This is a genomic window from Janthinobacterium sp. BJB301, assembly GCF_002735685.1.
Taxonomy (GTDB): Bacteria; Pseudomonadota; Gammaproteobacteria; order Burkholderiales; family Burkholderiaceae_D; genus Janthinobacterium; species Janthinobacterium lividum.
Window position 1 is genome coordinate 172,029 of sequence record NZ_PDZJ01000007.1, and the last position, 85,642, is coordinate 257,670.

At 62.2% G+C, this 85,642-nt stretch carries 73 protein-coding genes and 1 rRNA gene (1 of these 74 running past the window's edge); 33 read left to right on the forward strand and 41 right to left on the reverse strand.

Translation table 11 applies throughout. The features are described from left to right. Both CSQ91_RS28815 and CSQ91_RS27425 read left to right on the forward strand, forming a co-directional pair. Nucleotides 1-80: the final stretch of a nucleotidyltransferase domain-containing protein gene (locus CSQ91_RS28815; RefSeq protein WP_143451107.1), read on the forward strand. 679 nt of this gene lie to the left of the window's left edge; 80 of the gene's 759 nt are visible here — the last part of the coding sequence; its start codon lies off the left edge, out of view; the stop codon is at nucleotides 78-80. Continuing rightward, the gene (locus CSQ91_RS27425) at nucleotides 55-1,323 is read left to right on the forward strand and encodes an MFS transporter (protein ID WP_180278528.1); all 1,269 of its coding nucleotides are present in this window, start codon (nucleotides 55-57) and stop codon (nucleotides 1,321-1,323) included. The genes CSQ91_RS28815 and CSQ91_RS27425 overlap by 26 nt, the downstream gene beginning before the upstream one ends. 6 nt (nucleotides 1,324-1,329) lie before the next feature. Here the strand turns inward: CSQ91_RS27425 and CSQ91_RS27430 are convergent, their stop codons facing one another. From CSQ91_RS27430 to CSQ91_RS27440, 3 genes are all read right to left on the reverse strand, one after another. After that, a complete protein-coding gene (locus CSQ91_RS27430; protein WP_099390164.1) occupies nucleotides 1,330-1,758 on the reverse strand; it encodes a hypothetical protein in 429 nt (142 codons plus the stop codon). A gap of 134 nt (nucleotides 1,759-1,892) precedes the next feature. After that, the gene (locus CSQ91_RS27435; protein ID WP_099390165.1) at nucleotides 1,893-5,474 is read right to left on the reverse strand and encodes an ABC transporter permease/M1 family aminopeptidase; all 3,582 of its coding nucleotides are present in this window, start codon (nucleotides 5,472-5,474) and stop codon (nucleotides 1,893-1,895) included. Nucleotides 5,475-5,484: 10 nt separating this feature from the next. Further along, entirely contained in the window at nucleotides 5,485-6,402 is a 918-nt protein-coding gene (locus CSQ91_RS27440) for an ABC transporter ATP-binding protein (protein ID WP_070280125.1), read from the reverse strand. Between the two features lie 254 nt (nucleotides 6,403-6,656). Between CSQ91_RS27440 and CSQ91_RS27445 the strand changes: the two genes are divergently transcribed. Beyond that, on the forward strand, nucleotides 6,657-7,166 hold the full coding sequence (locus CSQ91_RS27445) for a GNAT family N-acetyltransferase (RefSeq protein ID WP_143451108.1): 510 nt from the start codon (nucleotides 6,657-6,659) through the stop codon (nucleotides 7,164-7,166). Nucleotides 7,167-7,172: 6 nt separating this feature from the next. Here CSQ91_RS27445 and CSQ91_RS27450 read toward each other — a convergent pair whose 3' ends face one another. Continuing rightward, nucleotides 7,173-8,021, reverse strand: coding sequence for a MipA/OmpV family protein (locus CSQ91_RS27450; protein ID WP_099390167.1), 849 nt, complete (start codon nucleotides 8,019-8,021; stop codon nucleotides 7,173-7,175). A gap of 168 nt (nucleotides 8,022-8,189) precedes the next feature. Between CSQ91_RS27450 and CSQ91_RS27455 the strand changes: the two genes are divergently transcribed. Together CSQ91_RS27455 and CSQ91_RS27460 are read left to right on the forward strand one after the other, a co-directional pair. Further along, on the forward strand, nucleotides 8,190-8,765 hold the full coding sequence (locus tag CSQ91_RS27455) for a GNAT family N-acetyltransferase (RefSeq protein ID WP_373630598.1): 576 nt from the start codon (nucleotides 8,190-8,192) through the stop codon (nucleotides 8,763-8,765). Then, on the forward strand, nucleotides 8,762-9,499 hold the full coding sequence (locus CSQ91_RS27460; RefSeq protein WP_099390168.1) for a metallophosphoesterase family protein: 738 nt from the start codon (nucleotides 8,762-8,764) through the stop codon (nucleotides 9,497-9,499). Before CSQ91_RS27455 ends, CSQ91_RS27460 begins: the two co-directional genes overlap by 4 nt. On the opposite strand, the gene CSQ91_RS27465 is transcribed toward CSQ91_RS27460, so the two are convergent. The 5 genes from CSQ91_RS27465 to CSQ91_RS27485 all read right to left on the reverse strand — a co-directional run bounded on the left by CSQ91_RS27465 (nucleotide 9,500) and on the right by CSQ91_RS27485 (nucleotide 18,012). Next, complete coding sequence (locus CSQ91_RS27465) at nucleotides 9,500-10,843, reverse strand: sigma-54-dependent transcriptional regulator (protein WP_099390169.1); 1,344 nt, start codon at nucleotides 10,841-10,843, stop codon at nucleotides 9,500-9,502. It lies immediately after the preceding gene. Continuing rightward, nucleotides 10,836-12,746: a sensor histidine kinase gene (locus tag CSQ91_RS27470; RefSeq protein ID WP_034781230.1), complete on the reverse strand. Its 1,911-nt coding sequence runs from the start codon at nucleotides 12,744-12,746 to the stop codon at nucleotides 10,836-10,838. Before CSQ91_RS27470 ends, CSQ91_RS27465 begins: the two co-directional genes overlap by 8 nt. Before the next feature lie 121 nt (nucleotides 12,747-12,867). Beyond that, the gene (locus tag CSQ91_RS27475) at nucleotides 12,868-13,860 is read right to left on the reverse strand and encodes a porin (protein WP_099390170.1); all 993 of its coding nucleotides are present in this window, start codon (nucleotides 13,858-13,860) and stop codon (nucleotides 12,868-12,870) included. Between the two features lie 108 nt (nucleotides 13,861-13,968). After that, nucleotides 13,969-15,282: a dicarboxylate/amino acid:cation symporter gene (locus CSQ91_RS27480; RefSeq protein ID WP_034781235.1), complete on the reverse strand. Its 1,314-nt coding sequence runs from the start codon at nucleotides 15,280-15,282 to the stop codon at nucleotides 13,969-13,971. A 384-nt stretch (nucleotides 15,283-15,666) separates the two neighbouring features. Beyond that, nucleotides 15,667-18,012 carry a catecholate siderophore receptor Fiu gene (locus CSQ91_RS27485; RefSeq protein ID WP_099390171.1) on the reverse strand — a complete coding sequence of 782 codons (2,346 nt, stop codon included), beginning with the start codon at nucleotides 18,010-18,012 and terminating at the stop codon, nucleotides 15,667-15,669. 293 nt (nucleotides 18,013-18,305) lie between these two features. On the opposite strand from CSQ91_RS27485, the gene nudC reads away from it, so the two are divergent. Together nudC and folE are read left to right on the forward strand one after the other, a co-directional pair. Then, nucleotides 18,306-19,145 carry an NAD(+) diphosphatase gene (gene nudC / locus CSQ91_RS27490; protein WP_099390212.1) on the forward strand — a complete coding sequence of 280 codons (840 nt, stop codon included), beginning with the start codon at nucleotides 18,306-18,308 and terminating at the stop codon, nucleotides 19,143-19,145. 74 nt (nucleotides 19,146-19,219) lie between these two features. Beyond that, a complete protein-coding gene (folE, locus tag CSQ91_RS27495) occupies nucleotides 19,220-19,786 on the forward strand; it encodes a GTP cyclohydrolase I FolE (RefSeq protein WP_034781250.1) in 567 nt (188 codons plus the stop codon). Between the two features lie 53 nt (nucleotides 19,787-19,839). Here the strand turns inward: folE and CSQ91_RS27500 are convergent, their stop codons facing one another. Continuing rightward, nucleotides 19,840-20,658 carry an AraC family transcriptional regulator gene (locus CSQ91_RS27500; protein ID WP_092613288.1) on the reverse strand — a complete coding sequence of 273 codons (819 nt, stop codon included), beginning with the start codon at nucleotides 20,656-20,658 and terminating at the stop codon, nucleotides 19,840-19,842. Nucleotides 20,659-20,853: 195 nt separating this feature from the next. Here CSQ91_RS27500 and CSQ91_RS27505 point away from each other — a divergent pair, with 195 nt between their 5' ends. Next, nucleotides 20,854-21,282, forward strand: coding sequence for a hypothetical protein (locus CSQ91_RS27505; protein ID WP_099390172.1), 429 nt, complete (start codon nucleotides 20,854-20,856; stop codon nucleotides 21,280-21,282). 35 nt (nucleotides 21,283-21,317) lie between these two features. Here CSQ91_RS27505 and CSQ91_RS27510 read toward each other — a convergent pair whose 3' ends face one another. After that, nucleotides 21,318-21,683, reverse strand: a complete 366-nt coding sequence (locus CSQ91_RS27510; protein ID WP_034781254.1) for a hypothetical protein — start codon at nucleotides 21,681-21,683, stop codon at nucleotides 21,318-21,320. A gap of 313 nt (nucleotides 21,684-21,996) precedes the next feature. On the opposite strand from CSQ91_RS27510, the gene CSQ91_RS27515 reads away from it, so the two are divergent. After that, nucleotides 21,997-23,649, forward strand: a complete 1,653-nt coding sequence (locus tag CSQ91_RS27515; RefSeq protein ID WP_099390173.1) for a methyl-accepting chemotaxis protein — start codon at nucleotides 21,997-21,999, stop codon at nucleotides 23,647-23,649. A 4-nt stretch (nucleotides 23,650-23,653) separates the two neighbouring features. Here CSQ91_RS27515 and CSQ91_RS27520 read toward each other — a convergent pair whose 3' ends face one another. Continuing rightward, nucleotides 23,654-24,079, reverse strand: coding sequence for a hypothetical protein (locus CSQ91_RS27520; protein WP_034781263.1), 426 nt, complete (start codon nucleotides 24,077-24,079; stop codon nucleotides 23,654-23,656). A gap of 177 nt (nucleotides 24,080-24,256) precedes the next feature. On the opposite strand from CSQ91_RS27520, the gene CSQ91_RS27525 reads away from it, so the two are divergent. Beyond that, a complete protein-coding gene (locus tag CSQ91_RS27525; protein WP_034781272.1) occupies nucleotides 24,257-24,955 on the forward strand; it encodes a glutathione binding-like protein in 699 nt (232 codons plus the stop codon). Nucleotides 24,956-24,962: 7 nt separating this feature from the next. On the opposite strand, the gene uraH is transcribed toward CSQ91_RS27525, so the two are convergent. Continuing rightward, nucleotides 24,963-25,373 (reverse strand): hydroxyisourate hydrolase, encoded by a 411-nt coding sequence (gene uraH, locus CSQ91_RS27530; protein ID WP_099390174.1) that lies wholly within the window; start codon nucleotides 25,371-25,373, stop codon nucleotides 24,963-24,965. A gap of 11 nt (nucleotides 25,374-25,384) precedes the next feature. After that, nucleotides 25,385-25,879, reverse strand: a complete 495-nt coding sequence (locus CSQ91_RS27535) for a GlcG/HbpS family heme-binding protein (protein WP_099390175.1) — start codon at nucleotides 25,877-25,879, stop codon at nucleotides 25,385-25,387. A 138-nt stretch (nucleotides 25,880-26,017) separates the two neighbouring features. Between CSQ91_RS27535 and CSQ91_RS27540 the strand changes: the two genes are divergently transcribed. After that, entirely contained in the window at nucleotides 26,018-26,728 is a 711-nt protein-coding gene (locus tag CSQ91_RS27540; protein WP_099390176.1) for a heavy metal response regulator transcription factor, read from the forward strand. Then, a complete protein-coding gene (locus CSQ91_RS27545) occupies nucleotides 26,725-28,125 on the forward strand; it encodes a heavy metal sensor histidine kinase (RefSeq protein ID WP_099390177.1) in 1,401 nt (466 codons plus the stop codon). Before CSQ91_RS27540 ends, CSQ91_RS27545 begins: the two co-directional genes overlap by 4 nt. A 156-nt stretch (nucleotides 28,126-28,281) precedes the next feature. Here the strand turns inward: CSQ91_RS27545 and CSQ91_RS27550 are convergent, their stop codons facing one another. The 6 genes from CSQ91_RS27550 to CSQ91_RS27575 form a co-directional block, all read right to left on the reverse strand. Next, nucleotides 28,282-31,620, reverse strand: a complete 3,339-nt coding sequence (locus CSQ91_RS27550; protein WP_257217499.1) for a DEAD/DEAH box helicase — start codon at nucleotides 31,618-31,620, stop codon at nucleotides 28,282-28,284. 174 nt (nucleotides 31,621-31,794) lie between these two features. Continuing rightward, nucleotides 31,795-33,501, reverse strand: a complete 1,707-nt coding sequence (locus CSQ91_RS27555) for a methyl-accepting chemotaxis protein (protein ID WP_070280113.1) — start codon at nucleotides 33,499-33,501, stop codon at nucleotides 31,795-31,797. Nucleotides 33,502-33,709: 208 nt separating this feature from the next. Next, complete coding sequence (locus CSQ91_RS27560; RefSeq protein WP_099390179.1) at nucleotides 33,710-33,889, reverse strand: hypothetical protein; 180 nt, start codon at nucleotides 33,887-33,889, stop codon at nucleotides 33,710-33,712. 269 nt (nucleotides 33,890-34,158) lie between these two features. After that, nucleotides 34,159-34,704, reverse strand: a complete 546-nt coding sequence (locus CSQ91_RS27565) for a DinB family protein (RefSeq protein ID WP_099390180.1) — start codon at nucleotides 34,702-34,704, stop codon at nucleotides 34,159-34,161. An 18-nt stretch (nucleotides 34,705-34,722) separates the two neighbouring features. Then, nucleotides 34,723-35,322, reverse strand: coding sequence for a MarC family protein (locus CSQ91_RS27570; RefSeq protein ID WP_070280111.1), 600 nt, complete (start codon nucleotides 35,320-35,322; stop codon nucleotides 34,723-34,725). Between the two features lie 116 nt (nucleotides 35,323-35,438). Then, nucleotides 35,439-36,227, reverse strand: a complete 789-nt coding sequence (locus CSQ91_RS27575) for an AraC family transcriptional regulator (protein WP_099390181.1) — start codon at nucleotides 36,225-36,227, stop codon at nucleotides 35,439-35,441. 102 nt (nucleotides 36,228-36,329) lie between these two features. On the opposite strand from CSQ91_RS27575, the gene CSQ91_RS27580 reads away from it, so the two are divergent. From CSQ91_RS27580 to CSQ91_RS27590, 3 genes are all read left to right on the forward strand, one after another. Further along, complete coding sequence (locus CSQ91_RS27580; protein WP_099390182.1) at nucleotides 36,330-37,244, forward strand: DMT family transporter; 915 nt, start codon at nucleotides 36,330-36,332, stop codon at nucleotides 37,242-37,244. A 41-nt stretch (nucleotides 37,245-37,285) separates the two neighbouring features. After that, nucleotides 37,286-38,899: a toxin-antitoxin system YwqK family antitoxin gene (locus CSQ91_RS27585; RefSeq protein ID WP_099390183.1), complete on the forward strand. Its 1,614-nt coding sequence runs from the start codon at nucleotides 37,286-37,288 to the stop codon at nucleotides 38,897-38,899. A gap of 350 nt (nucleotides 38,900-39,249) precedes the next feature. After that, a complete protein-coding gene (locus tag CSQ91_RS27590; protein WP_099390184.1) occupies nucleotides 39,250-40,989 on the forward strand; it encodes a methyl-accepting chemotaxis protein in 1,740 nt (579 codons plus the stop codon). Nucleotide 40,990: 1 nt separating this feature from the next. On the opposite strand, the gene CSQ91_RS27595 is transcribed toward CSQ91_RS27590, so the two are convergent. Both CSQ91_RS27595 and CSQ91_RS27600 read right to left on the reverse strand, forming a co-directional pair. Beyond that, nucleotides 40,991-42,142, reverse strand: coding sequence for an AI-2E family transporter (locus tag CSQ91_RS27595; protein WP_070280107.1), 1,152 nt, complete (start codon nucleotides 42,140-42,142; stop codon nucleotides 40,991-40,993). A 163-nt stretch (nucleotides 42,143-42,305) separates the two neighbouring features. Further along, complete coding sequence (locus CSQ91_RS27600; protein ID WP_143451109.1) at nucleotides 42,306-43,316, reverse strand: hypothetical protein; 1,011 nt, start codon at nucleotides 43,314-43,316, stop codon at nucleotides 42,306-42,308. A 123-nt stretch (nucleotides 43,317-43,439) separates the two neighbouring features. On the opposite strand from CSQ91_RS27600, the gene CSQ91_RS27605 reads away from it, so the two are divergent. Beyond that, nucleotides 43,440-43,790 (forward strand): hypothetical protein, encoded by a 351-nt coding sequence (locus tag CSQ91_RS27605; protein WP_070280105.1) that lies wholly within the window; start codon nucleotides 43,440-43,442, stop codon nucleotides 43,788-43,790. Here CSQ91_RS27605 and CSQ91_RS27610 read toward each other — a convergent pair. The 5 genes from CSQ91_RS27610 to dnaA all read right to left on the reverse strand — a co-directional run bounded on the left by CSQ91_RS27610 (nucleotide 43,787) and on the right by dnaA (nucleotide 51,418). Continuing rightward, a complete protein-coding gene (locus tag CSQ91_RS27610; RefSeq protein WP_099390186.1) occupies nucleotides 43,787-44,848 on the reverse strand; it encodes a GGDEF domain-containing protein in 1,062 nt (353 codons plus the stop codon). The genes CSQ91_RS27605 and CSQ91_RS27610 overlap by 4 nt on opposite strands. A 201-nt stretch (nucleotides 44,849-45,049) precedes the next feature. After that, nucleotides 45,050-45,970: a bifunctional helix-turn-helix transcriptional regulator/GNAT family N-acetyltransferase gene (locus tag CSQ91_RS27615; protein ID WP_099390187.1), complete on the reverse strand. Its 921-nt coding sequence runs from the start codon at nucleotides 45,968-45,970 to the stop codon at nucleotides 45,050-45,052. A gap of 144 nt (nucleotides 45,971-46,114) precedes the next feature. Continuing rightward, a complete protein-coding gene (gyrB, locus tag CSQ91_RS27620; RefSeq protein WP_099390188.1) occupies nucleotides 46,115-48,613 on the reverse strand; it encodes a DNA topoisomerase (ATP-hydrolyzing) subunit B in 2,499 nt (832 codons plus the stop codon). Between the two features lie 153 nt (nucleotides 48,614-48,766). Then, on the reverse strand, nucleotides 48,767-49,873 hold the full coding sequence (gene dnaN / locus CSQ91_RS27625) for a DNA polymerase III subunit beta (RefSeq protein ID WP_034754341.1): 1,107 nt from the start codon (nucleotides 49,871-49,873) through the stop codon (nucleotides 48,767-48,769). A 150-nt stretch (nucleotides 49,874-50,023) separates the two neighbouring features. Further along, a complete protein-coding gene (dnaA, locus tag CSQ91_RS27630) occupies nucleotides 50,024-51,418 on the reverse strand; it encodes a chromosomal replication initiator protein DnaA (RefSeq protein ID WP_034781304.1) in 1,395 nt (464 codons plus the stop codon). Between the two features lie 513 nt (nucleotides 51,419-51,931). Here dnaA and rpmH point away from each other — a divergent pair. The 6 genes from rpmH (at nucleotide 51,932) to CSQ91_RS27660 (ending at nucleotide 56,400) form a co-directional block, all read left to right on the forward strand. Further along, nucleotides 51,932-52,066: a 50S ribosomal protein L34 gene (gene rpmH / locus CSQ91_RS27635; protein ID WP_010401996.1), complete on the forward strand. Its 135-nt coding sequence runs from the start codon at nucleotides 51,932-51,934 to the stop codon at nucleotides 52,064-52,066. A gap of 8 nt (nucleotides 52,067-52,074) precedes the next feature. Continuing rightward, on the forward strand, nucleotides 52,075-52,527 hold the full coding sequence (rnpA, locus tag CSQ91_RS27640) for a ribonuclease P protein component (RefSeq protein ID WP_080753306.1): 453 nt from the start codon (nucleotides 52,075-52,077) through the stop codon (nucleotides 52,525-52,527). Next, a complete protein-coding gene (gene yidD, locus CSQ91_RS27645; RefSeq protein ID WP_034754335.1) occupies nucleotides 52,524-52,784 on the forward strand; it encodes a membrane protein insertion efficiency factor YidD in 261 nt (86 codons plus the stop codon). The genes rnpA and yidD overlap by 4 nt, the downstream gene beginning before the upstream one ends. Before the next feature lie 11 nt (nucleotides 52,785-52,795). Beyond that, nucleotides 52,796-54,526 carry a membrane protein insertase YidC gene (yidC, locus tag CSQ91_RS27650; RefSeq protein WP_070258727.1) on the forward strand — a complete coding sequence of 577 codons (1,731 nt, stop codon included), beginning with the start codon at nucleotides 52,796-52,798 and terminating at the stop codon, nucleotides 54,524-54,526. Between the two features lie 185 nt (nucleotides 54,527-54,711). Continuing rightward, on the forward strand, nucleotides 54,712-56,091 hold the full coding sequence (gene mnmE, locus CSQ91_RS27655; protein ID WP_099390189.1) for a tRNA uridine-5-carboxymethylaminomethyl(34) synthesis GTPase MnmE: 1,380 nt from the start codon (nucleotides 54,712-54,714) through the stop codon (nucleotides 56,089-56,091). 9 nt (nucleotides 56,092-56,100) lie between these two features. Next, the gene (locus CSQ91_RS27660; protein ID WP_070258731.1) at nucleotides 56,101-56,400 is read left to right on the forward strand and encodes a hypothetical protein; all 300 of its coding nucleotides are present in this window, start codon (nucleotides 56,101-56,103) and stop codon (nucleotides 56,398-56,400) included. Nucleotides 56,401-56,422: 22 nt separating this feature from the next. On the opposite strand, the gene CSQ91_RS27665 is transcribed toward CSQ91_RS27660, so the two are convergent. After that, a complete protein-coding gene (locus CSQ91_RS27665; protein WP_099390191.1) occupies nucleotides 56,423-58,120 on the reverse strand; it encodes a M1 family metallopeptidase in 1,698 nt (565 codons plus the stop codon). A 179-nt stretch (nucleotides 58,121-58,299) separates the two neighbouring features. On the opposite strand from CSQ91_RS27665, the gene CSQ91_RS27670 reads away from it, so the two are divergent. Next, nucleotides 58,300-58,497, forward strand: a complete 198-nt coding sequence (locus CSQ91_RS27670) for a hypothetical protein (RefSeq protein WP_034781317.1) — start codon at nucleotides 58,300-58,302, stop codon at nucleotides 58,495-58,497. A gap of 9 nt (nucleotides 58,498-58,506) precedes the next feature. Here CSQ91_RS27670 and CSQ91_RS27675 read toward each other — a convergent pair whose 3' ends face one another. Both CSQ91_RS27675 and CSQ91_RS27680 read right to left on the reverse strand, forming a co-directional pair. Further along, nucleotides 58,507-59,142, reverse strand: a complete 636-nt coding sequence (locus CSQ91_RS27675; RefSeq protein ID WP_034781319.1) for an Hpt domain-containing protein — start codon at nucleotides 59,140-59,142, stop codon at nucleotides 58,507-58,509. Between the two features lie 105 nt (nucleotides 59,143-59,247). Continuing rightward, nucleotides 59,248-60,198: a CAP domain-containing protein gene (locus tag CSQ91_RS27680; RefSeq protein WP_306508876.1), complete on the reverse strand. Its 951-nt coding sequence runs from the start codon at nucleotides 60,196-60,198 to the stop codon at nucleotides 59,248-59,250. A gap of 268 nt (nucleotides 60,199-60,466) precedes the next feature. On the opposite strand from CSQ91_RS27680, the gene pssA reads away from it, so the two are divergent. Next, nucleotides 60,467-61,207 carry a CDP-diacylglycerol--serine O-phosphatidyltransferase gene (gene pssA, locus CSQ91_RS27685; RefSeq protein WP_225243950.1) on the forward strand — a complete coding sequence of 247 codons (741 nt, stop codon included), beginning with the start codon at nucleotides 60,467-60,469 and terminating at the stop codon, nucleotides 61,205-61,207. Between the two features lie 25 nt (nucleotides 61,208-61,232). Here the strand turns inward: pssA and CSQ91_RS27690 are convergent, their stop codons facing one another. Together CSQ91_RS27690 and CSQ91_RS27695 are read right to left on the reverse strand one after the other, a co-directional pair. After that, entirely contained in the window at nucleotides 61,233-62,159 is a 927-nt protein-coding gene (locus CSQ91_RS27690; RefSeq protein WP_070258735.1) for an aldo/keto reductase, read from the reverse strand. A 53-nt stretch (nucleotides 62,160-62,212) separates the two neighbouring features. Continuing rightward, on the reverse strand, nucleotides 62,213-62,755 hold the full coding sequence (locus tag CSQ91_RS27695) for a TetR/AcrR family transcriptional regulator (RefSeq protein WP_213086523.1): 543 nt from the start codon (nucleotides 62,753-62,755) through the stop codon (nucleotides 62,213-62,215). Nucleotides 62,756-63,006: 251 nt separating this feature from the next. On the opposite strand from CSQ91_RS27695, the gene CSQ91_RS27700 reads away from it, so the two are divergent. Genes CSQ91_RS27700 through CSQ91_RS27710 form a run of 3 tightly spaced genes read left to right on the forward strand, consistent with a single transcriptional unit; the run spans nucleotide 63,007 to nucleotide 66,928 of the window. Then, on the forward strand, nucleotides 63,007-63,699 hold the full coding sequence (locus tag CSQ91_RS27700; protein WP_099390192.1) for a gluconate 2-dehydrogenase subunit 3 family protein: 693 nt from the start codon (nucleotides 63,007-63,009) through the stop codon (nucleotides 63,697-63,699). A 38-nt stretch (nucleotides 63,700-63,737) separates the two neighbouring features. Next, a complete protein-coding gene (locus tag CSQ91_RS27705; protein ID WP_373630601.1) occupies nucleotides 63,738-65,525 on the forward strand; it encodes a GMC family oxidoreductase in 1,788 nt (595 codons plus the stop codon). A 14-nt stretch (nucleotides 65,526-65,539) separates the two neighbouring features. Continuing rightward, nucleotides 65,540-66,928 carry a cytochrome c gene (locus CSQ91_RS27710; protein ID WP_099390214.1) on the forward strand — a complete coding sequence of 463 codons (1,389 nt, stop codon included), beginning with the start codon at nucleotides 65,540-65,542 and terminating at the stop codon, nucleotides 66,926-66,928. A gap of 70 nt (nucleotides 66,929-66,998) precedes the next feature. Here CSQ91_RS27710 and CSQ91_RS27715 read toward each other — a convergent pair whose 3' ends face one another. From CSQ91_RS27715 to CSQ91_RS27755, 9 genes are all read right to left on the reverse strand, one after another. After that, nucleotides 66,999-68,144, reverse strand: coding sequence for a D-alanyl-D-alanine carboxypeptidase family protein (locus CSQ91_RS27715; RefSeq protein WP_099380749.1), 1,146 nt, complete (start codon nucleotides 68,142-68,144; stop codon nucleotides 66,999-67,001). A 113-nt stretch (nucleotides 68,145-68,257) separates the two neighbouring features. After that, on the reverse strand, nucleotides 68,258-68,911 hold the full coding sequence (locus tag CSQ91_RS27720) for an alpha/beta hydrolase (protein ID WP_035828394.1): 654 nt from the start codon (nucleotides 68,909-68,911) through the stop codon (nucleotides 68,258-68,260). A 62-nt stretch (nucleotides 68,912-68,973) separates the two neighbouring features. Continuing rightward, entirely contained in the window at nucleotides 68,974-69,291 is a 318-nt protein-coding gene (locus CSQ91_RS27725) for a (2Fe-2S) ferredoxin domain-containing protein (RefSeq protein WP_099390194.1), read from the reverse strand. A gap of 40 nt (nucleotides 69,292-69,331) precedes the next feature. After that, nucleotides 69,332-70,519 (reverse strand): VanZ family protein, encoded by a 1,188-nt coding sequence (locus CSQ91_RS27730; RefSeq protein WP_099390195.1) that lies wholly within the window; start codon nucleotides 70,517-70,519, stop codon nucleotides 69,332-69,334. Next, a complete protein-coding gene (locus CSQ91_RS27735; protein ID WP_099390196.1) occupies nucleotides 70,516-71,130 on the reverse strand; it encodes an ABC-type transport auxiliary lipoprotein family protein in 615 nt (204 codons plus the stop codon). Before CSQ91_RS27735 ends, CSQ91_RS27730 begins: the two co-directional genes overlap by 4 nt. Nucleotides 71,131-71,142: 12 nt before the next feature. After that, nucleotides 71,143-72,102 carry an MlaD family protein gene (locus tag CSQ91_RS27740; RefSeq protein WP_034781344.1) on the reverse strand — a complete coding sequence of 320 codons (960 nt, stop codon included), beginning with the start codon at nucleotides 72,100-72,102 and terminating at the stop codon, nucleotides 71,143-71,145. Further along, nucleotides 72,102-73,001, reverse strand: a complete 900-nt coding sequence (locus CSQ91_RS27745; RefSeq protein ID WP_070253863.1) for an ABC transporter ATP-binding protein — start codon at nucleotides 72,999-73,001, stop codon at nucleotides 72,102-72,104. The genes CSQ91_RS27740 and CSQ91_RS27745 overlap by 1 nt, the downstream gene beginning before the upstream one ends. Then, complete coding sequence (locus CSQ91_RS27750) at nucleotides 73,001-74,134, reverse strand: MlaE family ABC transporter permease (protein WP_034781349.1); 1,134 nt, start codon at nucleotides 74,132-74,134, stop codon at nucleotides 73,001-73,003. Before CSQ91_RS27750 ends, CSQ91_RS27745 begins: the two co-directional genes overlap by 1 nt. 57 nt (nucleotides 74,135-74,191) lie before the next feature. Further along, nucleotides 74,192-75,712 carry a B12-binding domain-containing radical SAM protein gene (locus tag CSQ91_RS27755; protein ID WP_099390197.1) on the reverse strand — a complete coding sequence of 507 codons (1,521 nt, stop codon included), beginning with the start codon at nucleotides 75,710-75,712 and terminating at the stop codon, nucleotides 74,192-74,194. A gap of 164 nt (nucleotides 75,713-75,876) precedes the next feature. On the opposite strand from CSQ91_RS27755, the gene CSQ91_RS27760 reads away from it, so the two are divergent. From CSQ91_RS27760 to CSQ91_RS27785, 6 genes are all read left to right on the forward strand, one after another. Then, nucleotides 75,877-77,478: a DUF2138 family protein gene (locus tag CSQ91_RS27760; protein WP_180278529.1), complete on the forward strand. Its 1,602-nt coding sequence runs from the start codon at nucleotides 75,877-75,879 to the stop codon at nucleotides 77,476-77,478. Further along, on the forward strand, nucleotides 77,457-78,146 hold the full coding sequence (locus tag CSQ91_RS27765) for a DUF1175 family protein (RefSeq protein ID WP_373630603.1): 690 nt from the start codon (nucleotides 77,457-77,459) through the stop codon (nucleotides 78,144-78,146). The genes CSQ91_RS27760 and CSQ91_RS27765 overlap by 22 nt, the downstream gene beginning before the upstream one ends. Next, complete coding sequence (locus CSQ91_RS27770; RefSeq protein ID WP_099390200.1) at nucleotides 78,143-82,711, forward strand: alpha-2-macroglobulin family protein; 4,569 nt, start codon at nucleotides 78,143-78,145, stop codon at nucleotides 82,709-82,711. Before CSQ91_RS27765 ends, CSQ91_RS27770 begins: the two co-directional genes overlap by 4 nt. Next, the gene (locus CSQ91_RS27775; protein ID WP_099390201.1) at nucleotides 82,711-84,393 is read left to right on the forward strand and encodes a DUF2300 domain-containing protein; all 1,683 of its coding nucleotides are present in this window, start codon (nucleotides 82,711-82,713) and stop codon (nucleotides 84,391-84,393) included. Before CSQ91_RS27770 ends, CSQ91_RS27775 begins: the two co-directional genes overlap by 1 nt. A gap of 29 nt (nucleotides 84,394-84,422) precedes the next feature. Continuing rightward, entirely contained in the window at nucleotides 84,423-85,151 is a 729-nt protein-coding gene (locus tag CSQ91_RS27780) for a YfaP family protein (protein WP_070253868.1), read from the forward strand. Nucleotides 85,152-85,553: 402 nt separating this feature from the next. Next, nucleotides 85,554-85,642 (forward strand): 16S ribosomal RNA (locus CSQ91_RS27785); the annotation flags it as partial.

Here is an 85,642-nt window from a genome sequence, read left to right on the forward strand (position 1 = left end):
ATGGCGGACCCTTGCTCGACGGGTATACCCTGCATGCGCCGGCGGAATGGAAGAGTGACACGCCCGCGCTTGCCGCCTGAGACGGCTGGCACTGTGTTGATGCGCACGGTGCAGGGGCGGCCGGTACAGCTGTTCGGTTTTCCGCTGGTCTTCATGACCGTCCTGATCGACGTCCTGTGCGCGGGACTGGTGGCCCCTGTCTTGCCGCGCCTGTTGCTGCAATTGAGGGACAGTCCCGCCCAGCCCGTGTTATGGCTCGGTTATCTGGGGATGCTGTTTTCGCTGTCGCAAATGTTTGCCTTGCCACTGCTGGGCGCATTGTCTGACCGCTTTGGCCGGCGCCCGTTGCTGTTATTGTCGAACCTGGGTGTGGCCGTGTATTTCTTTTGCCTGGCGGACACTGAAACGCTGGGCCAATTGGTGCTGGGGCGTATCTTGTGCGGCATCACCGCCTCCAGCTTTGGCATCGCCTATGCATTTATTGCGGACTGTTCCGAAGGCGCCGCGCGCACCCGCGCGTTTGCCTCGATGGGCGCGGCGTACAGCATGGGACTGGTGGCGGGGCCGGCCCTGGGTGGCTGGCTGGGCAATATCGATGTGCGTTTGCCCTTCCACCTTGCCGGCTGGCTGTCGCTCGGCAATCTCCTGTATGGCGTGCTGGTCTTGCCCGAGTCTTTGCCTCCGGACAAGCGCGTTCCCGTCAGCTGGCGCATGAGCAATCCATTCGGTGCCGTGTTCGAGCTGGCCAGGCGTCCCGAACTGCGTTTCCTGACCCTCGCGTATCTGCTGGTGGCCAGCGCGCACTGGTCGATTTCCGTGGCGTTCGTGTTTTACACGCAACAGCGGTATGGCTGGGACTCCACCCAGGTAGGCTTGATGCTTGCCGTGCTGGCAGGCTGGGGCGGTGTGGCGCAGATGAAATGTGCACCGTTTCTGATGACGCGATACGGCCCGCGGCGCACGGCCATGCTGGCCTATGCCGGCTGCTGTACCGGCTTCTTGTGCCTTGCCCTGTCGCGCCAATCGGCGGGGGCGTACCTGGCCATTTTCCTGCTCGGCGTGGGAGAGATGGCCAACCCGGCACTGCAGGGTCTGCTGACCAGTGCCGTATCGGCGCGGCAGCAGGGCTGGCTGCAGGGCGCCGTCAAGAGTGCCGGCAGCCTGGCGGGGCTGGCGACACCGGCCCTGTTCGCCATGCTGGTCGCCGTTGATCCTGCCAGCCACGACAGCGGTGCGGCATTTGTCCTGGCCGCCATCCTGTTGCTGGCCGCCTGCCTGGCGATCGCCGCCAGCAAATACTCGGCTGGCAGCAAGCCGGCATGATGCGCATCAATGCGCTGCGGCTTCTTTGATGCTCATTTCCAGGCTGTAATTCGCCACCGCATTCCTGCGCGCCGCATTGCGCATCAAATACACCTGCACCGTGTACTCGCCATCGGCCGGCAGTGCCGCCTGGTAAGTGTTGCCGCTGGTCGAGCCGATGAACAGGGCTTCATCCTGGCCTTGCTGGCGGATGTTGAAGTAGTTCGATGGCTGATTGGTTTTCAGCTTGACGCTGAGGGCTTGTCCCGCCTTGCCTGACACCGTGTATTCGGCCGTGGAATAGCCCTTGATCTTGCCCTTGACCGTATGCGTGGCCTGGTTCGCCGTCAACGTCACGCTTTCCTTGTGGATGGGATCGGCGCTCCAGGCGGGCGTGGCAAAGACGAGTGCCGCCAGCAACAGGCTGGCGCGGATGGGCAGTGGACGATGCGGCATGCGGTTTTCCCCTTGAAGTGGACACCAGCGCGGTTGCTGGCGATGCTTGCCATCTTACGCCAGGCACAAAAACCGGCCGCGCACTGGTCGAAGCCGCGGCCGGTTTGCGTTGCGTCAAGCACGTTGACGCAAGCCTAATTGAAACTGACTTCCTTGCGGTTATCGCGCGAGACCCGGTCGATCATCTTGTTGTACGGATCGACACCCACCTCAAACGGTTTTTCCTTCACCGTGATGGTGATCACCGGGTCGCTGCCGGACAACATGCGCTTGTCGGTGAACACGACTTTTTCATCTTTCTCCTTGGCGCCCGGCGCGCGCGCGAAGATGGCGATTTCCACCGGCTCGTCATAGGCGCGCGCGCTTTCCTTGCCCTTGCCGTCGGACTCCAGTTTGGCCAGGTGCAACTGCATGGTGACATCCCACTGGCCATCCGGGCGCTTGACGGCCGTCGCTTGCGTGACGCGGTTGTCGTAGAAGACGATCTTTTCGAACAGGTCCGTGATCAGGGCTTGCTTGTCCTGCGGCGCTTCGGCGCGGATGTACGCCAGCAATTCCGACGAGGTGGTGAACGGCGCCTGCTGGTAGCCCTTGTCCTGCAGATAGCGTTTCAGGGCACGGTTCAGCGCCTCTTCGCCGAGCTCGTCGCGCAGGCGGTAGAACACCAGGCTGCCCTTGTTGTAGTGGATGTATTGCTGTCCTTCCACGCGCGCCAGCGGCAATTCCTCGATGGCTTCGCCGCCGCGTCCGCTCAGGTAGCGGTCCAGTTCATAGCGCAGGAAGCGGCGCATCTTGTCGCGGCCGTATTCCTTTTCCATCACCATCAGGGCCGAGTATTGCGACAGCGATTCCATCAGCATGCTGGCGCCTTGCACGTTTGCGCCGATCACCTGGTGGCCCCACCACTGGTGCGCCATTTCATGCGCCGTGACGTAGAACACATAGTCGATGTCATCCTTGTCGCGCAGGTCGGCGATGAAGCCGATGCCTTCCGAATACGGAATCGTGTTGGCAAACGACTGTGCAAAGCTCTGGTAGCCGGGGAATTCCAGGATGCGTACCTGCTTGTGCTGGTAGGGCGTGAATTGGGTCGTGTAATAGTCGAGCGACTTTTGCACGGACGTGATCATGCGGTCCGTGTTATAGCCGTGTTTCTTGTCGACATAGATTTCGATCGGCAAGCCGTGCCACTCGCCTTTTTTGACTTCCCAGCGCGCCGACAGGTAGGCAAAGAAGGGCAGCATCGGCTGGTCCATCTTGTAGCGGTAGTAGCGGCGGCCATCCTTTTCCCAACTGCCTTGCAGATAGCCGGGCGCCAGGGCGATCTGCTCGCCGCTGGTGGACACCGTCGTGTCGAAATGGATCCAGTCGGCATCGCCGCCCAGCACCGTGTTGTCATACGCGGAAGAGTCTTCCAGCTTGGCCATGCGCTGCGGCTCGCCCAGGCCACGCTTGCGGCGTTCATTGCGGTCCAGCAATTCCATTTCCTTGGCATAGCCGAAGTGGGGGAAAAAGGCCTGGTTGTTGAAGAAGCTGCCGTTCAGGTTGAGCTGGTCCGGCGCGCCGCTGTTGGTGAAACCCTGGTGCGTGACGGCCACCGTGAACTCCAGCGGCAGCGTGGCGCCCGGTGCCAGGGGCTGGGCCAGCTTGAGGATGCTGAAGCCGAGTTCCTTGTCGTCCAGTTCGACCTTGTGCGCGGGCAAGTTCAGCCATGCCGTTTTCAGCTCGGGGTCGAGCTGGATGCGCAGGGTGTCGAGCGCTTGCGCCGTCTTGTTTTGCAGCACGTAGTGGCCCTTGATCAGCACCTTGCGTTGTTCAGGATAAATATCCACATCGGCCTGGACTTCCGTGATCTTCGGCTGCGGCAAGTGCTGGTACCGCTTGTACAATTTTTCGTAGCGCGCCTGCTTGTCCATGCCGATGTTCGATGTCTCGTACCGGTTCAGCACATTCGTGTTGTAGAAGATCCAGCTGCCCGTGCCTATCCAGCACAGCAGCACCGCTGCCAGCGCGGCACCCGTACGGCCCTGCAATCGCTGGCCTGCCAGGCGCACGCGTGCCCGCCAGCCGTTGGACAGGCCGCGCACCCAGAACGCTTGCGCCAGCATGACGAGGGCCACGGTAAACAGGCTCCAGTACAGCGCAAACCAGGCCCAGCCCGTCAGGAAGTGGCCATAGCCGTTCATGTCTGAATACTTGATGGACGGCGTGGCGGCGAAGTTGTACAGCTTGTGTTCGAAGTGCAGCATGCCCTGCACGGCTTGCGCCACCATCAGCAGGATCACCAGCAGGTAGCCGATGAACTTGTTGTTCGACAGCACTTGCAGGGTCAGGGCGCACAAGCCCATCAGCACGAAGAAGAGGGCGCCCAGCAAGGTGCCTTGCAGGTACAGTCCCAGTTCCACGGGCGCGCCGCCCTTGACGAGCTGGAAGCCGATGGCCGTGAGGACGCCCGCCAGCAGGTAGCCGGCGATGACGCCGATTAAAGCCGTGCATTTGGCCAGCAGGGGCACCCAGTCGGGCACGGGCATGGCGTCGCCGACGTCGGCGATCCTGGCTTGCCGTTCCTTGAAGATCAGCTCGCCTGCATAGAAGGTGACGATGATGATCAGGAGGAAGCTGAAGCTGTTGCTGATTTGCTGCAACAGCAAATGCGTCATCGGATACACGGCCGTGCCATACATGTTCTTGTCGACATTGGCGGCCGCGATCAGGTTGATCATGCCGAACAGCAGCATGACGAGGAAAGGCAGGCTCTTGAAGACGCCGGCGGCGTCGAAGCGCAGGATGTGCCACCACTGGCGCCAGGCTGTCGCGGCAGTAAATGCGGGAGTGCTGCGCGGCAGGTGCAGCGGCGCCGTGACGGCCGGTGCGGCAGCCACGGCCTTGGCCTTGCCGAACAGGCGTTTTCCCGTCCCCGTGCGCTGCGGCTTGAACAGCACGACGGTGGCGAGGAATAGCAGCGCCGTGATGCCCAGCCACAGCAAGCGGTTGGCCAGCAGGAAACCGGAAAACGGCGGCAGGCCCGCGTTCGATTCGGCGGAGGTGAAATAGCGCGTCATGCGGCCAAAGGCGCGCACGCCGAACGGGTCGAGCAGGACGGCAAGCCATTCGTTGTTGATGTCGCGGGTAAAGGCGCCGGCCACGGCCCACAGCACGAAGAATCCCAGCACGCCCACGTAGACGAGCATCATCGAACGCGTGGTGGCGGCCAGCAGCATCAGCAGGGCGCCGATGAAGAGCAGGTTGGGGATGACCAGGACGGCGAAGCTCCACGCATAGGTGTGCAGCGAGAACGCGCCCACGCGCTGGGGATCGACCCATGGCATGAGGGGCCCCAGCATGGTGGCCAGGGCGATGGCGACAAAGATCACCAGGCAGGCGACGAAGCCGGCGCCGAAGCGGCCGAACAGGTAATCCCACTTGCGCATGGGCGTGGCGAACAGCATGTCGGCCATGCCGACTTCGCTATCGCGCAACACGGCGCCGGCGATGAACACGGTGACGAGAAACATCGCCAGCAGGCTGAAGATCCCCAGCATCTGCGCCACCACGGTGGGCGCATTGCGGTTGATATTGCCGATGGCGCCGCCGATCTGGATCGAATCGCTGCTGCTGGCGCCAAAGGCCATCAAGGCCATGACGGCGGCAAATACCCACAGCAGCGGCTGTTTCAGCTGATAGCCGAGGTCAAACTTGAAAAATTCCTTCCACATGGTGTGCTCCTTACGCCGCGACGGCGGATGGTGCCTCAGCGGGAACGGCAGCGCCGTCGCGGGCCGCGTTGCGCACGTGCAGGAAGTACACGTCTTCCAGGTCCGGAGCGATCTGCACGAAGCCGCTGTCGGGCTGGCTGTCGGCATACACATTGATTTGCGGTTTGCCGCCCACCAGGCGCGTCGACAGCACATTGTGCGACTGCTGGTACTGCGCCAGTTCTTCCATGCTGACGCTGCGGCGCCACACCTTGTTGTGCAAGGTGTCGATGGCCGCCTGCGGCTCGCCCTGCACCAGCACTTGACCCTTGACGATCATGGCCATGCGCGGGCACAGGTCCGTCACGTCGTCGACGATGTGCGTCGACAGGATCACCACCACCTGCTCGCCGATCTTTGCCAGCAGGTTCAGGAAGCGGTTGCGCTCATCCGGATCCAGGCCGGCAGTGGGCTCGTCGACGATCACCAGGCGCGGCGCGCCCAGCAGTGCCTGGGCGATGCCGAAGCGCTGGCGCATGCCGCCCGAATACGTGCCCAGGTTGCGCTTGCGCGCTTCCCACAGATTGGTTTGCTGCAACAAGGCTTCCACGGCTTCCTTGCGCGGCCCCTTCTCCGTCAAGCCTTTCAGGACGGCAAAGTGGTTGAGCAGGGTTTCCGCACTGACCTTCGGATACACGCCGAAATCCTGTGGCAAATAGCCGAGCTGGCGGCGCAAGCCGGCCTTGTCCTGCAACACATCGACGCCGTCGAAATGGATGCTGCCGCTATCGGGATCTTGCAATGTCGCAATGGTACGCATCAGCGAAGACTTGCCTGCGCCATTCGGCCCCAGCAAGCCGAACATTCCATTGGGAATTTCCAGGCTGACATTGTTGATGGCCTTGACGCCATTCGCATATGTTTTGTTCAGCTGTTTGATCTTTAGCATGCAGCACTCTCCAGGACATGGGTCTAAAAGCCGGCAGATGCGTGCCTGCCGGCCTGTGGAAGGGGATCCCCCTTGTTTTTATCAGCCGCGATGGCGGACGTTACTTAAAAACAATAATGTATATGCAACTGAAAGGAAAAGAATGGTTTTGCGACCAAGGGAGGAAATGCAGGCATGAAATGCCGGAGAGCGGGGATGAGTGACGGTGATAAGATCGCGGACTGGATCAACGCCATCGTGCGGGAAAGTTCTTCATGCATGCAATAAACAAGGTCATCGCGTTGCGCGCCATTGCCCCGGGCGAAGAGGGCGCATTGGCGCGGCTGTTCCAGCTCTACTGTTATGACAATTCCGCCTGGAGCGGCGAGGCGCTGCTGGCCGACGGCCGCTATGAGGTGTGCGATGCGGGGCTGGCATCGTATGTGCATGGCGTCGGCCACACGGCCAGCTGGATCGAGGTCGATGGCGAACTGGCCGGTTTTTTCATCACGGAGCCTGGCATGGCGGGCGAGCTGGCCGTGCAGGAGTTCAGCGACTTTTTCATCCTGCAGAAATACCGGCGCCGGGGCGTGGCGCTGGAAGTGGTGCGGCGCGTGCTGCTGGACAGCGCGCAGACGTGGCTGGTGGCGACGTTTCGCGACGATGCCGCTGCCTGCGAATTCTGGCGGCAGGCGTTTGCGCGCCTGCCGTTTGCCAGCGTCGAGGCGTGGGACGATCCGGACTTGCCGCAGTTCCAGCTGACTTTGCTGAAACCGGCGGCTTGAACCCGTTTAGAAGCGCACTTTCACATACGCCGACGGCCCCGTCAGGCGCACGTTCAAGTCGGCATCGCGTTCGCTGTCGCGGTGCAGCTTGATTTTCGAGATGCCGTAATCGGCCACGAAGCCAATGTTCTTGAACGGAAACCATTCCACGCCAATATTGCCGCCGTAGATGTGGCCATTGATGCGCCCGCCATTTTTCTTGATGCCCGACGCTTCCGCATACATGCGCAAGTCTGGCGTGAAGGCGTGGCGCCAGCCCACTTCCAGCAGCGGCGCGAACGCGTGCTCGCCGATGGAGTCGCGCGCCGTGGCCGTTTCGCCATTGACGACGCCGGTGGCCGTGCCGTTCAGGTTGGCATTGTAGTAGGCGGCACCCAGGCCGATGCCGAAGGTGTCGTTGCCGCTGCCCAGCCACCAGCGGTAGGACATCTTGGCCAGGTCCAGCTTCAGGTCGGCGTCCGCCTTGGCGGTGCCGGAAACCGGCTGGCCATTGATGGTGGTCTGGCCGGTCAGCGTTGGCGTGTAGGATTTGTCGTAGCGGTAGTAGTCGAATGCCAGGGCATGATGATCGCCGATCAGCAATTCGGCCTTGATGCGGGGAATGGTGGTGCGGCTGGGATTCGATTCGGGCGCGTCGATGCGGCCAAACTGCGTGTCGGCGCCGACATTGATGCGCGGATCGGCGGAGAACGCTCCCACCGAAATGCTGACACGGTCCAGGGTGGGCGACGGTTCGGCCCGCGCCGTGGCGGCGGCCGTGGCAATGCCCAGCATGCCCAGCATCATGGCGCCGCGCAAGGCGAGGTGGTGCGGGCGTGGTGGGGACAGGCGGGTGGACACGGACATGGCAAACATGGGGCTACTCCTCAAGATAAAGTGAAAACTGTCGCGATGCTTTGGGCAACAGTGCAATGAGGAAATGGTAGCAATTGTTACTTTTAAATTACGTAGCCGCACGTCGCAAGTGGCCGTCGGACTTGTCCTACCGCCGGTAAATCCACTGTAACGACTGGTAAGGAAGGGATGGAAACGATGCAGGAAATCATGGAACTGGTGACGCCGCGACTGGTGCTGCGGCAATGGCGCGACAGCGACCTGGTGCCGTTCGCGGCCCTGAATGCCGATCCCCGCGTGATGGCATATTTCCCGGCGGCCCTGTCGCGCGACGCCAGCGACGCCATGGCGCGGCGCTGTAGCGGCTGGATCGACGAGCGGGGCTGGGGCTTATGGGCCGTTGCCTTGCGAGCAAACGATGCCTTCATCGGCATGACGGGCTTGCATATTCCCGCTGCGCAACTGCCATGTTCGCCGTGCGTGGAAATCGGCTGGCGCCTGGCGTTCGATTACTGGGGACAAGGTTACGCGCAGGAAGCGGCGCAGGCCGCCCTGCAGGCAGGTTACGAGCGTTTGCAGCTGCCGGAAATCGTCGCGTTTACGGCGCTGCCCAACGTGCGCTCGAGCGCGCTGATGGCGCGTCTGGGCATGCGCCGCGAGGCCGCCACTTTCGAGCATCCGGCCTTACCGCCAGGACATGCATTGCGCACGCATTGCCTGTATCGTCTGACGCGTGCAGAATGGTTGCACAGGGAGGTAACATGAGAATCGCCGCTATTTCCGATATCCACGGCAACCTGGATGCGCTTGAGGCCGTGCTGGACGACATCGCCCGGCGTGGCGTGGACGTGACTGTCAACCTTGGCGATATCGTTTCGGGCCATTTGCAGCCGCGCGCCACGGCGGCGCGTCTGATGGCGCTCGACTTGCCCACCATCCGCGGCAACCACGAGCGCCAGTTGCTGGGCGATCCGGCCCGCATGGGCGTCTCGGATGCCTATGCGCGCGCGCAACTGCTGCCGCAGCAGCTGGACTGGATCGCGGCGCTGCCGGCCACCGTGCGCCTGCGGCAGGACGTGCTGCTCGTGCATGGCACGCCCAGCAGCGACCTCGTATATTTTCTCGACAGCGTCACGCCGCAAGGCAGCCGCGCGGCCACGCCGGAGGAGGTGGCCGAACGGGCCGGTATGACGGACGCGGCCTTGATCCTGTGCGGCCATACGCACATGCCGCGCCAGGTGCGCCTGCCCGATGGGCGGCTGATCGTCAATCCGGGCAGCGTGGGCTTGCAAGCCTACGACGACGACCATGGTTATCCGCACGTGATGGAAAACGGCACGCCGCATGCCCGCTATGCCATCGCCGAACAGGGAAGCTATGGTGCCTGGACGGCGCAGCTGCATGCCGTGGCATATGACTGGGAAAAGGCGGCCCGGCTGGCGCTGGCGAATGGGCGGCCCGACTGGGTCACGCCTTTGCGCACGGGCCGGGTCGGCTGATTAGCGGAACTCTTCCGCCACCAGGTTGTACTTCTGCATCTTGTGATACAAGGTCTGTTTCGGCAAGCCGAGCACTGTGCTCACTTCGCTGACGTTGCCGGAATATGCGCGCAGTTCCTGTTCGATCAGCGCGCGTTCGAAGCCGTTGACCTGTTCCGCCAGCGACAGGGGGCTGGCCAGTCCGGCCGCCAGCAGGCTCGAGGCGCCACCGGCGATGCCCAGCACGAAGCGGTCGGCGATATTGCGCAACTCGCGCACATTGCCGGGCCAGGAATGCGCCATCAGGTTGCGCATCTGCGCGCTGGAGACGACGGGTGCGGCGCGGTTGTAGCGGGCGGCGGCGGCCAGCACGAAGTGCTCGAACAGGATGGGAATATCCTCGCGCCGCTCGCGCAGTGGCGGCAGATGCAGCACGATCAGATTCAGGCGGTAGTACAGGTCGCTGCGGAATTTCTGTTGCTGCGACAAGTCTTCCAGGTCCAGCTTGGCTGCCGCGATGACGCGCACGTCGACGGGCGTGGGCACGTTCGAGCCCAGGCGCTCGATATAGCGTTCCTGCAGTACGCGCAGCAATTTGACTTGCAGGGACAGGGGCAGGCTTTCGATTTCGTCGAGGAAAAAAGTGCCTTGATCCGCGTGCTCGATCTTGCCCACCTGCCGCTTGGCCGCGCCCGTAAACGCGCCCGGTTCGTGGCCGAAGACCTCGCTTTCAAATATGCTTTCCGGAATCGCGCCGCAGTTCACGGCGACGAAGTTGTGCTTGCGGCGGTGGCTGAAGTCGTGCAGGCAGCGGGCCACCATTTCCTTGCCTGTGCCCGTGTCGCCATAGATCAGTACGTCGGCCGGTTCGTCCGCAACGTCGAGGATCAGGCGCCGTATGTCGCGCATTGCCACGGAATTTCCCAGTAACCGCGCTTCGATGCCGCCGCCGTCTTCCAGTTGCCGGCGCAAGCTGTGCACTTCCAGGGTCAGGCGCCGCGTTTCCAGCGCGCGCAGGATGACGTCGACCAGTTGCTCGGACGAATACGGCTTTTCGATGAAATCGTAGGCGCCCGTGCGCATGGCGTGCACGGCCATCGTGATGTCGCCGTGGCCCGTGACGAGGATCACGGGCAGGTTGGCATCGAGTGTCTTGACCGCTTGCAGCAATTCCAGGCCGCTCATGCCGGGCAGGCGCACGTCGCTGACCACGATGCCGGGAAAATCCGGCGTCAGCAGTTTATAGGCCAGCTCGGCCGAGTGAAACGCCAGCACGTCCAGGCCGGCCAGCTGCAGTGCCTGCTCGCTGCCCTCGCGTACGGTGGGGTCGTCCTCGACCAGCAAGACCTTCAAGCCGTCAAACATGTTTTTCCTCCTGCGTTGCAATCTGTAGTTCGATGGTGAAGATGGCGCCGCCGCCGGGGGCGTTCTCGGCGCGCAGCACGCCGCCGAACTGGCGCGTGATCTGTTCGGAAATGGCCAGTCCCAGGCCCAGACCCAGGCCTTGCGGCTTGGTCGTGAAGAACGGTTCGAACAGGTGTTCGCACACTTCCGTGGACAAGCCGGGCCCCGTGTCGGCCACGTGGATCAGCACGTGCTCGGGCGTGCATTCGACGGCCACGCGCAGGCTGCGCACGTCGCTGCCATTCATGGCGTCGAGCGCATTGGCATACAGGTTCACCAGCACCTGCTCCAGGCGGTTGCTTTCGCACATGGCGAAAATATCTTCGGGCGGCAGTTGCAGTGTAAAACGCACATTTTCCACCTGCAGCCGGCGTTCGACGAGAAACAGGGCGTTGCTGATCGCCGTAGGGATCGAGACGGAGGTCAGGCTGGTGGTCGACTTGCGCGCAAAAATCTTCAATTGGCCCGTAATGGTTCCCATCCTGGCCGCAATTTGCGAAATCTTCGCCAGATTGCGCCGCGCGTCGTCGAGCCGTCCCCGTTCCAGCAGGATGACGGCATTGTCGGACATGGTGCGCAGCGCCGTCAGTGGCTGGTTGAGTTCATGCGTGATGCTGGCCGACATTTGTCCCAGTACCGCCATCTTACCTGCTTGAAACAGTTCGTTTTGCGTGATGTGGAGTTTTTGCTCGGCCTTGCTGCGCACCTCGATTTCCTGGCTCAGGCTTTGCGTCATGGCATTTAGTTCCGAGGTGCGTTCCTCGACCATGGCTTCCAGGTTGTCATAGGCATGCTGCAGATCTTCGCGGGCGCGCAGTTTTTGCGCCACGGCCGCGCGGCGCTGGCGCAGGTAAAAGAACAGCAGCATGAAAAAGCCCAGCAGCACGCAAGAGAAGGCGGCCGCCGCGCGCGCGCTGGCCTTCGCTTGCGCCAGGTCGGACAGGTAAATAAATGTCCAGCCTTGCGGGGACTTGAGCTTGATCTGCGTCATGACGCTCGAGCTGATCTTCGGTGGCGTGTCGGCATGTTCCTGTTCGCGCACACTGATCACGCGCGCCCCATTGCCCAGCTGGCGGTCGGAAACGAAGGGGATGGCTGCGAGCTGCTTCGAATAATACTGGCGCGTGCGGTTGAGTTCCTCGACGATCGCGGGCGACAGCGGCGCCAAGGTCTTGTACTTCCAGTCCGCCATGGAGCTCAGGAAGATCACGCCATGCTCGTCGGCCAGCATGACCTTGTCGGCGCCTTGCACCCAGCGTTTTTCCAGGTTTTCCAGGTTCACCTTCACCGTTGCCAGGCCCAGCATGTGGCCATTCTGGTAGATGCCGTGGGCAAAGAAGTAACCGGGTTCCAGCCGCGTCGTGCCCACGCCATAGAAGCGGCCCGGGGTGCCGCGCAACGCGTCCTGGGCGTAGGGGCGGAACGAGATATTGTCGCCAATAAAGCTGTCGGGCTGCTGCCAGTTGCTGGCGGCCCGCGTGTTGCCGTCGAGGTTGCTGATAAAAATGGTCGAGGATTTTGCCTGGTCATTCATCTGCTCGAGGTAATGGTTGACCGTATCGACCAGCACCGGGTCTTCCGGGTGCTGCAGCAGGCGAATCACGTCGCGGTTCAGCTCCAGGGTCTTGGGCAGGAAGTCGTATTTCTCCAGCGCATTTTCCAGGCTGCTGACATACACTTCCAGGCGTTGCGCACCGCTGGCCTGCAGCTTGCCGATGGCGATGCGTTCGGTCCAGAAATACACGAGCCAGACGGTGGCGAGACAGGCGGCCAGCACCACGCCCCAGGCCAGCGTTTCGCGGCCCGACCGTTGCGACAGGCGCTGGCGCCAGGAAAGGGAGGGTTTCGTAGTACTGCTATTCATAAAATCAGCTGCCAACTTGCAAGAACCCACAGTATCGCATTTAAATATTGCGTAAAAAGAAAAAGCCGCCGGATATGCATCCGGCGGCTCACACTTCTATGTCACGGACAGCTCGACGTCCTTAGAAGGTATGGCGCATGCCCAGGTTGAAGCCGCTGTTGCCGGTGCCATTGTCGGTGGCATTGCCGACGACGAAGGTGGCGCCGTTCTTGTTGCTGATGTGGCCGTAACCGGTGTACAGGTCGCTGCGCTTGGACAGGGCGTAGAACGCGCCGATGGCCCATTGCTGGGCGTCACGGTTGGCATTGCTCTTGTCGTTGTGGCGGATGTATGACGCGACCAGCTTGGTGGCGCCGAACGGTGCGCTGAAGCCGACCAGGATGTCGTTGCTCTTGCTGTTGTCGAGGGCGCGGTTGTCGGCGTAGCCGAAGTTACCTTGCAATACGCCAAAGTCGTAGCGCGTGGCCAGCAGGGTGTTGCGCGTTTGCTGGGTCGCCAGCGCATTTTCCTTGCGGTGGTGCGTCAGGGTCACGTTCAGCGGGCCATCGATGTAATGCACGGCGCCGCCCATGCTGCGGTTTTTCGAATTGTCGCCAGCCACTTCGCCAAAGCCATACGCCAAGTCGGCCGACAGGTGGCTATAGGTTGGCGTGGTGTATTGCACCATGTTGTCAACGCGGATATTCGTCGCCATCAGGTTCGATGCCGTGCCGGCCAGGCCGATGACAAACGGATCGGCCACGTCGCGCAGGGCCAGGTAGTACGGCGAATATTGGCGGCCCAGGGTGACGGCGCCGGCGCTGCCGGTCAGGCCGACATATGCCTGGCGGCCGAACAGCAAGCCGCCCTGGCCCGAGGTGCCGGTGTCGATATTGAAACCGCTTTCCAGCACGAAGGTTGCGGCCAGGCCGCCGCCCAGGTCTTCCTTGCCTTTGAAGCCGATGCGCGAGCCCGAGGCGACGCCGGAAGCGACGCGGTTCAGGCGGTCTCCAGCCGCATCCTTGTCGAACACCAGGCCGGCGTCAGCCACGCCATAGATGGTCACGCTCGATTGGGCCAGCGCGCCGCCGGAAGCTGCGCCAAGGGCCAGCAGGGTAAACAGGACTTTTTTCATGAAAATCTCTCTAATAAGTTGGGATGACTACTGATCGCACTACCTGACTGCTTGTTACTCAACATGGACAACAAATAAATGGCCCGCTTGTGGCGGGCCATGGCGCTATCAGGCTTTGCTAGCGTGATCCGCTTCGCCCCAATGGCTTTCCGTGTTCTGGCTGGCCGCGTTGGCCGCGGCTGCTTCTTCCTCGGTGGCCAGGCCACCTTCCCACTTGGCGACGACGGCCGTGGCGACGGCATTGCCGACCGCGTTGGTTGCCGAACGGCCCATGTCGAGGAATTGGTCGACGCCCATCAGCAACAGCAGGCCCGCTTCCGGAATATTGAACTGGTTCAGGGTAGCGGCAATCACCACCAGCGAGGCGCGCGGTACGCCGGCCATGCCTTTCGAGGTCAGCATCAGCAGCAGCAGCATGGTGATCTGGGTGCCGATCGACAGGTCGATACCATAGGCTTGCGCAATGAACAGCACGGCAAAGGTGCAGTACATCATCGAGCCATCGAGGTTGAAGGAGTAGCCCATCGGCAGCACGAAGCTGGAAATCTTGCGGTCCACGCCGAACTGATCGAGCGCCGTCAGCAGTTTCGGATACGCCGCTTCCGAGCTGGCCGTCGAGAATGCCAGCAAGAACGGTTCGCGGATCAGGCCGACGAGCTTGAAGATGCGCGGACCGATGACGACGAAGCCGGCGCCGATCAGCAGGGCCCACAGGCACAGCAGGCCTACGTAGAAGCCGCCCATGAACTTGGCAAACGTGACCAGCACGCCCAGGCCGTGGGTGGTGATGACGGAGGCCATGGCAGCGAACACGGCCAGCGGGGCCAGGTTCATGATGGTGCCGGTGATGCGCAGCATGACTTGTGCCAGCTGGTCGACGACGGCCGTCAGGGTCTTGCCCGATTCGCCCAGGCCGGCCAGTGCGCCGCCGAAGAAGATCGAGAACACCAGCACTTGCAGGATTTCATTGTTGGCCATGGCCTCGATCGGCGACTTCGGCACCAGGTGCGTGAAGAAATCTTTCAAGGTGAAGGCGGCCGTTTTCAGATTCGTCGACGCGTGGATGTCCGGCAATGGCAAACCGAGGTTGGTTCCCAGCTGCATCAGGTTCGACAGCACCATGCCCAGCGCCAGCGACACCAGCGAGGCAACGACGAACCAGCACATGGCTTTCAGGCCGATACGGCCCGCCGTCTTGCCGTCGCCCATGTGGGCGATACCGACCGTTAGGGTGGAGAACACCAGCAGCGCAATGATCATCTTGATCAGGCGCAGGAAGACGTCGGTGACGATGGAAATATTGCCAGCGATCTGAGCGCTGAGCTTGGCATCAGGGAAGGCGGTGTTGCATCCATAGCCCACGGCAATGCCGAGGATCATGGCAATCAGGATGTACAGGGTTAATGGCCGTTTCTTTTTCATTTTGACTCCTCCGGTGAAACGCCGCTGTGAGCGGATTATTGATAGCGAGCAACTCAAGCTTGGAGTCAATATTTCTCAAAAACAAGCCCTTGCGTGCCAGCGATTATTTGCAGCAAAACCTGTACATAGCAAAGGATATGCCTGAAATGGGAATTTGGAACCTAACTTCTTAAGTTGTTGATTTAAGGAAGCTTTTTTGTTGTTTAGATGTCGCAACTTCGCATGCTTGCGCGAAATATTGGACGCGGCGTGATATCGCTGTATGACTTTTCATACGCTAGTCGCGGCAGGGCGGCGGTGCGCCAAAAAGACAAGATTGGCAGGACAATAAAAAAGCCCCTCCGAAGAGGGGCTTGATGTGACGCAATGCGTGTTCTCTTGACGTTAGAACTTGATATTCGCCGTCAGACTGAACGAACGTGGCTGGCCCGGGGTGTAGCGGAAGCCGGATTTGTTGATGGCCGCCACATAGGTCTTGTCGGCCAGGTTGTAGGCGTTCAGCTGCAAGTCGAGGTTCTTGTTGACGGTATAGGTTGCCATGGCATCGAAGACCCAGTAGGCATCCACGCGGGCCGGCGTGCCGACGGCGCCATCGGTGCCGCGCAGCATTTCACCCACGTAACGCGCGCCGCCGCCGATCTTCAGGCCGAACGGCAGGGTGTACGAAGTCCAGCTGGTGAACGCCTGTTTTGGCGTGTAGGTGAGGTTCTTGTCGCCGCTGGCCGTGAAGACCTTGTTCGACTCGACCTTGGTATTCATGCGCGTGTAGCCGGCGCTGACCAGCCAGTTCGGCATGATCTCGCCCACCACGCCCAGTTCCAGGCCTTGCACGCGCTTCTTGCCGGTCTGGTAATAAATGGTCGAGATCACCGGATCCTGCTCCACTTCATTCTTGACGGTGGTCTGGTAGACGGCGGCCGACAGCGACAGTTTTTGCTTCAGGAAGTCCCACTTGGTGCCGATTTCCTTGGTGATGGTTTCCTGTGGGTCATAGTTCGGGTTTTGCGCGCTGCTGGCGGCGGCGCTCAGGGCGAAGTTGACGCCAGGTGGCGCTTTCGACGTGGCCAGCAAGGCGTACACGCTGCTGTCCGGCGTCGGCTTGTACATGGCCGAGATCTTGCCGTTGGCCAGGGTGTCGCTCAGGGTCAGGTGGGTAGGAATCGGCGTGCCCACTGGCAATGGCTGTACCGCAGGCGCAGTCACGGCCGTTTGCAGGGTGATGGCGTCATACGTGGTATTGAAATGGTCGAAGCGCACGCCGCCGTTGAACAGCCACTTGTCGCCGAATTTGATGGTGTCGAAGACATACAGGCTTTGCGTGTTGACTTCGCCTTCCGTGAAGGCGCCGCTGCGTACGGGGTTATGGCCGGTGACGGTGTCACGCGGATTCGGGTTGTACAGGTTCGCTGCCGGCAAGGTGCCCAGGCTGGCGGGCACATAGCTGTAGTTGGTCTGTTTTTCGCTGGTGAACTCGGCGCCGGCTACCAGGGAGTGCTTCAGCACGCCCGTGTCGAATTGCGCGCTGACCACGGTCTGGTTGGTCAGGATCGTGTTTTCCTGGTCCTTGACGGTGCGCAGCGAGCGCGCCAGGGTCCAGGTCGACGGATTGTCTTTCACTGCGCCAGCTTTGTCAGTATTCAGGTTGGCGGTGTTGGCCATGAAGGCCGTCAGCAGGTAGTCCTGCTGGGTCTTGCCGTAGCGCGTAGTGTTCTGGATTTGCACGTTCGGCGAGAAATCATGGTCGATGCGCAAGGTGCCCATGTCGGCCTTGATCTTGTCGTAGTCCGAGGTGGAACCGTAGAAATTCTTCGGATCGACCTTGGCCGCGCTGTTCAGGTAGGTGCGGATGATCGGTTTGTCCTTCGTTGGGACGTCCGGCGTCGAGTAGCCAGGCAAGCCGATGGTCGGCACACCGCCGTCGGGCACGTTGTTTTGATCCACGTGCAGGTAGCTGGCCGTGATGCGCGTCGGCTTGCCGATACCGAAGGTGACGGTGGGCGCGAAGGCCCAGCGCTTGTTCTTGACTTCATCGCGCGCCGCGTTGCCGCTGTCCTGCGTCATCAGGTTCAGACGCAATGCCGTGCCGGTATCGCTGTCGAGGATGCGGTTCCAGTCGGCCGTGGCGCGTTTCTGCTTGCCGCTGCCCGCCGTCAGCTGGGAATTGAATTTGTTTTCCATGGTGGCCGTCTTGCTGACCAGATTGATCGAGCCGGTCGGCGAACCGCGGCCGCTGTCCGTGCCCGCCGGGCCCTTCAGTACATCGATCTGCTCGATGTTGAAGACGTCGCGCGAGATGGAACCCACGTCGCGCACGCCATCGACATAGATGCTGCCGGATGAATCAAAGCCACGCATGTAGACGGCGTCGCCCGTGTTGGTGTTGCCGTTTTCACCGAGGAAGAAAGTGCCGACGCCCGGCGTGTTGCGCAGCGCATCCGTCAGGGTCAGCGCGCCTTGCTGTTCGATCAATTCCTTCTTGATCACGACGATGGTTTGCGGCGTATTGACCAGCTCTTCCGTGTATTTTGGCGACGAGGCTTTTTCGGCCTTGAAGTCGTTTTCCTTGGAACCAATGACCTTGACTTCGTTCAGGGTTTGCTGCGATGCGGGGGCGCTTTGGCCGGCCGGGTCTGCCGCCTGGGCGGCGACGGGCAGCAGCATCACGGCCAGGGCGGCGCCGATGTGCTGGTTGAAACGGGTTGGGGCGTGTTTGCGGCTCTTGATTGCCATCTTGCTCTCTCGATAAGGTCAGGTAGTGGTTCCTGGCTGGCTCTGCGCCGCTGTGCTTGGGCACGCGGGCAAGTGGCTGGCGATGGAGACGGAATAGGCCGTATTGTAATAACTGGGCGCTATTTCGTAAATGAGAATCGTTATCAGTATCGTTTACGCAACGGATTGGGTGTGCCGCAAAAAAAACACTGTCATGGCCCATGAATGCTTGCTTTGCGGCCTGGCCGCTGCTATGCGCGCAGGCGTCCGCCGGCGGGAGTATGATGAGCAACCTTTACAAATTTCCGCCAAGCATGCTGCAAACTCCCGAAGCCTTTTTTCCCCTGATCGATGCGCCCGAACCGGCCCCGGCCGCCGAGCAGACGCTGACGTTTGTCTTTCACCGCGGGCGTTTATTGTTGCGCACGTCCGAGCTGTCCTTGCCCAATGCCGCCGAGGCGGCCGCGCTCGATATCGACCTGAGCCGCGCCCAGCCCGTGGGCCTGTGGCAGGGCCGTTATTGCCAGACCGTCTGGACGGATGAGGAGCTGTTGCCCGCCGATAGCACTCTGGCCTGGCACGGCATGCGTTCGCTGTTTAATGCCGTCGACGACGCTTTCCTGGGCCTGGCCAGCCGCGCCGCGCAACTGGCCGAGTGGGCGCGCACCCACCGCCATTGCGGCGTATGCGCCACGCCCATGCAGCGCACGCCTGGCGAGCGCTGCTTCACCTGCGCCGCCTGCGGCATGCTCGCGTATCCGCGTATTTCGCCAGCCATGATGGTACTCATCCGCAAGGGCGACCAGGTGCTGCTGGCCATGCACAAGCATTCGCCATCGCAGCGTTTCAGTCCGCTGGCCGGCTTCCTGGAAGCGGGCGAATCGATCGAGGAAGCCGTGCACCGGGAAGTGATGGAAGAGGTGGGCTTGCGCGTGCATAACTTGCAGTACTTCATGAGCCAATCCTGGCCGTTTCCCCATTCGCTGATGATCGCGTTTACGGCCGACTACCTCGATGGCGAAATCCGCCTCGACGAGAATGAAATCGCCGAGGCGCGCTGGTTCGGCCCCGGCGATACGTGGCCGGAAGCGAGTTCAAGCGTGTCGATTTCCGCGCTGCTGGTCGGCGCCCACCGTCCGCCGGCAGTGTCGTAAAGCGGGGACTGCTCGGGCAGCTTGCCGCATTTTCTATATACTGGCGGCAATTGAAAATTTTAGGGTGGTTTAGCATGTCTCAAGAAGAATTCTCCGAAAACGACTGGCGCCGGTTGATCAGCAGCCTTGGCGAAGATCCGCAGCGTCCTGGCTTGCTGGAAACGCCGGCGCGCGTGGCAAAAGCCTGGAAACACTGGACGTCCGGTTATGGCCAGGATCCGGTGGACTTGTTGAAAGCCTTCGAAGATGGCGCGGAACAGTACAACGAGCTGATCGTCGTGCGCGGCATTCCCGTCTACAGCCATTGCGAGCACCACCTGGCGCCATTCTTTGGCAAGGCCACCATCGGCTACGTGCCCAACGGCAAGATCGTCGGCCTGTCGAAACTGACGCGCCTCGTCGATTGCTTCTCCAAGCGCCTGCAAGTGCAGGAACGCATGACGATGCAGATCGCCAATGCCCTGATGGAAGTGCTGGAACCGAAATCGGTGGGCGTGGTCGTACGCTGCCGCCACCTGTGCATGGAAAGCCGCGGCATACGCACGCCGGGCGAAGAAACCATCACCTCGGCCATGCTGGGCGAGATGCAGCCGAACCTGGCGCTGCGCACGGAATTTCTGGCTCTGGCGCGCGAAGTCTGATTTTCAGCGACGATGCAAGATGAAGGCGGCATATGCCGCCTTTTTTATGCGTTTTATAGCCTCTTGGATTCTCGTTCCGCCAGGTAACGCGCCGGTGGCTTGCCCACGGCCTTGCGGAACATGGTGACGAAACCGCTGGTATTTTCATAACCGAGTTCCAGCGCCACCGCTTTCACGCTGCGCCCTTGCGCCAGCCGTTGCAAGGCAAGGATGACGTGCAATTGCCGGCGCCAGCGGCCCACGCTCATGCCCATTTCCTCCAGTGACTGCCGGGTCATGCTGCGCTCGCTCATGCCGATGCGGCTGGCCCATTCGGCCAGGGTACTTTTATCGGCAGGCTGCGCCAGCAGCAGGGAAGCCAGGCAGCGCAAGCGCGCATCGCGCGGCATCGGCAGATGCAAGTCTTCCACGGGCGCGGCCGCCAGCTCGTCGAGCAAAGTGAGCACGAGGCGTTCCTGCGCGCCCTGCAGCACGGTCAGGGTGGGAAAACCGGCCGCCTTGGCAATCAGTTCGCGCAGCAAGGGCGAAACGGCCACGGTACAGCAGACGGCCGGCAAGGCTGGCGCCATGGCCGGCTCGATAAACAGGCAATAACATTCCGCCTCGCCCACGCCCTGCGCAGCATGCATCAGGCCGCCTGGTATCCACACGGCGCACTGCGGTGGCACGATCCACACGCCGCTTTCCACCTCGCAATGAATTACGCCCCGCGTGGCATACAGCAACTGCCCCTTGCGGTGCTGATGCGGCGCCTGCTCCGCATCCTCGGGCACGCTGGCCAGGCCCACGGCCAGCAAGGGGCGCAGCACGCCATCGACATCGAAATCGAGGATGGAGGCGTCGTCGTCCAGACCCAGGTGGGCCGTCAGCATGCTGGGCAAGAGGGGATGGGGCATGGGGTTACTTTGGCTGGATTGAATAATATTGTGGCTATTTTATGCAATGACGCGCAGCGCTGCCAACGCTATCGTATGGGCATCCGCAGCCCCGCTTCAACGGCAACCGCCGCCGCCCGTGTTCTGATGAAGGTGAGGAGGAACGGCAACCCCCTTGAAGGAGTCATTACCATGCAGCTTGATCTATCCACTTTTCCCCTCGTCTGGATGCGCCGCGACGGCGCGGCAGGTACCCAGGCCGACGTGCTGTTTGCCCAGTTCGACGCGCTGCTGGCGCGCCGGCAGGCGTTTGTCATTCTCAGCGAGGAAGGCTTTGACGAAGATGGGCATGAACACCCGCAGGAAGAGCGCAAGCGGGCTTCACTATGGATGAAGCAGAACAAGGCGGCCATCCGCGCGTATATCCAGGGCATGGTGCTGGTCGAACCGAGCGCCGCCAAGCGCCTGGCCGGCAAGGCCTTTGCCGTGATGTTCGGCAAGTTCTGGGGTTATCCCCTGCATTTCGGCACCAGCCGCGACGACGCGCTCGACATCGCCCAGCATTTGCTCAGGGCGTGGCTGCCGCCCCACAATAATCCGACAAGGCCTCACGACGCCTGACCCAACCGACGCGCAGCACGTTGGGTCAGGTGGGACTAGTAGCGATAGTCGTTGACGAAATGCTTGGTGAAGTTGTACTTGCTGCCGCCGTCGAGCAAGTCGACCAGGCGTTTCGGCGCCGAGGCCGACATGAAGGCGTCGGCCGCGCCGCCCGTGCTGCGGAACTTCATGCCGGGGCTGAGGATCTGGTTGGCGCCGATTTTCAGGTGCTGGAAGCTTTTCGTTTTTTCATTGTTGAGGATGAAGTGCAATTCCTGCTTGAACGTCAGGAAGGGGATCTTCAGCCACCAGCCTTCGTCCGTGCCATAGCTGGCGACGCTGGCAAAATGCGTGTTCTTGTCCGTCAGGGTGGGTTTGCCCAGGCGGTCGTTGATGCGTTTCATGGCTTCATTCTTGGTCATGCTGTTCTTTCGTGATTCGTCGAGTATACGGCGTGCATTTTGACACAGGCACGCCACCCCCGCCTGCCTTGCCGATGCCTATCTGCATGCTTTTTTACTGCAATGCAGCATCAATTCTCATCAATTGTCGCAACGCATTAACAACACTGGGCAAAATTCATTGCTTCCCGGCATTGTAAATATCGGTCGTTCGAGCGTATGCTGAAGCAGTCTGAACGGTGCCGCCAGAGCACCGTCGCCGCCGCATTCCTGGCCTGTCGGGCAGGAAGCGGGCCACGCCCCATCGCCGCAAATAGATAGTTGGAGACACAGCATGAAGAAATTGACGTTCCAGCAGAAGTTATGGATTCCCCTGATTTGCAGCTTGTTGTGCATCACCGTTATTTTTGTCTATAACGCGCTGGAAGTTCGCAAGATCCGCATCGAAGAGCGCAGCGCCGACCTGAGCAATGCCGCCGACCTGGGCCTGGGCGCTGTCAAGATGTTCGGCGACCTGGCCGCCAGCGGTGCCCTGACGAAGGAAGAAGCGCAGAAGCAGGCCACGGCCGTCATCAAGAGCATGCGTTTCGGCGAAACCGGCTATTTGTCCATCATCAACCTCGATGCCGTCGTCGTGATGAATCCCGCCGCACCGCAAACCGATGGCAAGAACATGTCGGATTTTAAAGATGCCAACGGTACTTATCTGTACCGCGACATCGTTGCCGTCGGCAAGGCCGATGCGGGCAAGGGCTTCGTCCACTATTATTTCCCCCGTCCCGGCCAGAAGACCCCGGAACCGAAGATGAGCCGCGTGGTGGCCTACAAGCCATGGAGCTGGACCATCGTGACGGGCGTGTACATGGATGATATCGATGCGGCCTTCCGCCAGTCGCTGCTGACTTCGCTGGGCGTGCTGGTACTCGTGTGTGCGCTGCTGGCCGCCGTCGTCATCGTGATCAACCGCAGCTTGCGCCATGCGCTGGGCGGCGATCCCGAGTATGCGGCCGACGTGGCCGAAAAGATCGCGAATAACGATTTGAGCGGCGTCGTGCGCACGCATGCCAACGACCGCCACAGCGTGCTGTACGCAATGAAAACCATGCAAGCCAACCTCGTCGATGCGATCAGTGAAATCCGCCACAGCGCCGAGACGATCGCCACGGCATCGAGCGAGATTGCCAGCGGCAATATGGACTTGTCGGCACGCACGGAAATGCAAGCCAGTTCGCTGGAAGAGACGGCGGCCTCGATGGAGGAATTGACCTCGACCGTGACACAAAACGCGGGCAACGCCGTGCAGGCGAATGAACTGGCGCAATCCGCTTCCGCCGTGGCCCGCCAGGGTGGCGCCGTGGTGGCGCAAGTGATCGGCACCATGGATACCATCAATGCATCGTCGCGCAAGATCGTCGACATCATCGGCGTCATCGATGGCATCGCTTTCCAGACGAATATCCTGGCGCTTAACGCGGCCGTGGAAGCGGCGCGCGCCGGCGAGCAGGGACGCGGCTTTGCCGTCGTGGCGTCGGAAGTGCGTAATCTGGCCCAACGCTCCGCTGGCGCGGCGAAGGAAATCAAGGAACTCATCGGCGCTTCCGTCGACAGCATCGCGGCCGGCAGCACGCTCGTCGCACAGGCGGGCACGACCATGGATCAGGTGGTGGCTTCCGTTTCGCGCGTGACCGACATCATGGCCGACATCACGGCCGCTTCGCACGAGCAAAGCACGGGTATCGGCCACGTCAACCAGGCGATCACGGAAATGGATAGCGTGACGCAGCAAAATGCGGCACTGGTGGAAGAGGCGGCGGCCGCGGCGTCGAGCATGCAGGACCAGGCGGCCGTGCTGGCGCAACTGGTGGCGCGCTTCAAGCTGTCGGCGCAGGAGCCTGGGACGGGGACGTCGCCGCGCCTGGCGGCAAGTTCGGCTGGCGCGCCACGCGCCGTGGCGAAAAAGCCGCTGCGCAGCCTGGCGGCGCGCTAGGACTTTATTGGGCTGGCGCCGCCGCTTGCGGCGCCGGTTCGAATTCCAGCTTGTCATCGACGACCACGAATTGCCCGACCGGCTGGCCCAGGTCGGCTTTCGGGTCGTTTTCCATTTCCGTCAGCGCATTGCAGGTATTCGTTTCCGCCTGCCACAGCTGCTTGCCCATGCGGATATTCCAGATGCCATCGCCGGCGGCAAACAGCTCGACTGTGATGTCGGCTGGCGCATCCGTCGACAGGGTATGCAGGCGCTGGCATTGCGGCAGATTGGTCGCCATCAGCTGCACTTCCACGGTATCTTGCCAAAAATAACGTTGCTGGCGGCGCACGGTCAGGGAATGGTCTTGCCCATCGAACATGTAGATGGCGAAGTCCTGGACACAGCCTGACAGCAGGACGGACAGCGTGACGATCAGGAGTTTGCGCATGGTCGGCTTTCTTGGTTGGTGCTCGGGAATGTCGGGATGCCTGCGTGACGGCGCTAGTGAATGCTAGCGCCGTCTTGTTTTTCGCTTACGTGGCATTATATCCATGCATATCAGTTGCGGCGCGACAATAGTGATGCGGAGGCCGCCTGCCCTACTTATCTACCTGGAAAGACCACGATGATCGACCTGTATTACTGGACTACGCCCAACGGGCACAAAGTGACGATGTTCCTGGAAGAAGCGGGCATCCCCTACAACATTATTCCCGTGCATATCGGCAAAGGCGAGCAGTTCAAGCCCGAATTCCTCGCCATCGCGCCGAACAACCGCATCCCCGCCATCGTCGACCAGGCGCCGGAAGATGGCGGCGCGCCCTTGTCCCTGTTCGAGTCGGGCGCGATTTTGCAATACCTGGCCGAGAAAAGCGGGCAATTCCTGCCGGACGACGTGCGGGGACGCGCCGAAGTGATGCAGTGGCTGTTCTGGCAAATGGGCGGCCTTGGCCCCATGGCCGGGCAAAACCACCATTTCGTGCAATATGCGCCCGAACCCATCGACTACGCCATCACGCGCTACGTCAACGAAACGAACCGGCTATACGGGGTGCTGAACAAGCGCCTGGCGGACCGCGCATTCGTGGCCGGCGACAGCTATTCCATCGCCGACATGGCGATCTACCCGTGGATCGTGCCGCACGAGCGCCAGCGCCAGAAGCTGGAAGATTTCCCGCACCTGGCGCGCTGGTTCGCTGCCATTGCCGCCCGTCCCGCCACCGTGCGCGCGTATGCGCGGGCGGCTGAAATCAATGTGCAGCCCACCGTCAGCGGCGACGCGAAAAGCGTGCTGTTCGGGCAGACGGCGAAGACGGTGGCGTGATCAACGGTCAGTTTCCTCGGTAAGTGGAAAAACCGAAAGGGCTGAGCAGCAAGGGAATGTGATAGTGCTGGTCGGTCTTTTCCACGTGGAATTGCACGGGGATTTCCGGGAAGAAGGTTTCCTGTTTCAGGCGCGCATAGTGCTCGCCTGTCTTGAACACGATGCGGTAGTCGCCCGCCTGCATGGGAGCATCCTCCGGATACATGGCCGCGATGCGCCCGTGCGCATTCGTCACGGCGCTGGCCAACTGTTGCCAGCCTTCGCCTTTCTTTTGCTCCAGGGTGACCGTCACGCCCGCTGTCGGCTGGCCGCTCTGCAAGTCGAGGATGTGCACGCTCAAGGGATTGGCGGCGGCCAGGGCCATGCTGGACAGGCTGGCGAAGGCCAGGGCGGTGGTGATCTTTTTCAGGTACGTCATCGTCGTGTCTTTCAAAGGGTGGGGGAATCGAGTTCGGGGATGGCGGCCAGCGCCGCCTGGGCGCAGGCACGGTCTTGCTGCGCGCCACCGCCACCGGCCACGCCGATGGCGCCGACCACTTCGCCCAGGGCTCGCAAGGGCAGGCCGCCGCCCAGCAGCAACAGTGCCGGCACGGTGGTCAAATTACTCATGTCCGGATTGTTGCGGGCCGCCATGGCCAGCGCATAGGTATCGCTCTTGGTGGACAGAGCCGTATATGCCTTGCGCCGGCTGGCCTCCGTGTTGTGCGGCCCGACGCCATCGGCGCGCTGCACCGTCACGACATTGCCGCCACGGTCCAGCACGGTAACGACGATATGCCGGCCCTGCGCCAGGCAAGCGGCCATGGCCGCATCGGCCAGCTTGTTGGCAGCTGGCAGAGAAAGATCATCGACCTTGCGCAGCTGGGCGTGTGCGGGGCTGGCCAGCAGGCACAGCAGGGTACTGCTGAAAAGAAGGGTTTTCATGTGGCGTCCAGGGAATCAAGTGACGCCAGTATGGCCAGTGTTACCCTACGCGAAGATGATCGCCGCATGACATTTTTATCATCCGCGGCGCTCTGCGTGCGGCGTAGAATGGTCTTATATTCTCTTTAGAAAGTGGCCATGCGTATCCTGGTAATCGAAGACGAACCGAAGACGGGCGACTACCTGCTGCGTGGTTTGGCCGAGTCCGGCTTTACGGTGAGCCTGGCGCGCAACGGTCGCGACGGCCTGCACATGGCCAGTAGCGACACGCCCGATTTGATCGTGCTCGACGTCATGCTGCCCATCATGGATGGCTGGCAAGTCTTGCGTGCGCTGCGGCTGCAGGAGGGCGGTGCGGACGTGCCCGTGATTTTCCTCACGGCGCGCGACGAAGTGCAGGACCGGGTCAAAGGGCTGGAATTGGGCGCCGACGATTACCTGGTGAAACCGTTTGCCTTTGCCGAACTGGTGGCGCGCATCCGCACTTTGCTGCGGCGCGGGCCGCCGCGCGAGGACGACGTGATCCGTATCGGCGACATGGAAATCGACGTGATGAAACGCAAGGTCAGCCGGCAAGGCCAGCGCATCACTCTGACGGCCAAGGAATTCGGCTTGCTGCATCTGTTGGCGCGGCGCCAGGGCGAGGTCTTGTCGCGCTCCATCATCGCCTCGCAAGTGTGGGACATCAATTTCGAGAGCGACACCAACGTCATCGATGCGGCCATCCGCCGCCTGCGCAGCAAGCTCGACGACCCGTTCGAACCCAAACTGATCCACACCTTGCGTGGCATGGGCTATGTCTGCGAATTGCGGGCGCCCACCGTGCCCGACAGCGGCGCCACGCAATGAAGCTGGCGCAACTCCGCCGCTCGCTGACCCTGCGCGTCACGCTCGTGTTCGTGCTGATCGTGGCGCTCGTGTCGGCCGGGCTGGGCATGCATTTGTACCGCTCGTTCGTCGCGGAAATCGAGCGCCGCGATGACATTTTGTTGCTGGGAAAACTGCGGCAGATCCAGCAGCTGTTGGGCAATGCGGGCACCCTCGACATCATCCGCGAGCGGCCCCAGTATTTCCGCGACACCATGAGCGGGCAAGAAAATTCCCTGGTCCGCATCGTGCGCGCCGATGGCACGCGTTTGATCGATGTCAATCCAAACGGCGAGACGGTGGCGCATCCTGTCCCCGTGGCCGTCGATGCGCCCGTTACGGACAGCGCCATCGTCAGCTGGACCAGCCGCGACGGTTATCCGGCCAGGGTGGTGGCGGCCAGCGCGCGCATTGGCGACCCGGCGCAGATGGCCGACATATCCGTCGCCCGGGTCTACGGTGACCGCACGGCCATGTTTGCCGCCTACCGCTGGCAGATCGTCGTGTCCGTCGCCATCAGCGCGCTGGTGGCGGCTTTGTTGTCGAGCGTGATGCTGCTGCGAGGATTGCGGCCGCTGCGCAATATAGCCGCCCACGCGGCCCTCGTGCGGCCGGGCAAGCTGGAGCAGCAACTCGATGCACGTGGTGCGCCGACGGAGCTCTTGCCGCTGATCCATGCCTTGAATGCCATGCTGGCGCGGCTGCAGGAAGGCTATGCGCGGCTGTCGCAGTTTTCCGCCGACCTGGCGCATGAATTTCGCACGCCCGTCACCAATCTGCTGGGGCAAAGCCAGGTCATGCTGGCCCGCCCGCGCAGCGCGCAAGACTATGAACAGCTGGTCTCGTCGAATGTGGAAGAGCTGGAACGGCTGTCGCGCATGATCGACAGCATGCTGTTCCTGGCACGGGCGCAGCAGGATGAAATGGTGCTCGTCAAGCAAGTCTTGCCCGTGCAGGACGAGTTCGCAAGGCTGGCGGATTTCTTTGAAGGCTTGGCCGAAGAACGCGAGCTGGCGCTGGCTTGCCACGGCAGCGGCAATGTGACGGCCGAGCCGCAGCTGCTGCGCCGCGCGTTGGGCAATTTGCTGTCGAATGCGATCCGCCATGCGGCGCCAGGCAGCACGATTCTGCTGCGCTCGCATGCGACGAACGAGGGCGTGGAATTGAGCGTGAGCAACCTCGGCCCCGCCATTCCCGCGCGCCACTTGCCGCACCTGTTCGAGCGTTTCTACCGCGCCGACCCGGCCCGCAGCGACTCGGCCGCCTCTACCGGCCTGGGCCTGGCCATCGTCACGGCCATCATGCAGCTGCACGGCGGCAGCGCGACCGTGGCGTCCGACGCGGCCGCCACGACGTTTACCCTGGTTTTTCCGGCGTAATTGACTGGGGTGGTGTCGGATTACGCTACGCTAATCCGACCTACGCCGCATTCCGGCACAGGGTAGGTCGGATTAGCGAGGCGAAGCCAAGCGTAATCCGACAAGAGCCGTCAATAATATTGTCCGATTACGTGGTCCCGTATGGTCTCGGGGCCGTCAGCCCATTTCCACCAAAAACTCATGCATGCCCGTATGCGCCAGTTGCGCACACGCTGGCGCAAAGTGCGGCAACTGCCCCCACAGCAACGGGTTGCCGACGATGTACACGTAATGCTGCGCGCGTGTCAGGGCCACGTTGAGCAGGTTCGGCGTGGCCGCCGCCCACTGCGCGGCACCTACCGTGCTGTCATCGGCGCCGAGGACCAGCATCACCACGCTTTGTTCCTTGCCCTGGAAGGTGTGCACGGTGCCCACCATCTGGCTGCTCCACTGGCGCAATTCGCGCGTCGTCGGCGCCTTGCCGTAGCCGAGGCGGCGGTCCCAGTCCAGGTCCATGATGCGCGAACGCAATTCGTTGCGCACGGCCTTGAACGGCGTAATCACATACATGTCGGGCAGCTTGCCGTCGCGGCGGTACAGTTTCAGCAGCACTTCCAGCACGAAGTCGAGCTGTACGGACACAACCTGCTTGTAGCTGACGGCGCCGACGGCGTCGATCCAGCGGCTGGGGCCACGCGTAAGTCCCCGCGCGCCATCCGGCGGCGTGCGGTCGCTCAGGCCGTAGACCATCTTGTCTTCATAGGCGATGTTGTTGGCCAGTGAAAACATCGGCTCCACGCAGCGGCGGTGCACGCGCAGGGGGCTGCCGATCCACAAGGGTTTTTCGCCGTTGGCGCCGACCACGGCGCCGTAGCGGTTGGCCTTGTCGGCCAGAGTCTGCACGGAAACACTGCCTGGCGCGTAGCTGCCGTCCTGCGTGTGCGGCGACAGGGCCGACAAGGTCTGCACCAGGCGGCCCGGCACCGTGAACACGGGTTCAATCTGCAGCGGGTCGCCCACGACGACGGCGCGCTTGGCGCGCCACAGGCTGCCCAGCGCCGTTTGCGGTGGTGCTTGGCCCGCTTCATCGATGAACAGCCAGCCCAGTGATTCGGGGCCCATGCCCTGGAACTGGCGCGCGAACGAGGCAAACGTGGTCGACACGACGGGTACGACCATGAACAGGCTGTGCCAGACCATGGCGATGTGCGACTGGTCGTAGGCGCGCTTGTTTTTCAGCAATTTCGACACGGCCAGCAAGTTGCCGCCAAAGCCGGGGCCGCCTTTTTTTGCCACTTCGGCCAGCCACGCTTCATGCAGGGCCAGGGCCTTGGCAAACAGGCGCGAGCGCAGGCGCGCCAGCGCCGGTTCATGCCACAGGCCGCCAATTTGCAGGACGTCGCCGTCCAGCTCGTCCAGGGTGGCCGGCGCAATGATGGTGGGGAAACGCATGCGCGCGCGGCGCAGCAGTTCCGTGCTGTCATCCCATTCGCGCTGGCGCGATTGCACCGTGCGCAGGGCGATGTGCAGGCTGTTGCGGGCGCGCTCGCAGCGCGGCTCCAGTTCGCCTTTCAGCAGCAGCTTGATGGCGGACACGTCGCGCGCGGCCTGGCGCTGCGCTTCCGCGTTGGCGACGACGGCATCCTTGAAGGCGCGTGCCGGTGCCGTGCGGAACAGCCGGGCAAAGAAGCCCGGCTGCGTCAGCGCCACCAGGCGTTCTTCTTCCAGCAATTCCTTCTTGCTGGCGAGCAATGTGTCCTGCTGCGCCAGCGCGGCGGACAGGGCGCCATTTGCCGCATCCATCTCTTGCTCGGCAGCAATCAGCGCTTGCTGGCTGGCCTGCATGAAGTCCGCTTCCGTGCAAGTGCCCACGGCTTGCCACAGGGCCGCGTATTGGGCGTGCTCGGCCAGGGCCTTTTCCACCACGTGTTCCGTCTCGCGGAACTCGCGCGCCGCCTGGGCGAAGCTGACGCCCTGGTAGCTGGCCAGCCACTGGCGGATATTTTGCGCATTCGGCGTCTTGCGCGGCGTGGTCTTGTCCCAGTCGTCGTCATAGAAATTGCTGACGAAGCGGCGGCGGTTCGCGCTGTTTCCCAGCGCACAGGACATCAAGCCCCATGGCGCTTCCGTCTCGCCCAGGGCGCGGTTGGCGCCGTTGCCATCGGCCACGACCCGGCGCGCCACGCTTTCAAAATAGCGCGTGCGCGCCCATTCCTTGCCCAGCTGCTTCGGTTTTGGCAGGTCGCCGGAAATGTTTTCCACCGCCGCGTTATTCGACGAAGCGACGACCATTTCAAAGCCCGTCAGTTCCGGACGCAAGCGGGAGATGGTAATCGGGTCGCGCACGCCTTCGAAGGCCACGGCCACCTTGCCGATGAAGGCGTCTCCGGCGCGGTCCAGGCAGGACAGCACGCTGGCGCGGCGCACGATGTTGTCGGCGAACAATTCGCGCAGCAAGGTCGTCTTGCCCGTACCCGGCGGGCCGTTGACGGAAAAGATGCCCCGTTCGTTCAAGCCCGTGCGCGCGCCGTGGATGGCGAACTGCTGCATCAGGCTCATGGCGTAGCTGGCGTCTTCCAGCCAGTGTCCGCGGTTCATATGGGCCGGATTGAGCATGGCGGCCAGCGCCTGGCGTCCGGCCGGGCTGTACAGGTCGATGCGCTCATCCTGCGCCAGCGGGGTCAGGTAGCTGGCCACCGTCGCGGGTAGCTTGCCGCCACGCAAGGCGCGGATGATCTGCTCCAGGTCGTCGAGGTAAAAACTGTTGAGGATATCGATCGATGGTTCCACCGCGTCGCCAAAGTCCAGGCTGCGGTTCTGGTTGGACTCCAGCGCATCGGCTTCCGTCACGGCGGCGCGTTTTTTGCGCGTGCGCAATTCCAGCACGGCCAGCGGCTGGCCTGCCGACGGGTGGAAGCCGGCCCAGTCGCGCAGCAGGTCGGCCAGCGCGGCGATTTCCATGCCGGACAGGGGCGACGAGACATTGCCTGCCTCGTCCGTCACTGGCTGCGGGGCGCGGCTTGCCGCGAAATTGCGCAGGCTATCCTGCAGCGCCAGCTGGCTGTCGCTGAAGGCGTCCAGGCTCAGGCCGGACCAGTCCGGCGTGCGGGCGCGGCCCAGGGCCCACGGCAACGTTGACACGGACACGGGGTCGAATTGCGGCTCGCCCAGCGCATTGAGGTTCAGGCGGGCAAAGCACGAGCGTCCCAGCAGTTCTGTTTTTTCTGTTTCGGCCATGTTTTCCGGGCCATTGGCCGGCGGACAGGCCTTGTTGATTTCGGCCTTGTCGAACACGCCGAGGAACAGTGAGAAGCCGTCGATCTCGCGGTCGGACGGCACTTGCCATTGCGTGGCGAACTGCGGCGGCAATTGCGCCAGCTGTTCGCGGTGCAGGAGGCGCACGGTGGACTGGTCTTCAACGTCCGTGATTTGATTCAGGTCAAACGGGATAAAGAATTCGATCTTGTGCCAATACTCCAGGATAGCCAGGAGGCGCTGCTGTTCTGCCTGATTCATGATGACCAATATTTTGTAAAGCGAGCGAGGATTGTAAAGCGTATGCGCGGTGCACGTTTTGCACTTTTGCCTATTGCGCGGGCTTTGCCGCAAAAAAAGTGGTGATTGCGGACGAAAAAAAGCCAGGCAGCAACTTCCTGCCTGGCTTTCCCGTGGGGAGGACGTTGCTATTGGTTAAAACTCTTCCCATTCGCTCTCGGCGGCAGCATTGCTGCGGCGTGCCGGCGCGGCCGCGACAGCCTTGCGCGCGGGTGCGGGCTTGGCGGCGGGGCGTGCAATGGCGGGCGCTGCCGGTGCGGCGCGCACAGGCGCCAGCTTGGGTGCGCTGGCGACATGGTTGCCGGTTTTAAAGAAACCCACCACGTGCGCCAGTTCGCCCGCCTGCTCCTGCATGCTTTGCGAAGCGGCCGCCGCTTCTTCCACCAGGGCCGCGTTTTGCTGCGTCACTTCATCCATCTGGGCAATGGCCATGTTGATCTGCTCGATGCCGATGGTCTGCTCGTGCGTGGCGGAGGTAATCTCTCCCATGATGTCGGTCACGCGCACGATGCTGTCGACGATGTCGCCCATGGTCTGGCCCGCTTCATTGACGAGGCGCGAACCCGTGTCCACGTTGGCGACGGACGCGGCGATCAATTCCTTGATTTCTTTCGCTGCGCCAGCGGATCTTTGGGCAAGATTACGCACTTCCGTTGCCACGACGGCGAAGCCACGGCCCTGCTCACCCGCGCGCGCCGCTTCCACGGCCGCGTTCAAGGCCAGGATATTCGTCTGGAAGGCGATGCCGTCGATGACGCCGATGATGTCGACGATCTTCTTCGACGACTCGTTGATGGTGCCCATGGTGTCGACCACTTGCGAGACGATGCTGCCGCCGCGCACGGCCACTTCCGACGCGCTTTTCGCCAGCTGGTTGGCCTGGCGCGCATTGTCCGCGTTCTGCTTCACGGTCGAGGTCAGCTCTTCCATGGCCGACGCCGTTTCTTCCAGCGAACTGGCTTGCTCTTCCGTGCGGGACGACAGGTCGAGGTTGCCGGCGGCAATTTCGCTCGATGCCGTGGAGATCGCATCCGTGCCGTTGCGCACTTGCGCCACCACGCCCAACAGGCTGTCGTTCATGGCTTTCAGGGCGCCCAGCAGGCGGCCCGTTTCATCGCTGGAATTGACGACGATGTGCGACGACAAGTCGCCCGAGGCCACGGTTTCGGCCACGCCCACGGCTGCATTGATGGGGCGGGTGATCGAGCGCGTGATGATCCAGGCAACAAAAGCGCCCAGCAGCACGGCCACGCTGCCCAGGGCAATCATGGAGGCGCGCGCGCTGGCGCTCAGCGTCTCGGCATCCGTCGCCGCCTGCGCCGCCTGCTCGCCTTCATACGCGACCAGGCTGTCGAGCGCGCCCAGCACGCGCTTCAGGCTCGGTGCCGCCTGCTGCGTCAAGAAGGCGATCGCTTCTTCCGTCTGGCCCGCATTGCGCAGCTCGATGACCTTGTTGTTCAGCGGCGCGCCCGATTTCAGTGCAGCGTCCAGCTCGGCCATCAGTGCCGTTTCCTTGTCCGTCGAGATTTTCTTTTGCAAGGTTTCCTTGGCGGCACCATATTTCTTGCGCGCTTCGCCAATCTTTGCCAGTTCCGCCTGCACCAGCGCTTCCGTCGGCGCCACCACGATGCTCGTGATCGCCAGCGTAATGTTGCGCACGTTGTCGCTCATGGTATTGGCGGCCGCCATCTTGACGTTCTTGTCGGCCACGATGTCGTGCGTGCGCGCGCTCAGTTGCCCCATGGAATACAGGCCGACGAGCAAGACGGCTACTAGCAGGCCGAGAACGACAGCAAACCCGATCCCGAGCCTTGTGCCGATTTTGAATTGTGTGAGTGACATGATTGCTTTCGTATTGCGGAAGTGAGGGAAAACGTCGGACAAGCCAGGGCTACGGGTTTATACGTAAGGGCGGCCAGCCTGTAATTGTTCCTCAAAATTCCGCACTGCAATACAAAAACTTGTATCAAGTCCGCGAAAAGTTTAAAAATTGGTAGCAAATTAAATAAGTTGTCGTGTGGAAACAACGAGCGCGGCGCCGGACGCGGACTCAGCTTTCCGGAAACACGCGGGTGGCCAGGAAGTCGATGAAGGCGCGCAATTTCGGCGTCAGGTGGCGGCTGCTGGGCCACAGGATGCGAAAGGCGCCGTCGTGCTGGCGGTGCGCGTCCAGCACCGGCTGCAAGCGGGCCGCGGCCCGCGGATACGCGTGCGCCAATGCGGCCAGCACGGAGTGAGCCAGCTGCCCACCTGCGGCAGCTTGACGTGCAGGCGTCCTCGGGGCGCACTCTTGCTGCTGGCTAATTCCTGCTCGGCCGCTTCGATCTCTCCCGGGAGGCGCCGGCAGCGTGCGAGAGACACGGTTCCCTCGTTCGTCATTGTGACGGAACTGTGGCAAGCCGTGTATGCGGCAAAGGAAATGCCATGACTCTGCCGCATCCCATTGTCTTTCTTGCGCTGGCCTTGATCTTGTTCAAGGCGTGGCGCTACCGCCCGTCGTCAGTCGGCAATATGGTTGGGGATGCGACACAGGAGATCCGTGTCGCCGATGTCCACGCCCGCTTGCGACAGCAGGGTGCTGGCCTGGCCCCGGTGGTGCGTCTGGTGGTTGAAGAAATGCATGAGCAGGCTGAAAAACCCGCGCCGGTTCGGGCCCTTGCTGTTGCGGTAGTCGAGCAAATGGTCGAGGTCGGCTTCCGTGATCGAGGCGGTCCAGTCGATGATGAGCTGGTCCAGCCATTGCCGGTGCGCGTGCATGGCGGCAAAATCGTCGGCCGCGAACAGCGGGTGTGTGAGCGAGGCGGGCGGGGTGATGGCGCGGATGGGGTCGAGCAGGGGAAAGCCGGCCGGGTGCTTCGCATAGCGCTGCAGCCACAGCGTGTCGCCCACCATCACGTGGTTCAGGGTGGCCAGCAGGGAGCCGAAGAAGGCGCCCCGCTCGCGCTGCAGCTCGCCGGGTGGCAGGCTGGCCGCCGCCGCGTACACCTTGGCATTCATCCACTGGTTGTAATCGGCCATCAGGCAAAGGTGGGCGCAACGGCTCATGGTGATGAATGTTCTATATCAGACGGATTTCAAAAACGCACGTATGCCGGCCAGCAGCATTTCAATGGCCATCGCCGTCAGGATCAAGCCCATCAGGCGTTCAAACGCCGTCATGACTCTTGGACCCAGGGCCCGCTGCAAGCGTTCGGCGCACAGGAAGACGGCCAGCCAGACGGCGGCCACGGCCGTCAGCCCCGCCACGTGGGCAATGACTTCGTTCATTTCATGCGAGGAAAACAGCAGCACGGTCGCCAGCGCCGACGGGCCGGCCAGCGCGGGGATGGCCAGCGGCACGATGAACGGTTCGCCGCCCATCTCGTGGTCGCTATTGCCGGCGTTGGGCTGCGGAAAGACCATGCGCATGGCGATCAGGAACAGGATCACGCCGCCGCCGATGCGCAGCGCCACTTCCGACAATTGCAAGGCGTTCAGGAAATGGCGGCCGAAGAACATAAACAGCAGCAAGATGCCGAAGGCGATCAGGCATTCGCGCACCACGACTTTCCAGCGCCGCTCGATGGGCACCCGTTTCAGGGCATTGACGAACAGGGAAACGTTGCCGAACGGATCGGTGACGAGCAAGAGCAGGATAAATGTCTGGAAAAAATTCTGTGTCATGGTGATGTGATTGAGGTCAACACCGCTGCCAGGATGGGCGCGGTGCGATAAGGCTTGCGATGATAACAAGAGCGGCGGCTATCGCCCATGATTATTGATGCATAGCAGCATTTTTTTTACGCAGCGATGACTTTTGCCTGGTAAAACGCGCTGGGCGTGGTGCCGAAATGCTTCCTGAACATGGCCGTGAACGCACTCTGGCTCGTGTAGCCATTGTCCATGGCCACGTCGATGACTTTGCTGCCGTGCGCCAATTGTTCCAGCGCCCGCAGCAATCGCGCCTGCTGGCGCCACTGGCCAAAGCGCATGCCTGTCTGTTTCTGGAACAAGCGGTGCAGGCTGCGCTCGGTGATCGCCAGTTCCTGCGCCCAGTGCGCCACCGTCTGCTGTTCGCCCGGCTGCGCCATCAGCCGAGCGCAGATGCCGCGCAGGCGCGCATCGGCAGGCAGCGGCAGATACAGGGGCAGCACGGGCAGGCTGTCGAGCTCGTGCAACAGCAATTGCAGCAGATGCCAGTCGCGGCTGCCCTCCGTGAAATCGGGCGCGATGTCGACGGCCGCCACGATCAATTGCCGCAGCAGGGGGCTGATGTCGAGCACGCAGCTGTGGCGCGGCAGCAGTGGTGAGCTGGCGCAGTCGATGAAGACGGTGCGCATTTTCACCGCGCCGCTCATGCGTACCTGGTGCGCGATGCCGGGCTGCAGCCACACGCCGCGCGTGGGCGGCACCACCCAGCGCCCGCCTTGGGCCTCGATGGTCATCACGCCCTCGATGGCATACAGCAATTGTGCATGCGTGTGGCGGTGCACGGAAATCACGTGGCCATGCGCATAGTCGACGGCCAGCGCCATGGCGCGCGCCGTGACGGGCAGTAATTCCTGAAAGGCGGGGGAGGTGCAATCCATGAAAATGATGTCAGTTTTGCGATAGGTCCAGACATTTTAGCGCGAGAAGGCGCGGCGCGCCTGCGGCATGATGGTTTCCCGCAACTATTCCTGGAGCTTCGCATGCCTGTGCGCGCCTATCTGTATCCATTTCTGGCCATGCTGCTGTGGGCCGGCAACGTCGTCGTCTCGAAGCTGGCGGCGTCCAGCATCGCCCCCACCGCCATCACTTTTTACCGCCTGGTGCTGGTCTTGCTGGTGATGACGCCGTTTATCGCCCGCCCCCTGTGGCGCAACCGCGCCGCCATCTGTCGTCAGTGGTGGCAGCTGGCCCTGTGCGGCGTGATGTCGATGGCGCTGTTCCAGAGCCTGTCCTACCGCGCCGCCGAATCGACGACGGCGACGAATATGGCCATCGTCACGGCGCTGGCGCCGCTGATGACGGCCTTGCTCAGCGTGCTGCTGCTGGGCGAGCGATTGACAGTCGGCATGGCGGCCGGCGGCGTGCTGTCGTTTGGCGGCTTGCTGTACCTGGTGGGGCGCGGCGACGTGCTGGCCTTGCTGCATCAAGGCGTGCATGCGGGCGATGCGCTGATGCTGCTGGCTTGCCTGAGTTTTGCCCTGTATGGCGTGCTGCTGCGCCGCTGGCGTTTGTCCATTCCCGCCTGGCAAGCCATTTATTGCCAGGCCTTGGCAGCCCTGGCGTGCATGCTGCCGCTGTTCCTGCTGCTGCCGGCCGGCAGCGCCAGGCTGGACGCTACGACCTTGCCGCTGATCGGCTATGCCGGCATCGGCTCGTCCATCGTGCTGTCCTACCTGTGGATTGAAGGGGTAAAACTGCTGGGGCCGAACCGCTGCAGCATTTACGTCAACCTGCTGCCCCTGCTGACGGCCTTGCTGGCCATCGTCTGGCTGCACGAAAGCATGCATGTGTACCACCTGGTCGGCGGCGGCATCTCGCTGCTGGGCGTGCTGCTGGCGCAGACGGTGCAGCGGCCCCTGTGGCGCCAGCGTCCTGGCGTGTCCGGTCTTGCCTGAATGGCCATGCATAATGGCGGTTTTCAGGCAGTGGAGTTGGCATGCGGCAAACATTTTGGATCAGCACGATGGCGGCGCTGCTGGCGCTGGGTACCTTGGCGCCTGTGCGGGCGGCGGTCCGGTTCTACGAGGGTCAAGCGATGGCCACCGCCAGCGTTGTCGAGCGCCGCGATGGCGGCGTGGTGTTGGCCTTCCTGCGGGAAAATGGCGAAGTCAACGGCTACTATTGCCAGTGCAATGGGGATAGCGAGAAGCGCATGAACCTGGACAAGTATGGCAAGGCCAGCATCGCGGCCGTGTTCCAGCTTGACCTCGACAGCGAAGGTGAAACCACGTTCGTGCTCAGCCGCAGCAGCGATAAGCTCTTTGGCTTGCATGCCTACCGCTACGAGCGCAGCGGCGGCAGGATGTTCAAGGTGGCCACCCTGCAGCCCACCCTGGACGCCATCGTGCGCGGCGCGAAAACCATGGACGAGGCGCGGGTGCGCGCTGCGCTGGCCCGCTTGCAGCTGATCGACTACAGCATCGCGTACGCACCCACGGGCGTGGCCGAGTTCGACGCCATCGAGCATGGCCACGGCACCCTGGTCGGCTATTTCAATATCGATGGCGAGTTATTGCCCGGCAAGCCGGCGGACGCCCCGGCATTTGCCTATAAAAAAACTTTCCAGGAAAAGGAGGGCCATTTCCTCACGGTCACCTATCTGCTGGGCAAGGGCTGGGAAGGCGGGCGCGCGCCCAGCTATCACGTCAAATGGATCACCTGGGAAACGCAGCCGCAGCGCTTTGCCGCCTGCCAGGATGGGCTGCTCATCGAATACGACGTGAATTGCTGCACGGGCAACGTATATGCCCGTGGCCGGTATGCGCAAGGCAAGCGCACTGGGCAGTGGCACTATGAAGAGCCGCTCACCATCCGCTCGGTTGGCGCGTTTGTCGACGACAAGGCCGAAGGGCCGTGGACGTATGAAAGCGGCGAGGAAACGACAACGGGCATGATGCAGCGGGGCCAGCGCACGGGCCGCTGGGAAGTGAGCCCGGGCGTGGACGAATGGCGCGACGAGGGCAAGGGCAATTACGAGGGTTTCGATACCTACGTCAAAGACAGGCTGGACGGCCCCAGCGAGCGCCGTATCGGTACGCTGGTGCATTGGCAGGGCAACTATGTGAATGGCAAGAAGCAGGGCCAGTGGATCGAGCCGGGCGGTGGCGGTCTGTATGTTGATGACATCAAGCAGGGGCCTTGGAAGAAGGCGACGCCGGATGGCGGCTGGCAAGTGCTGACCATGCGCGATGGCGAACCGGAAGGCAAGCTGGAACAATATGCGGCCGGTGGCCAGCTGGAACTGGTCGAACATTACCGCTTTGGCGAGCTCGATGGCCCGATGGAGAGTTTTTATCCGGATGGCAAGCGGCGTTACCAGGGTGCGTTTGCCAACGGCAAGCGCGATGGGGAGGAAACCCTGTTTTATCCCGATGGCGAAGTGCCGCAATTTCACCGTAGCTGGCACAAGGGCGTGCTGCATGGCGTCAATATCGAGAATTTCCAGAACGGCAAACCAAAGCGGATAGGCGCCTACAACATGGGCATGAAAACGGGCCGGTTCCAGTATTTCCGCGACGATGGCCAGCTCATCGAAGAAACCATGTATTAACTTGTTAGCTAGCATAAATGGCATTCCCACGCGACCTTGCACGGCAGCGGAATGCCAGTTCTGCGCAAAAAACATCATCCGCTTGTTACAAAGCGTGAAAATCAATAGTGGATGTTGCTACTAGTAAACTTTCCCTGTATCTTGCAGTCAGGAAATTAAAAGTACAGGAAACCTCGACCTCGTTGCCCTGTATTGCACTCCTGACGATATGCGCGGGCCGCCTTCCCCCCTGCCGCCGCACACGCCGTATCGACCTGTCCTGAACAATTCACGTGACCCGCCCCATTGGCGTTTGCCGCTATCTCGTCCGGCATGCGCAGGCAAGGTTGCGCCCTTACCAAGGAAACTGCATGCTGTCGAACATAACAATAAAAATGCGCCTGATCGCCACCATGAGTGTGCTGGGCTTGCTGATCGCTGTCTTGGGCGCGATGAGTATCATCAGCCTGAAATCGGCCAACAACAGCCTCAACGAGGTCTACAGCAATCAGCTGGCATCGACGCAAGCCATCGGCGAGTCGCAGATTTCCCTGGGCCGCGCCCGCTTCACGATGGATCGCGTAATGGTGCACCCCGAAGCGGCCGACGCCAAGGATACCCTGGCCCGTGCGGAACAATTCATGGAAGCCTCCAACAAGTCCTGGAAGGTGTACCTCGCCTTGCCGCAAAGCACGGACGAAAAGCGCCTGTCCGACGACATGGACAAGAAACGCAGCGATTACATGAGCAACGGCTTGCTGGTCATGAGCAAGGCTTTGCGTGAAGGCAACGTCGCTCAAGCGGACGGTTTGATGATGACGGGGCTGACGCCGCTGTACCGCACCCTGGACCAAGCCGCCGAAACATTGACGCAATACCAGGCCACGTCGGCCGCCGCGATGTATGCGACCAGCCAGTCCAGTTACCGCACCCAGGTGGCCATGGCCATCGGCGGTATGATCGTCGGCGCCTTGCTGACGATTATTTCCAGCATCTTGCTGCTGCGCGCCATCTTCGGCCCGCTGAACCAGGCCCTGCGCCATTTCGGCGCCATTTCCGACGGCAACCTGGCCAACGACATCGTCATCACGCGCAACGACGAGATGGGCGCCTTGCTGACGGGCTTGCAGAAAATGCAGGAACGCCTGTCGAACACCGTGCGCGGCGTGCGCGACGGCAGCGGCGCCATCGCCACGGCCAGCAATGAAATCGCTTCGGGCAACCTGGATCTGTCGAGCCGCACGGAGCAGCAAGCGTCGAGCCTGGAAGAAACAGCTTCCTCGCTGGAAGAGTTGACCTCGACCGTCAAGCAGAATTCCGACAATGCGCGCCAGGCAAACCAGCTGGCCGTGTCCGCATCGGACGTGGCCGTCAAGGGTGGCGCGCTGGTGGCGCAAGTGGTCGATACCATGGGCACCATCAGCGAATCGTCGAAAAAGATTGCCGACATTATCGGTGTGATCGATGGCATCGCCTTCCAGACCAACATCCTGGCCTTGAATGCGGCCGTGGAAGCGGCGCGTGCCGGCGAACAGGGCCGTGGCTTTGCCGTCGTCGCCACGGAAGTGCGCAACCTGGCGCACCGCTCGGCCAGCGCCGCCAAGGACATCAAGATGCTGATCGAAGCGTCGGTACAGAACGTGGGCGCCGGTAGCGAACTGGTCAGCCAGACGGGCACGACGATGGACGAGATCGTGGCCAGCATCCGCCGCGTGACGGACATCATGGGCGAAATCAGCGCTGCCGGCCGCGAGCAGGAACTGGGCATCGGCCAGATCAATCAAGCCGTGGCGGAAATGGATACCGTGACGCAACAGAATGCGGCGCTGGTGGAAGAAGCGGCAGCCGCTTCGGAATCCATGCAGGAGCAGGCGGCCGCGCTGGCCGAGATGGTCAGCATTTTTAAACTCGACGCCAATCATAGCGGTCCGGCAGCGGCCAAGCCTGCCTTGCGCAAGCCTGTCGTGGCCGCCGCTAGCACGGGCTTGAAACGCCCGGCGCTGCGCCTGGCGCCGGCCCGCGCCGCTGCTGCACCGGCTGCTGCCGCTGCGGCAAAACCGCGTCCGGCCAAGCCTGCTGCCGATAACAGCGGCGAGTGGGAAGAGTTCTAAGTTACTGCGCTGGCAGGGTGGCCTTGCTGCCCTGTTCCTGCAAGCGCGCCGCCTCGGCCAAGGCCTGGGCGCGCGCTTCTTCCGCCGCCTGTTCCGCTTTCTCATGCGCATCATGGCGCGCCTGCAAGGCCGCCCTGGCACGCACAAAGACGATCTTGATGGCCGCCATCACGGGCACGGACAGGAAGATGCCCACCACGCCACCCAGCTGGTCGCCGGCCAGCAAGCCGACGATCACCATCAGCGGGCTTACTTCCACGCCTTCGCTCATCAAGTATGGGTTGACCACGTAATCCTGGAACAAACGGTAGGCGGCAATAAAGCCGATCAGCCAGAACACGTGCTCGAAGCCGCTGAAACCGGCCACGACCACGGCGATGACGGCCGCCGCCAGCGGGCCGGCAAACGGGATGAATTCCAGCAAGGCGGCCGCGCCGGCCAGCAGCAGGCTGTACGGCACACCCATCAGGGAAAAGGCGATGCTGTAGGACACAAAAGTGGCGATCGACAACAGCAGCAGGGCGCGCACATAGCGCGACAGCAAGATGTCGAGGTCATCGATGATGGCGCCCCAGAGTTTCTTGTTCGGGCGGTTCAGCAAGGAGAGCAAGCCGTCGCGCATGTCCGGCCCTTCCTTGATCAGCAAAAAGCTCAGCACGGGCACCAGCACCAGATAGATCAGGTTGCTGGCCGCATGCATGACGGTCAAGCCCAGTTCTTTCGCCAGCGGCATGGCTTGTCCCGTCCCGCTGCTCAGCTGTGTCTGCATGAACGACAGCAGGCGCGCGCGCAACGGTTCCATGAATTCCGGCAGAGGAATGCGCTCGGCAAAATTATTCCCCTTGAGCAAGGTCGGCAATTGATCGCTGAGCTTGATCGCCTCTTCCTCGATCCGCGCCCCGAAGATCGACCCCAGCACCGCCACCAGCAAGATCACCACCAGGAAGACGATGCCGATACTGGCCGTGCGCGGCAGGCGCTTCGGCCCATACCGCTCCAGCAGCCCGATCAGCGGATACACGAGGTAGCTGAAGAACACCGCGAACACCACCACGATCAGGGTCGACGACACCTTGTACGTGATGAATAACAAAAAAGCGACGAGAAAAGCCGTCCACACCATCTTGGCGACGCGCAAGTTAAAACCGAACATATGAATTCCTTAGGGCAGGATGCTACGCAAGCGTGGCTGGCTTGAAGGGCAGGGTGGGCAAGGCAGGGATCGGGCCGCGCCGCACGGCCGGAAATCATACCGCAAAATGCCAAAATGCCATGCCCTTGTGCGGAATAGCAATGTTTTCCCTGTGTGCCTCCGCTTATTTTGTTCGCCAGAAGGCTACGGTAATGAAGACGCCGTTTTCCTTGTCCGGCTCGCGCAAGGTCACCGTGTAGCGGCCGCTCGTATCGCTGCCCGTGAACACGACCTTCTCGTCATGCCCCTTCACTTGCGCGCCCTTGGCCAGTTTGGCATAGGTGTTGAGCACCCAGTGGAAATCGGCATAGCTGCGCAGGGTGATGCTGGCATCGGGCATGGGCTCGTCGCCGGCCTCGGCCGCTTCCGTGGGTGTGCGCATGGGCAAACCCGCCAGGCCCGCCGGCGCGATGAGTTTGCCGCCGCTGGAACTGCTGTTGAGTTCCGCATTCGGCAGCAGCAGGTGTAGCAAGCTTGCGGGAAAGCCGGGCGGCACGTCGGGCTGTTCCCAGCCGGGCTGGCCGGGGCGGGTCGTGATGTATTCCACCACAGCAATGCTTTGCCGCTGTTCCGGCGCAGCCTGTGCCAGCATAGTCGGCAACTGCCGCGCCCAGACCAGCAGCGGCGCGGCCATCTCGTCCTCCGCGCCGGGCGGCAGGAACAGCGTCAGCACGGCATGCGTGGATGGCAGGCAGGCGGGCGCGGCGTCGCCGATGGCGGCCTGGCAATGGCCGTTGACAAGGCCCAGCGCCAACAGCTTGCGTTGCGGATCGAACAGCATGGCGGCGCGCCATGCACCGTGCGTGCTGGCATCGATGGAGGCCAGCACCGAGCGCCCGTCGGGCAGCATGGTGCGCGTGATGTCATCGAGTGAATGCATGCTGTCGAGCACCTGGCGCGCGATCAGGGTATCGCCCTGCGTATAGCTGCCGCGTGCATAGCCGAGCAGTTTCAAGACGTCGGCGCGGATCTCGGGATGCGCGCTCAGGCGCAGCGGCGGCGATGGGACAGGCACGGTGGCGGCCACGAAGGTGGCATCCTCGGCAGGAATGGCTTGCGCCATGCTGGACAGCGGCAGGCACAGGGCGGCGCACAGCGACAGCATGCGAAAAGTGATGTTTCCTGGGGTGTTCAATGGCAATCCTTGTCGAGACGCCATGCCGGACGGCTTGCCGGCATGCGCGGGCAGCGATCTTAGCATTTCAGGAATAAATCTCTTTCTGCTAAGCTTGGTTATTGAATCACTGTTCCCGTTGCCATGGCCCAGATTACTATTTCCTGCAGTATCCCTGTCGACGATGCGGCAGTGACCGAGTTCCTGCACAAATATCTGGGCCGCTCGCGCGTCGGCTCGGCCAAACTGTTGCGTATGGGAGAGACGGGCTGTTTTTATACCTGTCCCTTGTTTCTGGATGACCACGCCAAGGTGAGCCGTTTGATCCGCCGCATGCTGGCGTTCTTTGAGAGCAAGGACATCCCCTTGACGATCCTCAAGATCGGGGCCCAGGACAGCTGGTACGAGGTAGATCCCGAGCAGCGTGACCCGTGGAAGATTTCCCCGCAAGCCTTGCTGGCGCTGCTCGATGCCAAGCAGGACGCCAATGCCTAGGCGGCGTTGAGCACGTAGCGGTTCTTGCCGTTTTTCTTGGCCTGGTACAAGGATTCATCGGCGCGCCGGTAGCTGTGCGACAAGTCCGTTTCCTTGATCAGTTCCGCGATGCCGATGCTGACGGACACCTTGCGTTCCGGCACAAAGGCCGCTTCGACGGCATCGACCAGTTGCGCGGCAAAGGCGCAGGCCGCGTTCTTTTCGCCCAGGTAAATGACGGCAAACTCCTCGCCGCCCAGGCGTCCGCACAGGTGCTCGCCCGCTAGCCCACCGATGACCTCGGCGATCTTTTTCAGCACCTCGTCGCCCACGTCATGGCCGTACACATCGTTGATCTGCTTGAAGTCGTCGATGTCGATCATCAGGAAATACGCAGGCGTGCACGCCGTGCGCTGCAAGGTGCGGGCGCTTTGCGTGAACATGCGCCGGTTGTTGAGTCCGGTCAAGCCATCCTTGTAGGCCATGGTCGCCAGTTCGCGCTGGGAACGGTAGTTATGGATGCGCAAGACGAGAAAATAGATATTCAGCGCCAGGCCGATGATCACGCTGATGGTGACGGCCAGCACGGGCCAATGCTGGTCAGCCTGGCCCGCATGCACGGGAAACTGCCCCAGCCCAAGGATGGCCCACACGCACAGCGATACGCCCAGGTAATACGCGATGCCGCTGAAGATGGGCGCCGTCGTCAGGGTGATCATCACGCCCAGCGGCAATACCCAGAAAGCGGGATCGTCCGTACCCAGCATCAGCACGCGAAAGCTGAAAGCGATGAACAGCACGCTGATCGTACCGCTGACGATGATCGCTTGCAGCGACTTCGCATACCTGGTCAGCACCAGCCCGACCACCATGCCCGTCACGCCCAGCGCCGCCTGCGCATGATCGAGCGAAGCGCGCGACAAGGTCAGGCTGAACGTGACCAGCCAGCAAGCCAGGCCAAACGTCAGGATCGCTATCGAAATGAAATGCAGTTCCTTGAAAAAGCGCTGCTGCTGCTCCCGTTCTCCTGAAAAGAACAGGTAATAGAAGGCAGGAGACAGGCTGCGCGAAGTGAACATTGCATTTGTCCAGGCAGACAACACGCCTTGCGGCAGGGACGCCTCCCGGCAACGGCAGGCGGCATGGCGCGCGCACAAAATTAGTTGCGCTCAGGAACTAGTGTACTGGTTTCTTGAGGGCAGTGGGGAGAGTGCCGAGGAAAACGGCTGACACTGTCCTGCCGCCGACACAGTGGCATATGGCGGTGGCAGCGCGGGTCGTCACAGGTCGCGCGCCAGCACCTGGCCGATCAAGTCCTTGCCAAAGCTGTGATGCGCCTCTTCCTCGACCATCTGGAAGCCGGCCTTGTCGTAGATGCGGCGCGCATCGGTGAGGATGCTGTTGGTCCATAACACCATTTTTGCATAGCCCGCCTGGCGGCTGAAGCGCAGGCATTCATCGACCAGGCGGCTGCCGATGCCCAGGCCGCGCGCGCAGGGATCGACATACAGCAGGCGCAGCTTGGCCGTTGTGTCGTCCTGGCGCACGATGAAGACGGAACCAATTACCTTGCCGTCCTTCTCTGCTATCCAGCAGCGCTCGCGGACCGGGTCGAATTCCCGCACGAACTTGGCGAGGATGTCGGCGACGAGCGCCTCGTACTCGTTGTTCCAGCCATATTCCTGCGCATACAGCACGGCTTGCCGGTGGATGATCCAGCCCATGTCGCCCGGCTGCGGATTGCGCAGGAGATAGCTGGGCGATGGTTCCCCCAGCAAACCCTGGATTTGCTCCATGGCAGCGACCAGCTCCTGCTGCGCCGTCGGCGGCAAGCGTTCCAGCATGGCGGCCACATCGCGCCGCGAGGCGTCGACCAGGGGCGCGAGGGTGCGCTGCCCCTGTTCGGTCAGCTGCAATTGCGCCGCGCGCGCATCCGTCGGCGAGCGCGTCTTGGCGATCAGCCCCTGCTTTTCGAACCCGGCAATGACCCGGCTCAGATAGCCCGCATTCAAGCCCAGCTCGCGGCACAGGTCCGCGCTGGTCAGTTGCTCACGATGCGCCAGTTCATACAGGATGCGCACCTCCGTCAGCGAAAACGCGCTGTCCAGCAAGTGTTCATGCAGCACGCCAATCTGGTGCGTATAGAAACGGTTGAAACGACGCACGATCTCCGTGCGCTCGCCGAGTTGATCCGCGTGCATATGCTATCTCCCATTTACTTGCTTATGGCAGATTATTGCTTGCTTTTGGCAAGTATGTCAATCTGGCGGCAGGATACTTGCGTGCAAAAAAAAGCGGCCCTGAAGAGGGCCGCCTTGGCTGCAACGAAAACCAGGGACGCTGGCTTACACGTCGATATTCCCCGCACGCAGCGCGTTGTTTTCGATGAAGGCGCGGCGTGGTTCCACGTCGTCGCCCATCAAAGTCGTGAAGATTTGATCTGCCGCAATGGCGTCTTCGATCTGCACTTTCAGCAGGCGGCGGACGGTCGGGTCCATCGTCGTTTCCCACAGCTGATCCGGGTTCATTTCGCCCAGACCTTTGTAGCGCTGTTTCGAAACCGTGCGTTCGGCTTCGTCGCGTAGCCATTGCATGGCCTGGTGGAAGTCGGCCACGGCGATTTCCTTGATGCGCTCGCCTTCGCCGCGGCGGACAAACGCGCCTTCGCCGATCAAGCCTTCGAAGGTGGCGGCGCCGCTGCTCAGTACGGCGTAGTCGGGACCTTGCACGAAGTCGGCGTCGATGGCGCTGACTTTCACGTTGCCGTGGTGCATGCGCTCGATGCGCAGCATGTGTTTTTCCGACAAGTCGTCGGAACGCACATGCACGCGCACGGCGTTGTCGTTGATGGCCGTCTGCAGGGCCAGGGCGGAGGTTTCCGCCAGGTCCAGGGTCGACAGGTCCAGCTGCACGCCCGTCATGATGGCTGTCAGGGCGGCGCGGTCGATGACGCGCGTCAGACGGGTCATGATGGTGTTCGACAGGTTGAACTTGCGCACCAGTTCCGTCAGGGTTTCGCCGGAAATGCCTTCCGCGCCTGTGCGCGGCACCAGCACGGCCGTGTTCAGCGCCACCGTCATCATGTAGCTCGCTTCCTCGGCGTCATCTTTCAGATAGCGCTCGTCGCGGCCGGCTTTCACCTTGTACAGCGGCGGTTGCGCGATGTAGATGTGGCCGCGCTCGACCAGTTGCGGCATCTGGCGGTAGAACAGGGTCAGCAGCAGGGTACGGATGTGGGCGCCGTCGACGTCCGCATCGGTCATGATGATGATGCGGTGGTAGCGCAGTTTCTCGACGTTGAATTCGTCCGGTCCGATCGAGGTGCCGAGTGTGGCGATCAGGGTGGTGATCTGCTCCGACGACAGCATTTTCTCGAACCGGGCTTTTTCCACGTTCAAGACTTTACCGCGCAGCGGCAGAATCGCCTGGAACTTGCGGTCGCGCCCTTGTTTTGCCGAGCCACCTGCCGAGTCACCCTCGACGATGTACAGTTCGCACAGGGCGGGGTCTTTTTCCTGGCAGTCGGCCAGCTTGGCCGACAGGCCCAGGCCGTCCATGATACCTTTGCGGCGCGTCAGATCGCGGGCCTTGCGTGCCGCTTCGCGCGCGCGCGCCGCTTCGACGATCTTGCCGCAAATGATCTTGGCGTCGTTCGGTTTTTCCTGCAGGTAGTCGGCCAGGGTCTTGGCGACGATCTCTTCGACGGGACCGCGCACTTCGCTCGACACCAGCTTGTCTTTCGTCTGCGACGAGAATTTCGGTTCCGGCACTTTCACCGACAAGACGCAGGTCAGGCCTTCGCGCATGTCGTCGCCGCTGATTTCCACTTTCGCCTTCTTGGCGAACTCGTGTTCATCGATGTATTTGTTGATCACGCGCGTCATGGCCGCGCGCAAGCCCGTCAGGTGGGTACCGCCGTCGCGCTGCGGGATGTTGTTCGTGAAGCACAGCACCTGTTCGTTGTAGGCATCGTTCCACTGCATCGACACGTCGACCGAGATGTTCGTGCCCTGGTCCGACAGGCGTTCGCCCGTGGCTTGGAAAATGGTCGGGTGCAAGACCGATTTGGCCTTGTTGATGTACTCGACGAAGCCGCGCGTGCCGCCTTCGAAGGCGAAGATTTCTTCCTTGCCCGTGCGCTGGTCGGACAACTTGATGTTGACGCCATTGTTCAGGAAGGACAGTTCGCGGATGCGCTTGGCCAGGATTTCGTAGTGGAATTCCACGTGCGTGAAAATCTCTTCATCGGCCCAGAAATGCACGTCGGTGCCGCGCTTGTCCGTGTCGCCGATGACCTTGATCGGCGAGGTGGCGATGTCGCCGACCATGACGATCTGGCGGTCTTGCGGCACGCCGCGCACGAATTCCATGTGATGCACTTTGCCGTCGCGGCGGATGGTCAGTTTCAGCAGTTTCGACAGGCCATTCACGCAAGACACGCCCACGCCATGCAAGCCGCCCGAGACTTTGTACGAGTTCTGGTCGAACTTGCCGCCCGCGTGCAATTCGGTCATGACGATTTCCGCCGCCGAACGCTTCGGATCGTGCTTGTCGTCCATTTTCAGGCCGGTCGGCACGCCGCGGCCATTGTCGGTGATCGAGATCGAATTGTCGCTGTGGATGGTGACGTGGATTTCCGTGCAGTGGCCGGCCAGCGATTCGTCGATCGAGTTGTCCAGCACTTCGAATACCAGATGGTGCAAGCCGGTGCCGTCCGAGGTGTCGCCAATGTACATGCCCGGGCGTTTGCGTACGGCTTCCAGGCCTTCCAGGATCTGGATGGAGGCGGCGCCGTATTCTTCCGTTTTGGCCTGGATCGGGGTGTCTTGTGGATTCTCGGACATGGACTGCTTTCTCAAATAACGATTGCTGATTGATTCGGGGCTGCTGGCTGATGACCGTCTGTCGGGTTGGCCGGAACGGCGTAACCCGACAGACGGCGATTCAGCATGTCGGATTACGCTGCGCTAATCCGACCTACGTCACTGCTGTGGTCTTTAGATGCGCATCGGCATGACGACATACTTGAAGTCGGCATTGTCCGGGATGGAGATCAGGGCGGACGAGTTCGAATCGCCCAGCGCGATGTTGACGTATTCGCATTTCAGGTTGTTCAGCACGTCCAGCAGATACGTCACGTTGAAGCCGATGTCGACGGAGTCGCCGCCGTAGTCGATTTCCAGCTCTTCGACGGCTTCTTCCTGGTCCGCATTGGTCGAGCTGATCTTCATGCTGCCCGGGGTGATGATGCAGCGCACGCCCTTGAACTTGTCGCTGGTCATGATGGCGGCACGTTGCAGCGAGCGCAGCAGTTCATCGCGGCCGATGGTGAAGTCGTTTTTGTAGCCTTTTGGAATCACGCGCGTGTAGTCGGGGAACTTGCCTTCCACCAGCTTCGAGATCAGCTCGATGTCGGCAAAGGTCAGTTTCACCTGGTTGGCGGCGATGTCCAGCTGCACCGGCTCATCGTTCTCTTCCAGCAGGCGCTGCAGCTCGATGATGGTCTTGCGCGGAATAATCACTTCCTGGCGCGCGAACGTCTGCTCGGTGGCGACCTGGCAAAACGCCAGGCGGTGGCCGTCGGTGGCCACGGCGATGACATTATTGCCATCCAGAACCAGCAGCAAGCCGTTCAGGTAATAGCGGATGTCTTGCTGCGCCATCGAAAAATGCACCATGTTGAACAGGTGCTTCAGCGTTTTTTGGGGCAGGGTGACGGACGCGTTGTAGCTTTCCGCCTGTTGCACGGTTGGAAACTCTTCCGCCGCCAGGGTTTGCAGGGCGAAGCGCGACTTGCCCGTTTGCACGGTCAGGCGCTTGTTCAGCAGGGTCATCGTGACGTCGCCCGATTCGGGCAGGGCGCGCAGGATGTCCAGCAGCTTGCGCGCGGCCACGGTGGTGCCGGTGACGTCCGCGCCGGAACCGATTTCCGCGTGCGTGGTGATCTGCACTTCGGTGTCGGTCGACAGGAAGGAGACATTTTCACCGTCTTTGCGGATGAGGATATTGGCCAGAATCGGCATAGTGTGCCGACGCTCGACAATACCGCTCACGATCTGCAGTGGCCGGAGAAGGGTATCTCGGGTGGTTTTGACCAATTGCATATTTATCCTCAATGTATAGGTTGAACAGTACGACGTTTAACGTATTAATTTAACAATTGTTGCCATGGGAAGCCCCGACAGACCGGCTGCGGTGCCCTCCCAGATAATAAGGGTAAAGCACGTTTTGAGCCAGTCTTGCCAAAGCCGTGCTTAGCCCTTCAACGTTTGCTCCAGCACATGCAACTCGTGGTTGCATTCCGGGTTCTTGGTACGGTCCAGCGCGATCTTGCGCACGGCATGCAGCACCGTGGTGTGGTCGCGGCCGCCGAACAGCTCGCCGATTTCTGGCAGGCTCTTCTGTGTCAATTCCTTGGCCAGGTACATGGCGATCTGGCGCGGCCGGGCGATATTCGCGGGGCGGCGCTTCGAATACATGTCGGCAACCTTGATATTGAAGAAGTCGGCCACCGTTTTCTGGATGTTTTCCACGGAAATCTGGCGGTTCTGCACCGACAGCAAGTCCTTCAGGGCTTCCTTGACGATATCGATGGTGATGTCTTTGCCATGGAAACGCGAATACGCCAAAATTTTGCGCAGCGCGCCTTCCAGCTCGCGCACGTTCGAGCGCAAATGCTTGGCGACAAAGAAGGCCACGTCGTCAGAGAAGGTCACGCCTTCCTGTTTGGCTTTTTTCAGCAGAATCGCCACGCGCATTTCCAGTTCCGGCGGTTCGATGGCCACCGTCAGGCCCGAGTCGAAGCGCGAGATCAAGCGGTCGTCCATGCCCGTGATTTCCTTCGGATAGGTATCCGAGGTGATGATGATTTGTTTCTTCGCGGCAATTAATGCCTCGAACGCATAGAAAAACTCTTCCTGCGTGCGGCTCTTGCCGCCAAAGAACTGGATATCATCGATCAGCAGCATGTCGAGCGAGTGATAGTAATGCTTGAAGTCGTCGAAACCCTTGCGCTGGTAAGCGGTCACTACGTCGCGAACGTACTGTTCCGCGTGGATGTAGCGGATCTTCGCGCCCGGATTGTCGGCCATCACCTGGTTGCCGATGGCGTGGATCAAGTGGGTCTTACCCAGGCCGACGCCGCCGTAGAAGAACAGCGGGTTGTACGACACGCCCGGATTGTTCGCCACCTGGATGGCGGCGGCGCGCGCCAGCTGGTTGGCTTTACCCGTCACGAAGCTGTCGAAGGTCAGGTCGGTGTTGATGCGGCTCTGCTCGCGGCGCGGCGCGGCGCCAATGCTCAGTTCCGGCACGCTGGGCTGCGGCTCCGCGGCGCGCGCGCTGGGCGCGCCGCCATTCGGATCGCTGGCCGGGGTGCTGGCGGTGACGGGTTTCTTCGGCAGGGCCAGGCGCGGGTCGAGCACGAACTGCACTTCCGTCGGCGCTTCGAAGTACTGAATGGCCAGGGCAGTGATGCGGCTGGCGAACTGGGTCTTGACCCAATCGAGCTTGAAGCGATTGGGCGCAGCAATGCGCAGCTTGCCCTCTTCGTAATCGAGAGGGATAAGCGGTTTGATCCACGCACTGAATTGTTGCGGTGTCAGCTCCAGTTCCAACTGCGCGGAACAGGCCTGCCAGAAATTATCCATGTATGTCTATGTGAAAAGGTGTGGGAGGGCGTATCGATTCTGCCCTGCGTTCACCGTGTTGCAAGGCCGGCGTCGCGCGAGGGCTCGCCACACGTAACGCGCTATTCTACTCCCGACTGCGAAAGTTATCCACAGGCACGGCTGTTATTTTTGTGTGGCGGGGTGGGGCGCCGTGTGCATAAGAGGCGACTTATCCCCCGGTTATCCCGTCACAGGCAGTGCTGGCGCGGCCTGTGGCGGGGCCTTGCCGGCAGATGGGGAGCGGCGCGCAAATTTCCAGGCGATCACGGCAATCCTTGACAAGAGGGGGGCATATGCTGAATAATTCAGGGTTCCCCGCCCGTATTCCGTGTTTATTCATTTGGAACGACAATATGGACTAAGCGTGGATTAAGCGGGCGATGAGATTGGCCAGCTTGTGCCTTGGCATAAGTGCGCGATTGTCATTGGCACCAAAAACTGACGGGACGTCAGACCCGATTTTGCATTTTTTTTGTTTTTAGCGAGACCAACATGAAACGTACTTACCAACCTTCCGTCGTTCGCCGCAAGCGTACGCACGGCTTCCGCGCTCGTATGGCTACCCGTGGTGGCCGTGATGTGCTCAACGCACGTCGCGCAAAGGGCCGCAAACGTCTGGCCGTCTAGGCTTGTCGTTGACAGCTGATCGCGTGGCTAGCTGTACTCCAGTCGGCAATCAACGCGAAGGTTCACACGACTTCGCGCGCGTTCGGCGTATCGTTAAAACGGATGAATTTTCATCCGTTTTTCGTTTGCGCCCTTCGCAAAAAACAGCGCATTTTGTGCTGTACACCCGACACAATCAATTGCCGCATGCGCGGCTGGGCGTCGTTGTGGCCAAGCGTTTCGCGCCGCGCGCGGCGACCCGCAACACGATCAAGCGCGTCACGCGCGAGCTGTTTCGCAACAGCGCGATGCCGCCGGTCGACTGCGTGGTGCGTTTGTCGCGCGCCGTCAACAGCAAGGATGGCCCGGCCACCACGACCCGGCTCAAAGCCGAGCTGCGTGAGGAATTGAGCCGCCTGTTCGCGGCGCAAATCGCCGCCCAGGCCCGTTCTGTTGCTGCGCCACCACCATCCGCGCCATGAAAACCCTGCTGCTGTTCCTGCTGCGCGCTTATCAGTTGCTGATCAGCCCCATGCTGGGACAGAATTGCCGTTTCTATCCGAGCTGTTCGCATTACGCGATGGAAGCGCTGCGCGTGCACGGTACGGCCAAGGGCAGCCTGCTGGCTGCCAAGCGCCTGTGCCGTTGCCACCCCTGGAATGAAGGGGGCGTCGACCCGGTGCCGCCGGCCGATGGCAAACAATCTTCAACGACCGCTTGCGGTTGCAACCACTCCTGACAAATACCCTAATGGATATCAATAAACGTACCATCCTGTGGATCGTGTTTTCCGTCTCGCTGGTAATTCTCTGGAACGAATGGATGATCTCGAACGGCAAGCCGTCGATGTTCTCCGCGAACACGGAACAAACCGCCAAGGCGCCTGCGACCCCTGCCAAGACGGCTGCCCTGCCAGCTGCGGCAGGCGTGCCTGCCCTGCCGGGCGAGGCTGTCGATCCCGCCGCGTTCAAGCGCGAAGTGATTACTATCACCACCGACGTCATCAAGGTCGATATCGACACCCTGGGCGGCCAGGTCAAGCGTTTGGAATTGCTGAAATTCAAGGGCGCGGGCAATCCGGGCTGGTTCGGCGGTTGCTTCGGCCTGTTCAAATGGTGCCAGCCTGACGACGGCAAGCAAAACGAAGTGCTGTTCGACGAAGGCGCGAACCACACTTACCTGGCGCAATCGGGCCTGGTCGGCGGTCCATTCCCTACCCACGCGAGCGGCTTCACCGTGCAGCCTGGCGTACGTACCCTGGCCGACGGCAAGCAGATCCAACTGGTGATGGAAGCGGTCGAAGGCGGCGTCAAGCTGACCAAGACGTTTACCTTCAAGCGCGGCGACTACGTCATCGACGTGCGCCACGACGTGTCCAACGTGGGCGCGGCGCCTGTCACGCCGCAGCTGTATCTGCAACTGACGCATGACGGCAACAAGCCGGTCGGCGACTCGTTCTTCAACAGCAGCTTCACCGGTCCGACCCTGTACACACCGCAAGACAAGTACCAGAAGCTGACGTTCGAGAAAATCGAAAAAGCGGCCGCAGAAGACGAGAAGAAGGGCAACGACAATGCCATGAAGGGCTTGCATCCGGCGACGGCGAATGGCGGCTGGTTTGCGATTTCGCAACACTTCTTCGTGTCCGCTTTCGTTCCGCCTGAGAACGCCAAGCGCGACATCTTCACGAAGAAGGTCGGCCCCAACCTGTACGCCATCGGCAACGTGCTGCCCCTGCCAACCCTGGCGCCAGGCGCCTCGGCCAGCATGGACAGCAAGCTGTACTCGGGTCCGCAAATCGCGCACCTGCTGGAAAACGTCTCGCCTGGCCTGGAACTGGTCAAGGATTATGGCTGGCTGACCATCATCGCCAAGCCGATGTTCTGGGTCATGGAACAGATCCACAGCGTGCTGGGCAACTGGGGCTGGACCATCATCGCCTTCACGATCCTGATCAAGCTGCTGTTCTTCCCGCTGTCGGCCGCCGGCTACCGCAGCATGGCCAAGATGAAACTGGTCACGCCGAAGATGCAAGCCATCCGCGAACGCTTCAAGGGCGATCCGCAAAAGATGAACCAGGCCACGATGGAGCTGTACAAGACGGAAAAGATCAATCCGCTGGGCGGCTGCCTGCCGATTTTGATCCAGATGCCCGTCTTTATCGCCCTGTACTGGGTCTTGAACGCGTCCGTGGAAATCCGCGGCGCGCCATGGATCGGCTGGATCACCGACCTGGCCCAGCATGACCCATGGTGCATCCTGCCCGTGCTGTACGCGATCTCGATGTTCATCACGACCAAGCTGAACCCGGCTCCGGCCGATCCGATGCAAGCGAAGATGATGCTGTTCATGCCACTGGCATTCTCGGTGATGTTCTTCTTCTTCCCGTCGGGCTTGGTACTCTACTGGGTCGTCAACAACGTCCTGTCGATCGGCCAGCAATGGGTGATCACCAAGAAATACGCGCCTGCCGTCAAGTAAGTCCGGCCAGCGAACAGAAAGCCCGCCTAGTGCGGGCTTTTTAATTCTTGTAGGTCGGATTAGCGTGGCAAGGCCACGCGTAATCCGACACTATCGCCAGCGTGTGCTGCGTCGGCTTACGCGCTGCGCGCTAAGCCGAGCTACGTTGCTGCACCTTCCCTTGCCGTACCTATTACAATATCCCCATGAAACTCGACTCTTCCCCTATCGCCGCCATCGCCACCGCTCCCGGACGCGGCGGCATCGGCGTGGTACGCGCCTCCGGCAAAAATCTCGCCCCTTTGATGGCCGCCCTGTTCGGCGCGCAGCAACTGAAACCGCGCCACGCCACCTATCTGCCATTCACGGAAAGCGATGGCGCCATCATCGACCAGGGCATCGCCATCCACTTCAAGGGTCCGCATTCGTACACGGGCGAAGACGTGCTGGAATTGCAGGGCCATGGCGGCCCCGTGGTGCTGCAACTGCTGTTGGCGCGCGTGCTGGAAGCGGGCCGTGACAGCGGCTTGCGCCTGGCCGAACCGGGCGAATTCACGCGCCGCGCGTTTTTGAATGACAAGCTTGATCTGGCGCAAGCCGAAGCCGTGGCCGATCTAATTGATGCCTCCACGGAGGCGGCCGCCAAGTCCGCTTCGCAATCGCTGTCGGGCGCGTTTTCCAACACGATCCACGCGCTGGTGGAGCAGGTGACGGGACTGCGCATGCTGGTTGAAGCGACCCTGGATTTCCCGGAAGAGGAAATCGATTTCCTGGAAAAATCGAATGCGCGCGGCCAGTTGAAAGCCGTCATCGAAGCATTGCATAAAGTGTTTGCGCAGGCGGCGCAGGGCGCGCTGCTGCGCGAAGGCCTCAATGTCGTGCTGGCGGGCCAGCCCAACGTGGGCAAGTCGTCGCTGCTGAACGCGCTGGCTGGCGCCGACGTGGCGATCGTTACGCCGATCGCCGGCACCACGCGCGACAAGGTCAGCGAAACCATCCAGATCGAGGGCATTCCGCTCAACATCATCGATACGGCCGGCATCCGCAGCGCGGGCGACACCATCGACGCCGTCGAGCGCATCGGCATCGAACGCACGTGGGGAGAGATCGGCAAGGCCGACGTGATCCTGCACCTGTTGGATGCCGACCATGGCCCCACCCTGGCCGATGAAACCATCGTTGCCGCCTTCCCCGAAGGGGTGCCCGTGGTGCGCGTGTGGAACAAGATCGACCTGTCGGGCCACAAGCCCAGCGTCGACAACCTGCCTGACGCCACGCACGTGTATCTGTCGGCGCACGAGCACATCGGCATTGACCTCTTGCGCGCCGAGCTCTTGCGCATCGCCGGCTGGCAGCAGACGGGCGAATCGCTGTACCTGGCGCGCGAACGCCATTTGATCGCCTTGAAATCGGCCGGCAAGCATCTGGACATCGCCGCCGAGCACGCGGCGCAGGACGACCAGTCGCTGGACCTGTTCGCCGAAGAACTGCGCCTGGCGCAGGTGCAGTTGTCGAGCATCACGGGCGAGTTTTCGCCTGACGATCTGCTGGGCGTGATCTTCAGCCGTTTCTGTATCGGCAAGTAAGGGGAAGCGATGAAAATGTTGATCGCTGCCGCACTGTGCTGTCTGCCCTTGCTGGCTCAAGCAGAGGAAAAGCTGCCGCGCGACGTGGCGCAGTTCATTGAGCATGCGCAAATGTGCGAACACTTTGCCGGCGAATGGGATGACAACGACAAGGCGCGCCAGCGCGAGATCACGCAAGCCGTCGCCAGCTCATGCGGCCAGGCGCAGCGGCAGTGGAAACGGCTGTCCGCCAAGTATGCAGGGCAGCCGACGCTGCAAAAAATCATTGCCGATAATGCCAATGACGCGGTGCGCAGTTTCCGGAAATAGCGGCTGCCCTGACTTGCGGCAGCTAGCTCTTCTTGTGCTTGGCCTGCTCTTCCCTGAATTCCTGGAACGTTTCGATATGCTCTGCGCGGCGCAGCACGCGCGAGTGCGGGTCGAGCGTGTACGTGGCGCCAGCCGGCAGGGGCAGTTCGCCAAAGCCCAGCGACATGGAAACGGTATGGATTTCCTTGCCGATACGCACTTCCACCGGCATCGGGAAGGCAATGTCGGCAGGTGTCTTCCATAGCAGGCGCAGGGTGTCGCCGTCACGCACGGCGGACAGTTCCGGCAGCGCGGCCTGGTACAGATAGGCCTGGAAGAACCAGTCGTAATTGCTGCCCGTGACTTTGTTGACGATGGCCATGAACTCCGTCGTGCTGCCATAGCGCGGCTGGAACTGGCCCGGCTGCGGCTGTTCCGTGCCGTAGACGAGCAGGCGCACGGCGCGGAAGAACGCGTCGTCGCCGATCAGGCCGCGCAAGGTGTGCAGCACCAGCGCTCCTTTCACATAAATGTCGCCGCCCGGCCCGCCCTTTTTCAGGTCGTAGACTTCTTCCTCGCTTTTCGGCTTGCCCGAGACCATGGGAGCCTTGTTGACGATGCCGGCGCGCATTTGCTGCAACGAAGCAAAATACTCCTGTTCTCCCCGCAGATACTGCATGTACAGCGGTTGCATATACGTGCCGAAACCTTCGTGCAGCCACATATCGTCCCAGTTGCTGTTGGTGAGCTGGTTGCCGAACCATTCATGGGCGAATTCATGTTGCAGCAGCTCATCGTAGCCATAGCTGGTCTTGGCGAATTTGTTGCCATAGGCATTGATGGTCTGGTGTTCCATGCCCTTGTGCGGCGTTTCGGCGATACCGACTTTCTCATCGCCAAACGGGTAGGGGCCGATGACGCTTTCAAAAAAATCTAGCATGGGCGGCAATTCCGCGAACAGGGCGCCCGCCTTCGCCTCGCTTTCCGGCAAGTACCAGAACTGCAGGGGGATGCGGTTGCCGTAGCGGCTCGCATACTCGCCCTGCAGGCTGCGGTAGGGCGCCACGTTGAGGGCGATGCCATACGTGCTCGGGTGTTTGGCGCGCCAGTGCCAGGTGCGCCAGCCGTTGGCCTCATCCATGCCGAGCGCGATGCCGTTGCCGGCCGCCACCAGCGGCGCCGGTACCTGGATGTGCTGGTCGATCAGCTGGGCCTTGCCCATCGGATGGTCGATGCAGGGCCAGAACAGGTCGCAGCCCTCGCCCTGCACGGCGCTGGCGATCCACGGCGCGCCATCGGCTGTGCTCGACCACACCATGCCGCCATCCCACGGCGCTTTCACGGCGACGTGCGGCACGCCGTGGTAGACGATGCGGATGGTGGTGCGCGCGCCTGCCGCGAGGGTGGCCGGCAAGGTCATGCTCAGGCGCCCGTCCGGGTTGGCATAGTCTTGCGGCCGCAGCGCCTTGCCGTCGATTTCGATGGCATCGACCGGCAGGTTGCGGTCCAGGTCCAGCGCGAAACGCGAGATCGGCTGCGTGGCCAGGAAGGTCAGGCGCGCGTCGCCGGCGATGCTGCGGCTGGCCGGGTCGATGCGCAAGGTCATGTCGGCGTGTTCGAACACCACCGCCAATTGCTCCGGCGTGCGTTCGGCGCCCGAATTGAGGGTATAGGCAGTGGGCGCGCGCGTGGCGCAGGCGCTGAGCAGCAGGCAGGAGAGTAGCAGAGGGATGTGTTTCATGGCGAGCGCGCAAGTGAACGGAGCACTGATTGTAGTGAGAAGTGACAACGTTGTCGTTTGGAAATTTCAAAGTGCCGATGGGGCAAGCGTGGCCGCCGTTGAGAAATGTCATGGGCTTCAAACTGTGCTGACGTAATCTTGCTGAGCGGCCTTGAAGTGCCGCTAGGAAAGGAAGCGCCATGGACAGCAAACAGCCGGACGTCGTGGAACGCGAGGGAGAGGTGCTGGCGGCATTGCCCGCCATGCCGGAATTGATCGCTACCTTGCCGCCAAAAGGCGCGTGCTGGTACTGCGACAAGCCGCTCGACGCCGTGCGCCGCTTTTGCGGCAAGAGTTGCGGCATGGCTTACGCGGAAGAGGCGCAATACCACCGTTGAGCGTGGAGACTAGCGGCGCCGCAGCAGTGCCGCCAGCGCGCCGTCGAAATCGAACTCGTGCGCGGCGGCTGCCACCTCCTGGTAGACGTTGACACCCAGGCTGGCCGCCAGCAGGCTGGCCGAGTTTTCCAGGATGTCGATGGCCGCCCCGTCGCCTTCGCGCAGATGGCTGGCCAGGCGCGCCAGCAGCAGCTGGATGGCGGGCGCGGCCGGATCGGGCGCCACGTCCTGCGCCGCCGTGTGGGTTGCCTCCGGCGTGCCCAGCATGCTGCTGACCGCGCCCAGCAATTGATCCTGCGCCAGTTCCAGCTGCAGCATTTGCCGGGCCAGGTCGGGCGCTTGCGCACGCAGTGCCGACTCCAGCGTTTCGGCCAGGCCATGCACGTGGCGCGCACCGATCATGCCGGCGGCGCCCTTCAAGGTGTGCGCCTTCAGGCGCGCGGAGGCATAGTTGCCCGTGTCGAATTCGGCGCGGATCTGGCACGGCGTGGTGCCGTGGTCATGCAGGAAGCGGCGCAGGATTTTCAGGTACAGGATGCGGTCGCCCATGATGCGGCCCAGTCCGTTCTCGACATCGAGAATACGGACCATGTCGGATGCCGCAACGGCGGCATCATCATCGCAAGTGGCGTGTGGTTTCAGCATGCTGTGCAGAGCGCCCGAAAACTTGTCAATTGCCGTAAAGCAGGAACAGCTATTCTACATCCAGTCGTCCCCGACGCTGCGCCCGCTTGGCAGTCGGCAAAATCGCTAGCGTGTCGTGAATGACCAGCTCTGCGTGACGTCCGCACCATTGACTTTGCCGATGAAACTCACGTCATAGGCCGTGTTCGCCAGCAGCGGCGCCAGCGGGATGATGGACGCGGCCGAGACTGGCGTATGTGCATCATTGCCGCTGGTGAGCAGGCGCACCGTCAAGTCCGCGGCGGCACCGCGCTGGCGCACGCTGAACGTGGTCACGCTGACGGTCGTGCCGTAGTTGGCATGCACGCTGATCGGGTAGCCGACCACGTCCTGGTTCGGCACGGGATCGGGTGCTTCGTTATCGCTGGAAAAACTGACGGCTACCTTTTGCTGGCCGCCGAATGGGTAGGTGACGATTTTCCCTGCCGCCAGCCCGGAGCCATAGCTGCGGTTACCGGCCAGGTCGGTGGTGAAATACGCATAGCCGGCGCCACTGACGGCCGCGCCCGCGCCCCCTTCCTTGAAGAGGGGCTCGAAAATGACGAAGCGGTGATAAATGGCCGTGACCAGTTCCTCGGCCAGGTAAAAGCCGGACGTGTTGCTGGCGCCAGCGATGACTTCGCCCTGCAGCGACGTGACGACGTAGCCGGCCTTGGCCAGGCGGTCGCCCAGTTTGACGCCGGTAAAGCCGGGCTTGCCCTGCACTTGCTCGTGCGCCACTGTATTGTTGAGATTCAAGTAGTTGGAATGGCCCAGGGCCGCGCTGTCGATCAAGCCATTGCGCACCATTGGCGACAGGCCGATCTGGCTGCGCCGGTAGTTGAACCAGTTGAAGCCATCGGTGGCAATATTGTTGCTGAGGACGGGAGCACCGGGCTCCTGTGTCAGCTGCCCGGCCGGGGTCGAGGTGCTCAGCGACGTCTTGTCGCCGCTATCGCCGCCACCACAGGCGCTCAGCAGGGCTGCGCTCAGCAGGGCGGGTATCCAGTATTTCCAACGCAGTGACGAGACAATCAAGTTGACTCCTGTATAGGTAGGCGGACAGCGGTAAGCCAACGTGCTGCCCTGTAAAACGATTCTAAGGCATTTTTATATGCCGTAGAGCATCCATGACAAGATATGTCGCGCGCTCGTGCGCGGACGGTGCCGCAGCTGCGCAGGGTAGAATGAGCATAGTGCAGCGTTTGCCGCTGCGTAGCCTCATTACCGATTTCTTTGATTGCCCACAAATTTGAACACATTGCCCAAGTCGCGCCTGCAGCGCGCCAAGTACGCCTTGCCCAGCATGGTGACTTTGCTTTCGATAGCCTGCGGTTTTGCCAGCATCGTCATTTCCGTCGATAACGCGACTGTCGGCGACGCCGATGCCTACCGCCTGGCCGCCGCCTTGCTGGTGCTGGCCGGCGTGTTCGATGCGCTCGACGGCTATGTCGCGCGCCTGACGAACACCAGTTCGCAGTTTGGCGTGCAGCTCGATTCCATCGCCGACGTGATGAATTTCGGCTGCGCCCCGGCCGTCCTGTTGTACTGCTACGGTTTTGTGCAGATGGGCGTGCACGATCCGCTGCTGCTGCGCTTTGGCGGCATGGCCAGCTTCTTCTTTGTCGCGTGCGGCGCCATGCGCCTGGCGCGTTTCAATGTGAACGTGGGGCGTACCGATCCCCTGTATTTCGTCGGCATGCCGATCACGGCCGGGGCCGCTTGCGTGGCGGCCGTGGTGGTGGCGTGGCCGGCGCCCATCGATTCCATGCTGCACAGCTATCTGCTGATGCTGCTGCTGGTGGGCGTGGGCAGCCTGATGGTGTCGACCTTGCGTTTCCCCAGCTCCAAGCAAAAGAAAAGCCTGGCCGCGCTGCTGGTGCTGATCGTCGCCATCGCCCTGCTGGTGTGGCTGAAGACCAGCTTCTTCGCGCTGTTCTTCGCCGTCTACATCGCCGCCACCCTGCTGCTCAACCTGGCGTGGTACCTGGGCTGGCGCGGTATTGCGCTGCCGCAGGTATTCAACGACCCTGACGAGATCGACTAGATACGGTTGTTAGACCTTCTAAGTATTAAGCCACCTCGTGCCCGCGCGCGGCACGCAGGATGGCGAACCAGTCGCTGCGGCTGAGCGTGAACTGCGTGCCTTCCACGGCCACGCCCACGGCCTCGATGCGGCCCGTGCCCGTCAGTGGCAGGGGACGGCATGGCAGTTGCATGATCCAGGCAAACACCACGCTGGCAAACGGACGCTGCAGCTGGTCGGCGATCTGCTTGATGACATTGCGCAAATTCTCCACATTCGCGTCGCCGCCCTGGAACAGGCGGCCACCGGCCAGCGGCGACCAGATCATCGGCGCCACCCCCACATCCTGCAAGCCGTCGAAGGTTTCATCGAACAGCGGCGCCACGTGCAGCGGCGAAAATTCCACCTGGTTCGTCACCAGCGGGAAGCGCCGGTGCAGGCACTCGAACTGGTGGCGGCTGAAATTCGACACGCCAAAGTGCAAGACCTTGCCCGCCTGCTGCAGCTGGGTGAAGGCGCCGGCGATCTCGTCAAAATCCATCAGGGGGTCGGGACGGTGGATCAGCAGCAAGTCCAGGCGGTCCGTGTGCAACTGGCGCAAAGTGTGTTCCACGGAACTGGTGATGTGCGCCGCGCTCGTGTCGTAATGCTGGATGGCGTGGCCGGGCCGGTGCGGCGACAGCAGCTTGATGCCGCATTTGCTGACCAGTTCCATCTTGTCGCGCAAGCCCGGCTGCAGGGCCAGCGCTTCGCCGAACAGGCCTTCGGCGCTGTAATCACCATAGATATCGGCATGGTCGAAACTGGTCACGCCCAGCGCCAGGCATTGCTCGATGAAGGCCAGGCGCTGCTGCGCCGACATATTCCACTCGCCGATGCGCCACATGCCGGCGACGATGCGCGACAGTTCGGGACCGTTGCTGCTTAAACGGCTGCGCGGCGCTTGCAGGCTGGCGGGAAATACATGGCTCATGGGCTGGCTTTCTGATGGTGGCGAAGAAGGTGATGCCCCGATTATATCCAGTGCTACAGCATGCTGCGGATAAAGCGGCAGCAACGTTCCTGCAGGGCAGCGTCGAGCTGGCCGCCCAGTTGCATCTGGTACACCAGCGCCGATTGCAGCATGAAGGCAAACAGGCGCAGGTCGAGGTCGGCGCGCACGCCGATGTTGACCAAGCGCTGCACCACCAGGGTGATCCACGGCGCGACGATCTGCTCGCGAAAGCGCAGCTGCGCGGCCGCATCATTGTGGATCAGCACCAGGAGATCGCAGGTGAAGCGACCGTCGGCGTTCAGGTTGTCGAAGATGCGCGCGCAGATCGCCTCGATTTCCTGGCCATCCGGCATGTCGAGCGCGCGCTGCAGCTTTTCCGCCGTGCGCTTGACGAGCGCGTCAAGCAGCATGTCTTCGCGGCGCGGCCAGCGCCGGTAGATCGTCTGGCGCCCCACGCCGGCCACGTCGGCCACCATCTGTATCGTCACGGCGTCGAGCCCATGCTGGCGCACCAGCATGACGATCGCCTCCAGTACCGCATCTTCCACGCCCGCCTTGCGCGGGCGGCCACGCACCGCTGCCTCTTTTTTAATCACGTCGAACCTGTCTCTGAATGTTTCTTTTAATTATGGTACGATGCGCACCGTAAATGCAAAGCAACTGCTTGTCAATCATGTTGGTCAATTAACCGGCAGGTTGATGCAGCGCGCCGCGATACTCCAGTCATCTCTACGTGAAATCTGCAATCTCAGCGGCGCGTGCCCGCATTTTCTTTCTGACTCCCACATCCATCACTGTGGCGGCTCGTGCCGCCTGAGGAAAACCTATGAAAATCATCGGGATTTCGCCCCACCGGCGTAACTTCCTGCGCAAGGCCGTCGGCGCCGCGCCTGCCGTGGCCTTGCTGGCCGGCGCCGGCGGCGGCCTGGCCATGGCTGTCTCCAAGGACCAGCCTGCCTATAAACCGCGCTTTTTCGACGCCACCGAATGGGCCACATTGAGCGCACTGGTCGACCGGCTGATCCCGGCCGATGGCGAAGGGCCGGGCGCGCTGGAGTCGGGCGCGCATGAATTCATCGACTTGCAGATGAACACGCCGTACGCGTATGGCGCGCTGTGGTACATGCAGGGGCCGTTCGTGCCCTCGATCGAACAGTTCGGCTACCAGTTCCACATGGCGCCGCGCGAGCTGTACAAGAGCGCCCTGGCCGGCGTCAATGCGGCCGTGCACAAACAGTCCGGCAAGCCGTTCGTGCAGCTGAACGCGGCCGAGCGCGATGCCGTCATCACGCAATTGGAAAAGGGAAGCCTGGATATCGGCGCAGTGCCGGCCAAGGTCTTCTTCAACCAGCTGCTGCAAAACACGCGCGAAGGCTACTTTTGCGACCCCGTCCACGGTGGCAACAAGGACATGCTGGCCTGGAAGATGGTGGGTTTCCCCGGCGCGCGCGCCGATTACATGGATTGGGTGGAGCAGTATGGCAAGAAATACCCGCTGCCGCCTGTTTCTATCGCATAAGACTTTTTGTAGCAGATCAAAGAAAAAGAAAAACCATCATGAGTGATATCAAACCAGATGTAAAAATGAAGCCTGTCGATGCCGTGATTGTCGGCTTCGGCTGGACCGGCGCCATCATGGCCAAGGAAATGACGGAAGCGGGCCTGAACGTGGTCGCGCTGGAACGCGGCGAGTACCGCGACACCTATCCCGACGGCGCCTATCCGAAGACCCTCGACGAGCTGACCTACATCCAGCGCAGCAAGCTGTTCCAGGATATGTCGAAGAGCACGTTCACCTTCCGCCACAGTATCACGGGCGTGGCCGTGCCCTACCGCCAGATCGGCGCCTTCAAGCCCGGCACGGGCGTGGGGGGCGCGGGCTTGCACTGGTCGGGCATGCATTGGCGCGTCTTGCCGGAAGAGCTGCAAATCCGCAGCCACTACGAACGCCGCTACGGCAAGAAATTCATTCCCGAAGGCATGACGATCCAGGACTTTGGCGTGACCTACGCCGAGTTGGAGCCGCACTTCGATTTCGTCGAGAAAGTCTTCGGCACCTCGGGCCAGGCGTATAAAGTCAACGGCATCGTCGTCGGCGACGGCAATGTGTTCGAGGCCGACCGCTCCGACAATTACGCGCTGGCGCCGCAAAAAGTGCCGTACACGGCCGAGTTGTTCCGCCGCGCGGCCAAGGCCGTCGGCTACCACCCGTTCGTCAACGCCTCGTCGAACGCGTCCGGCCCGTACACGAACCCGTACGGCTGCCAGATGGGACCGTGCAACTTCTGCGGTTTCTGCTCCGGCTACGCCTGCTATAACTATTCCAAGGCTTCGCCCAACGTCAACATCATGCCGGCCCTGCGTATGGTGGCGAACTTTGAATTGCGCGCCAATTGCAACGTCGTGCGCATCAATCTCGATAGCAGCAAGAAACGTGCAACGGGCGTGACCTACATCAATGCGGATGGCAAGGCTGTCGAGCAACCGGCCGACCTGGTCATCGCCAGCGCCTTTGCCTACAACAATGCGCACCTGTTTTTGCTGTCAGGCATCGGCAAGCCGTATGATCCCGTCAGCAATGAAGGCGTGGTGGGGCGCAATATCGCCTACCAGATGATGTCCACCATCCAGACTTTCTTCAAGGAAGACACGAACACGAATCCCTTCATCGGCGCCGGCGGCACCGGCGTCGCGCTCGATGACTGGAATGGCGACAATTTCGACCATGGCCCGCTGGGCTTTGTGGGCGGCTCACCCGCCTGGTGCAACCCGGCCGGCTCCAAGCCCATCTCGGGCATCGCCACGCCGGACGGTACGCCCGCCTGGGGTGCGGCCTGGAAAAAGGCCGTCAAGAAGAGTTATTTGAACACGGTCTCGTTCGACTGCCACGGCGCCAACATGACGTATCGCGACTGCTATGTCGACCTCGACCCGACCTACACGGACAAGTATGGCCAGCAATTGCTGCGCTTTACCTTCGACTGGAAGGAAAACGACATCAAGATGAGCCGTTTCGTCACCGACAAGATGATGAAGGTGGCCGAGGCCATGAATCCGGAAGCGATCAAGGTGTCCGTCAAGAGCGTGGGCGACCACCTCGACTTGCGCAACTACCAGACTACCCACTGGGCGGGCGGCACGGCCATGGGCGCGGACCGCAAGACCAGCGTCGTCAACCGCTACCTGCAGAGCTGGGACGTGCACAACGTGTTTGCCGTCGGTTCCAGCGTGTTTCCGGTCGGTATCGGCTACAACCCGACGGGCCTCGCCTGCGCGCTGACCTACTGGTCGGCCAAGGCCATCCGCGAGCAATACCTGAAAGATCCCCGTCCCCTGGTCGCTTGATAAAGAACAAGAAGATGAACAATACATTCACCCATACAGTGGGCGCGCTGCTGCTGGCGCTCGCCTCCGGCGCCGCCTGGTCGGCCGCCGCCACCGTCCCGAACGCCCAGCTGATACGCCAGGGCGAATACCTGGCCCGCGCCGGCGACTGCATCGCCTGCCATACGGCCGGCACCAAGGGCCAGCCGTTCGCGGGCGGCCTGGGTATGGAAACGCCGATCGGCAAGGTGTATTCCACGAATATCACGCCGGATAAAAAGGCCGGCATCGGCGACTGGAGCTTTGCCGATTTCGACAAGCTGATGCGCACTGGCGTGACGAAACATGGCTATACCGTGTATCCGGCCATGCCCTATCCGTCGTACTCGCGTTTGAGCGAGGCGGATATGCAGGCCCTGTACGCCTACTTCATGCATGGCGTGAAGGCGGACCCGACGCCGAACAAGGCGGCAGACATTCCATGGCCGCTGTCGATGCGTTTCCCCTTGACCATCTGGCGCTGGGCGTTTGCCCCCACGCCGCAGCCCTACAAGGCGCCAGCCACGGGCGACGCGCAATTGCTGCGCGGCGCCTACCTGGTGCAGGGCCTGGGCCACTGCGGCGCTTGCCACACGGCGCGCGGCGTGGGCATGCAGGAAAAATCGCTGACGGACGAGGGTAATACCACCTTCCTGGCCGGCGGCGGCGTCATCGACGGCTGGTCCGTGCCCTCGCTGCGCAATGAGCATGGCGGCGGCCTGGCGCGCTGGAGCGCGGCGGAGATCGCCGAATTCCTGAAAACGGGCCGCAACAGCCATACGGCATCGTTTGGCGCCATGAACGATGTGGTGGCCCATTCCATGCAGCACATGACGGATGGCGACCTGGCGGCGATGGCGAAATACCTGAAGTCCCTGCCGCCGTCGAATCCAGCCACGCCGGCCTTCGTGGCCGATGACAAGCTGGGCAAGCAATTGTTCAGTGGTATCGTCAATTCCAAGGGCGCGCAGCTGTACCTGGACCGCTGCGCCGGCTGTCACCGCTCCGACGGCAAGGGCTACGACAAGGCTTTCCCTGCGCTGGCCGGCAATGCCGTGCTGCAGACGAACGATCCCACCTCGGCCATCAACATCGTGCTGTCGGGCGGTGCCGTGCCGGCCACGCGCACGGCACCGTCGGCGCTGACGATGGCGCCGTATGCCGACATTTTCAATGATGAGCAGACTGCCCAGGTGGTGACGTTCATCCAGACTAGCTGGGGCAACCGCGGCACACCGGTGACGGCGGCGCAGGTGGCCAAGGTGCGCAAGGTGGCCGTGCAGGTGGAAGCGTCGCAGACGGAAGCGACGTTTGCGGCAGGCCGTCACGGCACCTTCCCGCCCGTGGCGCGCAAGCCGCACTTGAAGGATGCGCCGGCGAAGTAATTTGACGTAACGCAAGACGAAAAAAATGCCCGCAGTATCTGCGGGCATTTTTTATGGGGGGGCTAACTGCTTATTTCATCCACAGGCGCATCGAATCCCAGGCGCGGCCGAAGATCGTGGCCTGGTTGATGGTTTCCAGCGCCACGACAGGCAGTTCCAGCAGGACTTTGTCGTCGACCATCATTTTCAGTTTGCCGACAGGCGCGTTTTCAGCCAGTGGCGCGACCAGCGGGTCCTTGCGTTCCAGCACAGGTTTCATCTTGGCAGCCGTGCCTTTTGGTACGGTCACGAGCACATCGCGGGCGAAACCGATTTTCACTGTGCCTTTCGAGCCTTTCCACACTTCCGGCGTGGCCACGGCCTGGCCTTTCGAGTACAGCTTGACCGTATCGAAGTTCTGGAAGCCCCAGTTCAGCAGCTTCTGGCTTTCCTGCGTGCGGGCCTGGTCCGACGTTGTGCCCAGCACCACGGAGATCAAGCGGCGCTCGCCGGTGCCGCCCGGACGGCGTGCCGAGGCGATCATGCAATAGCCAGCCGCTTCCGTGTGGCCCGTCTTCATGCCATCCACGGTTGGGTCCAGCCACAGCAGGCGGTTGCGGTTAGGCTGGGTGATCTTGTTGTACGTAAAGCTTTTCACGGAATCGATTTTGTAGAATTCCGGGTAGTCGGCGATCACGCGCTTGGCCAGCACGGACAAGTCTTGCGCCGTGGAATAGTTATCGGGGCTAGGCAAGCCATGCGGATTGGCAAAACGGGTGTTTTTCAGACCCATGCGTTGCGCTTCACGGTTCATCAGCACGACGAACGTGCCTTCATCGCCGGCAACGGCTTCCGCCAGCGCCACGGCGGCATCGTTACCCGATTGAATCATCAGGCCGTGCAGCAAGTCGTCGATCGAGACGGGGGTGGCCGGGTCGATGAACATCTTCGAGCTGCTCGAATCGACCTTCCATGCGCGCACGGACACGTTCACTTTTTGGTCCAGCGCCAGTTTCTTTTCGCGGATGGCGGCAAACGTCAGGTAAGCCGTCATGATTTTGGTCAACGAAGCCGGCTCGATGCGGGCGTCCGGATCTTGCGAAGCAATGATCTGGCCACTGGTGGCGTCAAGCAACAGCCAGGACTTGGCGGCGATGGTCGGGGCTGGAACGCTCTGGGCGAAGGCGGCGGAAAAGAAAAATACACTGGAGGCCAGTGCCGCTAAAAGTTTTTTCATGGAGGCTGGTCTGCGAAAAAGATGAAGGCTGAGGGCCATGTCGTTGCTGCTTACATGGCCGCGTGGAAAAAACGGATCAATTATAGCTGTGGAGGCGCTAGTAAGCCCACACTTCAATGATCATCTGCTGCTATTGCGGGTTTGTCACCATGCCACAGGGCAATCACGAGGTTCTTGATGTGATTGAGCTTGCGGTGGAAAAAGTGGTCGGCGCCGGGGATCACGATCACGGGTATGTCTTGTGGACGGGCCCAGTCGAAGACGGCGGACAGGGGGATTGTGTCGTCCAGTTCGCCGTGGATCAAGATGGTGTCGGCGGGAATGTCGGCCATGGCCCACTTGCCGGCCGCGCTGCCGATCAGCGCCAGGCGCTCGACGGGCGTGCCGGCGGCGGCCAGGCGTTCCTGCAGTTTCGACTGCACGAAGGTACCGAACGAGAAACCGGACAGGGCCACGGGCAAGCCTGGATACAGGCCGCGCATGTGTTCATACAGCAATTGCATGTCGTCCGTCTCGCCCGCGCCATGGTCATGCACGCCTTCGGAAGCGCCCACGCCGCGGAAGTTGATGCGCGCCACCACATAACCGAGGGCGACAAAGGCGCGCGCCAGGGTTTGCGTGACCTTGTTATCCATCGTGCCGCCGTACAGCGGATGCGGATGGGCCACGAGGGCGATGCCGCGCGGAGTGTCTGCCGGGAAATCGAGCAAGCCTTCCATGCTGCCTGCATGGCCGGCGAGGGTAAATTTTTCCGAGTTTCTGTTCATGATGCTCATACTGGTGGCGTAGGCTTAATTTGAAGTTAAAACGTTGAAATTAAATATGCTGCTCAGATTTTCAGGCGTTCGACGATCTTGCCGCCCACCAGGTGCGTATCGATGATTTCATCGATATCGCTGGTGTCGACATAGGTGTACCAGGTCGCTTCCGGGTAGATCACCAGCAATGGGCCTTCCTCGCAGCGGTCCATGCAGCCGGCCTGGTTGATGCGGATCTTGCCCGCGCCATTCATGTCGAGTTCCTTGATGCGGCGCTTGCAATGCTTTTGCGCCGCTTCCGCGCCATGGTCGCCGCAACTGCTGCGGCCGTCTTCACGTTTATTCATGCAGAAAAAAACGTGGCGTTCAAAATACGGTGCGTCGCTCATACTATTCTCCTGCTGATTCATCAATGCGCCATGATAACGCTTATGGGTGGTCTTCGCGACGCTGGCGCTGCACGTCCTCCTGCCGGTTCAGGCGGTGCGAGGGCAGGCACAGGAACCACAGGGCCATGAAGGGCCACAGCAAGGCGAGGAATTGCGCCGCGCCATTGAAGTTGAGGAACTTGCCTTGCACCCAGCCTTGCAAGGTTGACATGAAGTACGGGTTGATCGGCGTCGTATTCACCATTACCAGGCTCAGCAGCAAGGTTGCGGCCGCGATGCGGCGCTGCGCCACGTGCGGCGCGAACGCCAGGCCGCCCAGCATGATCAGGCCGATCAGGAAACCGCCCTGGGCGCCCGGCGTGATCCAGACGAAGGCGTTTTCCGGCGAAAACAGCAGCGCGCTGGCCATCGAGCGCACGGTCAAGGCGGCGGCGATGAGGATCAGCATCAAAATGGCGCGCGGCGCGGCGCGGCGCAGCAGACACAGCAAGGTAAGCACGGCGCCCGTCATGCCGCAAGCCGTGATAATGGTTTCCGAAAGCCAATATTGCTCGACGGTCAAGATCACGTCGGGGCGCAGATACGTGGCCAGGTCGATCTCCATGCCCGCCAGGCGCGACAGCCAGTCCGACAGGATGGGCAGCAGCTGGCCCAGGCCGAACAGATAGCCTTGCGGATAGATCTGCGCCAGCGGCCACAGTGCCACCAGCACCAGGCCCTGGCTGGCGTGCTGGGCAAACCAGCGCTGGCGCAAGCGGTATAAATGGCTGTGATCAAGCAGCTTGCGCGCCGTCAGGGCGCCGATGATGGAACCGATGCAGCAACCGGCCGCATTCGTATAAAAGTCGAGGTTCGACGATACGCGGCTGGGCAAATAGGTTTGCACGGCTTCCATGCTGCCGGAAATCAACATGCCGCACAGGCTGGCGACGATGACGGCAAAGAAACCCGTGATGCGTGGAAACAGTGAATACACGATCAAGGCGCCCAGCGGGATGTAGCCGACGATATTCACGCCGACATCGAAGCCCGTCCAGTAACGGGGCATGCGCGTGTTTTCCAGGAAAGTCAGCGGCGACAGGCCATTGCTGTGCCAGCCCGTGAACGGAAACCAGCTGGCGTAGACGATCAGGAAGACGTAGGCGAGCAGGGTCGCGCGCGACACGGGCGAGGAACGGACGGGCGGCAGCGGCGCCGCCGGACTGGCTGGGGATGCGGGCTCGGTCATTCTTTCGTGATATTCAGCGTGCCCAGCCAGGTCAGCAGGTCGGCGGCGATGGCGTCCGAGGCGGCCGCCAGCGCCTGCGCGCCCCCTTGCGCGTCGGCGCTGCCGGCGGGGCCGCTGCGGCTGAAGGTTTTCTGGTCGATCAGGCGGTGGCCGCGAAAGACCGAGGCGCGCAGCGACACGTGGCCGCTGCTTTGTGTCTGCGTGTCGAAGTTTTGCGAAAAATCATCGACATCGATGCGCAGCAGGGGCATGCCGGCGGCCGCGTCCGTGGTCGACAGCACTTTCACGCCGCTTTGCGCCACGCGCGTCTTCAGGCGCTGGCTTAATAGTTGCAGCGGCGGCGTGTTCCAGCGGTTGTAGGCGTACGGGCGCGATTGCTGCGCATCGGCGTACAGCAAGCGGTAATACATGCGCTGGCTGTCCAGCCAGGAGGGACCGTTGGCGTCGGCGATCACCAGCACGGGCACGGCTGGCGCCGCCGGCTGCGCGGCGGCCAGCGGCGCGGCTGGGCCGAAATCATAAAACGTGGGGACGGGGCCGCGGCTGGCGCAACCGCCCAGCAGGAATGCGGCGGCCAGGACGAGTGCGCTGAGATTGCGTGGGATAGGCATGCGGTGTTCTCCTTATTTGCCCGGTGCCGAAAAACCGGGCTCGCCCGGGCCGGGCGGGATGTCTGGGGCGCCGAACAAGATGCTCTGCGGCTGTTCATTGAGCGTGCTCATGGTGGTTTTCAGGGCGCGCATCGACGAGCGCGCTTCGCCGCTCAGCTCGATTACCTGTGGCAAGACTTCCAGCGATACGCCATTGGCCACCGTTTCCACCGAGTTGCCGACCCGGTCGACCGTGCCATTGACCTTGTCGAGCACGCCGCCGGGCGCCTGGATATCGTTGCCCAGTTTTTTCCACGTGGCCGTCAAGTCCGACACGTTCTTGCCGGCCGTGCTGACGGCCGTCAGGGTTTGGCGCGTCTGTTCCGTCAGTTGCGGCAATTGCGTCAGGGTCGGCTCGAGCTGCTGCGGAATGGCGCCAAAGGCCTTGGCCGCCTTGCCCACTTCATTGAAGGCGCCCAGCATGGCCGCCTGGTTCTCGGGGCTGAGCAGGTTGTTGACCTTGTTGGTGATCTGTTCGGCCTGGTCGAGGATGCGTTTGCCGCGCTTTTCCAGCTGGTCGAGCAAGCCCGCGCGCAGGGGAATCAGCGACGGCTTGTCCTTGCTGGTGCCCAGCAGTTTCGAGCCCACCTGTTCATCGTCGAGCTGGATGTAGGCAATGCCCGTCACGCCCTGGTAGCCGAGGGTGGCAAAGGTGGTGTTGGTGACGGGGGTATCGGGCGCCACGCTGATGTGCACGAGGATTTGCCCCGCCTTTTGCGTGTCGAAGTCGATGGCGTCGACCTTGCCCACTTCCAGGCCCCGGTAGCGCACGGTCGCCTGCGGGTTCAGGCCCGGCACGGACAGGGTGGTGGCGAGCAGGTAAGGCACCCGTTCCACGCGGTCGCGGTTGAACCAGACGCCAAACAGGATGGCGGCCACCAGCAGGGTGAGTGTAAAAAATCCCGTCATCAGGGCATGTGATCTGTTTTCCATTACTTCTCCGCTTTCTTGTCTGTGCCGGCGTCGTCGCCTGGCTGCGCCGCATTGCCCGCCGCCGCCTGTTTCTCATCGAGGACGGCCAGCGCGCGCTTGCCGCGGTCGCCGAGGAAAAATTGCTTGATGAACGGGTGGTCGACTTCGATCACCTCGCGCGTGGGGCCGATGGCGATCACGTGTTTTTCCGCCAGCACGGCGATGCGCGTGGACAGGGCGAACAAAGTGTCGAGGTCATGCGTGACCATCACCACTGTCAAGCCCAATTCGCGGTGCAGCGACTGGATCAGGGCGACAAAACTTTCCGACAGGTCCGGGTCCAGGCCCGCCGTGGGTTCGTCGAGGAATAATAATTTCGGTTCCAGCGCCAGGGCGCGCGCCAGCGCCACGCGCTTGATCATGCCGCCCGACAAGTCCGAGGGCATTTTCAGCGCATGTTCCGGGCCCAGGCCCACCATGTTCATCTTTAATAGTACCGCGTCGTGCACCAGGGCTTCGGGCAGCACGCGCAATTCGCGCATGGGCTGGGCCACATTGTCGAACACGGTCAGGGCCGAATACAGGGCGCCTTGCTGGAACAGCATGCCCCAGTGGTTGCGCAACTGTTGCAGCTGGTCGGAACTTGCCTGGTTGATATCTTCGCCAAAGACTTTGACGCATCCCCGCGCCGGATGTTCCAGGCCCAGCATCTGGCGCAGCAGCACCGTCTTGCCCGTGCCGGAGCCGCCCACGATGGACAGGATCTCGCCCCGTTCGATTTCCAGGTTCAAATCCTGGTGCACGACGGTGCGGCCGAACTTGGTCCACAGATTGGTGATGTCCACCACGGGCGCGTCGCCGTGCAGGTTGAACTGGCCTTCCTTGCCGGTGCCGCAAGCGATATTGGTGTCGTCCGCCATCAGTAGCCCACTCCATTGAAGACGATGGCGAACACGGCGTCGGCCAGGATCACGACCGTGATGGCCGTGACGACGGCGGTGGTGGTGCCGCGCCCCAGGCTTTCCGTGTTGGCCTTGATGCGCAGGCCGAAGTGGCACGAGACCAGCGCGATCAGCATGCCGAAGATGACGCCCTTGCCCAGGCCGATCATGTAGTTGGCCAGCGGCACGGCGTCGGGCAGCTTCTGTATGAAGTAGCGCGCCGACAGGTTCAGTTCCACCTTGGCCGCCACCATGCCGCCGATCAGCGCGGCCGTATCCGTCCAGATGACGAGCAGGGGCATGGAAATGGCCAGGGCCAGTACTTTCGGCATGATCAGGCGGAATCCGTGCGAAATGCCCATCACCAGCATGGCGTCGAGCTCTTCCGTGACGCGCATGACGCCCAGCTGGGCCGTGATGGACGAGCCCGAGCGGCCGGCGACGAGGATGGCGGCGAGCAGCGGCCCGAGTTCGCGGATGACGCTCATGCCCAGCAGGTTGACCAGGTAGATGTCGCCGCCAAAGGCGCGCAGCTGCTGCGCGGACAGATAGGACAGCACCACGCCGATCAGAAAGCCGACGAGGGCCGTGATGCCCAGCGCCTGGAAGCCCGCATGGAAGATATTGGCGGAAATTTCACGCCATGGCCCGCGCATCGGATGGCGCGCGAAGCGGCCGATATCCTGCGTCACCTGGCCCACGAGGGCAATAAAACCCTTCAAATGTTCGAAAAACAGCAGGATGGCCATGCCCAGTTTCATCACGGGCGTGAGGCGGTTGGCGCGCGAGGGCGGCGTTTCCAACGGCCCCGTTTCTTCGATGCGCCTGAAAAACTCTTCCTGCGACGGCGCCAGGGTCAGCTGCGCCGGACGCTGCTTGCCCCAGGCATTCCAGAACAGTTGGGCGCCGATATGGTCCATGCTGTCGATGGCCGACAGGTCCCATTGCGCCTTGGTATCGCCCTGCAAGGGCTTGAGCTGGGCATCGATGGCCTTGATGGCATTGTCATGCGCCAGCGCGTGCACCTGCCAGGTGCCGCTGGCAGTGACAAGGGCTCCCTGTTGGGAGCTGGTCTGGGAGAGGGTCAGTTTCGGCGATTGTACAGTCGGCATCGTGCCAGTTTAAGGGAGAATGGCGCAGACCGCCACCGCTGTTCAATCGCCAGCCTGTCAGGAAGCCAGATGGCGTGCCTGCCGCTGCGGCAGGGCCACGTCCGGGCGCACCTTGGCGCCGCTAGTACTCACTTCGCTTGGCTTGCCATGCGCGGCCGCCTGCGCGCCGCCCGCATAGTCGCTGGCCAGCAGGGCATTGGCCTCGACCGCGCTCATGCCGCGCGTCTGCAGCCATTGCGCCACCAGCTTGGCCAGGCGTTCCATGGCGATGCGGTGGGTGGCATCCGTGTGGGCGTACAGCCAGTTCGAAAAATCCATGAAGTTTTCAAAAGGCGCATCACCGAGCATCCATTGCACCGTATTGGCGAAGCGGCCCGAGTTGGCCACCAGGTCCCAGTAGCGGGCGAAGCGCACGAGGCGCTGCATGCTCATGAAATCGAGCTGTTTATTCGCCAGGATGGTGTAGGGCGGGTGCGGATCGAACACCATGCCATAGTTTTCCGTATGGCGGATGATGGGCGTGCCGCGCAGCCGCTTTAATATGCCGAACTGGATTTCATGCGGTTTCAAGGCCACCAGCTTGTTGAAGCCGGCCGCGAAACTCGCTTCATCCTCGCCCGGCAAGCCGGCGATCAAGTCCACGTGCAGGTGGGCGTTCGATTCCTCGCACAGCCAGCGGATGTTGTCGGCCGCCTTTTGATTGTCCTGCTTGCGGCTGACCAGCGATTGCACGTCCGGATTGAAGCTCTGGATGCCGATCTCGAATTGCAGCGCGCCGGGCGGGAACTTGCTGATGCCTTCTTTCAAGGCATCGGGCAAGTGGTCGGGCACCAGTTCGAAGTGGGCATAGATGGGATCGTCCGGGTTCGCCTCGATCTTGTCCAGAAAGAACTGCATGATCTTCAAGCTGGTCTTGATGTTCAGGTTGAAGGTGCGGTCGACGAACTTGAACAGGCGGGCGCCGCGCGCATGCAGGGATTCCATCTCGGCCAGGAAATTTTCCAGGGCGAAGGGCCAGGCCGTCTTGTCCAGCGCCGACAGGCAGAATTCGCACTTGAACGGACAGCCGCGCGATGCTTCCACGTAAATCGTGCGGTGGCGGATATCGTCGTCTGTATACAAGGAGTAGGGCAGTTGCAGTTCCGCCAGCGGGGCTTGCACGCCGGCATGGATCTTCATCAGCGGCTTCGGCCCGTTGAGGATCTCGCCGCACAGCTTGGGGAAGGTGACGTCGCCCCAGCCCGTGATCAGGTAGTCGGCCAGTTTGACGATCTCTTGCTCGCCCGCTTCATGCGACACTTCCGGCCCGCCCAGCACGATGATGACCTCGGGCGCCACGCGCTTGAGCATGGCCACCAGCTTCGTTGTTTCCTCGACGTTCCATATGTACACGCCAAAACCGATGATGCGCGGCTTGTTGACGAGGATGCGCTCGACCAGTTCCGTGGTTTTTGTGCCGATGACGAATTCCTGCAGCCGCGTCTGCGCCTGCAACGGCCCCATATTGGCCAGCAAATAGCGCAATCCCAGCGAGGCGTGGGTGTAGCGGGCGTTCAGGGTGGAGAGCAGGATGGTCATGGGAGGCGATGGAAACGGCGAAACCGCTATTTTACGCTGTCGCGTCACCGGTGCGCTGCGGCCAGAAATGCCATGTTACCATTTGTCAATAATTACTAACTTGTCAATGCTACGGCAGGGTAAAGGAATACACGGTGCTGGCGAAAAAAGTACAAGATAAAAAAGTGCTTAATAAAAAAGTCCTGGTCGGGGCACTTGCCGGGGTGGCGCTGGTGGCGGCCGCGCTGGTCGGCTACCGCGTCTTCGGCTGGGGCGCGATGGGACCGGTCAACGGCCTGAAGCTGGATTTATCCCGGCCCGACGCGCTGGTCCGGACGAAAAGCCTGTCGACCTTGCCGCGTGACCTGCTGACGGTGCCGCTGGCGCGCGACGTGCTGCGCGAGGATTTCCTCTTCTATTACGAGCAGAGCGAAGACCGGCTGGGCCTGAAGGGCAGCTTGCGCCGCATCGCCTACGAACATGAGCTGGGATGGGGCGACCAGCTGCTGCGCATGGTGCTGGACCAGCCTGCGGAAGTGGCCCTGTGGCGCGACGCCGACGGCTCGCTCAAGCACTTCGCCATCGCCGTGTCGCGTGGCCAGTTGACGCGCCTGCTCGAGGAAGCGGGCAAGATCGCCTTGAAGGATACGCAAATGCGCGTGGCCGGCAGCTTGCGCGTCGATGGCGGCCAGGTGCCGGTGTACGCGCTCAATTACGCCTACCAGCGCACCTTGCTGTTTGCCGCGCACGGCCAGCGCCTCGTCATCCTGTCCCATCCCGGCATGCTGTATGGCGGCAGCGATGGCAAGAATGGCGATGGCACGGCCGAGAAAACCGTGGCCAGCCTGCTGGCGCCGGAGCCGGCCAAACAGAATGTCTTTCATCCGCAGTTCCATCTCGACAGCGCCGCGCCCGAGGGCCACAGCATCGCCGTCAAGGCGGACTTCCTGTCATTCGGTTACCAACCCTTCTTTGGCGCGCTTGAAGCGCTGCGCTTCGATTTCAGCAAGGGCACCTGGCAGTCCAAGGTGCTGCTCAATGCCGACAAATTGAACAAGAGCGGCAAGGGCGGCTACGACAGCAGCGCCTTGTGGCCCGTGCTGCCGCACAACCCGAGCGCCTGTTTCAGCGTGCCGGTGGACTGGACCGCGCTGCAGCCCGTGCTCAAGCGCCTGGGCGACAAGACATCGGCGCCGGTGGTGCCGCTGGCCGGACACTTGCAAGGCCCTGCCGCCGCGTGCTGGTACGGTACTTCGCGCCTGCATACGCCCGTCTTTGTCGCCACCCGCAGTGCGCAGGCCGGTGATGACGCTGTATATGGCAGTCTGTTCGAGGCGGCCATCGGCGGCAAGGACCCCGTGCGCAAGACCACTGGCAAGGATGGCGCCGTTCGTTGGGAGCGCAGCGTCGCCACAGCCCTGGGCCAGTCCGCGCCGGCGCTGGCCGTGGCCGGTAATACGGTGGTCTTTTCCGCCGACGGCAAGCTGGTGGACCAGGTGCTGGCCGTGCGCCGCAAGCAGGCGCCGGCGGCCAGCGACCTGCTGCCCGATGCGTCCCGCACGATCGGCCTGATCGCGCCGGCATCGCTGGCCCGCCTGATCCAGCTGGAAGCCTTCGATACCCTGCCGGCGAACAACGAACCGGTCCTGCGCGCGGCCGCCAACGAACACCTGGTGCCGCGCCTGAACGCCTTGAAAAAATACCCGCCGCTGCGCATGGTGCTCAAGCGGCAGCCAGCCAGCGGCACGTCATGGGAAACGCTGGAATGGCAGGAGACCGCGCGATGACGGTGTGGCATGCGCGCCGTGCCGCCTTGCGATTGCTGGCGGCCTGCGCCGCCACCGTGGCAATGCCCGCGTGGGCCCTGCGCGCGGCCGCCGAACCGCAAGTGCAGCTGTCGCAGGCCCAGAGCCGCGCCTTCCAGGCCTGGATGCTGCGCATCGTCAATGCGCAGATCGAACGCGGGCCGTCACCGCGCTGGACGCACCGCGATTGCGCCGGCCTGGTGCGCTTTGCCGTCAACGAAGCCTTGACCGTGCATGACGCGAAGTGGCTGCATGCGAACGGCATCGCCAGCGACCGGCGCCTGCCGCCCGAGCTGGAACTGGACGCGAAGCAGGCAGCCTTGCGCAACCGCTGGGTGCAGACGGGCGGCAGTGTCGGCCACTTCGTCACGGCGCTGGCGCTGGTGCAGCACAACAGCCGTTTCATCGCCCGCGAAATCAGCCAGGCGCTGCCCGGCGACCTGCTGTTTTTCGACCAGGGCGACGAACAGCACCTGATGGTCTGGATGGGGGCGCGCATCGCCTACCACACCGGCACCGTCACCCCCGACGACAATGGTCTGCGGACCGTCGATATCAAAGAACTTACGAGCTGGAAGGACACGCGGTGGCAACCTGTGGTCAACAATCCGAATTTCGCCGGTGTGTTCCGGCTGGCGTTCTTATCATGAAGCCGATTTTTTTCATCAAGCTGCTATTTGCCGGCCTGCTGGCGCTGGTGCTCATAGGCGGTGCCTCCGCGCAGCAGCGCGAACCGAGCAACTACAGCACCTTCAAGGGCGAGCCCTTCTTCCTGCTGTCGGACGCCAGCTACGGCAGTCTTGATGAAGCGCGCGTGCGGCTGGAAGTGCCGGGCCGCGATATGGGACGCATGAACCTGGAAGCGTATTCGGGCGCCGACATCGTCGTCTACCGCGTGCCCGAGCCGATGGAATTCCTGAAAAAGCAGCGCAATCTGCACCGCATCCAGGTCGAGGGCAATTACCAGGGCGAGGGCCTGGCCAACACCTTGAGCTTTCTGTGGGATAGCTGGTGGAAGCAGTCGCGCCTGGCCTGGCGCAAGCTGTTTTCCGGCGACGCGCGCCGCGCGGTCACGAAAGAGCAGCCGCAACTGGCGACGAATGAGGCGATCCGCAAGCCGACCGTGTTCGCCAACCATCCGCAGTACAAGCCGATCAAGGGCATGGAGCTGGTCGACAGCTTCCGTTATCCGATCTGGCAAGCCAAGGCCATCGCACCGCCGAAAGGCGTCAAGCTCGATGGCTCCAGCAGCGACTTCATCGTCGCCGGCGCCGGCAACGTGATGATACCGCTGGGTAAACGCAAGCCGGGCTTGTACCTGATCGAAGCGATCATCGGCGAGCACCGCGCCACCACCCTGGTGTTCGTGTCGGACACGGTGGCCGTCACCAAGGTATCGTCCGGCCAGATGCTGGTGTGGACGGCGCGGCGCGACAACAGCGCCGCCGTGGCTGGCGCCAGCGTGGCGTGGACGGACGGCACTGGCGTGCTGCAGTCGGCCACCACGGGTGCAGATGGCGTCGCCTCGCTCGAGCGCGGCAGCCCGGAACATACGTATGTGCTGGGCCAGGACCGCGACGGCGGCGTGTTCGTGTCCGAGAATTTTTACTATGACAGCGAAATCTATAACACCAAGATTTATGCGGTAACCGACCGGCCCCTGTACCGGCCCGGCGACGAAGTCAACGTCAAGTTCCTGGGGCGAGAATTCACTTCGGCGCGCGCATCGCAGGCGGCCGCTGCTGCGCCGCTGAGCCTGACCGTGCTCAATCCGAACGGCACGCCGCTGCTGACGCAAACGCTGCAGCTGTCCGGCGACACGGGCGCCGACACGCGCTTCCGCCTGCCCGCGGAAGCCACCGCCGGCGGCTATGAGCTGCGCTTCAATTACAAGGATGGCGTGTATGGCGCGGCCTTTCGCGTGGCCGAATATGTCAAGCCGCACTTTGAAATCAACGTCCAGCCATCAAAACCGGAATTCAAGACGGGCGAGGCGGTCAAGGGCAGCATCGCGCTGCGCTACCCCGATGGCAAACCGGTGAAAAACGCGAAGATGACCTTGTCGCTGCGCAGCCAGCAAAACACCATGGTCGAGGGCGAACTGCGTTACAGCGGACTGTTCCCCGTGGCGCTGAAAACCGAGGAAGTGACGAGCGATGGCAGCGGCAATGTGGACTTCACCTTGCCGCCCGCCGCCGATCCGTCGCGCTACATCCTGACCGTGCTGGCGACCGATGGCGCGGCCTACCGCGTCAAGACGACGCGCGAGCTGATGATAGAACGTTCGAGCAGCAGCTACCAGCTGAAGGCCGTGCGCCAGTTTTCCGATCCGGGACAAAACGTGCATTTCGACCTGGTGGCCGATGGCCAAAGCGCGGCCAAGCCCGTGCGCTGGGAGATGGTGCAGCTGGAAAAACAGGGCAAGACCGAAGGCGCATTTGATCCGGCCGCCAAGGGCTGGGATGTGACATTCCCCGCATCGGGCTCGTATCAGCTGGCGCTGCGCGACGAGCGCGGCAATTTGCTGGCCGCCGCCAGCCACTGGGTGTCGGGTGACGGCGTGCAGGCGACGCCGGGCAGCATCGAGATCGTGCTGGACCGCGTCCGCTATCGTCCGGGCGACACCGCCGAAGCCTTGATCACTTTCTCCGACAAGGTCGACCAGGCGCTGTTCACGCTCGAGCGCGACAAGGTGGAGCACCATGGCTTGATGGCCGGCGCCGCTGATTGGTACCAGGCGAAGCGCGTGGCGCCGCGGCAGTGGCGCGTGCGCATTCCCGTCAAGGAGGAGCATGGGCCGAACATGACGTTCTCGGTAGCCTATACCCGCAATGGCGATTTCGTCTTCGAGAACGCGGGCCTGCAAGTGATCGAGCCGCGCATCGCGCTGCAGTTCAAGAGCGACAAGGAGGTCTACCAGCCGGGCGAGAAGGTTACCCTGGACGTCAAGGCGACCCTGGACGGCAAGCCCCTGAGCACCCTGGTGGCGCTGGGCGTGGTCGATGAAATGATCTATGTGCTGCAGCCGGAAATCGCGCCGGACATCGGCGACTTCTTCTATCATCCGCGCCGCAACAACGTGCGCACCACGGCCAGCCTGTCTTTCATCAGCTACGACATGGCGCAGGGGCGCACAGCGGGCGCACCGGCGCGCCACAACTACAACGAGCGGGGCGTCAAGGTACTCGAACGTCCGCGCCGCGACAATATCGATACCGCGTACTGGTCGCCATCGCTGAAGACCGATGCCAATGGCAATGCGCGCGTGAGCTTCATCATGCCCGACGCGCTGACCCGCTGGAGGATCACGGGCCGCGCGATGGATGAGCAGGGACGGGTCGGCCAGCGCACCGCCTATCTGCGTTCGGACAAGAATTACTATGCCAAGTGGACCGCGCCTGACTGGATGCGCGCCGGCGATGCGCCGCGTGCTTCGGTGGCCGTGTTCAACCAGACGGGCAAGGAGCAGGCGCTTGACGTGGTGCTTTTCGGCGGTGCAGGCGGCACGCAAGCGAAGACGGAAAAACTGACCGCGAAACCGGGCGTCAATTACGTTGAATTTCCGCTCGCTGCCGGCGCTGCCGGACCGCTGCGCCTGGAGGTAAAACAGAACGGAAAACTGGTCGACGCGCTGGATACCGCTATGCAGACGCTGCCCGCCGCCTGGAGCAGCCCGCGCACGCTGGTGCTGCCGTTCGATGGCGCCGCTGGTGAGATTCCCCTCAAGCTGCCGGCGGATGCGCGCAATATCCGCCTCTCGTTCGCGCAAGGAGCCGCCAGCCACTTCGCGCGCATTGCCGACGATCTGATCGACTATCCGTATGGCTGCGTGGAGCAGACGGCGAGCCGCCTGATTCCGCTGACGCTGGCCACGCAAAGCCTGGGAGCGGATGCCGGCGCGGCAGGCGAGCGCCTGCAAACGCTGCTGACTGCGCAGCGCCTGCGCCTGGTCTCCATGGCCGGTCCGAATGCCGTCTTCGGCTGGTGGGGCTATGCCACGGCCGGCAATGCCTTGATGACGGCTTACGCCTATTACGCCGACTGGTACGCTGCGCGCGCGCTGCGCATCGAGCTGCCGCCCGAACACTGGAACAAGCTGCTGGCCGTCTACAGCGAACATGGCTTGAAGGACTCGATGGGCGACCGTGCGCTGGTGCTGTGGATGGCGCGCGAGATGGGCCTGCCCACGCAGACGCTGGCGGCGGGCCTGGTGGACGACAGCGCTATCGCCGTCCTGGGCGGCAAGCCGCGTCAGGCGGGCGACAGTAGCAGCCTGCTGCTGGGCGGAACCCTTGACCGCGAAGCGCAAGCGATGTCGTTGGGTCTGGTGGCGCTGGTTGCCGCCCAGAACGGCATCGCCCTGCCGCATTCGCTGCAGCTGCAAGTGGCCAGCGCGTGGCAAGTGCTGCGCGAATCGAAAGCGCCGGTGGCGCAGGCCCTGCTGATGCTGGCTGGCGAAGTGCCGGCTACCCAGGCCGAGGCGGTGCTGGCCAGCGTGCGCGCCGAGATGCCGACCCTGGACCGCGCGATGACCTTGTTGTGGGTGCAAAAAAAGCTGGGCGGGGCATCGTTCGGCAAGGGGCCGGCCGTCGCGCTGGACGGCGCATGGCAAAAACGCGACAGCCGCGGCGGCCAGCCGCTCTGGCGTTGGAGCGATCCCAAGGGCCTGCCTGACAAACTGCGTCTCGCTGCATCGACCCCGGCGCCGGCCGGCACGGTGGCTGTGCTGCAGTACGACAGCCACGTCGCCGAAACGCAGACCTTGCCGGTCACCGTCGAACGGCGCATCCTGCGCATGAAGGCGGGCAAGGGCGGCTACACGACGGAGCTGGTCAAGCCGGGCGAGGCGCTCAGCACGGACGCGCTGTACCTCGATGAAATCACCTTGAAAGCGGCGGCGGGCGCGAAGCACCGCTTTGGCTTGCTGGAAGTGGCGCTGCCGCCGGGCGCCATGGTCGAATCGACCACCTGGGGCATGGTCATGGCGGGCGACAAGCCGGCCGCGCTGGAACGCGCGCGTCATGCTGAGCGCCGCGACGGCTATGCGGTGCCGATCGAGCCTTTGGCCGGCGACGTGACCGTGCGCCATTTGATCCGCTTTGCACAGAAGGGCAGTTATGTGCTGCCGCCAGCGCGCTTTTATCGCATGTACCAGCCGGAGCAGAAAGCCCTCGAGGGCGGCGGCAAGGCCATGCGCGCGTTGAAGGTCGAGTGATGCGTGTGGTACTTCCTGCGTTGATGGCGACCCTGCTGCTGGCCGCTCCTGCCCGGTCTGCATCGCTGGATGTCGCCTGGTGGCGCGACGGCAAGACGGAAGTGCGGCAGTTGCGCCAGGGCGGTGCCGCGCCGCCGCCGTTTGACGGCGCGCGGCAGGTGCCGCTGGCCAGCCTGTGGAAGCTGTTCGTATATGTGTACGCGAGCGATAGCAAGGTGGCGATGCCGGACTACCGCTGCGGCGGCCGCGATCCGGAAGAAGTGTATTGCTGCGATGCGGGCCAGAGCATCGGCCACGACGCGGCGCTGGCGCAGTCCTGCGGCCTGTTTTTCTCGCCCAGGCGTTTGATGATCGCGCCGGCTTCATGGCGCCAGTACTGGACGGGCCGCCTGGGTAGCGCACCGACAGGCGATTTTGCCTGGCTGTCCGACCCCGCGCAGCTGGCGCCGGCGCGCATGGTGCGCCTGGACAGCCTGCTGCGCGCGCTGGGCAGCATCCCGGCTGCTAGCCGCGCGGATGCCGAAGCGGCGCTGCTGCGCGTGGTGCTCGATGGGCGCGGCTTTGGTGCGGCGCGCTGGTTCGGCAGTCAGCTGCGCGTGAAGACGTATTCCTGGCACGAGCAGCGCCGGGCAGAAGAGCGTATCGGCGGCGCGGCCGGCTGGCTGGCCGACGGCACGCCGATCTGGTTTGGCGGCGCGGGTGGCAGCAGCAATGTCTTTGCGCAGTGGGCGCCCAGACTGGCCGCCAGTTTGCCGCCAGTGGGCGCGGCCGACGATGGCGGCTGCGTGGTGGTCGATTATTTCAAGCGCTATCCGATCCGTGCCGTGCGCGGCGAGCGTGGCGTGGCCGCACCTGGCCCGCTCAATGGCCGCTACCATGTGCAATTCGAAAATGGCCAGAACCTGGCCCTGCGCAGCACCGGCGAGTTGATGCTGCTGCAGGAGAAGGGCGGCCGCCCGCAATTGCGCGGCCGCTTTGGTGTCAATGAATATGTGGCGCGCGTGCTCGACCGCGAAGCGAATGCCGGCGAGCCGGAAGCGGCCAAGGCGCTGGCGATTGCCGCGCGCACGTATCTGCAGCAGAACGCCGTGACCGTGGCAGGCTGCCAGCAGATCGCCGACAGCAGTGCGACCCAGCGCGTCAGTCCCAGCCCCGCCACGCCGGCGGCGCTGGCGATTGCGCGCTGGACCGACCAGTTGATCGTCGATGGCGTCACCGTGCGCTATCACACGAACTTGCCGTCCGAGGGCACCATGGCATGGAGCGAGGCGGTGCGCCAGGCCAAACAGGGCAAGCACTATGATGAATTGCTGGCGGCAGCCTATCCCGGCGGCGCATTGACTACCTTTGGCAATACCGGCGCGCGTTGCCAGCGCCTGGCGCAGAACGAGGATTGGCTGGCGCGGTCCGTGCCGCGCTGGCAGCGCGTGCTGCTGCGCGAGGCCGGCTACGAGGCGCCACCACAAGCGCCGCTGGTCTGCGCCTTGCAGAGTGGGGCGCCGTATTCGGAGCAGTCGCGCAACCGTATCTTCATGCGGCCGCTGGCCACGCGCGAAGACCGCATCACCCTGGCCCATGAATACCTGCATCTTGGCCTGCGCCGTCATCCGCGCGGCCAGGACGAAGAATATGTCGAGCGGCTGGCCCGCCGGCTCGTCGACCTTAACCTGGAGGCCCTGTGAGTTTTTATATCCGTTGCTCGATTCCCCTGATGCTATTGCCACTCTGGGCGCAGGCCCAGGTCACCATCGATGCACCGAAGGGCGGCTGGCGCAATTCGGCCGGCGCGCGCGAGGACTATACGCAAGCGGTGAATTACCCCGCCGCGTCCGTCAACCTGCAGCCGGGCCAGGCCGAGACGGCGCAGATACGGGGGCGTATCGCGGGCGCCGTCAAGGGCAAGCCCGCTACTTTGGTGGTCAATGGCGTGGCGATGCCGATGGAAGTGGGCGAGGATGGCAGCTATGGCCGTCCGTATGGATTCGGCAGCGGCTCGAACAGCGTGGAAGTGCGTTCGCCGGATGGCAGGAGCCGCGCGCGCACCCAGTTTGTCGACAGTTACCAGGGCAAGACGCAGGCGCGCTTGCGTATCGTGCTGTCGTGGGACAGCGCCGGCACGGACCTCGATATGCACGTGGTCACGCCGGACGGTGGCCACGCCTGGTACGGCAATCGCGTCTTGAAAGATGGCGGCGCGCTGGATGTGGACGTGACCACCGGTTATGGTCCGGAGATCTTTTCCAGCGCGGCGCCCCTGAAGGGCAATTATCACGTCTATGTCAATTACTACGGCAGCGGCGAGAACACCGCCATGCTGACTGTCGCCCGCATATCGGTCATCACCAATGAAGGCACGCCGCGTGAAAAGCTGCAGAGCTTCCAGGTACCGATGCGGGCTGCTGGCGAGCTGACCCTGGTGAAATCGTTCGTCTTGCCATAACTGGTCGAAAATGGCTCTTGCGGAGCCGCAGCACTATGGCTATAATTCGCCCCCTCGCTGAACGACGCATGCAAATGCAGCGTAAAATGAGAAAAAAGAAGGAGTTGACGGACGTAGCAAATTGCTTCATACTCTTCCTTCTTCGCAGCTGACAAACACAACGCTTTGTCAATAGCGCGAAAGCAGTAGCCGAATACAGTTCTTTAACAATTAACAGTCGATAAGTGTGGGCATTTGATGTAAGTGCAGCAGTGATCTTCGGATCGCTGTAAAACTTAAAATATCAAATGTTCACAAGAAATAATGAAATAGGATACTTCTTCGGAAGTAGCCTGTCAGTTTTTTGAGTGAGCGACCCATCAGTAATGATGGTGCCTGTAAAAGGGCAAAGTAACAGAGATTAAACTGAAGAGTTTGATCCTGGCTCAGATTGAACGCTGGCGGCATGCCTTACACATGCAAGTCGAACGGCAGCACGGAGCTTGCTCTGG

What these genes read in the sequence shown, in the direction of transcription:
- CSQ91_RS27430 (WP_099390164.1), bottom strand. Translation starts at nt 1,758, where the DNA reads ATGCCGCATCGTCCACTGCCCATCCGCGCCAGCCTGTTGCTGGCGGCA.
- CSQ91_RS27435 (WP_099390165.1), bottom strand. Translation starts at nt 5,474, where the DNA reads ATGTGGAAGGAATTTTTCAAGTTTGACCTCGGCTATCAGCTGAAACAG.
- CSQ91_RS27440 (WP_070280125.1), bottom strand. Translation starts at nt 6,402, where the DNA reads ATGCTAAAGATCAAACAGCTGAACAAAACATATGCGAATGGCGTCAAG.
- CSQ91_RS27445 (WP_143451108.1), top strand. Translation starts at nt 6,657, where the DNA reads ATGCATGCAATAAACAAGGTCATCGCGTTGCGCGCCATTGCCCCGGGC.
- CSQ91_RS27450 (WP_099390167.1), bottom strand. Translation starts at nt 8,021, where the DNA reads ATGTTTGCCATGTCCGTGTCCACCCGCCTGTCCCCACCACGCCCGCAC.
- CSQ91_RS27455 (WP_373630598.1), top strand. Translation starts at nt 8,190, where the DNA reads ATGGAAACGATGCAGGAAATCATGGAACTGGTGACGCCGCGACTGGTG.
- CSQ91_RS27460 (WP_099390168.1), top strand. Translation starts at nt 8,762, where the DNA reads ATGAGAATCGCCGCTATTTCCGATATCCACGGCAACCTGGATGCGCTT.
- CSQ91_RS27465 (WP_099390169.1), bottom strand. Translation starts at nt 10,843, where the DNA reads ATGTTTGACGGCTTGAAGGTCTTGCTGGTCGAGGACGACCCCACCGTA.
- CSQ91_RS27470 (WP_034781230.1), bottom strand. Translation starts at nt 12,746, where the DNA reads ATGAATAGCAGTACTACGAAACCCTCCCTTTCCTGGCGCCAGCGCCTG.
- CSQ91_RS27475 (WP_099390170.1), bottom strand. Translation starts at nt 13,860, where the DNA reads ATGAAAAAAGTCCTGTTTACCCTGCTGGCCCTTGGCGCAGCTTCCGGC.
- CSQ91_RS27480 (WP_034781235.1), bottom strand. Translation starts at nt 15,282, where the DNA reads ATGAAAAAGAAACGGCCATTAACCCTGTACATCCTGATTGCCATGATC.
- CSQ91_RS27485 (WP_099390171.1), bottom strand. Translation starts at nt 18,012, where the DNA reads ATGGCAATCAAGAGCCGCAAACACGCCCCAACCCGTTTCAACCAGCAC.
- nudC (WP_099390212.1), top strand. Translation starts at nt 18,306, where the DNA reads ATGCTGCAAACTCCCGAAGCCTTTTTTCCCCTGATCGATGCGCCCGAA.
- folE (WP_034781250.1), top strand. Translation starts at nt 19,220, where the DNA reads ATGTCTCAAGAAGAATTCTCCGAAAACGACTGGCGCCGGTTGATCAGC.
- CSQ91_RS27500 (WP_092613288.1), bottom strand. Translation starts at nt 20,658, where the DNA reads ATGCTGACGGCCCACCTGGGTCTGGACGACGACGCCTCCATCCTCGAT.
- CSQ91_RS27505 (WP_099390172.1), top strand. Translation starts at nt 20,854, where the DNA reads ATGCAGCTTGATCTATCCACTTTTCCCCTCGTCTGGATGCGCCGCGAC.
- CSQ91_RS27510 (WP_034781254.1), bottom strand. Translation starts at nt 21,683, where the DNA reads ATGACCAAGAATGAAGCCATGAAACGCATCAACGACCGCCTGGGCAAA.
- CSQ91_RS27515 (WP_099390173.1), top strand. Translation starts at nt 21,997, where the DNA reads ATGAAGAAATTGACGTTCCAGCAGAAGTTATGGATTCCCCTGATTTGC.
- CSQ91_RS27520 (WP_034781263.1), bottom strand. Translation starts at nt 24,079, where the DNA reads ATGCGCAAACTCCTGATCGTCACGCTGTCCGTCCTGCTGTCAGGCTGT.
- CSQ91_RS27525 (WP_034781272.1), top strand. Translation starts at nt 24,257, where the DNA reads ATGATCGACCTGTATTACTGGACTACGCCCAACGGGCACAAAGTGACG.
- uraH (WP_099390174.1), bottom strand. Translation starts at nt 25,373, where the DNA reads ATGACGTACCTGAAAAAGATCACCACCGCCCTGGCCTTCGCCAGCCTG.
- CSQ91_RS27535 (WP_099390175.1), bottom strand. Translation starts at nt 25,879, where the DNA reads ATGAAAACCCTTCTTTTCAGCAGTACCCTGCTGTGCCTGCTGGCCAGC.
- CSQ91_RS27540 (WP_099390176.1), top strand. Translation starts at nt 26,018, where the DNA reads ATGCGTATCCTGGTAATCGAAGACGAACCGAAGACGGGCGACTACCTG.
- CSQ91_RS27545 (WP_099390177.1), top strand. Translation starts at nt 26,725, where the DNA reads ATGAAGCTGGCGCAACTCCGCCGCTCGCTGACCCTGCGCGTCACGCTC.
- CSQ91_RS27550 (WP_257217499.1), bottom strand. Translation starts at nt 31,620, where the DNA reads ATGAATCAGGCAGAACAGCAGCGCCTCCTGGCTATCCTGGAGTATTGG.
- CSQ91_RS27555 (WP_070280113.1), bottom strand. Translation starts at nt 33,501, where the DNA reads ATGTCACTCACACAATTCAAAATCGGCACAAGGCTCGGGATCGGGTTT.
- CSQ91_RS27565 (WP_099390180.1), bottom strand. Translation starts at nt 34,704, where the DNA reads ATGAGCCGTTGCGCCCACCTTTGCCTGATGGCCGATTACAACCAGTGG.
- CSQ91_RS27570 (WP_070280111.1), bottom strand. Translation starts at nt 35,322, where the DNA reads ATGACACAGAATTTTTTCCAGACATTTATCCTGCTCTTGCTCGTCACC.
- CSQ91_RS27575 (WP_099390181.1), bottom strand. Translation starts at nt 36,227, where the DNA reads ATGGATTGCACCTCCCCCGCCTTTCAGGAATTACTGCCCGTCACGGCG.
- CSQ91_RS27580 (WP_099390182.1), top strand. Translation starts at nt 36,330, where the DNA reads ATGCCTGTGCGCGCCTATCTGTATCCATTTCTGGCCATGCTGCTGTGG.
- CSQ91_RS27585 (WP_099390183.1), top strand. Translation starts at nt 37,286, where the DNA reads ATGCGGCAAACATTTTGGATCAGCACGATGGCGGCGCTGCTGGCGCTG.
- CSQ91_RS27590 (WP_099390184.1), top strand. Translation starts at nt 39,250, where the DNA reads ATGCTGTCGAACATAACAATAAAAATGCGCCTGATCGCCACCATGAGT.
- CSQ91_RS27595 (WP_070280107.1), bottom strand. Translation starts at nt 42,142, where the DNA reads ATGTTCGGTTTTAACTTGCGCGTCGCCAAGATGGTGTGGACGGCTTTT.
- CSQ91_RS27605 (WP_070280105.1), top strand. Translation starts at nt 43,440, where the DNA reads ATGGCCCAGATTACTATTTCCTGCAGTATCCCTGTCGACGATGCGGCA.
- CSQ91_RS27610 (WP_099390186.1), bottom strand. Translation starts at nt 44,848, where the DNA reads ATGTTCACTTCGCGCAGCCTGTCTCCTGCCTTCTATTACCTGTTCTTT.
- CSQ91_RS27615 (WP_099390187.1), bottom strand. Translation starts at nt 45,970, where the DNA reads ATGCACGCGGATCAACTCGGCGAGCGCACGGAGATCGTGCGTCGTTTC.
- gyrB (WP_099390188.1), bottom strand. Translation starts at nt 48,613, where the DNA reads ATGTCCGAGAATCCACAAGACACCCCGATCCAGGCCAAAACGGAAGAA.
- dnaN (WP_034754341.1), bottom strand. Translation starts at nt 49,873, where the DNA reads ATGCAATTGGTCAAAACCACCCGAGATACCCTTCTCCGGCCACTGCAG.
- dnaA (WP_034781304.1), bottom strand. Translation starts at nt 51,418, where the DNA reads ATGGATAATTTCTGGCAGGCCTGTTCCGCGCAGTTGGAACTGGAGCTG.
- rpmH (WP_010401996.1), top strand. Translation starts at nt 51,932, where the DNA reads ATGAAACGTACTTACCAACCTTCCGTCGTTCGCCGCAAGCGTACGCAC.
- yidD (WP_034754335.1), top strand. Translation starts at nt 52,524, where the DNA reads ATGAAAACCCTGCTGCTGTTCCTGCTGCGCGCTTATCAGTTGCTGATC.
- yidC (WP_070258727.1), top strand. Translation starts at nt 52,796, where the DNA reads ATGGATATCAATAAACGTACCATCCTGTGGATCGTGTTTTCCGTCTCG.
- mnmE (WP_099390189.1), top strand. Translation starts at nt 54,712, where the DNA reads ATGAAACTCGACTCTTCCCCTATCGCCGCCATCGCCACCGCTCCCGGA.
- CSQ91_RS27660 (WP_070258731.1), top strand. Translation starts at nt 56,101, where the DNA reads ATGAAAATGTTGATCGCTGCCGCACTGTGCTGTCTGCCCTTGCTGGCT.
- CSQ91_RS27665 (WP_099390191.1), bottom strand. Translation starts at nt 58,120, where the DNA reads ATGAAACACATCCCTCTGCTACTCTCCTGCCTGCTGCTCAGCGCCTGC.
- CSQ91_RS27670 (WP_034781317.1), top strand. Translation starts at nt 58,300, where the DNA reads ATGGACAGCAAACAGCCGGACGTCGTGGAACGCGAGGGAGAGGTGCTG.
- CSQ91_RS27675 (WP_034781319.1), bottom strand. Translation starts at nt 59,142, where the DNA reads ATGCTGAAACCACACGCCACTTGCGATGATGATGCCGCCGTTGCGGCA.
- pssA (WP_225243950.1), top strand. Translation starts at nt 60,467, where the DNA reads ATGGTGACTTTGCTTTCGATAGCCTGCGGTTTTGCCAGCATCGTCATT.
- CSQ91_RS27690 (WP_070258735.1), bottom strand. Translation starts at nt 62,159, where the DNA reads ATGAGCCATGTATTTCCCGCCAGCCTGCAAGCGCCGCGCAGCCGTTTA.
- CSQ91_RS27700 (WP_099390192.1), top strand. Translation starts at nt 63,007, where the DNA reads ATGAAAATCATCGGGATTTCGCCCCACCGGCGTAACTTCCTGCGCAAG.
- CSQ91_RS27705 (WP_373630601.1), top strand. Translation starts at nt 63,738, where the DNA reads ATGAGTGATATCAAACCAGATGTAAAAATGAAGCCTGTCGATGCCGTG.
- CSQ91_RS27710 (WP_099390214.1), top strand. Translation starts at nt 65,540, where the DNA reads ATGAACAATACATTCACCCATACAGTGGGCGCGCTGCTGCTGGCGCTC.
- CSQ91_RS27715 (WP_099380749.1), bottom strand. Translation starts at nt 68,144, where the DNA reads ATGAAAAAACTTTTAGCGGCACTGGCCTCCAGTGTATTTTTCTTTTCC.
- CSQ91_RS27720 (WP_035828394.1), bottom strand. Translation starts at nt 68,911, where the DNA reads ATGAACAGAAACTCGGAAAAATTTACCCTCGCCGGCCATGCAGGCAGC.
- CSQ91_RS27725 (WP_099390194.1), bottom strand. Translation starts at nt 69,291, where the DNA reads ATGAGCGACGCACCGTATTTTGAACGCCACGTTTTTTTCTGCATGAAT.
- CSQ91_RS27730 (WP_099390195.1), bottom strand. Translation starts at nt 70,519, where the DNA reads ATGACCGAGCCCGCATCCCCAGCCAGTCCGGCGGCGCCGCTGCCGCCC.
- CSQ91_RS27735 (WP_099390196.1), bottom strand. Translation starts at nt 71,130, where the DNA reads ATGCCTATCCCACGCAATCTCAGCGCACTCGTCCTGGCCGCCGCATTC.
- CSQ91_RS27740 (WP_034781344.1), bottom strand. Translation starts at nt 72,102, where the DNA reads ATGGAAAACAGATCACATGCCCTGATGACGGGATTTTTTACACTCACC.
- CSQ91_RS27745 (WP_070253863.1), bottom strand. Translation starts at nt 73,001, where the DNA reads ATGGCGGACGACACCAATATCGCTTGCGGCACCGGCAAGGAAGGCCAG.
- CSQ91_RS27750 (WP_034781349.1), bottom strand. Translation starts at nt 74,134, where the DNA reads ATGCCGACTGTACAATCGCCGAAACTGACCCTCTCCCAGACCAGCTCC.
- CSQ91_RS27755 (WP_099390197.1), bottom strand. Translation starts at nt 75,712, where the DNA reads ATGACCATCCTGCTCTCCACCCTGAACGCCCGCTACACCCACGCCTCG.
- CSQ91_RS27765 (WP_373630603.1), top strand. Translation starts at nt 77,457, where the DNA reads ATGGCAGGAGACCGCGCGATGACGGTGTGGCATGCGCGCCGTGCCGCC.
- CSQ91_RS27770 (WP_099390200.1), top strand. Translation starts at nt 78,143, where the DNA reads ATGAAGCCGATTTTTTTCATCAAGCTGCTATTTGCCGGCCTGCTGGCG.
- CSQ91_RS27775 (WP_099390201.1), top strand. Translation starts at nt 82,711, where the DNA reads ATGCGTGTGGTACTTCCTGCGTTGATGGCGACCCTGCTGCTGGCCGCT.
- CSQ91_RS27780 (WP_070253868.1), top strand. Translation starts at nt 84,423, where the DNA reads ATGCTATTGCCACTCTGGGCGCAGGCCCAGGTCACCATCGATGCACCG.